Source organism: Dyadobacter diqingensis, from assembly GCF_024220585.1.
Taxonomy (GTDB): Bacteria; Bacteroidota; Bacteroidia; order Cytophagales; family Spirosomataceae; genus Dyadobacter; species Dyadobacter diqingensis.
In genome coordinates this window covers 115343-230685 of the sequence record NZ_JAMXKF010000010.1, presented here as the reverse complement: position 1 = coordinate 230685, position 115343 = coordinate 115343, and the positions used below count along the sequence as shown (strand labels likewise).

114 protein-coding genes and 1 tRNA gene (2 of these 115 running past the window's edge) are annotated in these 115343 nt (G+C 44.3%); 73 read left to right on the top strand and 42 right to left on the bottom strand.

Annotated features, from left to right (window positions below; translation table 11 throughout):
- Window positions 1–765: the 5' portion of a phosphocholine-specific phospholipase C gene (locus M1L62_RS24225; RefSeq protein ID WP_254562229.1), read on the bottom strand. Its footprint begins 1749 nt before the window's first position; only the first 765 of its 2514 coding nucleotides appear in the window; it begins with the start codon at window positions 763–765; its stop codon lies off the left edge, out of view.
- Between the two features lie 279 nt (window positions 766–1044).
- Complete coding sequence (locus M1L62_RS24220) at window positions 1045–2145, bottom strand: DNA alkylation repair protein (RefSeq protein ID WP_254562228.1); 1101 nt, start codon at window positions 2143–2145, stop codon at window positions 1045–1047.
- Window positions 2146–2363: 218 nt separating this feature from the next.
- Between M1L62_RS24220 and M1L62_RS24215 the strand changes: the two genes are divergently transcribed.
- From M1L62_RS24215 to M1L62_RS24170, 10 genes are all read left to right on the top strand, one after another.
- On the top strand, window positions 2364–3224 hold the full coding sequence (locus tag M1L62_RS24215) for an NAD(P)-dependent oxidoreductase (RefSeq protein ID WP_254562227.1): 861 nt from the start codon (window positions 2364–2366) through the stop codon (window positions 3222–3224).
- Window positions 3225–3435: 211 nt separating this feature from the next.
- The gene (locus M1L62_RS24210) at window positions 3436–3840 is read left to right on the top strand and encodes a DoxX family protein (protein WP_254562226.1); all 405 of its coding nucleotides are present in this window, start codon (window positions 3436–3438) and stop codon (window positions 3838–3840) included.
- Window positions 3841–4478: 638 nt separating this feature from the next.
- Complete coding sequence (locus M1L62_RS24205; RefSeq protein WP_254562225.1) at window positions 4479–5018, top strand: RNA polymerase sigma-70 factor; 540 nt, start codon at window positions 4479–4481, stop codon at window positions 5016–5018.
- A gap of 84 nt (window positions 5019–5102) precedes the next feature.
- Window positions 5103–5774, top strand: a complete 672-nt coding sequence (locus M1L62_RS24200; RefSeq protein WP_254562224.1) for a hypothetical protein — start codon at window positions 5103–5105, stop codon at window positions 5772–5774.
- 134 nt (window positions 5775–5908) lie between these two features.
- Window positions 5909–7000, top strand: a complete 1092-nt coding sequence (locus tag M1L62_RS24195; RefSeq protein ID WP_254562223.1) for a DUF4374 domain-containing protein — start codon at window positions 5909–5911, stop codon at window positions 6998–7000.
- Between the two features lie 285 nt (window positions 7001–7285).
- Window positions 7286–9658 (top strand): TonB-dependent receptor, encoded by a 2373-nt coding sequence (locus M1L62_RS24190; protein WP_254562222.1) that lies wholly within the window; start codon window positions 7286–7288, stop codon window positions 9656–9658.
- Window positions 9659–9715: 57 nt separating this feature from the next.
- Window positions 9716–10918, top strand: coding sequence for a DUF4374 domain-containing protein (locus M1L62_RS24185; protein ID WP_254562221.1), 1203 nt, complete (start codon window positions 9716–9718; stop codon window positions 10916–10918).
- A gap of 62 nt (window positions 10919–10980) precedes the next feature.
- The gene (locus M1L62_RS24180) at window positions 10981–12144 is read left to right on the top strand and encodes a PepSY-associated TM helix domain-containing protein (RefSeq protein WP_254562220.1); all 1164 of its coding nucleotides are present in this window, start codon (window positions 10981–10983) and stop codon (window positions 12142–12144) included.
- Window positions 12145–12286: 142 nt separating this feature from the next.
- Complete coding sequence (locus M1L62_RS24175; RefSeq protein WP_254562219.1) at window positions 12287–12568, top strand: transcriptional repressor; 282 nt, start codon at window positions 12287–12289, stop codon at window positions 12566–12568.
- Between the two features lie 20 nt (window positions 12569–12588).
- Window positions 12589–15054: a TonB-dependent receptor domain-containing protein gene (locus M1L62_RS24170; RefSeq protein WP_254562218.1), complete on the top strand. Its 2466-nt coding sequence runs from the start codon at window positions 12589–12591 to the stop codon at window positions 15052–15054.
- A gap of 246 nt (window positions 15055–15300) precedes the next feature.
- Here M1L62_RS24170 and M1L62_RS24165 read toward each other — a convergent pair whose 3' ends face one another.
- The 4 genes from M1L62_RS24165 to M1L62_RS24150 form a co-directional block, all read right to left on the bottom strand.
- The gene (locus tag M1L62_RS24165; RefSeq protein ID WP_254562217.1) at window positions 15301–16836 is read right to left on the bottom strand and encodes a sulfatase family protein; all 1536 of its coding nucleotides are present in this window, start codon (window positions 16834–16836) and stop codon (window positions 15301–15303) included.
- Between the two features lie 93 nt (window positions 16837–16929).
- Window positions 16930–18390 carry a RagB/SusD family nutrient uptake outer membrane protein gene (locus M1L62_RS24160; RefSeq protein WP_254562216.1) on the bottom strand — a complete coding sequence of 487 codons (1461 nt, stop codon included), beginning with the start codon at window positions 18388–18390 and terminating at the stop codon, window positions 16930–16932.
- Between the two features lie 37 nt (window positions 18391–18427).
- Window positions 18428–21505: a SusC/RagA family TonB-linked outer membrane protein gene (locus M1L62_RS24155; protein WP_254562215.1), complete on the bottom strand. Its 3078-nt coding sequence runs from the start codon at window positions 21503–21505 to the stop codon at window positions 18428–18430.
- Window positions 21506–21958: 453 nt separating this feature from the next.
- Entirely contained in the window at window positions 21959–24871 is a 2913-nt protein-coding gene (locus M1L62_RS24150) for a T9SS type A sorting domain-containing protein (protein ID WP_254562214.1), read from the bottom strand.
- A gap of 471 nt (window positions 24872–25342) precedes the next feature.
- On the opposite strand from M1L62_RS24150, the gene M1L62_RS24145 reads away from it, so the two are divergent.
- Window positions 25343–26047: a hypothetical protein gene (locus M1L62_RS24145; RefSeq protein WP_254562213.1), complete on the top strand. Its 705-nt coding sequence runs from the start codon at window positions 25343–25345 to the stop codon at window positions 26045–26047.
- Between the two features lie 169 nt (window positions 26048–26216).
- Window positions 26217–27356 (top strand): FG-GAP repeat domain-containing protein, encoded by a 1140-nt coding sequence (locus tag M1L62_RS24140; RefSeq protein ID WP_254562212.1) that lies wholly within the window; start codon window positions 26217–26219, stop codon window positions 27354–27356.
- A 42-nt stretch (window positions 27357–27398) separates the two neighbouring features.
- Here M1L62_RS24140 and M1L62_RS24135 read toward each other — a convergent pair whose 3' ends face one another.
- Window positions 27399–29903 carry a bifunctional glycoside hydrolase family 9 protein/polysaccharide deacetylase gene (locus M1L62_RS24135; RefSeq protein WP_254562211.1) on the bottom strand — a complete coding sequence of 835 codons (2505 nt, stop codon included), beginning with the start codon at window positions 29901–29903 and terminating at the stop codon, window positions 27399–27401.
- 215 nt (window positions 29904–30118) lie between these two features.
- On the opposite strand from M1L62_RS24135, the gene M1L62_RS24130 reads away from it, so the two are divergent.
- Window positions 30119–30916, top strand: a complete 798-nt coding sequence (locus M1L62_RS24130) for an SDR family NAD(P)-dependent oxidoreductase (RefSeq protein ID WP_254562210.1) — start codon at window positions 30119–30121, stop codon at window positions 30914–30916.
- Window positions 30917–30999: 83 nt separating this feature from the next.
- Here the strand turns inward: M1L62_RS24130 and M1L62_RS24125 are convergent, their stop codons facing one another.
- Window positions 31000–32040 carry an SDR family NAD(P)-dependent oxidoreductase gene (locus tag M1L62_RS24125; protein ID WP_254562209.1) on the bottom strand — a complete coding sequence of 347 codons (1041 nt, stop codon included), beginning with the start codon at window positions 32038–32040 and terminating at the stop codon, window positions 31000–31002.
- Between the two features lie 273 nt (window positions 32041–32313).
- Window positions 32314–33177 (bottom strand): helix-turn-helix domain-containing protein, encoded by an 864-nt coding sequence (locus M1L62_RS24120; RefSeq protein ID WP_254562208.1) that lies wholly within the window; start codon window positions 33175–33177, stop codon window positions 32314–32316.
- Window positions 33178–33261: 84 nt separating this feature from the next.
- Between M1L62_RS24120 and M1L62_RS24115 the strand changes: the two genes are divergently transcribed.
- Window positions 33262–34374, top strand: a complete 1113-nt coding sequence (locus M1L62_RS24115; protein ID WP_254562207.1) for an alkene reductase — start codon at window positions 33262–33264, stop codon at window positions 34372–34374.
- 88 nt (window positions 34375–34462) lie between these two features.
- Here the strand turns inward: M1L62_RS24115 and M1L62_RS24110 are convergent, their stop codons facing one another.
- Entirely contained in the window at window positions 34463–34858 is a 396-nt protein-coding gene (locus tag M1L62_RS24110; RefSeq protein ID WP_254562206.1) for a carboxypeptidase-like regulatory domain-containing protein, read from the bottom strand.
- 253 nt (window positions 34859–35111) lie between these two features.
- Between M1L62_RS24110 and M1L62_RS24105 the strand changes: the two genes are divergently transcribed.
- Window positions 35112–36368, top strand: a complete 1257-nt coding sequence (locus tag M1L62_RS24105; protein ID WP_254562205.1) for an MFS transporter — start codon at window positions 35112–35114, stop codon at window positions 36366–36368.
- A gap of 104 nt (window positions 36369–36472) precedes the next feature.
- Here the strand turns inward: M1L62_RS24105 and M1L62_RS24100 are convergent, their stop codons facing one another.
- The 3 genes from M1L62_RS24100 to M1L62_RS24090 form a co-directional block, all read right to left on the bottom strand.
- Window positions 36473–37306: an SMP-30/gluconolactonase/LRE family protein gene (locus M1L62_RS24100; protein WP_254562204.1), complete on the bottom strand. Its 834-nt coding sequence runs from the start codon at window positions 37304–37306 to the stop codon at window positions 36473–36475.
- A gap of 74 nt (window positions 37307–37380) precedes the next feature.
- Window positions 37381–38643, bottom strand: coding sequence for a DUF2264 domain-containing protein (locus M1L62_RS24095; protein WP_254562203.1), 1263 nt, complete (start codon window positions 38641–38643; stop codon window positions 37381–37383).
- 53 nt (window positions 38644–38696) lie between these two features.
- On the bottom strand, window positions 38697–39833 hold the full coding sequence (locus M1L62_RS24090; RefSeq protein WP_254562202.1) for a glycoside hydrolase family 88/105 protein: 1137 nt from the start codon (window positions 39831–39833) through the stop codon (window positions 38697–38699).
- Between the two features lie 462 nt (window positions 39834–40295).
- Here M1L62_RS24090 and M1L62_RS24085 point away from each other — a divergent pair, with 462 nt between their 5' ends.
- Both M1L62_RS24085 and M1L62_RS24080 read left to right on the top strand, forming a co-directional pair.
- Window positions 40296–41036, top strand: coding sequence for an SDR family oxidoreductase (locus M1L62_RS24085; RefSeq protein ID WP_254562201.1), 741 nt, complete (start codon window positions 40296–40298; stop codon window positions 41034–41036).
- Window positions 41037–41105: 69 nt separating this feature from the next.
- The gene (locus M1L62_RS24080; RefSeq protein WP_254562200.1) at window positions 41106–42020 is read left to right on the top strand and encodes a helix-turn-helix domain-containing protein; all 915 of its coding nucleotides are present in this window, start codon (window positions 41106–41108) and stop codon (window positions 42018–42020) included.
- An 88-nt stretch (window positions 42021–42108) separates the two neighbouring features.
- Here the strand turns inward: M1L62_RS24080 and fabV are convergent, their stop codons facing one another.
- Complete coding sequence (fabV, locus tag M1L62_RS24075; RefSeq protein WP_254562199.1) at window positions 42109–43299, bottom strand: enoyl-ACP reductase FabV; 1191 nt, start codon at window positions 43297–43299, stop codon at window positions 42109–42111.
- Between the two features lie 428 nt (window positions 43300–43727).
- Here fabV and M1L62_RS24070 point away from each other — a divergent pair, with 428 nt between their 5' ends.
- Window positions 43728–44198 carry a GNAT family N-acetyltransferase gene (locus M1L62_RS24070; RefSeq protein ID WP_254562198.1) on the top strand — a complete coding sequence of 157 codons (471 nt, stop codon included), beginning with the start codon at window positions 43728–43730 and terminating at the stop codon, window positions 44196–44198.
- Window positions 44199–44248: 50 nt separating this feature from the next.
- Here M1L62_RS24070 and M1L62_RS24065 read toward each other — a convergent pair whose 3' ends face one another.
- Window positions 44249–44839 carry a TetR/AcrR family transcriptional regulator gene (locus tag M1L62_RS24065; RefSeq protein WP_254562197.1) on the bottom strand — a complete coding sequence of 197 codons (591 nt, stop codon included), beginning with the start codon at window positions 44837–44839 and terminating at the stop codon, window positions 44249–44251.
- A gap of 436 nt (window positions 44840–45275) precedes the next feature.
- Between M1L62_RS24065 and M1L62_RS24060 the strand changes: the two genes are divergently transcribed.
- Together M1L62_RS24060 and M1L62_RS24055 are read left to right on the top strand one after the other, a co-directional pair.
- A complete protein-coding gene (locus M1L62_RS24060; protein ID WP_254562196.1) occupies window positions 45276–46289 on the top strand; it encodes a YncE family protein in 1014 nt (337 codons plus the stop codon).
- A gap of 344 nt (window positions 46290–46633) precedes the next feature.
- Window positions 46634–52066 carry a T9SS type A sorting domain-containing protein gene (locus tag M1L62_RS24055; RefSeq protein WP_254562195.1) on the top strand — a complete coding sequence of 1811 codons (5433 nt, stop codon included), beginning with the start codon at window positions 46634–46636 and terminating at the stop codon, window positions 52064–52066.
- Between the two features lie 328 nt (window positions 52067–52394).
- Here the strand turns inward: M1L62_RS24055 and M1L62_RS24050 are convergent, their stop codons facing one another.
- Together M1L62_RS24050 and M1L62_RS24045 are read right to left on the bottom strand one after the other, a co-directional pair.
- On the bottom strand, window positions 52395–54032 hold the full coding sequence (locus M1L62_RS24050; RefSeq protein ID WP_254562194.1) for an ABC-F family ATP-binding cassette domain-containing protein: 1638 nt from the start codon (window positions 54030–54032) through the stop codon (window positions 52395–52397).
- A 294-nt stretch (window positions 54033–54326) separates the two neighbouring features.
- Window positions 54327–55802, bottom strand: a complete 1476-nt coding sequence (locus M1L62_RS24045) for a choice-of-anchor I family protein (RefSeq protein WP_254562193.1) — start codon at window positions 55800–55802, stop codon at window positions 54327–54329.
- A 323-nt stretch (window positions 55803–56125) separates the two neighbouring features.
- Between M1L62_RS24045 and M1L62_RS24040 the strand changes: the two genes are divergently transcribed.
- On the top strand, window positions 56126–56380 hold the full coding sequence (locus tag M1L62_RS24040; protein ID WP_254562192.1) for a hypothetical protein: 255 nt from the start codon (window positions 56126–56128) through the stop codon (window positions 56378–56380).
- Between the two features lie 156 nt (window positions 56381–56536).
- On the opposite strand, the gene M1L62_RS24035 is transcribed toward M1L62_RS24040, so the two are convergent.
- The 12 genes from M1L62_RS24035 to M1L62_RS23980 form a co-directional block, all read right to left on the bottom strand.
- Complete coding sequence (locus M1L62_RS24035; protein ID WP_254562191.1) at window positions 56537–57439, bottom strand: metallophosphoesterase family protein; 903 nt, start codon at window positions 57437–57439, stop codon at window positions 56537–56539.
- A 58-nt stretch (window positions 57440–57497) separates the two neighbouring features.
- Window positions 57498–59258, bottom strand: coding sequence for a RagB/SusD family nutrient uptake outer membrane protein (locus M1L62_RS24030; RefSeq protein WP_254562190.1), 1761 nt, complete (start codon window positions 59256–59258; stop codon window positions 57498–57500).
- A gap of 12 nt (window positions 59259–59270) precedes the next feature.
- Window positions 59271–62810: a SusC/RagA family TonB-linked outer membrane protein gene (locus M1L62_RS24025; RefSeq protein WP_254562189.1), complete on the bottom strand. Its 3540-nt coding sequence runs from the start codon at window positions 62808–62810 to the stop codon at window positions 59271–59273.
- Between the two features lie 96 nt (window positions 62811–62906).
- Window positions 62907–63878, bottom strand: a complete 972-nt coding sequence (locus M1L62_RS24020) for a FecR family protein (RefSeq protein ID WP_254562188.1) — start codon at window positions 63876–63878, stop codon at window positions 62907–62909.
- A 74-nt stretch (window positions 63879–63952) separates the two neighbouring features.
- Complete coding sequence (locus M1L62_RS24015) at window positions 63953–64546, bottom strand: RNA polymerase sigma factor (protein WP_254562187.1); 594 nt, start codon at window positions 64544–64546, stop codon at window positions 63953–63955.
- A gap of 97 nt (window positions 64547–64643) precedes the next feature.
- Window positions 64644–65129, bottom strand: coding sequence for a hypothetical protein (locus M1L62_RS24010; protein WP_254562186.1), 486 nt, complete (start codon window positions 65127–65129; stop codon window positions 64644–64646).
- A 144-nt stretch (window positions 65130–65273) separates the two neighbouring features.
- Window positions 65274–65477 carry a helix-turn-helix transcriptional regulator gene (locus M1L62_RS24005; RefSeq protein ID WP_254562185.1) on the bottom strand — a complete coding sequence of 68 codons (204 nt, stop codon included), beginning with the start codon at window positions 65475–65477 and terminating at the stop codon, window positions 65274–65276.
- Complete coding sequence (locus tag M1L62_RS24000) at window positions 65474–65869, bottom strand: hypothetical protein (RefSeq protein ID WP_254562184.1); 396 nt, start codon at window positions 65867–65869, stop codon at window positions 65474–65476. The genes M1L62_RS24005 and M1L62_RS24000 overlap by 4 nt, the downstream gene beginning before the upstream one ends.
- Window positions 65870–66159: 290 nt before the next feature.
- Window positions 66160–68103: a KUP/HAK/KT family potassium transporter gene (locus M1L62_RS23995; protein ID WP_254562183.1), complete on the bottom strand. Its 1944-nt coding sequence runs from the start codon at window positions 68101–68103 to the stop codon at window positions 66160–66162.
- Window positions 68104–68838: 735 nt separating this feature from the next.
- Window positions 68839–69252 (bottom strand): helix-turn-helix domain-containing protein, encoded by a 414-nt coding sequence (locus M1L62_RS23990; RefSeq protein ID WP_254562182.1) that lies wholly within the window; start codon window positions 69250–69252, stop codon window positions 68839–68841.
- A 245-nt stretch (window positions 69253–69497) separates the two neighbouring features.
- Window positions 69498–70046, bottom strand: coding sequence for a hypothetical protein (locus M1L62_RS23985; protein WP_254562181.1), 549 nt, complete (start codon window positions 70044–70046; stop codon window positions 69498–69500).
- Between the two features lie 81 nt (window positions 70047–70127).
- Window positions 70128–70550 (bottom strand): hypothetical protein, encoded by a 423-nt coding sequence (locus tag M1L62_RS23980; protein WP_254562180.1) that lies wholly within the window; start codon window positions 70548–70550, stop codon window positions 70128–70130.
- A 148-nt stretch (window positions 70551–70698) separates the two neighbouring features.
- On the opposite strand from M1L62_RS23980, the gene M1L62_RS23975 reads away from it, so the two are divergent.
- The 3 genes from M1L62_RS23975 to M1L62_RS23965 are packed head-to-tail and all read left to right on the top strand — an operon-like array spanning window position 70699 to window position 71558.
- The gene (locus tag M1L62_RS23975; RefSeq protein ID WP_254562179.1) at window positions 70699–70944 is read left to right on the top strand and encodes a hypothetical protein; all 246 of its coding nucleotides are present in this window, start codon (window positions 70699–70701) and stop codon (window positions 70942–70944) included.
- Window positions 70941–71111, top strand: coding sequence for a hypothetical protein (locus M1L62_RS23970; RefSeq protein WP_254562178.1), 171 nt, complete (start codon window positions 70941–70943; stop codon window positions 71109–71111). Before M1L62_RS23975 ends, M1L62_RS23970 begins: the two co-directional genes overlap by 4 nt.
- 30 nt (window positions 71112–71141) lie before the next feature.
- Window positions 71142–71558, top strand: a complete 417-nt coding sequence (locus M1L62_RS23965) for a hypothetical protein (RefSeq protein ID WP_254562177.1) — start codon at window positions 71142–71144, stop codon at window positions 71556–71558.
- Window positions 71559–71565: 7 nt separating this feature from the next.
- Here the strand turns inward: M1L62_RS23965 and M1L62_RS23960 are convergent, their stop codons facing one another.
- The gene (locus M1L62_RS23960) at window positions 71566–71790 is read right to left on the bottom strand and encodes a hypothetical protein (RefSeq protein WP_254562176.1); all 225 of its coding nucleotides are present in this window, start codon (window positions 71788–71790) and stop codon (window positions 71566–71568) included.
- 75 nt (window positions 71791–71865) lie between these two features.
- Between M1L62_RS23960 and M1L62_RS23955 the strand changes: the two genes are divergently transcribed.
- The 11 genes from M1L62_RS23955 (at window position 71866) to M1L62_RS23905 (ending at window position 78333) form a co-directional block, all read left to right on the top strand.
- On the top strand, window positions 71866–72129 hold the full coding sequence (locus tag M1L62_RS23955; protein WP_254562175.1) for a hypothetical protein: 264 nt from the start codon (window positions 71866–71868) through the stop codon (window positions 72127–72129).
- A 70-nt stretch (window positions 72130–72199) separates the two neighbouring features.
- Entirely contained in the window at window positions 72200–72478 is a 279-nt protein-coding gene (locus M1L62_RS23950; RefSeq protein WP_254562174.1) for a hypothetical protein, read from the top strand.
- 8 nt (window positions 72479–72486) lie between these two features.
- Complete coding sequence (locus M1L62_RS23945) at window positions 72487–75561, top strand: hypothetical protein (protein WP_254562173.1); 3075 nt, start codon at window positions 72487–72489, stop codon at window positions 75559–75561.
- 36 nt (window positions 75562–75597) lie between these two features.
- On the top strand, window positions 75598–76032 hold the full coding sequence (locus tag M1L62_RS23940) for a hypothetical protein (RefSeq protein WP_254562172.1): 435 nt from the start codon (window positions 75598–75600) through the stop codon (window positions 76030–76032).
- Entirely contained in the window at window positions 76029–76241 is a 213-nt protein-coding gene (locus tag M1L62_RS23935; RefSeq protein WP_254562171.1) for a hypothetical protein, read from the top strand. Before M1L62_RS23940 ends, M1L62_RS23935 begins: the two co-directional genes overlap by 4 nt.
- On the top strand, window positions 76241–76483 hold the full coding sequence (locus M1L62_RS23930) for a hypothetical protein (RefSeq protein WP_254562170.1): 243 nt from the start codon (window positions 76241–76243) through the stop codon (window positions 76481–76483). Before M1L62_RS23935 ends, M1L62_RS23930 begins: the two co-directional genes overlap by 1 nt.
- 26 nt (window positions 76484–76509) lie before the next feature.
- Window positions 76510–76755, top strand: coding sequence for a hypothetical protein (locus M1L62_RS23925; RefSeq protein ID WP_254562169.1), 246 nt, complete (start codon window positions 76510–76512; stop codon window positions 76753–76755).
- A 307-nt stretch (window positions 76756–77062) separates the two neighbouring features.
- On the top strand, window positions 77063–77425 hold the full coding sequence (locus M1L62_RS23920) for a hypothetical protein (RefSeq protein WP_254562168.1): 363 nt from the start codon (window positions 77063–77065) through the stop codon (window positions 77423–77425).
- Window positions 77426–77427: 2 nt separating this feature from the next.
- Window positions 77428–77676 carry a hypothetical protein gene (locus M1L62_RS23915; RefSeq protein WP_254562167.1) on the top strand — a complete coding sequence of 83 codons (249 nt, stop codon included), beginning with the start codon at window positions 77428–77430 and terminating at the stop codon, window positions 77674–77676.
- An 88-nt stretch (window positions 77677–77764) separates the two neighbouring features.
- Complete coding sequence (locus M1L62_RS23910) at window positions 77765–78004, top strand: hypothetical protein (protein ID WP_254562166.1); 240 nt, start codon at window positions 77765–77767, stop codon at window positions 78002–78004.
- Window positions 78001–78333, top strand: a complete 333-nt coding sequence (locus tag M1L62_RS23905) for a hypothetical protein (RefSeq protein ID WP_254562165.1) — start codon at window positions 78001–78003, stop codon at window positions 78331–78333. Before M1L62_RS23910 ends, M1L62_RS23905 begins: the two co-directional genes overlap by 4 nt.
- Here M1L62_RS23905 and M1L62_RS23900 read toward each other — a convergent pair.
- A complete protein-coding gene (locus tag M1L62_RS23900; RefSeq protein WP_254562164.1) occupies window positions 78284–78691 on the bottom strand; it encodes a hypothetical protein in 408 nt (135 codons plus the stop codon). The genes M1L62_RS23905 and M1L62_RS23900 overlap by 50 nt on opposite strands.
- Before the next feature lie 57 nt (window positions 78692–78748).
- Between M1L62_RS23900 and M1L62_RS23895 the strand changes: the two genes are divergently transcribed.
- From M1L62_RS23895 to M1L62_RS23865, 7 genes are all read left to right on the top strand, one after another.
- Window positions 78749–79051 (top strand): hypothetical protein, encoded by a 303-nt coding sequence (locus M1L62_RS23895; protein WP_254562163.1) that lies wholly within the window; start codon window positions 78749–78751, stop codon window positions 79049–79051.
- A gap of 37 nt (window positions 79052–79088) precedes the next feature.
- Window positions 79089–79445: a hypothetical protein gene (locus tag M1L62_RS23890; RefSeq protein WP_254562162.1), complete on the top strand. Its 357-nt coding sequence runs from the start codon at window positions 79089–79091 to the stop codon at window positions 79443–79445.
- Window positions 79446–79447: 2 nt separating this feature from the next.
- A complete protein-coding gene (locus M1L62_RS23885; RefSeq protein ID WP_254562161.1) occupies window positions 79448–79693 on the top strand; it encodes a hypothetical protein in 246 nt (81 codons plus the stop codon).
- A gap of 1 nt (window position 79694) precedes the next feature.
- On the top strand, window positions 79695–80123 hold the full coding sequence (locus tag M1L62_RS23880; protein WP_254562160.1) for a hypothetical protein: 429 nt from the start codon (window positions 79695–79697) through the stop codon (window positions 80121–80123).
- Window positions 80124–80623: 500 nt separating this feature from the next.
- Window positions 80624–80896: a hypothetical protein gene (locus tag M1L62_RS23875; RefSeq protein ID WP_254562159.1), complete on the top strand. Its 273-nt coding sequence runs from the start codon at window positions 80624–80626 to the stop codon at window positions 80894–80896.
- Window positions 80897–80911: 15 nt separating this feature from the next.
- Window positions 80912–81097, top strand: coding sequence for a hypothetical protein (locus tag M1L62_RS23870; RefSeq protein ID WP_254562158.1), 186 nt, complete (start codon window positions 80912–80914; stop codon window positions 81095–81097).
- A gap of 1 nt (window position 81098) precedes the next feature.
- The gene (locus M1L62_RS23865) at window positions 81099–81305 is read left to right on the top strand and encodes a hypothetical protein (RefSeq protein WP_254562157.1); all 207 of its coding nucleotides are present in this window, start codon (window positions 81099–81101) and stop codon (window positions 81303–81305) included.
- 366 nt (window positions 81306–81671) lie between these two features.
- Here the strand turns inward: M1L62_RS23865 and M1L62_RS23860 are convergent, their stop codons facing one another.
- Window positions 81672–81968: a hypothetical protein gene (locus M1L62_RS23860; RefSeq protein ID WP_254562156.1), complete on the bottom strand. Its 297-nt coding sequence runs from the start codon at window positions 81966–81968 to the stop codon at window positions 81672–81674.
- Between the two features lie 352 nt (window positions 81969–82320).
- On the opposite strand from M1L62_RS23860, the gene M1L62_RS23855 reads away from it, so the two are divergent.
- From M1L62_RS23855 to M1L62_RS23815, 9 genes are all read left to right on the top strand, one after another.
- Entirely contained in the window at window positions 82321–82983 is a 663-nt protein-coding gene (locus tag M1L62_RS23855) for a hypothetical protein (protein WP_254562155.1), read from the top strand.
- A complete protein-coding gene (locus M1L62_RS23850) occupies window positions 82925–84454 on the top strand; it encodes a terminase large subunit domain-containing protein (protein ID WP_254562154.1) in 1530 nt (509 codons plus the stop codon). Before M1L62_RS23855 ends, M1L62_RS23850 begins: the two co-directional genes overlap by 59 nt.
- A gap of 241 nt (window positions 84455–84695) precedes the next feature.
- A complete protein-coding gene (locus M1L62_RS23845; protein WP_254562153.1) occupies window positions 84696–85001 on the top strand; it encodes a hypothetical protein in 306 nt (101 codons plus the stop codon).
- A 4-nt stretch (window positions 85002–85005) separates the two neighbouring features.
- Window positions 85006–86310, top strand: a complete 1305-nt coding sequence (locus tag M1L62_RS23840; RefSeq protein ID WP_254562152.1) for a hypothetical protein — start codon at window positions 85006–85008, stop codon at window positions 86308–86310.
- Between the two features lie 209 nt (window positions 86311–86519).
- Window positions 86520–86999, top strand: coding sequence for a hypothetical protein (locus tag M1L62_RS23835; protein WP_254562151.1), 480 nt, complete (start codon window positions 86520–86522; stop codon window positions 86997–86999).
- The gene (locus M1L62_RS23830) at window positions 86996–87583 is read left to right on the top strand and encodes a hypothetical protein (protein WP_254562150.1); all 588 of its coding nucleotides are present in this window, start codon (window positions 86996–86998) and stop codon (window positions 87581–87583) included. The genes M1L62_RS23835 and M1L62_RS23830 overlap by 4 nt, the downstream gene beginning before the upstream one ends.
- Window positions 87584–87635: 52 nt before the next feature.
- Window positions 87636–89666: a DUF5977 domain-containing protein gene (locus tag M1L62_RS23825; RefSeq protein WP_254562149.1), complete on the top strand. Its 2031-nt coding sequence runs from the start codon at window positions 87636–87638 to the stop codon at window positions 89664–89666.
- A 1-nt stretch (window position 89667) separates the two neighbouring features.
- Complete coding sequence (locus tag M1L62_RS23820) at window positions 89668–91095, top strand: hypothetical protein (RefSeq protein ID WP_254562148.1); 1428 nt, start codon at window positions 89668–89670, stop codon at window positions 91093–91095.
- A gap of 43 nt (window positions 91096–91138) precedes the next feature.
- Entirely contained in the window at window positions 91139–91948 is an 810-nt protein-coding gene (locus M1L62_RS23815) for a trypsin-like peptidase domain-containing protein (protein ID WP_254562147.1), read from the top strand.
- A gap of 95 nt (window positions 91949–92043) precedes the next feature.
- On the opposite strand, the gene M1L62_RS23810 is transcribed toward M1L62_RS23815, so the two are convergent.
- Together M1L62_RS23810 and M1L62_RS23805 are read right to left on the bottom strand one after the other, a co-directional pair.
- Window positions 92044–92319, bottom strand: coding sequence for a hypothetical protein (locus M1L62_RS23810; RefSeq protein ID WP_254562146.1), 276 nt, complete (start codon window positions 92317–92319; stop codon window positions 92044–92046).
- Window positions 92319–92630, bottom strand: a complete 312-nt coding sequence (locus M1L62_RS23805; protein WP_254562145.1) for a hypothetical protein — start codon at window positions 92628–92630, stop codon at window positions 92319–92321. Before M1L62_RS23805 ends, M1L62_RS23810 begins: the two co-directional genes overlap by 1 nt.
- Window positions 92631–92663: 33 nt before the next feature.
- On the opposite strand from M1L62_RS23805, the gene M1L62_RS23800 reads away from it, so the two are divergent.
- The gene (locus M1L62_RS23800) at window positions 92664–93455 is read left to right on the top strand and encodes a DNA adenine methylase (RefSeq protein ID WP_254562144.1); all 792 of its coding nucleotides are present in this window, start codon (window positions 92664–92666) and stop codon (window positions 93453–93455) included.
- Window positions 93456–93481: 26 nt separating this feature from the next.
- Here M1L62_RS23800 and M1L62_RS23795 read toward each other — a convergent pair whose 3' ends face one another.
- On the bottom strand, window positions 93482–93772 hold the full coding sequence (locus M1L62_RS23795) for a hypothetical protein (protein ID WP_254562143.1): 291 nt from the start codon (window positions 93770–93772) through the stop codon (window positions 93482–93484).
- Window positions 93773–93969: 197 nt separating this feature from the next.
- Here M1L62_RS23795 and M1L62_RS23790 point away from each other — a divergent pair, with 197 nt between their 5' ends.
- The 21 genes from M1L62_RS23790 (at window position 93970) to M1L62_RS23690 (ending at window position 110717) form a co-directional block, all read left to right on the top strand.
- Complete coding sequence (locus M1L62_RS23790; protein ID WP_254562142.1) at window positions 93970–97863, top strand: hypothetical protein; 3894 nt, start codon at window positions 93970–93972, stop codon at window positions 97861–97863.
- A gap of 35 nt (window positions 97864–97898) precedes the next feature.
- A complete protein-coding gene (locus M1L62_RS23785) occupies window positions 97899–98438 on the top strand; it encodes a hypothetical protein (RefSeq protein WP_254562141.1) in 540 nt (179 codons plus the stop codon).
- A gap of 136 nt (window positions 98439–98574) precedes the next feature.
- Window positions 98575–99135 carry a hypothetical protein gene (locus tag M1L62_RS23780; protein WP_254562140.1) on the top strand — a complete coding sequence of 187 codons (561 nt, stop codon included), beginning with the start codon at window positions 98575–98577 and terminating at the stop codon, window positions 99133–99135.
- Window positions 99136–99198: 63 nt separating this feature from the next.
- Window positions 99199–100152 (top strand): hypothetical protein, encoded by a 954-nt coding sequence (locus M1L62_RS23775; RefSeq protein WP_254562139.1) that lies wholly within the window; start codon window positions 99199–99201, stop codon window positions 100150–100152.
- 4 nt (window positions 100153–100156) lie between these two features.
- A complete protein-coding gene (locus tag M1L62_RS23770) occupies window positions 100157–100543 on the top strand; it encodes a hypothetical protein (protein ID WP_254562138.1) in 387 nt (128 codons plus the stop codon).
- 2 nt (window positions 100544–100545) lie between these two features.
- The gene (locus tag M1L62_RS23765; RefSeq protein WP_254562137.1) at window positions 100546–100935 is read left to right on the top strand and encodes a DUF1353 domain-containing protein; all 390 of its coding nucleotides are present in this window, start codon (window positions 100546–100548) and stop codon (window positions 100933–100935) included.
- Window positions 100936–101073: 138 nt separating this feature from the next.
- Entirely contained in the window at window positions 101074–101913 is an 840-nt protein-coding gene (locus tag M1L62_RS23760) for a S49 family peptidase (protein ID WP_254562136.1), read from the top strand.
- Window positions 101914–101939: 26 nt separating this feature from the next.
- Complete coding sequence (locus tag M1L62_RS23755; protein ID WP_254562135.1) at window positions 101940–102446, top strand: hypothetical protein; 507 nt, start codon at window positions 101940–101942, stop codon at window positions 102444–102446.
- A 117-nt stretch (window positions 102447–102563) separates the two neighbouring features.
- Window positions 102564–103550 carry a hypothetical protein gene (locus M1L62_RS23750; RefSeq protein WP_254562134.1) on the top strand — a complete coding sequence of 329 codons (987 nt, stop codon included), beginning with the start codon at window positions 102564–102566 and terminating at the stop codon, window positions 103548–103550.
- Between the two features lie 89 nt (window positions 103551–103639).
- Entirely contained in the window at window positions 103640–104323 is a 684-nt protein-coding gene (locus M1L62_RS23745) for a hypothetical protein (protein ID WP_254562133.1), read from the top strand.
- A 12-nt stretch (window positions 104324–104335) separates the two neighbouring features.
- The gene (locus tag M1L62_RS23740; RefSeq protein WP_254562132.1) at window positions 104336–104602 is read left to right on the top strand and encodes a hypothetical protein; all 267 of its coding nucleotides are present in this window, start codon (window positions 104336–104338) and stop codon (window positions 104600–104602) included.
- 78 nt (window positions 104603–104680) lie between these two features.
- A complete protein-coding gene (locus tag M1L62_RS23735; protein WP_254562131.1) occupies window positions 104681–105067 on the top strand; it encodes a hypothetical protein in 387 nt (128 codons plus the stop codon).
- A gap of 8 nt (window positions 105068–105075) precedes the next feature.
- Complete coding sequence (locus M1L62_RS23730; protein WP_254562130.1) at window positions 105076–105561, top strand: hypothetical protein; 486 nt, start codon at window positions 105076–105078, stop codon at window positions 105559–105561.
- On the top strand, window positions 105539–106522 hold the full coding sequence (locus tag M1L62_RS23725) for a DUF6712 family protein (protein WP_254562129.1): 984 nt from the start codon (window positions 105539–105541) through the stop codon (window positions 106520–106522). Before M1L62_RS23730 ends, M1L62_RS23725 begins: the two co-directional genes overlap by 23 nt.
- Entirely contained in the window at window positions 106519–107349 is an 831-nt protein-coding gene (locus M1L62_RS23720; protein ID WP_254562128.1) for a hypothetical protein, read from the top strand. The genes M1L62_RS23725 and M1L62_RS23720 overlap by 4 nt, the downstream gene beginning before the upstream one ends.
- Window positions 107350–107374: 25 nt before the next feature.
- A complete protein-coding gene (locus tag M1L62_RS23715) occupies window positions 107375–108124 on the top strand; it encodes a hypothetical protein (protein ID WP_254562127.1) in 750 nt (249 codons plus the stop codon).
- On the top strand, window positions 108040–108675 hold the full coding sequence (locus M1L62_RS23710) for a C40 family peptidase (RefSeq protein WP_254562126.1): 636 nt from the start codon (window positions 108040–108042) through the stop codon (window positions 108673–108675). The genes M1L62_RS23715 and M1L62_RS23710 overlap by 85 nt, the downstream gene beginning before the upstream one ends.
- The gene (locus tag M1L62_RS23705) at window positions 108672–109004 is read left to right on the top strand and encodes a hypothetical protein (protein WP_254562125.1); all 333 of its coding nucleotides are present in this window, start codon (window positions 108672–108674) and stop codon (window positions 109002–109004) included. The genes M1L62_RS23710 and M1L62_RS23705 overlap by 4 nt, the downstream gene beginning before the upstream one ends.
- Before the next feature lie 78 nt (window positions 109005–109082).
- Window positions 109083–109427 carry a hypothetical protein gene (locus M1L62_RS23700; RefSeq protein WP_254562124.1) on the top strand — a complete coding sequence of 115 codons (345 nt, stop codon included), beginning with the start codon at window positions 109083–109085 and terminating at the stop codon, window positions 109425–109427.
- Window positions 109339–109731: a hypothetical protein gene (locus M1L62_RS23695; RefSeq protein ID WP_254562123.1), complete on the top strand. Its 393-nt coding sequence runs from the start codon at window positions 109339–109341 to the stop codon at window positions 109729–109731. The genes M1L62_RS23700 and M1L62_RS23695 overlap by 89 nt, the downstream gene beginning before the upstream one ends.
- 20 nt (window positions 109732–109751) lie before the next feature.
- Entirely contained in the window at window positions 109752–110717 is a 966-nt protein-coding gene (locus M1L62_RS23690) for a glycosyltransferase (protein WP_254562122.1), read from the top strand.
- A gap of 40 nt (window positions 110718–110757) precedes the next feature.
- Here the strand turns inward: M1L62_RS23690 and M1L62_RS23685 are convergent, their stop codons facing one another.
- The 7 genes from M1L62_RS23685 to M1L62_RS23655 all read right to left on the bottom strand — a co-directional run.
- Complete coding sequence (locus M1L62_RS23685; RefSeq protein WP_254562121.1) at window positions 110758–111987, bottom strand: site-specific integrase; 1230 nt, start codon at window positions 111985–111987, stop codon at window positions 110758–110760.
- Between the two features lie 225 nt (window positions 111988–112212).
- A tRNA-Ala gene (locus M1L62_RS23680) sits at window positions 112213–112286 on the bottom strand.
- Window positions 112287–112455: 169 nt separating this feature from the next.
- Window positions 112456–112632, bottom strand: a complete 177-nt coding sequence (locus M1L62_RS23675; RefSeq protein WP_254562120.1) for a hypothetical protein — start codon at window positions 112630–112632, stop codon at window positions 112456–112458.
- Window positions 112633–112718: 86 nt separating this feature from the next.
- Window positions 112719–113234: a 3'-5' exonuclease gene (locus M1L62_RS23670; protein WP_254562119.1), complete on the bottom strand. Its 516-nt coding sequence runs from the start codon at window positions 113232–113234 to the stop codon at window positions 112719–112721.
- Window positions 113235–113404: 170 nt separating this feature from the next.
- On the bottom strand, window positions 113405–114433 hold the full coding sequence (locus M1L62_RS23665; protein ID WP_254562118.1) for an energy transducer TonB: 1029 nt from the start codon (window positions 114431–114433) through the stop codon (window positions 113405–113407).
- 59 nt (window positions 114434–114492) lie between these two features.
- Window positions 114493–114846, bottom strand: a complete 354-nt coding sequence (locus M1L62_RS23660; RefSeq protein ID WP_254562117.1) for a PadR family transcriptional regulator — start codon at window positions 114844–114846, stop codon at window positions 114493–114495.
- Window positions 114847–114939: 93 nt separating this feature from the next.
- Window positions 114940–115343 carry the 3' portion of an Lrp/AsnC ligand binding domain-containing protein gene (locus M1L62_RS23655; RefSeq protein WP_254562116.1) on the bottom strand. 67 nt of this gene lie beyond the right edge of the window, so 404 of the gene's 471 nt are visible here — the last part of the coding sequence; its start codon lies beyond the right edge, outside the window; its stop codon occupies window positions 114940–114942.

The following is a 115343-nucleotide window of genomic DNA, read 5'->3' as shown; positions in this document are numbered from 1 at the left end:
AAGCCATGCACTCTCCTCCCCTTTCAAACCATAACCCATGGTCAGCTCATTCTGGTAAACTTTCCACGAAACACCATTCTCCTGAAGACGTTCCGGATAGGTTTTCCAGCCAAGTTCAGGATATTCATAGTTGCTGTTGTTCCATAAATGCGCCACGGCATCCACCTCATTCCTTTCACGAACCGTGCCTGTCATCCAGTAATGACGGTTTGGGTGCGTACCCGTTATGCTCGAACAAAAATTGTGATCACAAACGGTAAACGCATCAGCCAGGGAATAATAGAACGGAAAATCCTTCCGGTCGCAGTAACCCATCGTCAAAGGAATTTTGGCATAATCCTTATTCCGGGCCTTTTTCACATCGAGCCACTTGTCATATTTTCCGCCGTTCATGGCATCCGTCTGGTCGGTCCAGCCATGAGGAATTGAACCCATCCAGGCCACTTTTGTATCTTTTACATTCAATTGGAACGGGCCGTATGTTTCGCCCTCCTTATTGGTTTGCAGCCATACTTTATTCTTATTCGGCAGAGTGATCGCCCGCGGATCATTGTAACCACGCACACCCTGCAAGGTACCCAGCTGGTGGTCAAACGACCGGTTTTCCTGCATTAAAAACACAATATGCTCAGCGTCGTAAAAGGTACTACCAAGCTCCGGATTTATCGCCAGGGCCTTTTCGATCACGGCAGGCAGCATATTCGCCATGGCGCCGGTACCCGACAGAAGCGCTGCTTTTTTTAAGAAATCTCTTCTTGAATTCATTTTAATTAAGATACTTTACAGAACAAGACCGATATAAAAGAAATACCGGGCCGGATTTAGCCTGAATTTTAAAACATATAATTCAGGTCAAATATATTACAGTAAACCGGCCACCATGTTAAGCATCAGTTAACAGATGATCACTTTTCTGTTATTAATTAAATAGTAAAAATTCACAAGAAGACTAACCTACTCATTATCATATCAAATAAACCGAAAAGACTGCTAACGATGTGAAATCGGCTACCTGCCATGCTTAACTTCCGGAATTTTCCCGTTTTAATCGACCAGGTCAAAAACACCGCTGACTTTTTCTTCACCATTAACAATGACGGATAATCGGTGCTGACCGGCATAGAATTTCCGTGTTGTAATAAGCTTAAAAGATTGTTTTCTTAGCATCACGATCTTTTCCAAAGGCTGAAAAATCCGCTCGCTGATCTTGAAAACCTTTTTGGAGAGTTGTCCGTTGGATTTAAAATAATACACCGCATATTCCAGCCGGACTGTCTGTTTTTCGCTGCTTTTATTGAATACGGAAAATGAAAACGAGACATTATCCCCTATTTTCACTTCCGGCGTTACAATTTCGAAATCCGTCACCTTTATGTTTTCACTTTCAAGGCCGTAATGTTTAAGAATTTCGGAATGACCCTGTTTCAGCAAAGTGCGGCTTCCATGTTTGATAATCCCGTCGGTTTCCCTGCTGAACCCTTTCCACCTCGCGGCAATAGCAAGCACAACCTGCGGATTATCCTTTGCGATATCATTCAGGCTATTCGCTACACTCCTTCTGACGGACTCCGAAGGATCATTTTTAAGATTTTCCAGAATTGGTAAAATCGCTTCCGGATTTTTTTTCAGATCAGGAAGTGCCATCGCCCAGGGTAGTCGCGGCCGGCTGCCTTCACTTGCCAGTCTTCTCACCTTCGGACTTTCGTGCAAAGACCACTCCACCATATGACTGATCATCAAACCGTTATATTTCAGAATAAAAGGCCGTACGGCAAATTCACAGCTGACAAACTGTGTAATAAACACGAACGCTTTCACAGCACTTTCCAGATCATCCAGACCATAGGTTTCTACATAATCCGCAAAAAATATGAATGCCAGACCGTCCTCACCGAAGTTTTCCTTCCTCAGTGTTGTAATGATTTTTTCAATGACCACAGCGGCTTTTGGAAATTCACCAGGCAAAAATTCGTGCAAAATCCGTGTCGTATGTTTCATTCGCTCCTTCCATTCCATGTTTTTGAAATTTTCATCAAAAATCATCTGCGTAAACCTATGCTTATCAAATGCGGGAATGACCTGCAAAAGCACTTCACTGAAACGGTCATAAAACGCAGGGGAATAGATATCTTTAATCAAACTCATGACTAAACAAGGGGTTTTGTGTTGAAATTGAGAAGTGTAGAAGTAATCCTTTTTCAGTCCGAAGTTTCGGTTACCAATCCACAGAAGCAAAAATAGCCAGTATATTTAGGCTGAACCATACCAAACGGCAACATTGTCGATTTTATCATTTGTTAGTCAATAAAAGAAGGCAGCTTGCCCGATTTAGATTGTCAATAAAAACTTCAAAACAAATCATAATGAGTTCAATAAAAATAGGCTGGATCGGACTTGGTAAAATGGGGAATCCTATGTCGCAGCACCTGATAAATGCTGGTTATCCGGTAGCCGTTTTTAACCGCAGCAAAGAAAAGGAAGACGCTTTAAAAGCAAAAGGAGCAGAGCGCGTATCATCTCCGTCGAACCTTATTCAGCAATCAGATGTCATCATCATCATGGTTTCCGACGACAAGGCCATTTATGATATTTTTTCCGGTGCGGAAGGTTTGTTGCGTGCGGGAGTGACTGGTAAGATTATCATCAATATGAGTACCGTTTCTTCGGCCATAAGCAAGGAAATGGCTTTGCTTTGCAACCAGCAAGGCAATCATTATCTGGACGCGCCGGTTTCGGGAAGTGTGAAACAGGCAGAGGGGGCACAGCTTGTGGTTATGGTTGGTGGCGAAAAGCCTGTTTATGAGCAGGTCAAAGAGGTATTGGATCATCTTGGCAAACTTACGTTGTACGTTGGAGAAACGGGTGCAGGCAACGCCACAAAACTGGCTGTGAATTCCCTCATCGGTTTTTACGCCCAGGGACTTTCGGAAGCAGTCATTTTCGCGAATCAGAATCAAATCAGGACGGAGGATCTGCTCACGGTGATCAACAACAGTGCGCTTGCCAATGTTTTTACAAAATTTAAGGGCGACGCCATCCTGAATGATAATTTCGAACCGGCATTTTACCTTAAACACATCGTAAAAGATCTTGGGCTGGCCCGTGACCAGGGCCTTACCACGCCACTGGCCGATACAGCCTATCACTCCTTCTTAGAAGCGGAAAAAACGATGGCGGAAGATGATATGATTTCCATTTTCCGGCACCTCAGCCAATCGAAATAAGGAAAAAATAAATACCGGCTTTAAACAGAAAAACTTCTCGCATCCACGAGAAGTTTTTCTGTTTAAAGCCGTTTAGAAAGATTGCCATAAAACAATGTCGCATTCACCCCCTCATGTAGCCGTATTCACACATCTTCCGTAGCAAATAATAGCCGTAGGTTTGTATCATACAAAGCAAAATATATCACATAAACCTTTAAATGAATTAATTATGGAAACTATTATCACAAACCAGGCTACAAGTACACCATCAAACAAGGTCGTTTTGACAGGAAGAATTATCAGCGCATTATGCGTTTTGTTTTTGTTGTTTGACGCGATTATGAAAATCATCAAAGAAATACATTCGATGCAGGGGTCTGTGGCACTGGGCTGGCCGGCCGAGCAGGTACAAAGCATAGGAGTCGTCCTGCTTGTTTGTACCGTTTTATATATCATTCCAAGAACGGCCGTACTCGGTGCCGTTTTATTAACGGGTTATCTGGGTGGCGCAATCGCAATTATGGTGCGCGCTGGCCAGCCACTCTACTTCGCACTTGTATTTGGAATTTTAGTGTGGTGTGGTTTATTATTGCGTGACGAAAAAGTGCGTGTTTTTATTCTTTCGGGGAAATAACCTTGTACAACAAATCAAAGCGGCAATCCAGGATTTATACATTAGAAAAGCTCCATCGGAGCTCCCTGTTTATAGAAAAAACGAAACACACACCGAATTTCCTGGCTCCGTAGGAGCCGCCCCGGAGTTATCAGGAGACGCCTACGGAGTCAGGAACATTAGCCATAAAACCATAGTGCTAGAAACAGGACGCCCGGAGCGGGCGTATCAACGCCAGAATTCCAAGTTTATGATTAGAAAAGCTCCATCGGAGCTCCCTGGTTATAGAAAAACGGGACACACACCGAATTCCCTGGCTCCGAAGGAGCCCCCCGGAGTTATCAGGAGACTCCTTCGGAGTCAGGAACATTAGCCATAAAACCATAAGTGCTAGAAACAGGGCGCCCGGATCGGGCGTATCAACGCTAGAATTCCAAGATTTATGATTAGAAAAGCTCCATCGGAGCTCCCTGTTTATAGAAATAACGGGACATACCTGAATTTCCTGGCTCCGTAGGAGCCGCCTGGGGGGGATAACACCAATCCGATTTTCAATAAAAATTTAATCTATTTCTAAATTATTAATCAATTATTTGGACTAGATATAAATAAGAATATATATTTGCATCCGGTTCGGCTTAGGCCAACTGCCATTGCATATGAATAACAATCAAACCGATAAAATCTCATTTAAAATTGACGAGGATTCCTTCAAGGAAATCTACAATTTGTATTGGGAAAAGGTTTTTTCTGTTTGTTATTCCAATCTCGGCGAGACAGAACCTGCCAAAGGGATGGTTCAGGAAATTTTCAAGTCACTTTGGGAAAGAAAAGATGAACTGGAAATTAACCAGTCTGTCGAGAGATATCTGGTCCGTTCTGCCAAATTTAAGGTTTTTGAATACATCAGAAACAAAAAAATAAGAGAACAGCATCTGGAAAACATTGTGTCGAGCCAGGTTACCTCGTTTAACTATACGGAAAACGACGTGATGCTGAGCACCCTTTCCGACAGAATATCATCTTTGATTGAAAAATTGCCCAATCAGTGCCGCAGAGTATTTAAAATGAGCCGCGAAGACGGGTTATCAAACAAGGAGATCGCCTCTGACCTGCTAATCTCCGAAAGAGCAGTGGAATATCACATTTCCAAGGCAGTATCTTCACTGAAATCAAACCTGACAGAATATTCATTCTGATTTTCTTTCTTACCAGCTTCGGAAAACGTTTAGATATGCTACTTTTACTAAAAAGAACTTCTGCATTCTAAAAAGAAAGCTTTCATGAGGGTTAGTAAAGAGCTTATCGAAAAATACCATAACGGGTTATGTACACCTGACGAGATGACGCTGGTGGAAAACTGGTTGCTGGACGATGAAGCTGATGATATTGCTCCTCTCCCGAAAACCCTGGACAAAGAAGTTGCAAAAGTGCAAATGTGGGAAGAGATTTCAGGCGTACTCCCCTCTTCTCAAAAAAGATTCAGCATCGGTGGCATTTATCTTTCAAAAGCGAAATGGACAACTTTCGCAGCGGCAGCCAGTGTCCTCGTCGTTTTAACCGCCTCACTGCTGGTTTTCAAACAGAATACACAGGAGGCAGTCATTACCTCGGTTAATTCTTCTCTTTCTGACAATAAGGAAATTCAGGCGAGGGATTATACAATTTCTCTGGGATCGGAAAGCAACGCTCGTATCGATGCCAATTCCGGCCTTATCGATTTTTGTGGAACAATCCTGATCAGCCCTAAAAAAGATATCTTCCTTTCTTTTAAAAATGTATGCACAAGTTCAGCCAGTAACACCGGTAAAATGACCTTTAAAAAAGGTGAAACCTACATTGCGCTGAATTATAGAAACAAGAAAAATAATGAGGTCATTGTCATGGAAGAAAAACTGCTGATGGGACTGCCGCCAGTTGTAAAAAGGCAGATAATGGATCAGTTTAATATTTGAAATATTCCCGAAAACCAATGCGTGTCCAAGGCAATCTGACAACGTTAAAAATCTTTACTTTTTTTATTCTGGTTTGCATATCCGCCTGTTCCGAAAAAACGGACGCTGAACGGAAGAAATACAGTATTTATACAATGGCAAAAGATACCAGGGAGTATATAACCCAGGTAAATGATCTCTCCGGAGGCGCCATCAATCCAATCCGGGAAGGAACTCAAACTTACCCTAAAAGAATATGGTTTGATCTGATCGTCAAAGACGGCTACTATTATCGTCACGAAAAGAAGAGCCATTATTTCTTAAAATACACCGTCGAAAACAATCGTTATGTACCGGTTGATTCGGTATCCTTGCCGGTATTTGCCTATCTGGATAATTATAAATGGATACATCCCGACACACTCCTGCTCATTTCCTATAACCAACAGTTGTCGAAAGTAAAGTATGCCCGGGTTGCTGTTAAAACCATGAAAGCAACCGTCGGCGACCTGTCGATCCCGTTACCCTTTGGCAGTTATAATGCGATGTCTGTTGGTTTTTCCGAATCAAAAGATAATCAACTACTCGTTGGTTACACGTATCACACCATTAACGCAGCGCAGGATTATTCTACAAGTGATACCGCCTACGTTGGTGTCCTTAGCTATCCCGGTCTCAAACCGGTAAAGACATTAAAAGACGCCCGATCTACGTATCCAGGCGGAGCCAATACGGCACAAGCTAATACATTCACAAACGCGATAGGAGATTTCTATTTCCTGGCCTGCCCCGGAATTGCGCTGGGGAATCACCCTGATAAACCCACGGCGGTTTACCGCATCAAAAAGGGTGAGAACATACTGGATAGCACTTATTTTTTTAACATTTCTGAATCGCCGATCGGGAATCATGGGTACGGATTATGGGATATTGGCAATAACCAGGCCATCATCAGGAGCGAGCGCAGAGAACTTTTTACGGGTGTCAACGATCATTACAAAATTCCGCATATTGAATTTTACGTACTGGATCTTGAAAAAAAGACGGTCAAAAAACTGGGACTTCCGCTTGATAAGGGCACGTCACGCACTTGTGTGCTTGTAGATAAAGGCCTTGTGTACATTTCGCTCAATTCTGATTCCGAAGGCAATTACATCTGGATCTACAATCCGAAAGACAGAAGTCTGAAAAAGGGATTAAAACTTGAAGGCGAAATCGATTATATCCTTCGTATTGAAAAATTGTAGCTACGAAATTGTCAAAGTGGTCTCAAAATTCTCCCTTTCCTTAATTTACTTCAATTAAAAAACAGGTTTCAAATCAGATCCAAAACGAATATAATTCTATGTAAATCAATCTGTTTGTATCGATTTACGTGTGATTATTTATCACCGAAACATTTCCCTTAAAATTATTTAGACTTTTTAAAAATCAGACCTTCGGGAAAAGCGGAGTAATGCTACTTGCTATTTGGAAAGGACCGGCAAAACCGTCGGCTTTATCATTATAACCAGTTTATTCTGCTAAACAAAATGCACCCAGGCAAGTTTTTATTCGCTACAATTCTCTTTATTTTATTTCAATTTAACTGTGACGTTCAGGCACAGAGCGCCGGAACTGTGTCAGGAACTGTCCAGGCCGAGGATGGTGCCAGGTTACCCGGAGTAAGCGTGATCCTGAAAGGCACTTCGACAGGTACCGTTACCGATGTTGACGGTTTTTTTAAACTTACTTTTAAGAAGTCCGGAAATCACACCCTTGTTATTTCTTCGGTGGGTTATCTAGGTCAGTCAAAAACAATAACGGCAAAAAATGGCCAGGAAGTTAAAGTCAGTTTTTCGCTGAAACCGGATTCAAAAAACATGGATGAACTTACGATCCATGGAAAAACCGAGACACAGGAAATCAAAGAACAGGCTTTCACAGTCAATGCCATTGAAACCAAAAGATTTGCGAACACCACAGCTGATCTTAACCAGGTACTGAATAAAACGGCCGGCGTTCGTGTGCGTGAAGAAGGCGGTGTCGGTTCAGATTTCAACTTTTCGATCAACGGACTTTCCGGCAAGGCCGTAAAATTCTTTCTGGATGGCGTACCCATGGAATTGATGGGAAGTGCCATGTCGCTGAACAACATTCCCGTAAACCTTGCTGAACGTATGGAGGTTTATAAGGGTGTAGTTCCGGTTAGTCTGGGTTCTGACGCGCTGGGTGGCGCTGTGAACATCATCACCAATCAGCATATCAATAATTACCTGGATGCAAGTTATAGTTACGGGTCGTTTAACACACACAGACTGGCGCTGACCGGCCAGTACAGCACGTCCAAAGGCATTATTATCAAAGCCAGCGCATTTGCGAATTATTCTGACAACAACTACCTGATGCGTGGTATGGAAATCTGGGATGAGGCGCAATACAAATATGTAAACAAGGATTTCAAGCGGTTTCATGACCAGTACAAATCGGCCATGGGACAACTTGAAGCAGGTATTATCAATAAAAAATGGGCCGATGTATTTTTTGTAGGGTTTTCCTACTCAGGCACCAAGCAGGATATCCAGACCGGAACAAGGCAGGACGTTGTGTACGGAGCAGTGGGCAAGGACGGACATGCCTACAATGCCTCGCTGCGTTATCGTAAAGACAATCTTTTTGTCAAAGGATTGAATGCCAATCTTTTTGCATCAAGATCGGTTGATAATTATGTAGTTACGGATACTTCAAGCTACAAATATTATTGGGACGGGTCAAGAGTTAAAACCAGTCTGGCGGAAATTAACGGGGCGAAATCAATAACAAACATCAACCGTCCAAGGACCTTTGCCCGCGCAAACCTGGGATATCAGCTGTCTGACGTACATTCATTCAATGTAAATTATACTTACGATCATCTTAAAAACGAAAACTATGATGAACTGATCACGGACCATGCAGAAATACCTGGTATTCTTTCAAAAAATATTATTGGTGCCGCCTATCAGCAGAATCTGTTAAATGACCGCCTCACCAACACACTTTTTGGCAAGTTCTATGGCATCAGCGTTCAGCAGTCCCGGTATGTTTCAACTTCCGGTGAGTACGCCCAAGCCAACGACTCGCATACGTATCAGGGTTATGGAATTGCCAGCCGGTATAAGGTTTTGGGCGATTTGGGTGTCAAAGCGTCTTACGAAAAGGCATATCGCTTGCAGGAAGTCGGCGAGATGTTTGGGAATGGCTACACGGTTATCGCCAACCTCGATCTGAAACCTGAATCAAGCCACAATGTAAACATCGGTGCCTATTATGGTTTTACAGTAAACAAGCATAAGTTATTCATCGAAGGATCTTGGTTTTACCGCAATGCCAACGACTTTATTTATTCCGTCGTTTACAAATCCAACTCCAGCGTAAGCCGCTACGAAAATACCTCAAAAGTAAAAGTGAACGGTCTGGAAGGGGACGTGAAATACAACTACGGAGATTTGCTCTACTTCAACGCCAACGTAAGTTATCAAAACGCAATCAACAACTCCAAATACTCGCCGGGATCTTCTGGCAGTACGATTGAAGCCACTTATTTAAATAAAATCCCAAACCAGCCATGGCTTTTCGGGAATGCCGACCTGAGCATTGGCAAAAATAATATTCTCGGGAAGGCATCCAGGATGCAGTTCAATTTGGGCACACAATACGTACACTGGTTCTACCTTACCTGGGAAGCTTTTGGAAGTAAGGCCAGCAAAAGTACAATTCCTGATCAGTACATCCACAACGCTTCCATCTCCAATTCGTGGGACAATGGCCGTTACAATCTTTCTCTGGAATGCCGGAATTTCACCAACAACCTTGCTTTTGACAACTTCCGGTTGCAGAAACCAGGCAGAGCATTCTCAGTCAAACTCAGATATTTCCTGAAATAACCACCTGAACATTATTAGTCTTATCCAATATCCGTTAACAATTATCACTCAAAAATCATGTTAAAAAATTTCAAACTTTATCCATTCCTGATCGCACTTGCAATCATTCCGTTGCTGTATGCCTGCAAAAGTGATGATGAAGCGACTCCCGAACCGACGGAAGAAACTCAGGAAAAATATGCGGTTTGGTTACAGATAGGAAGTTACCCAAACACCACCCAATACGTACTGGGTACAAATTCTCTGACCGAAGGCTCCATTAATCTTACCGGCCACGGTGCAGAAGTTACCGGAAAGTCTGATTACGGGATAATTACCAAAGGAGGTTTTTACTATTATTACAATACTACTTCCGGGCGTTTGTCGAAATTCAAATATGAAAAAGAGCGCTACAACACCGTGTTGGAAGTTCCGTTTACGCACTTGGCAGGTATCGACGGGTTTACGTGGATCGATGATAAAACGTTATTCCTGGTCGGAACAAATGGAGACCGCGATAAAATTCATTACTCGGTTGTCAACATCGAAACTTTAAAAACCACCAATGGCGTACTTGACGCACCGGCTGTGCCAGCAGGATTTAAAAATATAAGTCTTGGCAATATCGAGTACACAAATGGTAAGGTTTTTGTTCAATTTGGTTTTACTGGTGTAAACCCTGCACCCTGGCAGGTAAAAACCAACATCGGTGTAGTTGATTATGCTACGCTTAAATATGAAAAAACACTTGAAAACACGACATCTGCCGGCCCTGGTACAAACAAACTCTGGTTGTCTTCTTCTTTTGTGGATGACAGTGGCAATACCTACTTCGCGACCAATGTAGAATGGAGCAATATCCCTGCCAAAAAGACGGCAATCTACCGTATCAAAAAAGGTACAACCGTTTTGGACGAGAGTTATGTTGTTAATTCAACGACCCTTGGATATGACGGCGTTGGTTTGTGGTACATCGGCGGCACAAAGGCGATTATCAAATACATTGATACGGCAGTAACCGGTTCCACGCACATTTATGCCTTTGCTGTAATGGATCTTGAAACCGGAAAAATCACCAGAAAACTTTCAGAAATCCCTAACGACGCAGATGCGTATATCCAAAACATCATCGTTGAAGACGGTAAAGTGTTTATGGTGACAAACGCTGAAACCGGCAAGGATTATGTCTACATCTACGATATCGCTGCCCAAACAGTTAAAACGGGTATGGAAATGATCGGTGGATACGACTGGATCCTTCGTGTGGACAAAATGAGATAATACCAAATTAAATAATCAGGCTGTTCATGACATCGCGGACAGCCTGACAATTTCCTGCCCTGATGACAATATTAAAAAAAATAAACGCCTGGCTTCACCTCTGGCTTGGACTTGCTTCCGGAATCATCGTATTCATCGTTGCACTTACCGGCTGCATTCTGGTTTTTGAGCAGGAATTCAAATCGCTGACCCAACCCTGGCTACGTGCAGAACGGCCTGCCAATGCCGCCTATCTGCCACCGTCCGTTATTAAAGAAAAAGTTTCACCGTTATTTCCTGATAAGGAAATCAGTGGGATCTGGTATTACGGGCACGAAAAAACGGCCAAAGTGAGCATGAATTCGGACTCGTCAATTTTCGTAAACCCCTACAATGGTAAGGTGGTAGCGATTGTAAATGAGGAAGATTTTTTCCATTGGGTTCTTGAAGGTCATACGGAACTATGGATTGAAACGAAAATTGGCAAAACCATTGTCGGTCAGGCGATTGTATCTTACGCCACGCTTATATTTTTCATTCTGCTCATTACAGGTCTTATTCTATGGTGGCCAAAAAAATGGAATAAGTCCAACCGCGATAAAAGCTTCAAAATCAAATGGAACGGTAAGTTTAAGCGTGTCAATTACGACCTGCACAACGTACTCGGCTTTTACTCGCTTCTAGTGGCCTTGATTATCACGATCACCGGACTGAGCATGAGTTTTGCCTGGATGTCGAAAAGTGTTTACTGGATCAACTCCGCTGGTGGAACACCTCCCGATTATGTCAGGGCGCTTTCGGATACGACCAAAATTGTACCTAATTCGCTGATGAAAAATGTCGATCTCGCATTTTTGAAAGGCATCACAGAAATCGGTACTTACAATAAAGACGCGATTATCGTTTCTTTTCCTGACGAACCTTCGGAACCGATTGCGCTCTGTACCGATATGTACAACAGCTCCTGGCGTTACGTTTATCTGGACCAGCATACGTTGGCAGAACTCCCGTCAACCCAAGTGCACATCGATAATCTGAAATTTGCAGATTGGGTAAGACGTACCAACTATGCCCTGCACGTGGGTGGCGTCGGAAACATCCCGACCAAAATATTGTACTTTCTTGCCAGTCTTATTTGCGCAACTTTACCGATAACCGGCTTTTATATCTGGTGGGGACGCAGCAAATGGGGAAAGTCTAAAAAAGAAAAGAGGCCCAAAGCATCTTCGCTGCAATCACAAATCTGATTTCTACCTAAACAATTAAAATTCAACTTATTAAATCTGCTTTCAGTCAATCACATGGCTGAAACAGATCCGTTTTGCCTTTTCAATTTCAGCTAGCTTGCCAGTTCCGATATTCTTCATTAACAAAATAAGTTTATTCACGATGAGCATTGAAGACCAGATCAACCTGTATTTCCGGACCAACAAACTCCGCAAAGCGCATAAAAAATTACTTGTTGCACGCTACTTAACAACCTATGAGGAAGTGGTGACAGCGGAAACCTTATGGATTGGAATTAAAGAAAAGCAGCGAAACATCAGCATTGCTTCGGTTTACAATTCGCTCAACTGGATGGTCGAACTGGGATTTGCCCAAAGGATTTTACAAGGCCGGCAGTACTTATACCAAGTCCGTCAAAGCCCTGCCCTCCCCGACCCTCTCTAACAAAAACTCACGCTCAAAATATGAAAATCATCAACAAATTAGTCATCATCTGGCTTTTCGCCCTTTTTACTTTATCACCGTTCATGACATGTGCACAGCAAAGTCAGATAGGAAATATTAAGGGAAAACTTCTTGACCATAACCAGAAACCCATTGAATTTGCAACGATCGCCTTGCATAAGGCTGCCGATTCTACAATCGTGAAAGGCACCTTAAGTGATTCATCTGGTCGGTTTGTGTTTGAAAAAGTGATGGAAGGAACGTACTACGTGCATGCAAGTTTTTTAGGTTTCAAATCGTTTGTCAGTAAAATTTATACGGTTTCCAAGGGCAGATATGAAATTGTTTTAGAAAATTTCCTCCTCGTCCCTGACGATAAAATGCTGGATGCCGTTACCATCACGGCACAAAAACCACTGGTTGAACAGCACATCGACCGCACCGTTTTAAATATCGAAAACAGCATTCTGGCGGAAGGAAATACGGCCTTGGAGCTATTGGAAAAAGCACCCGGTATCAGTGTGGACGACGAAGGAAATATTTCCATGAAAGGAAAACCGGGCGTCAGTGTGATGTTAAACGGAAAACTTACGTATCTGTCGCAGCGTGAGTTGACAACCCTGCTCCGCGGCACGTCGTCGGGGTCTGTTTCCAAAATAGAGCTGATCGCTAATCCTTCTGCGAAATATGATGCGGCCGGAAATTCGGGAATTATCAATATCGTTTTGAAAAAAAATGAAAAGGTAGGTATCAACGGAAATGCCTACGTCAATGCTGCCAGAAGCCGTGCCAACCGTTACGGAGGCGGCCTTAACCTGAACTACCGCAGCGGAAAACTGAATGTCTTCGGGAGTTATGACCGCGCGTACCGCGGAGAAATCGAATATCTGAGTTTCACCCGGCGGTTTTACGAAGGTGAAGTAGCCGGAACGCCCGACCGGATTTCCTATCAGAATTCTGCGACCAACGAACCTCTGTACACCAACAATTATAAAATTGGCGCCGATTTTTTCCTGAATGAAAAAAATACACTGGGTTTGCTGGTGAATGGAAATTTTGGGAAATATATCAATGACAATAACACCACAAACCTGCTGGTGTCGTCAACAGGTGTTATTTTGAGCAATCCGCTGACGCATAACGATAACCTGGACCGCTGGAACAGCAATGCTTATAACCTCAATTACGCCCATCAGTTTGCGCAAAGCGGCCGGGAGCTGACCGTTGATCTGGATTACTCTAAAAATGATAACCGCTCCAATCAAAGTATGGACACAAAATACCTGCGTGCGGAAAATACGGAACTTGAAACCCGCTCGGTGCGTCGTGGATTTGTGCCATCGCTCACCAACGTATACGTCGGAAAACTTGACTACACACACCCTTTTGGTGAAAAAGCAAAGTTTGAAACCGGCTGGAAAAGCAGTTATGTTTCCGTTGACAACAACCTGAAATATGACACGTTGCGCAACGGCCTCTGGATTCCGGATCCTTCATGGAGCAATCATTTCACATACAAAGAGACGATTCATGCAGGTTATATCAATTTCAGCAAACAGTTTGGTTCGTTAAGCCTACAAGCAGGGTTACGTGGTGAAAACACGCAGACAACCGGACATCAGGTCACAACGGATTCGCTGGTTAAGCGGAATTATTTCCAGCTTTTCCCAAGTTTGTTCATCACCAAAACCTTTACGCCAAACCATACCGGGCAGGTTTCATACAGTCGCCGTGTCGAACGTCCGGATTATGATGATATGAACCCGTTCCGTTTTTTTCGTGATCCGTTTTTATACTACGAGGGCAACCCGTTTTTAAGACCGGAACTTACACATTCCGTTGAAGTGAGCCATACTTACAAGGGTAAATTCATCACCGCCATCAATTACAGCTACACCTCCGACGTGATGAACTGGATGATGGGTCAGGTCGATTCTTTGAATACGACGTATCAGAGTCCGCAAAACCTGAAAAGCATGATAAACTACGGCATTAGCTTAACAGCTTCCTTGCAGCCCACCAGCTGGTGGTCAAGCAACAGTTTCGGTAATTTTTTCAGAAATGAATACAAAGGCGACCAAAAGGGTGGAAACCTGAATAATGGGATATGGAGTTTTTCTTTCAACAGCCAGAATACCTTCCAATTGGGTAAGGGTTATTCAGCAGAACTCAGTGGCTTCTTTAACTCAAAATCAGTTTATGGCGTTTTCGTTTCCAAAAGTTACTACGTGATTTCAATAGGCGGCCAAAAACAGGTGCTTAATAAAAAAGGAACGATCAAGCTGATGGTCAACGATATCTTTCAGACCCGGCAACGCCGTAACACCGCCCGATACGAAAACCTGGACATGGACGGCCACATCCGTTTCGACAGCCGGATGGCCACAATCTCGTTCTCCTACCGATTCGGAAAAGACATTACCCCAACCCGCAAACGCAGCTCCGGAAGCGAAGATATCCAGAACCGGGTGAAGGGGGGCAGTTGATGGGTGTGAGATGACGGACGATTGACCATTGACAACGGACGATGGTCAATAGACAATGGTCAATCGTCGCCCCGTCAATAGTCGACTCGTCAATAGTCAATAGTCAATAGTCGAATCGTCAATGGTCAATGGTCAAACTACCAAAAAAGGATCCGGTCAACCAAGACCAGATCCTTTTTTGATGTAAAACTGTCAATAGAAAGCAGTAGACTTCGCCAGCCGAAAGCCGATTGCCGACAGCCGAAGTTATTTTCCGCTGTTAAACAACTTCAATGCTTCGTCGTCTTTGTATTGAACGATCAGTGTTTTCAGTTGCTCTTTCAGGCTTTTTATGATGGCCTCGTTTGCCTTTTCTCCGTAAACGTTTTTAACCTCGCGCGGGTCTTTTTCCAGGTCAAACAATTCCCATGTATCAATTCCACCATAAAATCTCACCAGCTTATAACGTTTTGTCCTTACCCCAAAATGCGGGTATACGTGGTGTGGTTCAGGAAACTCGTAGTAGTGATAATAAGCTGCATCGCGCCATGGTGTGTTTGCTTTTGCATTTTTATCAAGCAACGGTAAAAATGATTTACCCTGAATATCTGCCGGGATTTTTGCACCCGCCAGGTCCAACACCGTTGGTGCCCAGTCGATATTTGAAACCAATTTTTCCACCTTCGTTCCCGGCTTGATAACACCCGGATAACGGATCACAAACGGTGTTTTCAACGATTCTTCATAGATAAAACGTTTGTCAAACCATCCATGCTCACCCATGTAAAAACCCTGATCAGATGCGTAGATCACGACGGTGTTCTTAGACAAACCGGTTTTGTCAAGATAATCCAGAATCTTTCCGATGTTACGATCCAGACCGTTGGCAGTGGCCAGATAATCCTTGATATAACGCTGGTACTTCCATTCCGTCAGCGCTTTGCCGGACAGTTTTTTATCATCAAATTCCTTCGTGATCTTATCGTAGTAATCTTTGAAAATTTTCTTCTTTTCAGGAGAGAAAAACTTGTAACCTGGAACCCTGTCATAGTCCAGATGTACTTTCAAATCCTCCTTCAAACGCATCGTTTTTTCAATGCTCATATCCTGATCCTTCGCAGCCGCTCTGCCTGCATAATCATCGTAAAAGGTTTCAGGCAACGGGAAGTTGATATCATCATAAGCACCTAAATCCTGCAAGTCAGGATGCCACTCACGGTGCACCGATTTTTGACCCACAACCAGGAAAAATGGCTTTTTCTCATCACGCTTGTTGATCCAGTCCAGCGAACTTTCCGTAATGATATCGGCCACATAACCCTCTTTTCTGATCGTATCGTTTGGGGCGGTGATAAACTGCGGGTTGTAATAAATACCTTGTCCGGGCAGAATATTCCAGTAATCAAAACCGGTTGGGAGACTGTTCAAATGCAGCTTTCCAATCCAGGCCGTCTGATATCCGCCCTTTTGAAGCAAGTCCGGGAACAGCTGCTGTGTGATATCAAATTTTGTCCTGTCGTTATTTTTATACCCGTTGATATGGCTGTATTTTCCTGTCAGCAACGTAGCACGGCTCGGTCCGCAAATTGAGTTTGTCACCAGATTGTTGGTAAGCAAAGCACCTTCCCGGGCAATCCGGTCAATATTCGGTGTTTTGGCCAACTTATTTCCATAAGCCCCGATCGACTGATAAGCATGATCGTCGGAAAATATAAAGATAATGTTGGGACGCTCTTTCGTCTGGGCGAAAATGCCGGACGAAAAGCTGATTAAAGAAAGTAAAACTAAAACTGACTTTTTCATTCTTAGGAATTTAGAAAATGAATTTAGCAAAAATTAAAAAGGTTATTTTGGGAAAAAGACCCGGTGTTTGCCGATCTTTTTCCCAAAGATATTTTAATTGGTGTAACCTTTGTTCTGAGTCAGACTTTTATTCACATCCAGCTCCCGTTGCGGCAGTGGAAATAAAACGTGATAATCCTTGATGGCCGTGTTGCCCTTCGCCTGTAACGTACTCAGTAACTTTCCGGTACGCACCAGATCAAACCAGCGGTGATTTTCAAAACCAAACTCCCATCTGCGTTCATCCAGAATAGCATCCTGTAAAGCCGTTTTGCTCAATCCCTGCAAGTCAGTCGTTGCGTTGGCTGCTGCTACCGGCTTGCCATAAGCACGGCGGCGCACCTTGTTGATGGCTTCAAAAGCCTCGGCAGAAGGACCACCAATTTCATTCAGCGCTTCGGCATAAGTCAGCAAAAGATCGGAATAACGCAGGATCGGATAGTTCAAAGTCCCCTCACCCAGATTGGTTATCGTGGACGGATCGAAGAATTTATACCAATGCGGACGGAAAGTTGCTTTTCCGCCACCGGCATCGTATTCGGTGAAAAATGTACGGTCTTTGCGCAAATCTCCCACTTTGAAACTTTTGTAAAACTCCTCGGTCGGAACATCGGCACTGTTACCGGCCACAGTACCGCCGCCCGGAAGTGCTATGGTAGATCTTGGCAGGAAAAGCGCCATCGCAAAACCGTTGGCTGCGCCGGTGTTTCCCTTGTTCTGAATAGCAAAAACAATCTCTTTGTTAAATCTGTTTTGAGGAGTGAAAACGTCAAAATAGTTATCAACCAGACCAAATTGTGCATTATCTAAAACCGATTTTGCCTTATCTCTCGCCTTCGGATAATCTTTCAATGTCAGGTAAACCTTGGCAAGCAAGCCAGTCGCAGAAGCTTTTGTGGCTCTTCCCACATTCGCCGTAGAATTGGTCGCATCCAGATTTTGTTCTGCAAACTCAAGATCCGAAATAATTTGCTCATATACTTTCGCGGTTTCGGTTCTTGGCACATTTACATCGCCCAGAGAAGTAACCTGATTCAAAACCAACGGCACATCACCAAACAATCTGACCATATTGAAATACAACAGTGCTCTTACAAATTTGGCTTCGCCCAGCAACCGGTTTTTCTTGGCATCCGCAAACGGAATGGCCGGAATTTTATCGATGGCCACATTAGCATTGGCAATGGTTTTGTAAACGGAAGTATAAAGCAGATAAATCCGGTCGTTAACCGGGCCATAAGTGAAATTTTTCAGGGCGAAAATATTTGCATTCGCAACTCCCTGACCACATTCAGCATTGTCAGTCGTGAGTTCTGCCAGCAAATAAATGCCCCGGTAAAAGATATTGGACTGGTCGTTCAGACCGTCATAAACCGCAACAAGGGCCGCGTCGGCATCCGCTTCGGTTTTATAGAAATTGCTGTCGACCATCAGCGATGCGGGGTCTTCCTGCAAAAAGTCGTTGCACGAAGTAGCCGCCAGCAGGAAAATAAACAGATATATTAACTTTTTCATCGGATCGTTTTTGATTAAATAATGGATGCGCTAAGGCTTAAAAGCTAAGGTTTACACCAACCAGGAATGAGCGTGAGTTTGGATATGCATCCGAATCAATGCCACGCAGGATATTATTTTGTCCCGACTGGTTGGTTTCAGGATCAAAACCGGTGTATTTGGTGATCACAAACAGGTTCTGCCCGGACACATACACTTTGGCATTGTTGATACCTGATTTTCTCAGCCATGAGCCAGGCAGGTTGTAGCCCAGAGAAAGTGAGCCCAGGCGCAAAAATGAGCCGTCTTCGATCTGCGCGTCAGAAAACAGAAACGCGCGGTTCAGAGTAGCCCTTGGAATAGAATTGCTTGGATTTGTCGGTGTCCAGCGGTCTTTTACCCTGGCAGAACTGTTCTTTTGTCCCGTTGGCAGATCAAGGTCTGCGCGCGTGCTGTTCAGGATTTTGTTTCCATAAACATAGTTAAACGAAGCGCTCAGATCGAATCCTTTGTAGCTGAAATCGTTGGTAAAACCGCCGAAGAATTTAGGCTGTGCATTGCCGATAAACTGTCTGTCTTTTGCATCCAGCGTGCCATCTCCATTGATATCCTTGTATTTTCTGTCACCAGCCACTGCCGTTTTTTGCGCGCTGTTTGCAATGTTATCACCGGTCTGGAAAATCCCGTCACTGACGTAGCCGTAGAACGAGTTCAGCGGCTGGCCCGGCATAATCACCACCGGATCATTGATTTTCAGGTAACCGTTGATCTCACCCGTCAAGATCTGCGTCACCGGACCCAGATCCAGCACTTTATTTTTATTGGCTGCAATGTTGAAATTAATATTCCATTTCAGATCCTTATTCAATACCACAGCCTGCAAACCCAGTTCCAAACCTTTGTTTTCAATACTTCCGATATTTTGCAGAGCCGTTGAGAAACCTGTCGACCACGGCACGTTGATGTTCAGCAACATATCGGTCGTTTTCTTGTAATATGCATCCACAGTCAGATTCAAACGGTTGCGTAGTAAACCGATGTCCAGCCCCAAATCAGTCTGGGTCGTCGTTTCCCATTTCAGGTTCGGATTCGGGATATTACCCGGAGAAAAGCCTTTCACGACTTTGTCGCCAATGATGTAACTCGCTCCTGACAAACCAGCCAGTGACTGGTAACTGTTAATTTCCTGATTACCGATTTTACCATAACTCAAACGCAATTTCAACTCATCAATCGCGCTGATGTTTTTGATAAATTCTTCCTCAGACAATTTCCAGGCAACCGAACCGGACGGGAAAAATCCATACTTGTTGTTATTACCAAATTTCGAAGAACCGTCCGCACGGCCCGTTAATGTCAGCAAATACCGGTCATTGAAACTGTAATTGATCCGGCCAATGTAAGATAACAGACTCCAGTCCACCAGATTCGTCACCGGCGTGCTGATGATAGCGCCCGAACCAAGGTTATCCGCTCCCAGCAAATCGTTGACAAACCCGGATGCCGCCGATGTCAATAGATTCCTCGTATATTTTTGAGCAGAAAAACCGGCCAGTGCTGTGATGGCATGTTTGTCAAAAGCCTTTGAATAAGTCAGCGTGTTTTCATTCAGCCAGGAAGTTCCGTTGGCCGTTGATACGCGACCGACACCCTGCGCACTTGATCCCGCAAGAATTGTCCGCGGCGCATAATATTTTTCTCCGGTCGCGGTAATATCGGCACCAATACTTGTTCTGAATTCCAGCCCGTCGATGATTTTATAATTTGCAAAAACATTCCCCAAAAAACGCGTGGTTACCGACTTGTTGGTCAGTTCAAGCGCCGTTGCCACCGGGTTTCCAATCGGAATACCCCTGTCACTTTCCAGTACATAAGTGCCGTCTGCATTCCTGATTTTCAGGATCGGGTTAAAATCAAGGGCCGATACAATCACCCCCTGAGTACCTTCACCTCCGCCAGTGCTGCTCAACGCCTGGTTCGCATTGGTATTGGCCACGCTTAAGTTAGAACCAAAAGTCAGTTTGCTATTCGCCTGCTTTTCAAAATTGAAACGCGCCGAATACCGTTTGAAATTGGAATTGATAATTATCCCGTCCTGATCAAAGTAGTTGAGCGAAAGTGAATATTTTGTTTTGGCATCACCACCCGAGGCCGATACCTGATAATTCTGAACAGGCGCTGAACGGAAAATTTCGTCCTGCCAGTTCGTTCCCACGCCGAAAGAAGCAATTTGTTCTGGTGTGTAAATCACCTTTCCGTTCGCATCGTTTACCAGCTGGGCATATTCTGTTGCATTCAAAAGCGGAAGTGTTTTTGAAACTTTCTGCACACCATAATATGCGTTGAAGTCAATTTTCAGTCTTCCCTCCTGCCCTTTTTTGGTGGTTACCAACACCACACCATTTGCTCCCCGTGCACCATAGATCGCCGCGGCCGAAGCATCCTTTAAAACTTCGATCGACACAATATCATTGGGATTGATCAACGAAAGCGCATTGAGTTTCGGGCCCACGGTAGCCCCACCTGCCGTGGAGGCATTATCATTAAATATCGGGAAACCATCGATCACATACAGCGGCTCACTGCCCGTATTGACGGAATTGCTCCCGCGGATCCGGATACTGGTTGCCCCGCCGGGCTGGTTCGAAGTGCTGGTTACCTGCACACCGGCCGCTCTGCCACGCAGACCGTTATCCAGCGACACAACCGGCGTTTTCTTAAACTGCGCCTCTGAAATCGAAGAAACCGAACCTGTCAGATCACTCTTTTTCTGCGTGCCATAACCGATCACAACCAGCTCATTAAGCTGTTTGGTATCTTCCTGCAACGTCACGTTGATCACACTGCGGTTGTTGACGGAAACTTCCTGTGTAAGAAAACCAATTCCTGAAAAAACCAGAATTGCATCCGGTGCCGCACTAATCGTGTACTTGCCCTGTGCGTCGGTAGCCGTTCCTGTGAGTGAATTCTTCACCAGAATATTGATTCCGGGAATGGCCGACTGCTCTCCCTGCGATTTTACCAAACCGCTTAAAGTCACCGATTGGCCATAACCATGCAGGCTATGCAGTACCAATAAAAGGACAGGCAAATAAAAAGCCACTCCTCTGAGTCGTTGTAAAACTATTTTCGACATTAGTATATTGAAATTATAGATAATATAGATTAATTAAGCAAATAGAAATGACACACCTGTTGATGATGAAGCCGATCGCATGAAGTGAAGTGTTCTTGGTTGGTAATGATCGTCCTGGGTTAACAGCACGCCAAACACGGGATAGCAGAGCAGGAATCACCGAAAATATGACTTTTCGGAGTCCGATGTACAAATGAAGAAACTGATTTATTACTACTTAATAACATATCCGGGCTTAGTATAATCTTGTCAAATATTCTCAGGCATATGCAATAAAGCTACATAACCTATTAATTATATAGACAAAGTAAAGCTATTTAAACCTAACAATCCAAATTTGTATACAGATGTTTATTAAATTTCAGGAAAAGTTCATGGTTTTGTTGTAAAACAAACAAAAAAGCAGCTTTCCGTACACCGGAAAGCTGCCTGATAACTTATTGAAACTTTACTCTATTTAATCCTGATCACTTTGTGAACCGTTGTAGTCCCATCCTTTTGGGTGACACGTACCAGATACATGCCCGGTTGCAGATTTTTTACATCCACTACTTCTGATAGTTTTTCACCCGAACTGTAAACTGTTTTTCCGGCCGTATCAAAAATGCTTACCGTACGCACCAGGCTCCAATCGGCGGTTTTCAAATAAAGCTGCTCACTTACCGGATTTGGATAAATATAGGTTTCAAGACCTTGTCCCTGCTCAAAGGTAGCACTGCTGATCCGGCTGTAAGCGAAGGTACCATCGCGGTCTATCATTTTAAGACGGTAAAGATTTTCACCCGCTTTTGGCTCTTTATCCGTAAAGTCGTAGGTCTGCTTAACGGCGCTTTCACCTTTGGCATCTACATTTCCAATCGTTTCCCAATCCGTCGACTTGATGCGTCTCTGCACTTCGAAACGATCACTATTCGTTTCCGTGCTGGTTACCCAGTAAAGGTTCGCCGCTTTTTCTGCCGTTTTGACTTCAAATGAAATCAGGGTAACGGGTAGTGGCGCGTTGGTAGTGATCATGTAATTAACCGGCTGACTTTTTACTCCGGCAGCATCTGTTAAGGTATACGTAAAACCAAATGGATTCGCACTGTTTCCGGATCCGTTCTGGCCATATATAACCAGATTGTTTACATTGAAATTGTTGATCGGCGTGCCTGCCTTTACTTCTACCGGCCCCGAACCAAAGTTGTAATACAGTTTGGTATTGGCGTTGATTGTTTCAATCACGAACGACTTCGAGGCATTACAGCTTCCGGCTTTCGCACAATCCTCGGCATCGCTGCCTGAAAGTGAGCCTTTTGTTGGATATCCGCCATCCAGATAAGTACTCGAAGCAGGAACCGCCATATACCCCGACTCAGAAGGAAAACCTGCCGGATTTGCTGTGAAAGCCTGATTGGGCGCAAAATAAGTTTTCGTGTCAGCCACCGGTGGCTGTTCTATCCCAAAATTGATATTGGTAGTGTTTCCCGTTACAGTAACCGTAATTTTTCCATCGGTAACCGCGTCAACATCCGTACCCGCAACAACACCCGATTGCTCTCCCGTATTCATCCAACCTGACGGCAAAGACGGATTCGGTGCATTTTCGCCCGCAACACCGGCCGTTGTACTGATGATCACATCGAAGGTATAACCGATAATATTGTCGAATTGATAAAAACCGTCGGCCTTAACGGGTACCGAGGCCACTACTTTTCCATCTTTTCCAACCAACACGGCATGTAATGAACCTGAAATATTGGTACCTGAACCGGCTTCTGTCTGGTTAACCAGATTATCTTTCAAACCATTGGCATCATGAAAAACATTTCCGCTCAATGTAAAACAACCGAAAGTAAGCGTGGTAGCACTGGATTGTGACTGAAGTGCCCAGCCCCAGGAATTGATCACCCGCACATTACCAAAATCGTCGCACTGGAATTTACCGTTGTCATTGTTATTAACCGTTGGCGCCGGCAAGGTAAGATTCGGATTTCCGTTTCCGCTCCACGCATGGGTTGGTGAAACCGAGCCTAAAAGTGTTCTGTTAATTCCCGCTCCGGTGTAGTTGTTCTGAGCAGTATTGTCGCCGCATGATCCCGAACCTACATTCCGCAAAGCGCTGTCATCCCAGTAAAGTTTATTGTTTGGAAGACTGATTGGTGCTATCGTTTCAATGTTAAATCCGTTTGCATTGATTTCTGCATCATAAATTGGAATATTGAAACGTCCACGCTGATACACCGCACTGATCGACATCGCCGTACCTGACGGTACAATGTTTCCAAGCCCATCTTTACCGTCCCACGCAATGGTGTTATTTCCTGCTTTGGCATTGGGGACTTCGATAATCCTGTCCGTTGTGCCTTCATCAAAACCAGGCCGGCCGTTAACATCCAGCAACAAACGTGCATCACCCGCAGCCGGCATCACAAAATGTAAGGAATAACCTCCGCCACAGCCAGTCACGGGAACCGATGCAAATTGCGCCGCATCGGTAATGGGCGTCACCGGATAAAGCGCACGGTCAGGACTGTTCAAAAATAATTTATAACCACCAACAAGTGCAGGAGAATCTGCCGAGTTGATCGATTTACGATCCACGAGCCAGTTTCCACTATTGGCCGAACCATAATCATTTAAAGCGATATCGTAAGCAATCGGCTTAAAACCATCCTGAAAAGTAACTTTCAGAATCGTCTCGTCGGTCGAATAAGAGTAAATGGTTGGTGCTGCTGATGCCGTAGCATCCGGTTCTGAGTCGCGATTCACGGCCACAAAGCCCCATTTTTTACAAAAAATACGTCCGTCTTTTTTTGTTCCTGTGGCAGTTGAAACGGTCAAATCGAAAAACGGCGACTTGCTTCTTGACTTATTGTCGCCCGAGTCTTTTACCTGCGAAACGCCATTGTCACTGCTCCGGTAAATTTCGATAAAGTGCTCGCCGACGGAAGTGGGTGTAAATATTTTGGGCGAATAGCCGGTTGTTACGCCGCCAATATTCGGACCGTTTACAGCATTTGAATAATTGGAAATATACCCGTCCCCGCTATTGGAAAGTTTAACCGGACTCCCGGCCTGTGATCCATCCGGGTTATAAATGCGCATGTACATATTGGTTCCCACCGCCGTGGCCGAACCGTACTCTTCCCACTTAAATCCATAATATAGATTTTCATTAAGATTTGCGATATTGAAACGGATCCGGTTGTCATCCGCGGCACCTTTGTAAGAACCTGTAAGGCGGTCGGGCATTAGAACCAGTGCGGAAATTGTACCTGAATTGGGAGATACCTGTTTTGTACCTTCACCCAAAGTTTCAAATGCTGCACCTGAAAAAAGAAGAACTGAAAGAACGAAAATTAATGAAGTAGATAGTTTGTACATATTTGAATTTTTACATCTGAGATGGTGTATGACATCTCCTTTTTATACGATGCAAAAGTCTCTATTCAGTATGAGAAAACAGGTAGAAAAGAAATTTTATTGTCATAGAATAATTTAAAAATACAGCCTGCAATATTCGCATATAACCAATATTTAACTACTACAACATTTGTAGAAAAACACAACAAAAACTACCAAAATCGGACTAAAAGATTCAATAAATCTTATTTCCATGTCGTACGCAGTAATCGTCAGTAGAAAACACAAAAAACTTACATTATTGGAATATTTACAAAAAATACATTATCCCAATCACCACATTCATACCACGTTAAACTTTCAAATTCGATTTAAATCTAAGAAATCCGACAAAGTACCTGTTGTTGATTTCATAATATTTATTTTAACTTTTTGTTTAAAATATTGTATTTTTAGTCGCTGTGAAATAAAATAATTTCTCCTAACAAAATCATGAAAAACCTCTTCGTAATTTTTCTATTTTTTGTCGCGCCGCTTTACACGTCAGCGCAAATCAACAATCCTGTTTTCAGAGTAAAAAACGGCGGCGACATCAGAACCGTCATCACAGTCAGGGACCGGTATCTTTATGATGGCTTTCAGGATGGAAAAGTGTATTTCAGAAACGGGAAAGTTTCCGCGGCCAGAATGAATTACAGCTTTTTTCATAGTGAGATCCAGTTTATCAATCCCAACAACGATACGCTGCTGTTAAACGACAATGAATATATCAGTAAAATTGTCATCGATAAAGACGTTTTTTACTTTGAGAAAAAACAGGGGCATATCCAGAACATAGGAGAATATGGCAAAGTGATACTGGGACGTAAACAGAAACTGCTGTTTATGGGCAATGAAAAACATGCCGGTTATGACGAATACTCCTCCACTTCGGCGGTTTCCAGTTACACGCATTTCACAAACCGAAACGGAGAAATGCAGGCGCTCAAATCTGATGATAAACTGATACTCCGGAAAAAGTCGGATTACTTTTTAATTGACCAAAACCTGAGACCCAATTTTGCCAACCGGGTCAGTTTGCTAAAAATTTATCCCGATCATAAAAGAACGCTAAACAATTTCCTGAGGGAAAATCAGATTAACTTCCTTGTTGAAAAGGATCTGATTAAGGTTCTTGAATTTTGTCGGTCGCTTTAACACTGATCGCAATAGCTGCTGCTTATTCTTTTCCCCGGCGTTTTATTTACCCGTCGGGCGGCCGAAAAAGCCGTCCGACGGGCCTTAACGCACCAACATGAATTCTTCCAAGTATTTATGTAAAAAATCCGCTTTTACAGATAACATAAAAACGAATTGATTAAGTACGATGAAAAAATACGTTCTATTATTTTTCGGATTAGGTTTTACACAGGCAGTTTGCGCGCAGGCTTTAAAACAACTCACGTTCAGAAAACAAATGATCTCCTCGGAAAGCGCCGAATCTGTGGGGGTTTTTGACGTAAACGGCGACAGAGTTCCGGATATCGTATCCGGCAGCTACTGGTATGAAGGCCCTTTGTATCAAAAAAGACATTTAATCGGGCAGATAAAAAGAGTCAGTGAATATTTTGACGATTTCTCAACCGTTCCTTTTGACGTGAACGGAGACGGAAAAATGGATTACATTACCGGCGGCTGGTTTAACAAAAAACTACTTTGGCGCGAAAATCCAGGAACAAACGGCGAATGGACCGAACACGAAATATTCGAAACCGGAAATATAGAAACAACGCGTGCCTGGGATGTAGATGGAGACGGCATTGACGAAATTGTACCGAATACGCCCAAGCAGCCTTTAGTTTACTACACCCTGATACTCGATCAAAATAAAAAATCAACGGGAAAATTCGCACCCACAAAGGTGGCTGACACCCATGGTCATGGTCTGGGTTTCGGCGATATCAACGGAGACGGACGGGGTGATTTCATTGTGGCGGATGGCTGGCTTGAAGCTCCCGAGGATCGGAAAAACAAACCTTGGACACACCATGCCGCTTTCAAACTGGGCGATGCAGGTGTTCCCATCATTGTAACAGATGTGAACAAGGATGGGCTGAATGATATCATCGTCGGACAGGGCCATACCTACGGACTTGACTGGTACGAACAAAAACGGAATGGCAAAACGATCACCTTTGTGAAACATCCAATTGATCCTTTTCAGTCGCAGTACCACACAATGGCCTGGGTGGATATCGATAACGATGGTGAAAATGAACTCATTACCGGAAAGCGTTTTCGGGCGCATAACGGCAATGATCCGGGCGAATTTGATCCGGTAGGGCTGTATTATTTCAAATGGAATGGCGAATCGTTCACCAAAAACTTTATCAGTTACGGCCCTTATGGTGAGGGAAAAGGCGCAGGAATCTATTTTTCCGTGGCAGATTTACGAAATTCGGGGAAGAAAGATATCATCGTGGCCGGGAAAGACGGGCTGGCCATTTTCTTCAACGAAGGACATTGATAAAAACGGAGCTTCTTCCAGTAAGAAGCTCCGTCACCTTTTTCAAAATAACATATCATTGACCGTCACAAACTGATATCCCCTGCTTTTCATTTCGTTGATCAGCCGCGGAAGATATTTATAAAATTTATCCTTTCGCCTCGGGTCCGTCCCGAGATGCATCAAAAGAATAAAACCGTTCAAACCTTCATTAGTCTGTTTTTCCTTAGCTACGATCGACTGGTAAATGGTTTCACTGTCAACATATCTGTCACCCATTTCAGGAAAGGTATAATCGGCGTTGCTGCGCGTTCCGGGCGAATAATTGATCAGTTGCAACCCCATTTGTGCTGTCCAGTTTGCTATCGAGTCGTTATACCATTCGTAAGGAGGAAGAAAGAAACGCGCTTTTTCTTTCGTGATGTTGAAGTTTTTCAACGCTACGTAGGCACTGTTCATATCGGTTTCAAACTCCTGCCGGGTTATCAATAGACTGTCTCGGTTCTGCCAGTCGCAATACAGTAAATGTTTGTCCGAATGCGAACCAAGATAATTCCCCTGCTTCCGTAATGACTCGATCACCGGTTTAAAATCTTTGTTCCGGTAAAAATTACCGGTCAGAAAAAAGGACGCTTTTACATTTTTCGCCTTCAAAGTTTCGGCAATATACTTCCCGCCGTCCGCATATTCGTCTCCTGTAAAAACAAGGGCGATTTTCTTATTCGTCTGATCACCACGGATGATTGCGCCATGTGATCTCAGCGGTTGTTTTCCGGCCTTGCCCCCTCCTGACTCATGTTGCTTTGCCGCGAGCAGGTAAACCAGAGAAGCCGTGCCATCCATGGTCGGTTCGTTGGTACTGTAATCCCCAAAGTCGTCATGATAGACTACATAATCGGATTGAAATTCAGCATATTTATCCTCCTGCGATAAGGTCAGCCCTTTCAGATTTTTGAAAATACTGCCATAAACCGGCCCGTCGACCAATCCGCCATCCAACGGATATTTGTAAAGAAGAGTGAGCGAGGAATGTGGAAACCTGGGCGTATCGCCATCGGCAGGCAAGCCATAAACCATCGATTTCCCCCAGGGATTACAGCCAAAGAGCCAGTCAAAACCGGCCTGCTCCAATTCCGCAAACTGGTTATCGCCACTCAACGCACGATAAAGATAACATTGAATCACAAACGAGGTCGTCAGGTTATTGGAACACCAGATAAAAGGAACCCCGCGGAAGAACCCATTTTGGGATGCCTTTTTCCAAACGGCTTCAATACCCTGTTTATAATAACGGATCATCTCCGCTTTCGTTTTTGGATCAGCCTTTTTCGCCAGTTCATAATGCCCAAAGTTATGAAAGGGATACCACTGATAATGCCGGGCCGTGTCCGCACCCATCCAGGGCGTAACCTTTTCCATGGCACTGTAAATAACCGACTCTCCCAGATATTTCTTTTCTCCCGTTAACTGGTACAAAGCAGCGGAACCCAGTTCCATATCGTCGGTCCAGTTATCTTCCTCATAGAAATACGGGCTCCGGTTTGGCGCAGTTTGTGCAACGCCCGGTTTATCCAGTCCCAGCTGATAGGCCGACCGCGATTTTTCCGACAGCAAAACCGAAAAACCAGGTTCCGTTTTTTTGTATAGCGATGCCCCCAGCGCAAAGGCGCTTGCAAATTTCCCCGCAATGGATGCTACGCCGGTAGATTTGTTCTTGTATTTCCCCAAACCCTGCGGTGCTCCGGAAGCAAAATAAACGGGTCGTCCTTTTCCGGGTCCGACACCATAATCCGCCGAATCTTTTGTAGGCAGCCGGAAACCCACATGATCCCGGTCGTCCGCAAGCTGGTTGAAAAGCCAGTCCTTTCTCGGGTGCATTTTCAGCAGCCAGTTTATTCCCCAGCGTGCCTCATCCAGGACATCCGCCGAGCCATTGCTTCCGTTCAGACCGTTTGCCATATGCTTGTCAGCAAAAACCTCTGGAAAATCGCGATAAGCAGCCAGCAAATGATATGTTGCATTAGCCGACGTAGTGGCGTATTGCAGGTAATCCGTTGCATCATGCCACCCTCCCGACGCATCAATCCGGGTGCTATCGGGCATGGGACCATACATGGTATAACCATCGGTTGTATGACAGGAATCTTTCAAAAAGGGGTTGAAACCACTTCGCTGCTGGCGCATGTATCGAAGCCCGAAATCTGCTGCACCTGCATAAACGTCTTTACCGATACGAAATACAGGAGACGAAGCTTCTCCACATTTGATGTAATAACTCCCTTCGGTTGCCAAGGCAGTAAAATTAAGCCTCACTACCTGTTTGAACGGGCCGTAACTGCCATAGGTTTTACCGGTTTTGCCGGAGAAAACAATTTTAGAAGTTTTAGAATCAAATACCTGAAAAACAGCCGGTACATTCCCTGACTTGTTTCCCCAAACCGCCACCTTAACACCCGCAGGCAAATAACCCAGTTGATTAATACGGATCCATGAACTCTGTGGTTCTGCATACCCCAATGTACTGATGGCCAGAAACAAAAAACAGAATAAGTTTTGAAAACCGATCATCCTCTCTTGTTTTAAAAGGCGTCGCTCTGATCCATTAAATATTTTCAATGGCTGTTTAAAGGTGTTCACGATAAATTTCATATCAAGGCTCAGGAATTTTTGAAAAATTTTCAGCCCGAAGTTATCGATTTAAGGATCGGGCTGCAATATGGGGAGTCTCCTCAGGCATGTTATTTTAAGCTTAACCCGAACATCAGCAACGCAAATGAAAAACCATGGTAACATCACAAAAATATGCCCTGATCACCGGTGCAAGCAGCGGAATCGGGTTCGAACTGGCAAAATTATTTGCAAAAGACGAGTATAACTTAATCATCGTAGGCCGTGATGCGCAAACTTTGGCGCAAACAGCAGAAAAGCTCAAAACGGACACCATTGACGTCATCCCTATTGTCAGGGACCTTTTTAACCGCGATGAAGTTTTTTCACTTTACGAAGAAATTACATCCCGGAGCATGCAGGTTGACGTGCTGGTTAACAATGCCGGACAAGGTGTTTACGGCGAATTTATCGATACAGACATCAATCGGGAACTGAACATCATTGACCTCAACGTGTCCGCCCTCACGATTCTGACCAAATGTTTTTTGAAAGACATGACGCAACGGAATTCTGGCAAGATCCTGAACCTCGCTTCAATCGCAAGTAAGGTGCCCGGGCCGTGGCAGGCCGTATATCATGCCACCAAAGCCTATGTACTGTCGTTCACAGAAGCAGTCAGGGAGGAGGTCAGTGGATTTGAAATTACAGTTACGGCATTGATGCCGGGCGTTACGGATACTGATTTTTTCAACAAGGCGGATATGCTTGAAAGCAAGGCCGTACAAGACAAAAGCGCCATGGCAGATCCCGCCGATGTGGCTCTGGATGGTTATAATGCGCTGATGGCCGACAAGAATAAAGTAATTTCGGGATTCAAAAACAAGGTTCAGATGGCGATGTCGGCCGTACTTCCCGACAGCACGAACGCGCATCTGTTAAACGAACAGCAAAAACCTGTCGGAGAGGAATAAGATCCCGTTCACCTATGTTCGTTAAATCAAAAATCCCTGACCGATACATCTGTCAGGGATTTTTGATTCAGTAATCATTTGACTCAAACTTCGTTGAATTTATAAGCGGCCTCATTGGTAAGCGAAGCAAGCCAGCCGTTGGACAATTTTGTTTCGCTCTCCCAGCCCCGCCTGATCTGATGATCGTTTCCGCTTTTGGGAAGAAACCGGTTTACCAACTGTAAAACTGAGCTCATACTTCCCGGCATCAACCCCTTAAGTGCAACCATCACCTTCGCCGTTTGGGTAAGAATCACCTCATTGTTGCCATACTCCAGAGCCTGAATCACCGCTTTTGCAGCCTCGTCAGCATCCTGAGAAAGAAACGGAAGTGAATCGGCCAGCTTAAACCACTCATACTCTGCCTGGTGATCACCTTTGATCCAAACATTTCTGGGGCTCCCCGTCCGCATGAGGTTGGGAATAACAGTGGTTACCTGAATATTATCCTTTTTTAATTCCGCGCCCAACCCTTCTGAAAGTCCTACCATTGCAAATTTGCTTACGCTGTAAGGCAGCATATGCGGCACTGCAATTTTGCCTCCTATTGAACAAATATTGACAATGCGTCCGCCTTTCTGACTTAAAAACTGCGGAATGGCCGCTTTTATCGTATACAGTGCCGACCACAAATTCGTATCCATCACCTTTTTATATTCCTCCACATTCATCACATCCTCGGCACCAACCATCATAATGCCGGCATTGTTGATCAGCACGTCCAGCTGTCCGAAACGGTTGATCGCCCTTTGCACCATCCTGTTCACTTCGCCCTGATTGCTTACATCCGCCTCGATAGCTAAAACCTCTGCGCCCTGCTCCAAAAGTTCCATCCGGGCATTTTCAAGCTGTTCTGTATTTCTTGCACAGATCACCAGTTTAGCACCTTTTGCAGCCAACAATCTCGCCATTGCCAACCCCAGCCCACGTGAACCGCCGGTGATAAGCACAACTTTGCCTTTGAGATCATACCTGGTCATTTCGTCATAAATCGTTTTCCCCAAAGCAAATAATCCGACTCCCAAAGCCGCCGCAACGGCAGTTTTCCGGGAGATAAAAGGCACTGTAGGCGTTGAATCTTTCATGATCAGATGTTTTATGAAAATTTATTTATCATACTATTAAACAGCACTTTACTAAATTTTACTGGTATCACCCGGACTTATCTCACGCTGATCAGGCGGGCTAATCACATCGCACAACTGGCTTATAAAATGCTTATTTCTTAATCTTTTCATGTTGAGTAAAGTTTGTTTTCAGCGGAGCGTACAATAATTGTACCCGAACCCAAAAGGCAAGTTTCCCTGTAAGTACTTTCCGTAAAACTTCGCTGCAAACCAAAACTTTACCGTTGACAGTCAAACCGTTCTGATATTCTTCCTGTATTCAACCGGACTGACACCGCTGTGTTTCCGGAATTGTCTGCTCAAATGGCTTTCATCCGTAAAGCCAAGTTCCTCGGCAATCTGGCTTACGGTCAGCGAACTATGAGCCAGGCGTTGCTGCACCAGTTTTATTTTGTACTGCGTGATATATTGCTGAAGACTTTCTCCCGTGAATTTTCGAAAATACTCGCCCACATAATTGGCAGAAAGATTAAAGTGACCGGCCAGATAATCAATTCTTAACTTTTCAGACTCGTTGATATGCTGACGGACATGCAGCAAGAGTTTATTAATCAACGGCTCCGAATCCATTCCCGTCGCCGTGGTGCCGGCACTGTCAGACACGTTGCGCGCCAGTACATTCAGGATCAGCGTTACGAAATGCTGCAAATTCTCTTCGTGATACGATTGCTTTTGTTGGTATTCGCCGATCATACTGGCAATCAACGTGGAAATCATCTGACAATCACCCGGACTTTTGATCAGCAATTCCTGAAATCGGTTATGATGATAAAATATATGTTCAAGCTGTTTAAGCCGAAGCGTAATTCGCTCGCGGTCTTCAGTACTCCGGCATTGGCCGAGGAAAATTTCCGAAAACCGGATCGAACAAAAACGCGTAACATTGGTGATGTCAAAACCCCGGCAATCGAGCGGTGTAAACAAAAATATGCTGCCTTTTTTATACGGAAACCGGTTGCGATTCACAATTCTGGTGCCCTCTCCTTCCAAAACCTGCACGATTTCAAAAAAATGATAAACCAACGGCCGCTCACGCCAACAGGCCATGTCGGAGACATAGAGTTCAAAAGGTTGGTGTAATTGTTTGTGCTTCATAACCTGTAAAACTACAAAAGAAACCCGTCTTTATCACTGTTGCGCCACCGGTTAAGCCGGTAATTTTGAAGCAAAAAAACGATCATGAATTTGACTAAAAAACTGTTAACACCTTTAATATCAAAAGCAATCACTTTTCAAAACCGCGTGGTGATGGCTCCCATGAGCAGACGCAGGGCAATTGATGCGACACCCGGTGCTTCTGCCCCGATTTATTACGGGCAACGGGCCGGAGCCGGTTTGATCATCGCCGAAAACAGCGCTGTTGCACCCAATGGTATCGGATATCTCCACGCCCCCGGGATTTACAGCAACGAACAAAAAAATGCCTGGAAAAAAGTCGTCAACGAGGTTCATGAAAGAAAGGGAAAGATTTTTGTCCAGCTGGTCCATTCCGGTCGTATCGGGCATCCGTTGAATCAGGGCGGAACGGGTCTGGTAGCGCCTTCTGCTGTAAAAGCAGCCGGCACCGTTCGTACACCCGGAGACCTGCATTTGCCTATGCCCCAGCCAGAGGTACTTACAACGACTGGCGTTCAGGAACTTATCAATGCTCATATCAACGCTGCGATCAGTGCGGTAGAAATTGGCTTTGACGGAGTGGAAATACATGGTGCACATGGCTTTCTTCCCGAACAATTTCTCAATCCGTATACCAACCAGCGAACCGACGAGTATGGCGGAAATATGATAAATCGGAGCCGTTTTCTGCTTGAAATTATGAAAGGCGTCGCGGATGCCATTGGTAAAGACAGAACGGGAATTCGGCTTTCCCCTTTTGCAGGTCTGAATGACCTGCCATTATATGCCGAAGAAAAGTCCACGCACCAATACATTACCGATGCTATGGAACAACTCGGCATCCTGTACATCCATCTTTCGGATCAGTCAACCAATGGCTTCCCGCCGATTCCTGAGGAACATATTCGGGATGTCAGAAATCGTTTTTCGAATTTAGTAATCCTCTCCGGAGGTTATACGGCAGATTCAGGCGAGGCGATTTTACAGACCGGGCTAGCCGATATGATCGCATATGGTCGTCCATTTATAGCCAATCCTGATCTCGTCGAAAGATTTCGCCAAGGCGCACCGCTCGCCATTGGTGATAAAAACACATTTTATGAAGGAGGAGATAAAGGGTATATCGACTATCCCGCATTGTATGAGGCGCAGAATACTTCCTGTCTTACCGTGTGATGGAGCACTGAATCTTATTTTCTGACTACTCGCCCGGCTTTGTTGTTGTGAATACATTGCCGGTCGATTTTTCTTTTAACACGCTGGTTCACCGCTGCCTGTGCAGCTTATTTCCCGGGATGCCCAACCTGCGTTTGCCCAGTGCGATAAATTCATCAAGCTGATAGGAAATCGGAGAAAGTGTTATGTTGTAAAATTTCGAGGTCACCCGCCTCGTTGGTATCGTCACGGATTCATAACCCAGGTGGCTGATCACGATCGAATCGGTAAGACTGGCTCTGGATATGTTAACGGAAAAATTGCCATCCCGATCTGTAATACCACCAACGCTTTTCCCCCGCACGCTGATATTCGCGTTGGGCAGGCCGGCGGCTTTTTCGTAGTCGATTACTCTTCCCGTAAAAACCTGGCAAAATGAACTGTCTGCAAAACTACTTCCTAAAAGCAGCAACAGTCCCCGGATCATCCATACGCCTTTTATCATTCGACTTTTATGGTTTAAAGGCAAAAGACAACTAAGAAACGAAATTGAAAATATTATATTATTACTTAAATATGTATAAATTTATTGACTTTTAAAAATATACAGCACACTTTCTCAAATGCAGTTTACCTATGTACCGCTACAATACATCATTCATTCCAGTTTCGATATAAATTGATTTAGAAAACCCGTCTTGTTTCCCGACTGATTTTTCTGTTAACTTGCGGCGAAATTTCCCTCTCAGTCTTGTTTCATGAAAAAACGCTACCAGGTTCTCTTTGCCCTTTCGCTTTTATCCGTCATTACTTTTCTGGATCGTATTGCCATTAGCGTGGCCAGTCCACGGATTATGACCGACCTCGGACTTAGTAAAGAGCAGCTCGGATGGGTTCTGGGAATTTTCGCGTTGGCTTATGGCGGATTTGAAATCCCAACAGGTTTGATGGGAGACCGGCTGGGAGCAAAAAAAGTGTTGATACGGGTAGTGCTCTGGTGGTCGGTTTTCACGGTACTTACCGGCTTTGCAACAGGTTTTGGTATGCTGTTGATCACCCGTTTTCTTTTCGGGATCGGGGAAGCAGGCGCTTATCCCAACTCTTCCATTGTACTTTCAAAATGGTTTCCTTCTATTGAACGGGCACGCGGACAGGCCTGGATATGGTCAGCCAGCAGAGTTGGCGGTGCTTTAACTCCCTTTCTGGTCATACCGATCCAGAATCAATTTGGATGGCGGGCAAGCTTTTTCTTTCTGGGAATTCTGGGGATTGTCTGGGTGATTTTCTGGAAATTCTGGTTCAAGGAAGAGCCTTCACAGATGAAGGGAATCTCGGAAAAAGAACTTGATAACATTCTTAAAAACCGGAACCTGCCGGAAGGAAATCATAAATTCTCCTGGTCTATTTTCAAAAACCGCAATTTGCTGCTGCTCATGGGCATGTATTTTTGCTATGCCTCCGGAGCATTTTTCTTTCAGGGCTGGCTGCCCACTTATTTGCAAAAAGGACGCGGATTAAATGACGAAGACATGTCCTTCATCACTTCCTTTTCCTTTGTTCTGGGCGCTGTTGGCTGCCTTTCCGGCGGATTTGTGTGCGATTATCTTGTAAAACGCATCGGACCCAGGTGGGGCCGGGCCATCGTCGCACTTACCGGATTGGGACTTTCAGGAGTTTTCATGCTGATTTCAGTGTTTGTAAAGGATAACACAACCGCTACCGTTTTACTGTCAGCCGGCTTGGGGTTAATGGATTTTACAATTCCTGCTTCCTGGTCAACCGCCATGGACATCGGAGGAAAACACGCGGGCACCATCACCGGCGCTATGAACTCCGCAGGGCTGGTCGGCAGCACAGTTAATACCATCGGATTCGGGTATCTCGTAACTGCCTTTGGAAATAACTATCACGCACCGGTTATCCTTTTATCGATTCTTCTTGTTTTTGGGGCGCTATTATGGCTAAAAATCGATTCTACCAAAAGAATCACTTTTGAAACCGGCGAAGCGCATTGATATTCAGCATTTATATATTAAAAAAGTGGAAAAACGACAGCACCCAGCCCCCATTTTAAGCTATAACGCTGGAATGGCACATTCTCTTTGGGCTGGTTACAAAGCTAATCCCACTGATAAGACATCACAGTTTTATCCAGTGTCGGAATTATGAGTAGTTTTTTCCTGACAATATATGTGATATCAGCAGTTATTATTTTCTGCTTCTCCAAATCCAGCACCTGCTTTTTGGCTCCCTTTGAATCCAGATGGTAAATTGTTCCTTGCCACGCTCCTGAAACGAAATATCCATCTTTTCCATCGCTGACAATTCCGTCACAATCTTTTATCCCGGTACAAAATTCCGTTAATTTCCTCGTGCTTTTATCAGCCACGTACACGATACCATTTTTCATGTTGAGGATAAATACCTTATCATCGTGGCATAACAATCCATTCGGAATCAAAAGCAACGGATCTGTCAGCCAGGTTTCTATCTGATCATTAACGATCCTATGGATTTTGTTCGTCCGGCAGTCCGATATATACACATCTCCATTTTTGTCAATCGAAATATCATTCAGAAAAATCGCACCGTCAATCTTAAAGATCTTTTCGATTTTTGCTTTCCCTACATCAATTTTTACAACCCGATCAATATCCGCTACGTAAAGCTTTCCTTTATGTAAGCCCATTCCCTGAGGATTATCCAGCCCGGAAACCCATTTCAACACATCAATTTCACCATTGGGTTTTATTGTCGAAATAAATCCATTGCCATCCCGTGCCAGAAATTCGCCATGGACATTCGATATATAAATGATTTCCCTTTTCTCGTCATACACCGCTGATTCCGGTTTTAGAAATAATGTATCGGTAGTCCATTTGTGGACCAACGATTGGCAAAAAGTCCCAAAAGCATTTGTCATTAATAAAAGCGTGAGCAGGGTTGCTTTCATTTTATACCTTTTAAATGTTACTGTTAACTATTTGTATATAAACAATCATAAGGGCTAGTATTGCTAATACATACTCACCGCAAATCAACACCATGATCATTGGGAAAATCCTCTCCGCTCCATATTTTTTGCGCACTCCACTTCATGGCAGGCTCTGCCCAAAACGGATCTTCGTCGGGCAAGCCAAGCGGCAAAAAGATACTGGTACTAAGATACGGACTCCCCTGATTGTTATAAACATCAGCCAGATCGGGCTGTGAGCCGTATAAGCCCAAAGTAAGCCACCCTTTTTCATAGGTTGAAGGACTTTCCAATGTTTTTCGTATCACGGCCGTCAGCGCCGACCGGACCTGACCGGGTTTTAACTGATCCGGCAAAACTTTCCGCCAGGCCATATCTGCCAAATGGTGAAAGGCAGCCCCACGATAAATGATCGAACGACCCGTGGCAGGAAAAGTGCCATCCGCATTGATCAGGCGCTCCTGAATGACGGCGTACCGCTCATTTCTCTGTTTAATTTTTGCAATCATACCATTATAGGCGTTGGTCTTTTTACCAATCACCGTCACGATGGTGGCCAGGTACGGGTGAATAACGTAACTGTTGTAATAATCAAAAGCGTAAGTGGTTCCGTCTTTGTACATGCCGTCGCCGACGTACCATTGTTCGAGTTGTTGGAGCGCGTAATCAATCCGCATCGGGTCCCACTCGTAGCCGTATTTGCTAAAAAATGCTTCTGTCATAGCCGAAAAAAGCAGCCAGTTCGAAAATACAGGTTTGTAACGACGCGTGCTTTTCAGCGCGGCTACCATTCTCTCCTGGTCGGTCGGATTCATATGCTCCCAAAGCCACGGAGCTCTGATAAAGGCCGTTGCCAGAAACGACGCATCCACCAGCTGCTGTCCACCCAGATCAAAACGCATGTAATCTTTCTTCGTCGAATCCAGGGCATTAGAAAGTCCTTTAAGGACCCAAACCCGGTATTGATCGCGCAAAGCTACCTCCTCAGGTGTTCCACCCTCTCCTTGCAGCCAGGGTGCTATGCCACTTAAAACCCGCCCAAGCACTTCAAGATACTGCACCTGAATCCGCTGTTCCTTATTGTCGGCGCGTTTGGAAGTAACCCGCGGCATGACAATACGAAGGCTGTCCTGCGCCAGACTATAAATCACCGGTCTGGCCATTTTGTCCATTTCCATGAGCCAGAATTTCCGGTCGCTCACCGGCTCTGCTTTCCTGAATGCCGCTTTTTTCTGTGCGTAATGGGTGCCGGTTGTTACAAAAAAGAATGCACCAACTACTAAAATCCGTTTTAAGATCAACTTTTTATTCACCATTCGTATTGCTCAATCAGACAATGATATTCGTAAAATTATATAGACAAGAACCGTTATTTACGGTTTCCCTTTTTGTCCAGATAGCGGTACATCTCACAACCGGCCAGCAAAAACGCCCCAACACCAAAATTAGTGGTGGACTTCGCATTGACAACCTGTCCCGGAATTGCTTTTTCACCAATTGGCTGCACATATCCAACGGCTCCATCAGACTGTAACGCAACCGTGGAAAGATATGTCCAGGCTTCCTGGACTGCCGGGAGATATGTTTTTTCTTTCAAATATCCGTTGTTAATTCCCCATAACAACCCATAGGTAAAAAATGCGGTGCCACTCGTTTCAGGTCCCGGCGCGTGTTCAGCATCCAGCATACTCCGCGTCCAGTAACCTTCCTTTTGCTGGATTTTTATAATACTCTCAGCCATTTTCTTGTACTTGGATACATATTCCTCACGGTGCGGGTCATCAGTTGGTAGGTCTTTCAGCACTTTGGCCAAAGCAGCAAAAACCCAGCCGTCGCCCCTCGCCCAAAAATCTTTTTTCCCGTTGGTACTTTTATGTTTTGGATAAACATATTTGGCATCCCGGTAATAAAGCCCCTCTTCCACATCGTACATGATGCTGTTGGCGTAGGTGAAATATTCGTACAATTTTTCAAGATATTGTTTGTTTCCGGTTGCTCTATAAAGTTTTGTCATCACCGGCATTACCATGTACAATCCGTCCGACCACCACCAGTAATCTTTGTTTGGTGTACTCATTTCGTACTCCATCACTTCTATCGCCCTGGCTATTTTGCGGGATTCCGGTTTCAGATTATTCAGGTCGATGTAGGTTTGGAAGCAAATCTGCCAGTCACCAAAAAGCACATAGTCGTCCGACTCTCCATAGCTGTATTTCCAGTTCGTCTTGTTGTCTGATTTTGCACCCATCCACAGATTCTGTTCCGCCCACGCCTCCGAATACTGACGATACGATTCTTTTTTCGTCAAAAAATACGCTTCCATGTTGCCGGTATGGTAAGCTGCATTATCCCAAAATGCCCTTTCATGTTTTGGATGGGTTGCCTGCCAATGCTCATTCACTTTTTGAATGGTTTGCAAAACCTCGCTGGCAACAGGTCGTTTCTGGGCATGTACATGCGCACTGACCAGAAGAGTCAAAGCAAAAAAGTACTTGATTATCTTCATATCTTTTAGAAGCATTATAACTATTTTTTGAAACAGGTTATATTAAAACTGATTTTAGAACATACATCAGCGGGCAGTTTTTTTTCAAATTCTACCAGCAGCCAAATATAACGACTGTCTTCCAGGTCTTTCGGATTCCACTGATCAGCCATAAAAATAAAGGTCTTTTTTTCCATGTACAGGCTTTAATGTAAGTCGGCTGAAACGAAATACGGAAGATATTTTAGCTCTAATATAGAAATGTAACCATGTATAAAATTATACATCGCAAATTGCAACTAAGATAAAGCACTACAAACAAATTGATATCTGAGAAAATTAGCTCCCTTTAAATCAGATACCTCCATCTCTTAAATAATAACTCCTTAGCTCGCGATTCCGGCTACATCGTTTGTGATTTTGGCTACATTTTTATCTTCATTCAATCGGAATTTTGCCTCATAAAAATCATAAACAGATTGCATGAGAAGCGAAATTGAAGGAAAAGTAGTCGCCATTACCGGCGCAAGCAGTGGCATAGGCATGGCCACTGCACTTATGCTGGCAGAAAAAGGCGCAAAAGTAGTATTGGGTGCACGGCGAACGGATCGGCTTGAAGAACTAGCGGCACGGATTACTCAGCATGGAGGACAGGTAGTTTACACCGCCACCGACGTCACCCGTCGGGATGACCTGAATAACCTCGTAAAACTTGCCTGCGACCAGTTTGGCAGGCTTGATGTGATCGTCAATAACGCCGGAACGAGTCAGCTCTCCCTTATTGAGGATCTGGATATTGAAGGCTGGGAAGAGATGATTGACACCAATCTCAAAGGGACTTTGTATGGCATAGCCGCTGCTATACCTGTTTTCCGGCAACAAGGCTCTGGACATATCATCAACATTATTTCTACGTCCGGAATCAAGATCGTGCCCATGCAAGGCGTATATGCAGGCACAAAAAATGCCGTCAGGACGATCAGTGAAGCCTTGCGTCAGGAATCCAACGGCCAATGGCGTGTAACGGGCATATCGCCGGGTATTGTTCAAACGGAATTTGTAAATGGCCTGAAAAACGTCGGAATAAGAGATACCATTGTTAAAAAAATGGAGACCCTGGCTATTCAGCCCGAAGCCGTTGCGAGCGCCATTGCCTTTGCGATTGGACAGCCCGCGCATGTTGATATTGGCGACATCGTGATTCGGCCAACCGCTCAGGATTAGTTCGTAACTTTACACAGGCAGCCAGGGTCACCCCTGTATGTACTAAACATTCTTAAAAGGATTACCCGTATGAAAAAGGTAACTTCAGAGCTCCATACTTTCAACAGCATATCCGGATTGATGCGGCGCCTGGAACAACCAAAACCGCTTCATCCGCTTGTGGCACTGATACACTATAAGGATGTAAAAGTGCCGCTTACCGACGCAGGAAATAAATTTTCACTTGATTTTTACAAAATATCATTTAAAACAGCATTCACCGGTCAGGTAAAATATGGTCAGGGTTATTACGACTTTGAAGAAGGCGGAATGGCGTTTCTTGCACCGAATCAGATTGTAACGATGTCGGATAATCCGGATGGATATGAGGGATATTCCCTCTTTTTTCACCCTGATCTGATCAGAGGTTATCCTCTGGGTGCTATGATTCAAAAATATGGTTTCTTCTCTTATGCTGTTTCCGAAGCATTGTTCCTGTCAGAAAAAGAAAAAACCGTAATCGCTTCCCTGTTCGACTCCATCGCCAAAGAACTTGATAACAACATAGACCTGTTTAGTCAGGATGTTTTGATATCCCAGATTGAGCTGCTGCTCAATTATAGCAATCGTTACTACAACAGGCAGTTCATTACCCGAAAGTCTGTCCACAATGATATGATCGACAAAATGAATGCATACCTATCCGACAGGTTTACGGAAAAATCCCTGATAAACGGACTGCCATCGGTTCGGGAAGTTTCCGACCATCTTCATCTTTCGCCCCGATACTTAACCGATATGTTGAAATCACTCACCGGACAAAGTGCACAACAGCATATTCATAATCACCTGATCGACCGGGCTAAAAACATTTTAAGCAACAGCAACCGGACCATTGCTGAAATTGCTTACGACCTGGGATTTGAACATCCGCAGTCGTTTAATAAACTTTTCAGGCAAAAAACAGAAATGTCGCCGATCGAATTCAGGCAGTCTTTTAATTGACAAAATACATTTGTTTTTTATAACCGGGCAAACAAAAAGTCCCGGTGGGTTTAACGCCATCGGGACTTTTCAGTATTTCTAATTGATCTTATTGCAGACCTTCAATGGCTACAACCTCATTCACATCCGCCAGATAATCCACCCCTTCAAAACCAAACCCGAACAAATTCAGGAATTCCTGTTTGTATCCTTTTAAGTCTCCGATTTCCGGAAGTGTTTCTGTTGTTGCCTGTAACCACAATTTTGCCACAGTTTCCTGTACATCTTCGCGCATTTCCCAATCGTCAATTCTTACACGTCCCTCTTCGTCCGTCGGGATCGTTTCCTGTGCAAAAAGTCTGTCTTTAAACAAACGATAGATCTGCTCGATACAACCTTCATGAATTCCCTTTTCTTTCATTGTTTTGTACAGCAATGAAATGTAAAGCGGAATGACCGGAATAGCAGAACTTGCCTGCGTTACCAAAGCTTTATTTACCGAAACATAAGCCTCGCCGCCAATGCCTTTTAGCTTATCGGCAATTTTAAATGCCGTAGCTTCCAGGTCATTTTTTGCCTTGCCGATGGTTCCCTTGCGGTAAACAGCCTCGGTCAATGAAGGGCCGATATAAGAATAGGCAATCGTAGTAGCGTTTTCTGATAAAGCGTCTGCCGCGGCCAGTGCGTCAATCCACATTTCCCAGTCTTCGCCACCCATAACCGCCACAGTATTTTTGATATCTTCTTCGGTGCAGGGCTCAATGGTAATATTGGAAACCACACCTGAATGAAAATCGACCGTTTTGCTGGTAAAAGTATCTCCAATCGGCTTCAATACCGAGCGGTGCGTCACACCTGTAACAGGGTGCGTCCTTACCGGCGAGGCCAGACTGTAAATAACCAGATCCACCTTTCCCAGGTCAGATTTAATGAGATCAATCGTTTTTGTTTTAATCTCATTTGAAAAAGCATCACCGTTGATACTCTTTGCGTATAGCCCTGCTTTTTTTGCTTCCTGCTGGAAAGCGGCGCTGTTGTACCAGCCCGGAGAAGCTGTTTTTCCCTCCTGAGGCGCTTTTTCAAAAAAGACACCTATCGTAGAAGCATTCGAACCGAACGCGCTTGTTATTCTTGAAGCAAGACCGAAGCCCGTTGAAGCCCCGATAACCAGCACATTTTTAGGACCTTCGACGTGTCCGTTGGATTTAACAAAGTCAATTTGATTTAAAACGTTTTGTTCACAACCCTTTGGATGTGAAGTCAAACATATAAACCCTCTCATTCTCGGTTCTATTATCATATGATCTTTTTTGTCTGTTATAATTGCAGCGAAGCCGCAAATATACCCCATTACCTTTTTGAAACTTTCACATTTTGCAGAAAATCATTGGGGGTGGGGAAATTTGGTGTTTTTTTTATGGTTGTAATGAAGACAAATAATGCTGAAACAAAAACGTCTTAACAAAATCATTTATTTATCGAACTGTTTTTCAATAGTCGGGCGAGCGATCAAACCCCCGAAATTTGCTGCGCGTATCGCTAAGGTCAGAATTAAATCTTGAACCTTTCAATAAGTTATTTCTCTTGCCAATACAAGCCTGCCTATCTTAGTTCAAAATAAGAACTCTGTCTAATCATCGTCGGCAAACAAATACTTAGTACATAATACGGACGTCAGTTGTCTATGACAAGTTCATTAATATTGACATTTGGAAAAATTCAAAAAAAATGAAAATCAGGAAGTTTCAAATCTCTGACATCGAAGAAATTGTAACGTTATTTTATCAGACTGTTCATTCAGTCAATACAAAGGACTACACGCAACAGCAGGTGGATGCCTGGGCATCCGAGAACGACAGAACATCCAGGCTCAAATCATGGAAACAGTCTATGAACAGCAACGATTGTTATGTTGCCTGGATCGGTGATAAAGTCGTCGGATTTTCCGATGTAACACCCACAGGTTACCTAGACAGACTTTTTGTTCACAAAGATTTCCAGGGACAGGGTATCGCTTCGGCTTTACTAGACCACATCGAAAATGAAGCCCGAAAATCAGGACTTACCGAGATATACACGCATTCCAGCATAACGGCAAAGCCATTTTTTGAAAATCGGGGATATCAATTAATTCAAGCGCAAGAGGTAGCGCGAAATGACGTTGAACTGATCAATTTCAGGATGTTAAAAAGGTTATAACGAAGAATGCAGAAACCCTTTTAAGTGTTAAGCGATATGCAGATACAGAGTCAACTCAGCAACTTATCCAAAGACATCTTAATCACATTTTCAACACGTTCCCAATCCTCCTCACCCGACAGGTCCAGATCCAGGATGGTTCCAGGCGAGCCCTCTGTAAAGGCCAGGTAATAAATTCCGGAACAAAGCATTGCAACCAAAGCCCGGATATCTATATCGGCTGGTAAGTTTTCTGATTTTTTAATGATCTGTTCAAACTTTTGCGAGTAAGCGGTACGAAGTGCCGATTTACCATAAATAGCTTCCCATTTTATCAAAAGACATAAATGTCTGTCGGTTCGCAAATCGGCAAGCATTCGCAGCAAGCTGACCTTCAACGTTTCACGCAAATAATCGGGCTCCGATTCTGTCTCTTTAAAATAGCTTGCAGTTTCAATAAAAAACCGGATGTACTCTTCAACGAGGCCATTAATGTCTCCAAAATAACGATAGATTAATGCCTTATTAAAACCAGAAGTATCAGCCACCAGATTCACCCCCACTTTCTCTAAACCATGTTGTTCGATAACCTCTTTAACTGCTAACAATATTTTTGTCTCTGTACGTTTTCGGTCACGTTGTTTAAAGACCAATTCTCTCATTCTGATTATAAATTAGTGGTTTCTTTTACTTACGGAGAAAAGCGTGCCAATTGCTGCTTTCAATAAAAAAGTATTTTAAATATGTGCCAAACTACATTACCATTAAAAATGGGGTCCTTTAAAAGACGAGGTTTGGTGTGGGTCGCATATTAATTCAGCAGATACCGGTATGAACTGCCATCAAACAAAAACAGAGCAAAAACTGACGGCCGCCGGATCTTCAAAACTAAAAGATCCGGCGGCTCAGTACATTCCATCCTACTTTTACGCTGTACTGAAAATCGGTTCCGGATACAGAATTTCAGGTTCAACTGGCATTTTTGCAACTTTTAATTTACTTATAAAAAGTTATTACCGATAACGATCAGGAAAACATACCAATTTGAAACCATCAGGCGTTTTCGTAGCTATTTGCATGTAAATTTAGATGATCGAAATGAAGTATATTGTTCTTTTTGCCGGGCTTATTCTCTCGCATTTATCCCTTGGACAGACTTTCAGGTACGTTTTGGTATTATCCAAGGCTGAAAAAAAGCTGGTCGCGCTCGACTATAAGTCCCTTGACATCATCACAAAAGTTTCTGTTAGCGAGGATCCACATGAAATCGTGACAACACCCGACGGTTCGCTTGCCTACATCTCGCACCCGCTTATGAACGGCAATGGGCATGAGATCGATGTTGTTAACTTAAAAACAATGAAACCCCGGAATGTGATTGATACCAAACCTTTTTACATCCCCCACGGACTGGTTTATCTCAACGAGAAGCTCTGGTTCACCGCACAGGGCTCAAAAAGTGTGGCTGTGTTTGACACCCGGGAGAATAAAATTGCCCAGGTTTTCGGGACAGGACAGGACTTCACTCACCTGCTCCACGTCAATGCAGATGGCAACAGTTTTTATACCACCAATGTGGAATCCGGCACGGTAAGTATTTTCGAAAAGAAAAATTTACCTCCTTATATGCCGCCAACCGGCGTGCTGCCGGTCAATACCTCGCCACGGCTCGAATGGCGCCAAACCCTGGTCAATGTCGGCCCAGGCAGCGAAGGATTCGACGTATCCTCAGACAGGCAGGAACTTTGGACGGCAAGACCTGACGGAAAAATCGTCATTGTTGACCTTATCAAAAAAGAAGTAAAGGCAGAAATCAATACCCAAACCGAAGGGCTGCACCGCTTAAAGATAACACCCGATGGAAAGACGGTCTGTGTGGTCAGTGTGAAAACCGGGGACCTGTTATACTACAACAAGGTAACGCATATCCTCGAACAAAAGGACAAGATCGGACAGGGAGCCGGTATTTTTATGGATGGGGAAAGCAACCGGATGTTCATTTCATGTACTCCGAACAATAAGGTCGTCGTAATCGATTTGGTTACGCGAAAGGAAATCAAACGGATTGATATCGGCAGACCTGATGGCATCACAGCCGTTTTAGTGAAGTAACATTGATTTAATAGGGGTCAGGTTGTACACGTCCGCCAGCCCAAAACGGTGGTTAACACGACAGGTACATCCGGTCACCCGCTTTCCAGGCGGCCGCCTTTCTATGCATTTTTCCCAAAGTTTGCGTGGTTCATCCCTTTAGGGGCGTGTTCGTCCCTTTTTTTTGCATTTCCTGCAATTCTCATCCATTTTCGGCACCGTTATGAAGCTGACCGATCCTGATAAAATGATCTTAGAAGCCCTCCCGGGTATCCGTTGCACAACCGCTGCGGGAAATCTGGTTATTGTCCAACAAATCCAGTAGCAGCTAAACAACAAATTTGAATCCCTAATCTTTCAATTCCATGATTCGAAAACTACCACAAATTATTCAACGTTTGTTTGTCCTGTTGTCCCTTATATTTTGGGGAACCAACGGCAAACTGTATGCACAAACTACCTGGACCGGGACGGTCAATACAGTCTGGAGCAATGCTGCCAACTGGACAGCAGGCATACCTACTGCTTCTGTTGAAGCAATCATACCCAATGTTACCAATGACCCCGTAATCAGCGTAGCCGGCGCAATAGCCAAATCTGTAACGATACAGACTGGTGCATTGCTCACGATTAATACAGGTGCATCTTTGTCGATGAACGGATCCGCTGTGCAGGCCATGGCGAATGACGGTACCGTCCAGAATAACGGAACAATCACAATCGGGAATACCTCAACAGTGGGTACATATGGATTGGTAAATAACAGTATTTTCAATAATAATACGGGCTCTGTCCTGAATATAGACAGAGTGACCGGGGATGAGAGTTTTGCCATACTTAGTTCGGATGCAGGTGAGCTCCTGAATCAGGGAACTATCAACATTGGAAAAAATACAGGCGCTGGATCTGTCGGAATAGGCCCCCGTGGAAAAGTAACCAACTCCGCAACCGGCAAGATTTACATCGACCGTGTCAGTAATACTGCCATATCCATGATCAAATTAGACAACCTTGGAGAAATTACCATTGGCAGCATTGCCACAGGGAATACGATAAAAGAAGCTTTCGAAATATTATCTGAAATAACAAACCGAGCCGGTGCACGTATCAACATAGACCGCGTGAATACCGGTCTTTTGTTTAGTCAGGGGTACAATCTTATCAATTCAGGAACAATAACAATCGGCAAATTAACGGCTGTTGCTACTCCGTCCGCCATCATTAAGGGCACTGTTTCACCGGGGCGACTCGTAAATAATCCTGGTGGAATATTTGAAGCCTCAGGAAATATGCAGGGGCGTTACGAGGATTCTGGCGGAACTATCTCACCGGGCACAACCGCTGGAGCCGGCGGTCGCTTGAATTTTCCTTCATTCAATATATATTTCGGCATAGGGATATTAAGGATGGACGTCAACAGCACAGGAACCGCAGGTGTTGCTTATGACCAGATTATTGTCGAAAAAAATGCTTTCCTCGGAGGAACACTGGCCTTGTCCGTTACCCACACACCTACGCCTGGTGACCGTGTCATTCTCCTTACCGCTTCGGCTATCTCGGGAACTTTTGCAACAGTAACCGGTCTGCCCACCGGCTGGGACCTGACCTACACGGCCACCCAGGTGATACTTTCTTTCGGCCAGCTTGGACAAACAACTTGGACCGGGGCCGTTGATGCAGACTGGCATAAAGCGGGAAACTGGTCGAGCGGTATACCCGGCGACAGGTCAGAGGTGTTTGTGCCAAATGTTGCCCGAAGTCCTATTATTAGTGCAGGGAATGGGCTCGCACTGTCTTTAACCGTGCAAACCGGCGCCACGCTTACCATTAATGCGTCCCGTAAATTGACGATTGACAAATCCTTCGAGTATGGGCTGATCAATAAAGGAACCCTAAATAACAACGGAGATATTGTTGTAGGTTTGACCGGGGACATTAACCTGACTGCGGTCCGCAATGAAGGAACCTTTAACAACAATGCTGGTTCGGGACTACTTATCAATCGGGCTGCCGTGTTTGGTTCTGCTTTATTTAACTCAGGTACTTTTAATAACGGTGGACTTATTCGTATAGGTAACAGCTCAGGAACGCCGCTGTACGGTCTGGATAACGCAGGTACTTTCAAAAATCTGCCGACCGGTTCGGTCCTCATTGACCGCACAACGATCTCAGCCATCTACATTGGGATCGATACTGATTTGTATAATGAGGGGGAAATTGTGATCGGAGAAAATGCACCTGCGGGTATTGACGGTATTATCTGTTATGGTCGGTTCACGAGTGAAATAGGTAGTAAACTTCGTATTGATCGTGTGACAAATACAGCATTTAACCATCAGATAGGTACAATTCTCAACTATGGCGATATTATCATTGGTGCAGTATCTGGCGGAAACACTATGAATTACGGAGTCTACGGAAGCTCACAGATTGAGTTTGCCAAAGGAACGATCAACATTGACAGAGTAAATACGGCCATTTATTTGGCATCGGGGACGAGCAGAAGCTCAGCCAAGATTATTATTGGCAGCTCCACAAATGTGCCGGTGTTATTATCAGGCGGCTTAGGAAGTTTCACAAACTTGCCGGACGGTTTGTTGAAGGGAAGCGGATTGATAACCCTGAACCAGTTCCGTGCCAATGCGGGGGGCACGATTGAGCCAGGTGTACCGATTGGTAAAATAACGGTTGAGGGAAATCTGGCACTAAATTCCACCGCAGTAATACCAATGGATATCAATGGGGTTGTTGACCACGACCAAATAGAAGCCACAGCAACGGCGACACTCAACGGCCAGCTCAATCTAACGTTCAACTATTCACCCCAAACAGGTGACCGGATAACCATTGTGAAAGCAGGAACATTGGCTGGTTCATTCACTTCCATCAGCGCTCTTCCGGCCGGCTGGCAAATGCTGTATGAAAACAACGCAATGATTCTTCACTATTATGCAAGTGGGAAGACAACATGGACCGGAGCGGTGAATACGAATTGGAACACCCCTGGCAACTGGACAAATGGCCTTCCGACCGAGTCTGCTATTGCGATTATCCCGGACGTGAACAATGACCCGACGATCAGCACGAGCACAGCCATCGCGGGTTCGGTTATTGTCTCTGCAGGCGCTGTCCTAACCATAACCAGTACAGGGGTCCTGACACTTAACAAAGCTTATTCGCCCGGTATCCAAAATGATGGTCAGCTACAAAACAACGGAACCATCACAATAGGCGCTACATTGGCCTCTTACACCGGTATCAGCAATGCTGGTAAATTTTATAATAATACGGGTGCAAAAATCAACATTGACCATACAACCGTCCAGGGCATTCTTAATACAGCCGATAATTTTTACAATGCGGGTACCATCAATATCGGAGCTACCGCTTCTACGGGAGAATACGGAATTACCAATGAAGCTAACTTTGAAAATCTTGCGGGCAGCCGGATCAATATTGACCGGGTTGCAAACGCAGGGATATATGGAAAAAATTCCAGTTTTATAAATGACGCAGGCGTCATAAGCATTGGTGCTCAAAATGGCGGTAATACAATTACTCATGGCATGTACCTCGATCAAACCTCGCTGTCCAACAGGGGGGCAGGAACGATCAATATTGATCGGGTTCAAACAGGCTTTTACCTTTCGGTAAGTAGCCTTACAAACCGGGGTCTTACCGTGATGGGTGCTTCCGGCAATCTTGTGAATCTGATACAGGGAGGCACGTATAGCGGATTCTACAATTATTACGGCAGTGAATTCAGGGCTTCGGGTACTATTTCCTCCCAACTTTTCAAAAGTGACTTCGGCAAATTGTCCCCTGGTTTTCCGAACGGTAAGATGACTTTTACAGGCTCGCATGAGCTAAAAAACAGCACTGTTTCACTTGATGTGAATGGCGCGGGTACAGCCGGTGTCGACTACGACCAGATCGAATTTAAAGGCGTATTAACACTGAGTGGAACGCTGGCGCTAAACATTAATTACACTGGGCACGCTGGTGACCGAATCCCTGTTCTAACTTCCCAACTTATTATCGGCAACTTTGCCACGATCACAGGGCTACCCGAAAACTGGTCAGTCGAGTATTCCAGTACCACAGTATCGTTGGTTTACACGCATCAAACGGCCTGGACAGGTGCAATTAATACCGATTGGAACACAATAGGTAACTGGACAGCAGGCGTGCCCGCTACGGGTGTACATGCGCTTATTCCAAATGTAAGCAACAAGCCCGTGATTAATACACCGAATGCCGTAGCCAACAGCATCGCCGTCCAAACCGATGGCCAATTGACCATCAGCCCGACCGGTAGCTTGACACTAAACGGTTCCGTATCCCACGCTTTATTAAACAAGGGATCGCTGGACAATCATGGTACAATCAGTATCGGATCCGTTGCAGCAGTGGGTGGATTCGGTATCAGAAATGAAGCGACATTTAATAACCATACGGGTGGTAAAATTCAGATTGATCAAACTAAATCTACGGCTCTCTCCAATAATTCCGGTGTATTCTCCAATACCGGCGATATAAGAATAGGTGCGAACGCAGCCAGCGGTTCCTATGGTATTACCAATTACGGGACATTTACCAATACTTCAAATGGACGGCTGTTTATTGACCGCGTTACAATCCTTGCCATTAGCGAGAACGGAACCGCCTTTACCAACCAGGGGGCTATTACAATTGGGGCGTTGTCTCCGGGAAATACGATCTCCTTCGGTATCTACGCCCTCAGGGGTTTTAATAATGCAGGAGGGCAAATAAACATTGATCGGGTGACCAGCGCTATTGTGGCCGACAGTCGTACATTTACCAATACCGGTGTAATGAACATAGGCGCATCCACCACGGTGCCGTCCATACTATCTTCCGATGGGACCGGCACTCTTAGCAACGACACGGGTGGGCAAATCAAAGGAAAAAGTAATATTTCGGCGGCTCGTTTCGTAAGCAATGGCGGCAAGATCTCACCCGGCAATTCACCCGGCCAGATGACTTTCGACGATAGCGAAGATTTCAGCAAGGGTATCGTTGACATCGAAGTAAACGGAACTGGTACTCCAGGTGTCAACTTCGACCAGATTATTGTTAACGGAACCGCCACGCTGGGTGGTACACTAAACGTATCAGTGGGTTACAGCTGGACTCAGGGGGATAAAATCACGATCCTGAGTGCACAGGGAATATCAGGCACATTCAGCACAGTAACAGGCCTTCCATCCAGCTGGGAAGTGGGATACACTGCCAACGCTGTGACACTTACAGCCATCTCTCCCCTACCCGTTACCCTGGTCACATTTAATGTCAAAGCCCATGGTACGGCAGCCGAACTTCAATGGCGCACCACCTCAGAAACCAATAACAAAGGATTTTTCGTCCAGCGGAGCAATGATGCGATGCGTTGGTCAGATATCGGTTTTATCGATGGAAATGCCACGACCTCCCAAAACCACGACTATATTTTCCGCGACGAAACACCCGGAAACGGCATCAACTATTATCGTCTGCGGCAAATCGATTTTGATGGAAAAACCGAATATTCCCGCATTGTCGGTATCCGGTTTGACCTTCCGACCAACGAAGTAACCGTCTGGGTAGATGCAAACCGAAACATGCAGATTCAAACCGCAGACAACCTTGAACTCGCGACAATTTTCGATCTGTCGGGAAGAATCTTAATGTCATCCAGTAAATCCGGTTTAAACCTGTCAGGAATACCCGCTGGTATACTGCTGGTCCGTATCCGGACCGATCAGGGAACTGTGACAAAAAAGATTCTGCTGGATTAAATAACACAACTTCGATCGCCAACAGGTGCAGCTTTTTTCTCGGGAGGCTGCATCTGTTTTGTTTACACAGTCTTTCCGGAAGCTAATCTTTGCCTTGGATTCAGATTCAGAAAGCCCATTCTGTGATGAATTTTAGTTTGCGTTCCACGTATAAAAAATGCCACTCCTGATACAGAAGCGGCATTTTTATATCGATGAGATTCGAATCTCATCGAGAATCTGAAAGTGACTGTAAGGAATTGCCGGGCAATTTGCGTTTTATACGCTCAAAAGCGCACCCAAATCTCTATCCATCAACGAAATTTAAATAGCAGGCTCTCAGCCTTATCTACTTAGCAAGTTGAAGATCCGCTATACTTTTTATCCGATTGCGTTCCAGGAAAGCATCAATCGTTTCAAAATGCTCGATTACTCGTTTGTCTTTGAACTCAAATACTTTTTGAGATAACCCTTGTAGGAAATCACGATCGTGAGAGACTAACACCAATGTACCGTCAAAGTTTCTAAGTGCTTCTTTCAAAACATCCTTTGACTTTAAGTCCAGGTGGTTCGTAGGTTCATCGAGAATCAACAGGTTTACAGGTTCCAGGAGCAACTTCACCATGGCAAGCCGCGTTTTTTCTCCACCTGACAAAACACTTACTTTTTTGTCGATATCTTCACCCTGAAACATGAAGGCTCCTAAAATATTTTTGATCTGGGTTCTTACATCTCCTTCTGCAACCTCGTCCACTGTCTGAAAAATAGTCAGATTAGGATCTAGTAAGGATGCCTGATTCTGCGCAAAATACCCAACCTTCACATTATGCCCAAGCTGACAGGTTCCATCCACATCGATCTGGCCCATGATAGCCTTAATCATCGTCGATTTCCCTTCACCGTTCCGGCCCACAAATGACACCTTTTCCCCTCTTGAAATAGACATGCTGGCATTTTTAAACACAACCTGATCCCCGTAGGATTTTGACACATCTTTCACAGTAACCGGATAGTCACCTGAACGTGGAGAAGGGGGGAAACGAAGTTTTAATGCTGAATTATCAATTTCATCAATTTCAATAATTTCCAATTTCTCTAACATGCGTTCACGAGAGGAAACCTGATTGGTTTTGGAGTATGTCCCGCGAAAGCGTTCGATAAATTGCATATTATCAGCAATCATTCTCTGCTGTTCCTGATATGCCTTAACCTGATGTGATCTGCGCTCCTCCCGCAATACCAAATAATGTGAATAGTTGGCTTTATAATCAAAAATCCTCCCCATGGTTACTTCAACCGTACGGTTGGTAATGTTGTCGATGAAGGCACGGTCGTGAGAAATAACCATTACTGCATTTGCCTTGTTCACCAAAAAATCTTCCAGCCACATCACGGATTCAATATCAATGTGGTTTGTAGGCTCATCGAGTAGAATAAGGTCTGGCTTTTGCAATAATATTTTGGCAAGCTCAATACGCATGCGCCACCCACCACTGAATTCCTTGGTTTGTCTCTGAAAATCCTCCGGCCTGAATCCTAATCCTTTCAAAGCTTTCTCAACCTCCGCGTCATAATTAACCTCTTCCAGCTGATAATATTTTTCACCCAGTTCGGTAACCTGTTCGATGATTGCCATATATTCATCACTGTCGTAATCTGTGCGGGTTTCGAGTGCAAGATTCAGTTTTTCCATTTCGGCACGCATTTCAAAAACCTGTTTGAATGCTTTGGCCGCTTCTTCGAAAACGGTACAGTTATCTTCGGTAAGTAAATGTTGCGGCAAATAAGCGATAACAGCGTCCTTAGGTGCACGTACATGGCCACGATTGGCTTTTTGTTCACCAGCAATAATTTTCATCATTGTGGATTTACCCGCTCCATTTTTACCCATAAGGGCAATTTTATCGGTAGGATTAATAACGAAGGAAACTTCGCTAAAAAGGACAGAACCGCTAAATTCAACGGCCAAATTTTCAATTGTAATCATCTTCTCATTTTTTGAAGTCGCAAAGCTACGATTATACGATTAAAAGAAACGAAAAAAGTCAACTTTTGACCTTTTAAAGAAACTTACAGGACTTCGATAGCTTAACATGATTGATAGAACTGACCGCTCAGATAATTGTAAGACAAAAGCAGTGTTCCACAACAAACGCTAAAATATATTTTCGTTGAAAATTAAGAGTGTCAAAAATGAACGCACCACTCCAATATAAAAAATACCGGATCAAATCCCTTCTGGATCTGACCCGGTATTAAAATGTTTTAAACTTTATATTTTTTATTTTGTCTGGTAAAATTTGACGGTTCCGTCACCTTCGTTACTGGCAACCAGCAGTGCTTTACCGTTTGGACTTTTGTCAGCTGGCACAAACAGAATCCCCTCAGGCGCATCGCCGGTTTTTATCATCTGAAGGAATTTAGGACTTGAAGGACTGGTTAAGTCGTACACTGCAATCGCATCTACGCGTTCAAGTGCCAGAAATGCGGTTGGCTTGCCATTCAATAAACCGACCGTAACGCCTTCCGGCTCAACTCCTTTGTCATCAGAACGATCGTCATCATAAATATTGGCATCAATCGCCTGCTGTTCCAGTCCCTTGCCTGATTCATGAACAAGCTGACCATTACCGGCATTGTAGATACTGAAACCTCTGCCACCAAAACCGTACAAGACATCGTAATCTCCATCCTTATCAGTATCGCCCAGCGTACTCGTAACGCGAAGACGGCCAAGATTTTCAGGTAATTTAAGTGTAGCAGCCGTTGGAAAAGCGGTTGCATCAAGTTTTAAAGAGCTCACCCTTGCCTGTTCGTCAAATGAAGCATACTCTCTGGCATCACCTTCATTAGCAGTAATAAGATATCCCGCTCCGTTTACAGAAAAATACGAGATTGCATCAGGAAGGAAAAATGACTTAACCGGCCACTGAGCCAGTGCTATTTTGTTATCCTTATCACTGGCGTCAACCGCATTGGCAGCCAGACTAAAATCTTTGGTTCCCAGCGGGTTTATTTTCAGAATAACACCATTGACAAGATCGATTTCAGCAATTCCATTATTTTCCTGTAATGTCACAAATGCTTTTTTTGAATCGGCAGAAACCGCTACGTATTCAGGCTCAATATCTTGTGCAAAACTCGCATTGGGACCGTAAATACGAAAACCGTTTGCTGCAAGCTGCGCGTATGAACCTGCAAATCCGCCAAACGTAAGCGTTTTCACACTGTAGTTATCCTGAACATCAATAATCGAAACTGAGCCTTCAGGATCAACTGTGTAATCTGCGCTGGGTTCGCCTTCGTTTGCCGTAACAATATATCTGCCATCAGGGCTGAAAGTTACCATGTCCGGTAAAGCGCCAACCTGAATTTGTCTGATCTGCGCCAGTGACGACGTATTAACAACAATGACACTTCCATTGGCCTGTTTGTTGGTAGCTTCCAGGGCAATCGCGAGCTTTCCATCGGAAAGCGCTACGCTGTTGGCCACGCCGCCCAACGCTGATACATTGATGGGTTGCAGTTTTTTAACGGATGGAAATGCGGAAAGATCAAGAACATCAACAATGGCAGTCGCTTCATTGTTAACCGTAAAAAGCCGCTTTGTCGCAGGATCATAGGCCGAAATTTCTGAGGCTGCCAAACCACCAAGGTCGATAGCAGCAACTTCTTTAAATGCCACAGGATTTTCGGCGCCGGGTCCCTGAATATCGTGATCGGTACAGCTGAAAGCAAAAAGAGCCAGTAAGCTCATTGTGGGAACAGTAATTTTATGCAACATATGATTGTGAGTAGTTAAGCAATAAAATTACGTCCGGCCTTATTTTATTTACCTCATTTTTAAAATCTTAACAATCTCTTAACCTTGCCTTGACAGTTGTAAATTCAATAGTTCCAACAAGGCACTCGATTACAAAAAATAACTTCGTGCAAATTTCGGTTTATTCAGAAGATACATTCTTTAAATACCAAAACTTAATACAAGACACGTTTTTGAAAGCCAAAGTTTACATTGATTTCATCATCATTTGTGAATAATCCGGGAACTTGCGATGTCGAACGTTATTTATCCCGGTTATGAACTTAAAGAAAAAATCCCTAGAAACTGACATTATTAAAGCTGTCGAGTCGCAGATCAGCTCTTCCCACGCTCTTTCTGAAAAAGCAAAAGAGCGGATCAAAAAATCTGCAACAAAACTGGCTGAGAAACTTTCCGAGTTATTCGAAAAAGAAGAAAGGAAAGCCTCGGAAAAGGCGAGCGCTAACGAAGGTGCCGACAACGATTCTCCGAAGGAGAAAAAAACAAAAAAGAAGGGCGATTCAGGTAAGTAGGGAAATCTGCTTTGCATATTTCCCTACTTACCGCTGGCATCTTCATTTATCACGGACCTAATTTTGTCTTTGCATTCTGTTTATTTTAAAACAGGATGCAAAGACTTTGTTTGAAACACGAGTGTACCTCTAAGCTTGGGTGACAAATCAGCAATTTCAATAATTAACATATCTTTCCTGAAAACTGCCGTCGGCAAACAGATCAACAATTCCGTAACCGGGAGCAGTTTCTCTTCTGTTCCCTTTCCACCATGCCCCGCTTACGGCTCCGTTACAGATATAGGTCACGTTGTTATACTGAACCTTATCGCGTAAATGGATGTGTCCGCTCAAACATATTTTCACATTCGGGTGCTGGTAAAATAGCTTAATAATCTTTGAAGTGTCCGTATGCATATCGCCTCCCAGCATCTGCCATTTGTTGACAACATCGTCTTCAATCATCAGCGTGGCTGTAAGAATCGGAATATGCGACAAAACAAGCACCGGTGTATTGACATCGGTCGTTTTCAGTTCATTTTCAAGCCATGAAAACTGCTCCTGTCCGAGCTTGCCAATGTACCAGGTATCGTCAATATCCAGATGCACACTGTCGAGAATAATGAATTTCCAGCCACCTTTTTCAAAACTGTAATACGGTTTGGAGAGATGAAGCTGATCAAGGGAATACTGCTTTCCATAAACCGCCTGGCCTTTATTGTTTTCATTCCACCAGATATCATGATTTCCCAAACAATACCGGACAGGAATACTGTTTTCAGATTTCATGATGTTATTGAACAGCTTCCACTGATCGTCAATCGTACCGATATTCTCTTTGTTCATATCAAAAACAATATCACCACCATTCAGTATCATGTCAACCTTTGGAGTCTGGCGCTGAAGATGATGAAGACATTTGACAAATTTGTCCGGTGCCCCGAATTCATTTTTTAAATGCACATCCGTGATGTGCGCAATCCTGAGGGCGGGTTTGTTTTCATTTTCCCACCGGCTGTTTATTAAGGGCGGCGTTAATAGTAAACCACCCAGACTTTTAAGAACTGACCTTCTTTCCATTGTGTTTATTTTGATAATAAGGCAGCTGTGAAGAGATCCCCCACAGCTGCCGTTGGTTTTACCAGTTTGGATTTTGTTTAAGATTCTGATTTAAAAGCAAGTCTTGTGTTGGCAAAGGATAAAGATAATCCCTGTCCTCATTGAATTTTTTTGGCGTACCCGGATTGACCACAATATTGCCTCCTGCGGTTCCATTTTCCAATGAGACATCCGTTCCCAATTTCAGAAACTGTGCACCCGGTACGCTGGGCTGGCTCCCACTGTACAATACCAGGTCAGTTTTACCATCGCCATCCAAATCATAATTGCCAGCGCCGGGAAAGTAAGCGCCTTTGTATTGCTGGGCAAGTAAATGACCTTCCTTCCACCGCATCAGATCATTCCAGCGGAAACCTTCCATGACAAGCTCTATTCTGCGTTCACGTCGGATCTCCAAAATCACCCCCAGATTACTGCCCTTCACCTGCTTGTACTGGGCAGAAAGGTATGTGTCCGGATTTGTGTTGGCAGCTGTTAAGTTCAGTGGGGGCATCCCTACCCTATCCCTGAGTTTTTTTACAGACTTATCCAGGTCAGTCTGTGTCAGTGTGCCAAGCTCGGCCTTTGCTTCTGCAAAATTTAACAACACCTCTGCATACCTGAATATGGGCAGCGGGTTCGGAGATTTTCCATTGGCATCGTTGGGAGCAGCGGTTACAAACTTTGTAAGCTGATATCCCGTGACAGTGCCACTATACGAGGGAGCCAGCGCGGTAACACCATCTACCCTTTTATAACCCGCCGTACGAACCGTCTGCGAAAGGCGTGGATCGCGATCTTTTGTTTCATCAAAGAATTCCAGTTTTTCATAGCCGGTTCTGTCAGTAAAACGGGAACCGTCTCTCATCAGATAACTGTTAACAAGCTTTTTTTCCAGCCCCGGTTTGCCGAAAGATGGAGAAACGGTGTAATAATTTACATTGTGAAAAATCTGAAGACTCGCACTGTAAGGCCTTGCCAGAATAACTTCTGTGGCATTAACAGTCAATGCGTGAAACAGGTCTGTGTAAGCCTTGTCGGGGGAACTGCTGTAAATTCCGTAGGGTCCTTTATCAATCAGTTCCTCGGCTGCATCCGCAGCCTGCTTCAAAAAACGATCCGAATCCGACAATTTGAACTCGGTATGATATTTCCTGAACGTCCCTTCAAACAGGCACAATCTGGATTTCAAGGCTAGCGCTGTCCACCTATTAACCTCCGAAAAAGACTGGTTTGCCGGTAAATGTGCGATAGCAAAATCAATATCCAAAAGCACCGAATCCATTACAGCGGTACGTGGATCTCTGCCTTTTGTAAGCAACTGAGTATCGGTTGCTTCGATAGGTTTCGAGTACCAGGGCACATCACCATAACGTGCTACCATATTGGCATAAAAATAGGCCCTAAAAAATCTGGCTGTTGCCACATATTTATCCGTAATGCCCGGAGCGACACCTCCCCGCTGATAGTTCTGCAAGAAGTAATTGACATTGCGCAGCGTTTCCCAGCTCCATCCCCCGCCCGAAACCGGAACCGTCCTGTTTCCGGTGAGCTTTGGATCCAGGGAATTCAAAACAATATTGTCGCTGTTTTCAGTATACAAGCTTGTAAAAGCCTTTTCTTCCCCATCTGCATTGGGAAGCATGCTGTCATAAAATGACAACACAAACAGTCTTAATTCATTTTCGTTGGCAAAACTATTGTCGGGAGATATTTGTGAAAGTGGCTGCAAGTCCAGGGAATTGGTACATGCCGACAAAAAGGCCAGCCCGACGAGGGCAATATATATAATCTTTTTCATCTGAATGGTGATCTAAAATGTTATGTCAAGGCCAAGGGTATAGGTTTTCATAAACGGATATGCTCTTCCACCAACATCAGAACCGTCTGGTGTAATTTGTTCCGGATCGATATACCTGGATTTGAGTTTTGTTAAAGTGAGCAGGTTTTGCCCTGTGAAGAAAAACCGCATCCGCTCGATTTTCCACTTTTTGATGATAGCTGCTGGCAGATTATAACCAACGGTAGCATTTTTCAGCTTCACGTAAGCCAGGTTTTGCAAGTATTTATCATTGTTGTTATAAAGCTCTCCACCGGAATAGGCTGCGTATCCACGGTTAATCGGGAAGTAAGCATTTGGATTTTCAGGTGTCCACAACTTGCTTTCGAAATCCTTTGGGATAAATGAAGAATACGGCCTGCCAAATGTTCCCCAGAACATACCCGCTTCTGTATTCGGATACCAGTTTTGCTTTCCAATTCCCTGAAAGAAAACGGAAACATCGAAATTGCACCAGTTAAAACCCGCATTGACGCCAAAAGAATAACGCGGCAGCGAGTTACCAATTTTACGCAAATCACCGTGATCACCCAGCGTATTTTTCCCGTTGTTGATAACACCATCGCCGTTTGTATCTTTATATTTCAAATCACCCGCGTGAAGCTTGCTCCACTCACCTGGTGAGCCAGTGCGCTGATCGTCGACAAAATCCTGATTGATTTTCCAGCCCTGCGCTTCCTCATCTGATTTGAAAAAACCGTCCAGACTGTATCCCCAGATTTCTCCAAGCTGCTGGCCTTTATAAAAGTTATTGAGCAAATTGTTCGGGTTATCGAATTTGGTAATTTTTGCCTTGTAATCAGAAAGTACCAGCCCCAGGTTATAACCAAATGGCTTACCTGCCAGCGTAACGTTATCGCGCCAGTTAATCGAAAGATCCCATCCCTTGGTAACCATATCACCGGCATTTTGCTTAGGCGAGGCGGCTCCATAAACGGATGGAAGCGTTTTACCATTAATAAGCATATCCGTTGTTTTGCGGCTATACCAGTCGAAAGATGCCTGAAGACGGTTGCGAAGAAAAGCCATATCCGCACCAATGTTCAGCGATGTAGACTTCTCCCAGGTAAAATCCGGCACAACCGGAACAGGCGAGTTCAGTGTTTGGGTCTGCGTCCCGTCAACAATCCATTTGGACAAGGTTGAATTGATAACCGGTATGTACGGATAAAGGTTACTGCTTCCGGTACCCACATCCTGATTGCCCAATGTACCGTAGGAAGCTCTGAATTTAAATTCTGAAACTGCTGGTTTTAAAGCCTGGAAAAAACCCTCCTCACTAACTCTCCATCCGGCAGAAACCGAGGGGAAAAATCCGAAACGGCTGCTGCTCGGAAACCTGGAAGTACCATCGTATCGGCCATTAACTTCCAGGAGATATTTATCAGCATAGTCGTAATTGAATCTGCCAAAATAACCCATCAGGGCCCATTCGCTTGCATTTCCACCGGCCTGCTGCACGCCCGTACCCAGATCGATCTGGTTCAAATCCTCAGAAAGTAGATTTTGGCGCATGGTCGTATTGGTCTTATAGCGCTGCAACTCGTAGTTATAACCTCCCGTGAATTTGAAATTATGCGCCTTTACCTTTTTCTCATAGGAACCATAAAGGTTAACCGAGTGATGCTGGTCCAGTCTGGTGGTTTCATTCAGCTGGTCATAACCTTCATAGTTGATAATACCCGGATTAATTGACCACGGAATTCGGGTTTTTCTTTGAAAGTCGGAATAAGGACTTAATTGAAACGCATAGTTTCCATTGATAACGAGTCCGGTTGCCACATTGGCGCTGAAACCAATGGTGTTGGTCATGTCGTAGTTTTTTGTCCCGCCAAAACTTTTCCCGTTTTGAAGGTCAGCATATTCGTTCGCTCCGTAGTTGTTCAGGTTAGTCCTGTATGTGAAAGTACCGTCGGGATTTTGCGGCACATAAGCAGCCATGGCATGATTGTAGAGTCCCGGGTTATTGGAATTATATCCGTTTGCAGGCCACACATAGTTATTGGTGGCAAACTGGGTATTTGAAAATACGGTTAGCCACTTCGTAAGGTGCGCATTTATTTTCGCCCTGAAATTGTAGGCGTTGTATACATCCTCACGTAAACTCGACTGGTAAATTCCCTTTTGTTTGTAATACCTGCCTGAGATTAAGAAATCGATTTTATCATTGCCACCGGTGATATTGATATGATGCTCCATCGCAGGCGTATTCTTCTTGAATAGAAAATGCCACCAGTCGGTACTTCCGTAGTAAACATATTGATTCTGGCCATTTCGGTTCTGAATAACGACTTGTGGCAATGATTTGTCGGTTTGGCGCAACTTCAATTGAGCGTAATCGTCGGCAGTATAACCACTGTAACTGTTTCCAACGTTTCTTGAAAACGCTTCGTCCACCAATCTGAGATGGGTATAACCGTCTGTAATAAAATCGGTTTTGGTGGATACCTGCTGGGTACTGAAATTGCTGCCGTAACTAATCGAAACCTTTCCTTCCTTTGCTTTTTTTGTCGTCACCAGGATCACACCAAAAGCGGCCCTTGCGCCGTAAACAGCAGCAGAAGCAGCATCTTTCAATACAGAAACTGATTCTACGTCATGGGGATTCAGCATATTAATATCTCCCGGAACACCGTCAATAAGCACCAGCGGAGAGCCGCTCACATTGTTGACAGATGCATACCCGCGAACATTGTATTTACCCTTACTTCCCGGATGCCCGTCACCGAATGTGATGTTCAGGTTTGGCACCGTACCTTGTAAAGCCTGCGCAATACCAGCCACAGGTCTGTCCTCAAAAACTTTGGAATCAACCTGGCTGACCGCTCCGGTAAGGTTCACTTTTTTTTGTGTTCCATATCCAATCACAACCACCTCATTAAGTCCGTTCTGTCCTGGCAAAAGTTTTATATCCAGTCCCGCCGCCTGACCTTCTTTTACGGAAATCCCTGTCAGGTTCTGACTCAGGTACGATATGTAACTAACGCCAACGGTATAAGTTCCGGCAGGCATTTCCAGCTGATAGTTACCATTTTCGTCACTTTGCGTCCCGAGATTGAGCGCTGCAATTCTGATGGTGGCCCCGGGTAAAGGAAGTCCTTTTTCATCGACGACTTTCCCGGTCAGCTTTCCTGGCTGCTGTTTAACTTCCGTTTTTTCCAGCTGGTTGATCACGACAATGCCATTGATTTCCTGAAAACCAATTGGCAAAGACTCAAATAGTCTTTTCAATACGGCTTCAAGCGTCTCGTCCTGAGCGCTAAAACCCTGGATGTTATACTTACTTAGAAAAGTTTTATCATAAGCAAACCCGATTTTATTCTCTTCCTGAATTTTCAGAATCGCTCCCTCAATGGTTTTGTTTTTAATACTTAATGAGATGCGTTTTTCCAGCATTTTCCCATTGTCAGAAGCAAATCCCGCATTGACAAAGGCAAAGAGAATGACTGTCATCATGAAAACAAAAGTGAATCTCCCCGGTTTAATGATGTCCTTGTTAAAATTTAATTTCATACATTGTAAAGCTTTTGAATTTTGAAATGATTTGAAGCTTTGCCGTTACAGCGGCAATTTCGAGAGACGGTTGTTACAGCAACTGTCTCTTTTTTGTTAATAGATCTCTATGGTTTCCCTCCTTTCTTTAATTTTCAAATGATGAATTGCAGCAATAACCTCTAACGCCTTCAGGTAAGGCATAGCAGTATTGATGGTGACGGTAAAATGTTTGGATTTTATTGACTGCAAGGGTGTCACAAGATGCACCCCGTAATTTTTGTTCATGAGTATGGCCATATCCTCAAAGGAAACGTCATTTAACACAAGATTTCCCTGCTGCCATGAAAGCTCCTGCTCATTGAATGAGGACAGGCTGATTTTGCTCTTATGTTTTTCAAAGGATAGCTGTCTGCCTTTTAGAAGGAATTCAACGCGCTTGCCTGGCACGGTAACCCCTACTTTACCTCTGACCACACCGACTGATATTTTATTTAATCCCGTGTAAGCTTTGATATTAAATGTGGTCCCCAAAACCTGTGTTGTCAAAGGACCGCTTCTTACAATAAACGGACGGGCGGTGTCGTGTTTTACGTCAAAGAAAACTTCACCGTCAAGAATTTCGATGTTTCTTTTTTCAGAGAAATCATTTTGAAAACGTATGGATGAACCACTGTTTAGTGTCAGCAGGGATCCGTCAGAAAGTTTGAGTGATTTACGTTCTCCGATCTTTGTGCTAACCGTGGTATATTCAATAGCACTTTTCGTTGGGACACTAAAACCTACCCATGCAGTCTGGTCATTTTTTTGCCATACAAACAATCCAGCCGTTCCCAGGATCAGAACCGATGCCGCAACTTGCAGCCAGATCGAATTGAGCCTTCTCACCGGGGTTCTGTTGCTGGAAAGCTTCGGTGATATAGCCGACCATATTTCTTCTTTCACTTTTTGCGCCTTCACCTCATCCATGGGGACAGGAGCCTGGTCATCCAGATTTTGGTACCAGTTTTCAATGCGTTTATTTTCAGAAACTGAACTTTCTGAATTGAGGTAACGGGTTAAGAGATCTTTTAGCCTGGCGCTGTTCATGGATTATTGCTTTTGACCCTTTATCTGGTCAAACCGCTTTTGGTACCATGCCGCTATATTAACAAACTGTTAAGTTACAAAAAGATCAAAAACAGCGGTAGAAAGGGAAGCGTTTGTATGATCGCATGGCCAGGCAACAGGGCTCTCAGCCTTTTTAGGGCGTGTGTGATCTGGTTTTTTACGGTCTGCTCCGATAAGTTGAGCTTAAGAGAAATTTCGGGAATCGATTGATCTTCTTCCCGGCTCATCCTGAAAATAACCTTCATTCTTTCAGGCAATGTGTCGATGGCCGCGCTGATACCCTGCCTAAGCTCTTCGTTCTCCATCAGACTTTCGGGATTTTCGCTGTCCGGGGAATCGAGCAAATCTGCTCTTTTTATCGGCGAGGCGCTGTTGGAATAGAAACTGATGATCCGATATTTGATAGCCGTGAACAGGTACTTCCCGATATCATCCGGGCCTGTGATCTGCACTGAATTCCTCCTGTTCCAAAGTGATACCATCACTTCCTGAATCATATCTTTGGCTTCGTCTTCATCTACATCTTTACAAGCCCTGATGTAGAGCACTTTCCAGTAACGCTCATACAATATACGAAAAGCCTCCTTGTCGCCTGCACGTATTGCGTCAAACAAGTCAATATCATTTTCAATTATACGATCAGCCATGACGGCAAAATTAGATCGATAATTAGTGCTTTACGTGCACACCAATGTTATGAATTTATTAAACCGATTCGATTTAAATCAAACAAGAGTTACTTACTCATAGCGACACCACCAGAATCCTGGGATTTGGTTTACCATTCTGCTCCAAATAATCAAATGGCTGATTAACAATTTTTACATCATTTACCGGGTAGCTGAAAGGCCTGCACGGGTTATCCGTTTCTTTCCTGTCGATTTGATAGGAAAGGATTGCTGTACCAATATCACCCAGCTGCATATTGTACTGATAAACGCCTGCTGACTCACTGAATACAGGAATTGATATTGCTCCATTCAGCATGGATTCACTGGCACGATTGTAGACACTCCAACCTGCAATTAGATTTCCCGATCGCTTGTCGGTAATTTTAATCTTCGCAGCATCAACCAGCAGCGTTTCTTTGGTTTGCTTGTTTATGAATTTTACAATAATTTGTGTCGGTTGGGTTTCGTTGAGAAGCCCCTCACATGGGTTGGTTCCTGTTTTTTTACAGCTGATAAATGCCGTCAGTAAAGTCAAAAAAAAGAGTACAAATTGTTTCATGGCCATTTTATTGATTTGAGATGGGACTTCCCCATTTCAATGACACACGATTCACTGAAACCGTTGTAAAACATTACGGTATTTCGGAAGAAAATAAATCCCTAAAACCTGACTAAAAAAAATGCAACTGGGATAAGACAGATATCATGCCTCGGTGTCATCCAATTGAAATAGAATTTCGACAGTCGTATTGAAAACCTTAGCCATCCGTAAAGCAAGTACAGTGGATGGAACAAATTTTCCGGTTTCAATAGAATTTAAACCCTGCCGCGATATCCCAATGTGTTTTGCAAGGTCGGCCTGTGTCCAGTTTTTCTTAGCGCGTTCAACCTTTATGGTGTTTTTCATACTCCGTACTTTCTTTTCGAAACAAACCAGCCAATAAAATAAAAAGCCCAGCAATAACCTACCAAATGTCCATAACCAAACCAGGCCGGGTTCGAAATATCCGACAAGCTGAGCAAAAACAAAAGCATCATCAACATTGCCGTCAATGAAAAACCGATAACAACGGCTTCCAATTGCACGCGCTGCTTGACTTCGTCCATTGCCGAAAAGGCTTTGATTAATTTAAAAACAAAAATGGAGAATGTAATAATGGGCACTGTGGCAATAATTACCGAAAAAGTTTTGTCAAATACATCATGTTTTAAAAGCCATGTTGCCGGCAAATAGGTGACGCCGTGTATCAGCGCGAAGATAACCGAGTCACGGTTTGCGTTTTTTTTAGATTGTTCCATGATCTTTAACGATTTAATTCCTTATAAAGATATGTAAACATTTCTTTATGTCAAGTATTCATGACATAAAGTCTACAATAATAGCTATTCTAGTAGTGATAATTCTTCTTAATGCCGAACATTATTTTCAAGAGTCCTGATGAATTTAACTATCAGCCAACCGACGAAACTTACAATGCGGATGCATTCGTTGATTGGCTGACGCCGCAATAACAGCGACCTTTTCTTAGGTTTACAACTCTGGATACAGGCTGATAAGCATCCTGCCCTCTCATTACCCCTCAAACTTTTCAATTATCATAAACTCTGTGCATCCTGATATTTTTGCCGTGTCGAATGACCAAAGGCACTTTTTCAATTTTTACAGAGCTATTGTCCAGCCCAAACCATTTTGCTTCTGAATTGGTAACACTTTTGATACCGAAATAGAATTTCATTACAAATTCTTCAAACCATGGAAGATCATTTTCTACGGAAAGAAAACGTTCGAGTACAACAAACCGAAAATCCCCCATAATGCTTTGCCGGTTTAGCGATTCGTACCGACTTGTTACATCCACCTCATTATTTATCACCATGTCTTCAACAACCTTTCTTAAAAAAAGATTGATCCGCTGCTCGATCCTGAATCCCAAACGGAAAGTCACTTTTATTACGTCATCCGGAGCTAAAACATTTACATGATAGTCCATCGTGTAAGGTTCATTGGTGGTTTCAACGTGCACAAACCAAAAGATATCAGCACGCTTGGGCCGTTTCTGAAAGATGGAGTAAATAATTTTGCTTTCAATTTCATCTTCCTTCACCGCATTAGACATAAAGATCAGGTGCGTAGCATACTTGGGTATACTAATGTCATTGCTCAGCTCTTTCAAAGAGGAAATGTGCCTTTTCAGATCTACAAATTCGGTTAACCGAAGCTTGATCGAATTTGCTTTTAACCAAAGACCCATTACAGCAGCTATCGCCAAAGCAAGCAATAGCGTAACCCAGCCTCCATGTGAAAATTTCAAGAGGTTAGCGGCCAGAAAAGACATTTCAATGGCCAGGTAAACCAGAAAAAACAAGAATACCACAATCTTGTTTACTTTACTGACGAATAAATAATAGGAAAACAGAATCGTCGTCATGATCATGGTCAGCGTGATCGCAAGTCCATAAGCTGCCTCCATTCGCGTCGATTCCTGAAAATATAAAACAATACCAATACAGCCTGCCCAAAGCAGCCAGTTTAGGCTCGGTACATAAAGCTGCCCTTTTTGATTGCTAGGATAAATCAACCGGACCTTCGGCCAAAGGTTAAGTCTGATCGCTTCTGAAATCAGGGTGAAAGAGCCGCTGATTAATGCCTGACTGGCAATGACTGCGGCCATTGTGGCTATACTGATGCCTGCGAGCAGCCACCATCCGGGCATGATCTCATAAAATGGTTTACGGCCGTCAAGCAATTCCCCGGCATGTACGGCCAGCCAGGCTCCCTGGCCAAAATAGTTAATTACCAGGCACGACTTAACAAATATCCAGCTCGTCCTGATGTTTCCGATCCCGCAATGTCCCAAATCTGAGTATAGCGCCTCTGCTCCTGTTGTACAAAGGAAAACAGCACCCAAAAGCCAGAATCCTTGCGGCTGGGTAACCAGCAATTTAAAACCATAGTAAGGATTTAACGCTTTGAGAATTTCGGGATGATCAACAATCTGTGCAAGTCCAAGGACCAAAAGCATCAAAAACCAGACTGTCATTACCGGCCCAAATGCCCTGCCAACAAGCATGGTACCAAAAATCTGAATGATGAATAGCAGTGTGATAATACCGATGACAATCGGCATTGTATCAATTTCAGGATAAATAATCCTCAAACCTTCAATAGCGGACGATACCGACATCGGTGGCGTAATAATTCCGTCCGCAAGCAAAGTACTGGCCCCAATAATGGCTGGAACAATAAGCCATCTCGCGTTTTTTCTGATCAATGTATATAGCGCAAGAATTCCGCCTTCACCGTTATTGTCGGCCCTTAAAATCAATATTACATATTTTAAGCTGGTCTGAAGAGATAAAGTCCAGAAAATACAGGATACAGCCCCGTAAACCAGATCAGGTGTTATTCTTTCATTTCCAATGATTGCCTGCATCGTATACAATGGAGATGTACCAATATCGCCATAAATAATACCCAGTGCCACTAAAAGTCCAGCGGCCGATGCCTTCTTGCTGTGTTTGTCCATACTCATTTAAGTCTCTTGATTTATCCGTGTGTTTGCTGCAAAATTGTAACACTTCGGAGATTATAAGTACAAACTACGCGACTTTTATTTTAACCGGTTTCTCATTGAAGGAATATTGATCTACTTTTCAGCCATGAATCACAACAGAATTTACGCTTCCGTGTTGGTCTTGAAAAGCTCATTTCTGATGTTTTCTTTTATCAAGTAAATCAAAAGTGAAGCGGTAAAGAAAGAATCCATTGAGCGTTATGATGCCAAGGCCGGTAGGCCAAACATTGTATATTGATGATAAACTTACTGAAGTGGGGAAAATGATGTTTGAAACGGACAATCAATAAGTATTTTGTATACCGTCTCCGCGGGATGTTGGTAATTCCTCACAAAGTGGAGGCCTATAAAATGTTTTGGGAAGAAGTATCCATCTTCAAATGGCGCCAAATTTTTTTAAGACGGATTGCGTGGTTGTTTTTCGATATTCTCCAAAATATGAATTCTGTATTGCTAATCAACAACCATAGTTGAATAAAGGCTATTGAATCCAAAAAGAGTCCCGCCGGTTGTCCCGCAAAGCAAAAAAGTCGCTCCTGATAACAGGAACGACTTAATGTGGAGAATATGGGATTCAGGTTTTGATTTTCAACATCCCCCTGAATCTCCTCTAAACCACCGAGTTAATAAACTTGCCGGTTAGAAAAGTGCTTAACTTTCCGTCCCTGCCACCGAAAGTGATAGAGCTTAATTTCAGGCTACCCGAAATTTATACATTTCCATCACTTTGCCTTCATCGGTGCCAGGCTCAGACTTTCCCAAAAGAACGTCAACGGTCTTCTGTAAGCCTTCGATCTGCCGATCTTTAACGTCTATTTGATTTAGCAGACGTTTAAACTGCTCTTCTAGGTTAGTTAAATGCTCCTGGAGATAATTGGATTCATTACCTTCCACACTTTTATTTTCAAGAAGATCATACACTACTTGCTTTTCAATTTGCAATGCATTTGTATATTTCTCAATTTCATCGTCTTTCATCCCTACCCTGTTAAAGTCGTTGTAGACCTGTTGCCTAGACTTTCCAGTTAATTTGGCCATTTGCTCAGCTGATAAATTCTTCTCTGCAATCAATGACTTAATAATTAATCCGACTGGTTTTTTGCTCATAACTACAAAAGGTTAAATTATTAAAATATTATTCTTTACAAGTATAACGTAATCTCTTACTTTTCAAATGCAAATATTGACATTTGAAAGGTAAATGTCAATGCCGTTTACACGAAATGTAAACCACTTGGCATAAAAAAATCCCGCAAACACAATGGAGTGCGGGAAAATGTATGGTAAATTCGCTTTATGGAAATACTTTCAATAATAGAGCTTATCGATCTAATTCAAAGTTTAAACGTAATTTACTCCGAGAAAAATTTGTACCAAGCTAAAATCGCCCCAGCAATTCCGGCTATCCAAGCTAAATACTGAAAAACTGTTTTTATGTCAAATTTAGATTTCTGGATATTGTTCTCTGTAACTTTATCTGCTTTATGCTCTACTCTTGTTATTATTTTAGAGTCCCGAAAGCGTAAGTCTTGACCTTGTATTATACCAGAGTTATTGTTTCCTACTATTGCATTTGTGGCCTGTACAATGGGCCTTTTTTTCTTATCGTTCAATTGCTTGATGTACCCTATCGGATCTTCGCTTTTCAAAGCCATCATGGATTCTACACCTATTAATAAGTCGCTTTTGTCAGCATCTGCGAATTGGCCTAATCCATAATAGACAATCAAATCAGTAACAATTTGCCTTCTTTTCCAGTCGCACATAAAACTTTCTGCGAGGATTTGCTGAATACGGATTCGACCTGGATAATGCCATTCTAATCCTAATCGCATTGCTTTTACTGCAACTTCGTCATCTGACAATAAAGAATTTTCCGTTAAATCGCCTTCTTCTATCATATTTTTTTTAAAATCTGTATCCTACAATCCTGTACCAAACATTGCTTTTCAATGACTCTATTTGCTTGAAACTTCTCCTCTTTATTCACAATCGTAATTTTCGGTTACTACTCCGTTTTTCAGGAAATTGAAGCACTTGCTTTCTACAACATATCCTCCAAATGAGTTTTTTGCCCGATACTTTATTTTCGCCTGGTAATAGGCCAGAGGCGTTGGATTAGTCACCTTGTACTCCGCGTGTTCAATCTCCTCAAAACTATCCGGATCTTTCAGGTTATCCTTTACAGATTTTTTTGCTAAGTACCTGATGTTACTTAACATCGTTTTTGTTGAATCGGCCACCGCCTGGATGGAATCCAGGCGCGCTTTCTCTTTGATATCTTTCGGACTTTCCTGGCCATTGAAAATAGCTGACAAAATACCTGTCGCAATTGGTAAGGCTATTAAGCCAATTGTAACTTTTTTCCATAAAGCTGTTTTTGAGGGTGTTTTTTTCTCTACCACAGTGTGCTGATAATTAAATAGTTAAAAAATAATTGAAAATTATAAAACATATTATTTGACAAAATCCAATAATATATTTTACATTTGAAAAGTAATTAATGACTTATCAAAGGCAATATTAACAAATAACTGTCTATAACCCACTGAAATGAATATCGACAGCACCAAAGAAAGAAAGCCACTGGGCAAAGTATTGATCGCCCTGGAAGAATGGCAGCGGCTGCGGCTCAGGCTAAAATTGAGAGCGCTCGGAGTTTCGCAAGGCCAATGGAAAGGATTGCTTACATATGCGGAAGCTCACAAATTGCCAAAGTTTATACGTGATGCAATTGTTGAAGAATTACCAGACACAGCAGATTTATTTGAAAACCCCAAACTACAACCTGTCTCATGAAATTCCTTAAAGCCTTTATCTACGTGTTCTTAACCGTTTTGCTTGCCGAAGCCACCACTGATTATGTCTGGGAGCACAGATCATTTTTTGCGACAGCTCTTCTAATTGTCATCGCCGGCCTGGTCATCTTCAGTGTGGCCAAGTCCAACAGAAAAGCAAGACGATAACGGATACTGACCTTTTAATCAAGACTCCAAATGGAAAATAATGATAGCGATAGTCGTGTACCTGGTACTGGTCCTGTGCATGGCATGGTTGGGCCGGAATTTAACCCGACAATTGAAGAGCAAATCAGAGCAAGATTCGGATACATGAACACCGGATATCGGTGGTTGAAGGTTAATAATTATCTATATGTCTACACCGGTACAACACTTCAAGACAATTCCGGCAGCGGGCGCTTCTCCACGCCACATACCGAAGTTTTGGCTTACGTTCAACGGCAAGGAGAGGAAAATGATTTCAAGGCATTTACGCACATAAAGTTCGGCGGAGCAGTTGGAATGCAGATCCCACATGGCCCCTTAGTTGATATGATATTGAAGGTAGAAGCATACATCTTGGAAAGCAGGATGAATAAAGAAACTCCGGGAGTAACGCCCCAGGGTCAATGAGGAGGGTTTACAATAGTCCCCTGGCACAATGTACCAGGGATACTTTTAAAGCAAGAATGACATGAGCATGAAAAAGACATCCTTTACAACTCAAAAGCCTTTGCTTGAAACCTATGTTGTTCCGGATCCGGAGCAGCTTCCTTTTGACAACGATCAGATAAAGTGCCCGAAGTGCAAGAAGCTGCAAGAAGCCAAAATCCTGCATGGTAGGGCCGAATACTACAAAGTTCATCAATGTACTAACTGCGGGTACATAATCCGCGAAGGCGAATGGCGGTCCACCCGGTAACCTAAAACAACTCCTCAAATGAATGCAAATGACATTGTCAATGCCTGGAAAAGCGATCAGCTTCCCCGGGACATTGAGACTCTTATTGCCTGGAAAAAAATAATGGACCAGGCCGAACACAAGGCTTTTGAAGCCTGGCGAACATCAACCTGTAAAAGCGAGGGCGGTCAGCTGGTGAGTGATCATTTGATGTATCACGAGATTTCAATCGGCCTTCAGACAGCAACAAACCTGCAACAAGAAATATTATCGATCAAAGCGATTAAGGATTATAGACTCTGATAACATTATGCAAGACTCTCAAATAAAAACAGTTCAGCTGACGTACCCACAGCTAAATATGACTTACACTATGATACGAAGCGCCGAAATTCGTATGACACGGTCAAATAAAGTGCACGACGGCCTTTTTGCCAAAGTCAGGGCTATGAGGCGGTCCAGCTCTCCATGGAGCTATAATATTGTTGGCCTGACCCCTGAAGAATGTAAACTGATCCGGAAATACAATACGGACTATTGCGCGATCCTGGCTGAAAACGACGATGAAGGAGAGTTTCAAAGTGCAGAGATAAAGGAGATTTATCAAATGGCCACTAACATTCAAATGCTTTTTTCCCCACGTTATTATTAGAATCATTAATGGCCAGAATTGATTTAGATCGCTTATTTGCCATCGATGGCGGCGAAAGTTACATTATCAAATATTACCCTGACGCGCGTGAAAGTTTTACCCACCACCTCAGAAAATTTAAAACACGTACCGAAAACACTGCCAGCGCCAGTCTTAAGAAAATAAATGGCGAATGGGGCGTTACCGATTTCGGCAGCGAGCAAAAGTGGCGCAATGCGATTATGATAGCTATGCTCGAGGAAGGTTGGGACTATGGCCAGGCTCTCCGGGACGTTTGCGCTTTTTACGATTACCAGGATGGAGCTGTGAATTTTGCGGCAAAACCGAGATACGAAGAGCGGCCGGCGAAACCTGATGAGCAAGAAGGCGCTTCGACGGTAGTCCCGAAAGAATTGACGATCATTGAAATCCGGACGATCCTGACGGACAACGCCTGGTACAACCTGGGTAATACAGAAGAAAGTCGCAAGGAAAAAGCACTATCGTTGTTTTCGTTATATCATTTGAAAAGCCTGGAATACTATACCAACGTGTTCCAGGGAAAACACCTTACCACGTACAGCACGGATGAATATCCGATTTTCTATTTTGACGAAGGCGACTTTGGCAAAATCTACCGACCGAAGGCAGCTCACGACAAGCGCTTCCGATATGTAGGCAAAAAACCGGCTCATTTTGTGCATGGACTTGCGCAGCACCAGGCGTTTGTAAAAGAGCTGAAAAAGGATAGATACAATGCCGAAGCTGAGCCGGTTAACGAGGAGTTTCAACAGTCTCCGGAGGAAGTCGCCAAAGAGATCGACCGGATGAACGTAAAACTCCCGGAGATAATCGCATGCTCTGGCGGATCCGATGCCATTAACACAGCTGCGCTTGGTTACAGGGTGATCTGGATGAACAGCGAGTCTGAAAGTCTATCCGGAGAAGACATGTCGGCCATCCTTAAAATTGCCGAGAAAATTTACAACCTCCCGGATATCGACAAGACTGGTAAACAAACCGGTCATGCCTTGGCCAATAAGTATTTGAATTTGTTGACGATCTGGCTTCCGGAGAAAATCTTACGTGTTGATAAGGAAACCGGTAAAGCCACGGCAAAGGACATGCGTGATTACCTGAAGACGCATAATAAAAAGGATTTTGAACGTCTGATGGGTACTGCCCTTCCCTATCGCTTTTGGGATTCTGAGTATAGCTACGACGACAACGGTAAAATGAAGATGAAGTTTGGCCGACCGCTGATCCAGTACAAGTTTAACCACGTACAGGCCTATAACTTTTTATACATGTCAGGGTTTGCCCGCTTCAAATCGGAGCGTGATAAAGAGGGCTTTTTCTATGTAAGAGTAGAAGGCAATGTGGTCCGGAAGATCGATGCGCAGGAAATTAAAGGATACTTGCACAGCTTCTTGAAGGAGCGTTGGCAATACGATGACAACGTAACGCAGGATCTTTTAAACTCGATGTTTAGCACCAATCAACTGAGCATTTCCAACCTGGCCAACCTGCCGCTCCTTGACCTGGACTTTCAGTCGAGCGGCCCTGAGCACCAGTATTTGTTTTTTCCAAACTGCACCTGGAAGGTAACCAAAGATGGTATTGACGAATCGAAGGGGATCAACACAAATAAATATGTCTGGGAGGATAAAGTAATCACTTACCCGGTGAAGGATAGTAACCTGCCCAGGATTAAGAAGACCGACAGCATGTTTAAGATCAGCCGGGATCCGGAAGGAGCTTTGGATATTGAGATTACGAATAAGGATTGTATGTTCTTCCGCTTCCTGATCAACACGGCCAGGGTGCACTGGCGGAAAGAACTGGAAGACCGGCAGGCCCTGTGGATGACACACGACACGCCAAAAAAACGCGAAACCTATATAAAGGACTTTGCTCTTACAGAAGAAGAAACAACCAGGTTCTTTGCAACGCGGAGCATTGAGGAACAGGACAAATACAAGGAGGATCATAAATTCGACATTGCCGGCCCCCTATTGACTGAGCAGGAGAAAAAGGAACAAAAACAGCATTTACTAAACCGGATCTATACGATCGGGTATATGATGCACCGGTATAAGGATCCTTCGCGCGCCTGGTGCGTCTGGGCTATGGATAACAAGCTGTCTGAATCCCTGGGCGACGATGCGAAAAGTAACGGCGGATCTGGCAAATCTTTAACCGGTAAGGTGCTTAAATGGATATGGCGGTACAATGTGTCATTCTCCGGAAGAAATCCGCTGCTGACGAAAAACCCGCACATATATGACAAGGTAACCAGGCATACCGACATGATCATTGTGGATGACTGTTACGAGTTTCTGGATTTCGGCTTTTTCTACGGAGATATCACCGGTGATATGAACCCCAACCCGAAACAAACGCAGTCTTACTCCATCGCCTTCGACGAAAGTCCGAAGTTTTGGTTTGACAGCAATTTCGGGGACCGCGACTTTTCAGAATCGACCCAGCGTAGGAAACTGGTAACATCATTTTCGGATTACTATCATGAAAATAACGGGGCCTACCTGGAAACGAGGCAGCCTACGGATGACTTTGATGGGAAGCGCCTGTTTTATGATTTCGGTCCGCAGGACTGGAATAACCTGTACAATTTCCTGGCCTGGTGCCTTCACTTTTATTTATCGTGTCCGGAGAAGGTAAAACCGCCGATGAATAACATCCAGAAAAGGAACCTACTGTCATCGATGGGTAACAGATTCTTTGAGTGGGCGGAAGTATACTTTGGGGTGGAAAGCAAACGTCTGGATAAAATTATCAGTAAGCGGGTGGCAAAGGATGACTACACCAACTCGGAAAAGATCCGCGACCTGAGCACACAGAAGTTCACGGACTACTGCAAGAAATATGCTGCTTACCACGGCTACGAGTTTAACCCGGCTGAGTACCTGAATACTCAGGGCAGGATTCTAAGAGAAATTGACGGTGTGAGAGAAGAAGGGATCTTCTTCGGCACCAAGAAAATTGATCCGGAACCGGCCGCAGCACCCGGACCAGGAAAACCACCGGTGACCAATCCGACTTTGTTCCCCGGAACCCCTCAGGACGATGAAATGCCTTTTTAATTTTTATATCATTTGTACTTAAAATCCTCAAAAACAATGGAAAACAAAACAATTCCAAGCCCATACTTTCCGAAAACTCAAATTTTCGTTGGACCGCAAAGTTCAGGTAAAAAAGCGGCTGCACTGCTTATTGGTTCAGATAAAAAGGTGGTCAACATGCCCTGGTATAAAAAACTCGGAGAAGATCCTTACACGTTCCATAAAGTTGAAAAAGATACCGATTTGATAATTATTGAAAATGTGCCACTTAAAAAATTGGAAGAAACCCTCATGCATTTAATGAATACTGATATTCAAATTAATAGACAATCCCGGAATTCATTTGTAATGCGCCGTCCGCATACAATTCTTATATGCGATTCCGAGGGATATAGCTGGGACGACGGGAATCAGCGGTTCCGGGGATCGCTCATGAGACGATTCGAAATTGTACAGTTTCCACAGATAGATAAACAACTTTTAAATCAATGAAAAGAAATAAAGTTATTAAACGTAATAATCTCCCTACAAACCTTCCTTTTGGCGGATCTGCTCTCTGGTTTACCGTTTTGCACTATTGGAAAGCTCCGGAATGGTTATGGGGAGCATTCGGCCTAACCTTTCTGGTAATTTGGGGAACTGCAATTTGGGCTAGGTACAACGAGGAAAAAATTGATTTACTAAACAACGATTCAGAATAATGAAAATTCAGGAAGCACAAGTCAGAGAATGGTTAGATCAGGTTACGGCCGGCGAAATATCATTCAGCAGAATGGTGGAGTTGATTAACGAAGCCGGGAAGTTAATGGAAGACAAAGCGGCAAAGTGGGATGCCCTTGAAGAAAGGATTGGCAAGTTTTATGAAAGCGATGAAGACGACGAGCCAGAGGGGGATCTGTGCGATATCGGAGAAATAGCGGCTAGTGCATTTGGGTATTTATAGATATTCACCTTAACAGATTCGAACCTATGGAAAAGAATAATTTAACAGGTATATGCGGTAAATGCGGCAGTGATGACGAAGTGACGGAAGTTTTCATTGATGACGAAAGTCAAGGCGAGGCTTGTATTAAATGTTGTGAAGAAGAAGGCTATTGTTTTGGTTGCGGCCAGTATTCTGGTGGTTTTGATGAATACGAGTTTTCTGATATTGGACCTTATTGTGAGCAGTGCCAAGAGCAAATTAAAGACGCATTCGGCGACGAAGAAGACTAAAATATCACAACTCTTTAACAGATTTAAACCTATGGATTCTATTGAACACATGAAGGCTATGCCCCAAGAGATACGCAAACAATACATCCGATATGAGGGATGGAATCCATACTGTTTGATGTGCAATTATGGAGATAGGATGAAGCCTACCGTTTTCGGTTGGCAGTGTCCAAAATGTAAAAATATGATCGGTCACCATTTAGAAAGATTGATAGAATCTCCTTTAAATCAACCAGGTTATCACGTTACGGGAATGTATCCACTTTCACCACTTTAACAGATTCAAACCAATAATACAGTTAACATTATGCCCAAAGACAACTTAATTTACCTGAGCAGAATTTCAGCGTCTTATGCTGTAAAAAACAAATTCGAAATAGCGGTTCGAGATCTTGTTAAAAAGTATGACCGGCTACTGGTAGAAAGCCCAGACATCTTCGCATACGAACTAACGAGTGAAATTGAGGCACTGCACAAAAAACATCCAAGATGTTCAGCTCTGCCGGTGAAAACCGACAATCGGAGAAGAGATGGCCAGGATATCTTTATTCAAATTGGCGGGATCATACATTTCCATCTTCACGTAATCAATGGCCGTTTTGGAACTGCCGGCATTCAACCTTTTATCAGCTTTGAAAAAGGAGGAGCTGCGCAAAATCTTCATCTATAAAAATGAAAACAAAAGAAATGCCCGAAATTTCTCTACTGCGAGAAAAAAGCCTCTGGCTTGATGTGAAGGGCCGGCTGATCATGGTTTATCAGCGCCGGCACCAGGGCGGCGGAGCGGATTACCGGTGTGTAAATGTCGATATCCTTTTGCTGGGTAAACTGACAATTATGACCCGGCCCTATGACGAGCTCGTCGCGCTGATCAGAGCCGGCAAGATGAAATATAGCGGCGAATTGAAAGCAGAATCTTAACCAATACCAACTTAATTTTTCAACAACCATTATCCTGGCCACCAAGCCTGGGCAGGACTTCTTTTTAATTTTTAATCAAATAAGTTTTATGAAAACAATCAAAGTAACAGTAGAAATTGATCTGAGCGACGAGTCTGATACCATAAAAGTCAAGTCAAATTTACCCGGCGACGGAAATGCCGGCGTAATAGCTATTCAACTTAAAAACCTCTCCGATGGGCTACTTGATGCAATTCAGAAAAAAGTCGACAGAGCTTACCCGAGCAGTAGCAAGGAAGAAAAAATGGAAGTAATAAAAACGTTAACCATTAAAGACCTAGCCAAATGAATCAGTTTAATTTAGAAAATCAATACCAGTCATATCTTCAACGTGTAGGGCTTAGCGAACAGTCGATGGATGCTGTTCAACAAATTGAAACGAAACGGGCTTTCATGGGTACCTGTGGCCAGATACTGGTTCTTTTAAGTGAGGGAATGGATGGTGTTTCCGAAAATGCCGGTTTAATTCTCCTTGCTAGTTTGTTTGACCAGGTGGAAGCTTTCTGGAAAAAAGAAGATAGCAGATCATCGACGCAAGAAATTATTATCATCGATGATCAAGGCACTATCAATTGTGAGACCCTGTTTGAAAAAATAAAGGATCTTCCGAAAGGATAAAAAGGTCCAATTCAGTTTGAGGCTTCTGTTTGATTATTTCTTGAATTTTATGGAAGCCTCCTACTGTCTTCGGAGTAAGAAAATCAGCGAAATGATCAAAGTTTGACTGTAAATCAATCTGGTAATCGATAAACGCCATTCTTGCATTTTGCATCGATCTATCGGTTTGAAAAATGACGACATACCTACCAACGTGATATATCGCGGTAGGTAATAATACCCCAGCTGGAACCTGAGACAGAACCCCTTCAATTGTCTGCTTAACAACCGATAAGTTGTGTTTGATCCTGGTTAGGTTTGTGGTCCAGCCACCGATTTGATTTTCTTCAATTTTATCAACAAATAATCTTGCAGGCATAAATGAGCGAATTAAAATCTCTGAGTTCCATTAATTAAACATATCTGTAAACATAACATGACAAAAGCAATAATTGAAGTATCCGGAAACGTTGAGCTCTTCTTCGATGAAAATTCAAAGGAATTCCAGGAAGCCTTTGAATCCTACAAAGACTGCATCAATAATACTGCTACCGTGGATGATATGTTAAAGCATGTTGCTCACAATATAATCCGGTTCGGAGACGAACGGATGGTGGAAGGGGTCGGTTATATTGGCCTTGATGGAAGAAACCCCAACAAGCTCAATTACAGCGGCATAACCGTCGATTCTATGTATGACAATTTTGATCTGGACGTAATCGACAAGACGGAAGAATAATAGAAGGTTAAAAAATTCACTTTAAAGTAAAATCAATATGAAAATCGAAGAAGCATTTAAATTAAATCATATTGTCGTGGACGGTAAAGATCACCTTACTATTTCACCGGACAAACACTCAGAGGGCTATCACCCGACGACCATGGAGATATCTCCTGAACAATTTGACTTACTAAAACGGCAAATCAATTCCGGCGTTGCATTTAAAATAATGCAACAGGTGAATGAGGGAAAAATTGAACTAACATTTTCGGCAGATAAAATTGATATCAAGGTCGATTACAATTATCAGACAATAGAAATAAGCCAGGAGCAGTGGGATGAGCTTCGCTACACTTTCATGACCGGCATTAATGATGCCAAAGGGCTTACTAAACTTTGCTACTTGCAATAACTATGAAAACAACCGACCAAGAAATTGAAAACGCTCTATTGGGCGATGCAGAAATGCTCGACAAAGTGCCTGACATTATAGAGCCGTGGGATCCGGATGAAGACCGGAAAAACGATCCGGAGCACGAGTACATGCGTAGCCTGCTTTACGATGCCAGGCGCTGGAAAAAGTTCGGCCATCCCGAATTTGAGAAACGGGTGCTGATTGTACTAAAAGATTTTCTTCATGAACATATTCAAATGCTTTAAAATGGAAAAATTAACACAAGAAGATATCAGGAAGATCTCACTGTATATTCCGTTTAGGGTACGGTTCGGAGCTATGTTAAACCCTCAGGGAATGTGGGAGCGGTTCTACCCTGCTGGCCAGATTGGTTCGACTATTATCCAGTCTTACGATAAAAAATGGAATAGTGTAGAAAACTGTTCCGATATCAGCAACTCAAAAAATGACGACCGGCCAATCCTTTATAAGCTGGAAGACATGACTGATGATCAATTAAAAGAAATTGAAAAACGGTTCGACATTCAGTCCGGCTTTTTTAATAAAGATAGCATGGTCCAGCTTATGCAGAGAGTTGTGAGCCTTGACGTTTTCTTGTACGCATTATCAGAGCACTTGGATCTGTTTGGGCTGATCAGCGCAGGCAAAGCAATTGATGGCAACACTTTACGATAGTACTCTTAAAAAAACACAAAATTCCTTATCTCAGGGCAGCCGTTTTTGGCTGCCCTTTTTTCGTTCCAAAGGGGGCCGCCGAACCTTCCCCTTTCCCCCTTTACCAAAAGCCTCATAATTTTTGTAATTTCTTATCATTATTAGTTATTATATCTTAAAGTGTTGAAAATTAAAGATATAAAAGATAATAAGTTTCTTATCAAAGGGATAAGAAATTACAAAATGTAAAATGGGTTTGTATAGCTTTTGGTTTTCGGAAGCTACCAGTATAAAACTTTGTACTGAGCTGTACAAAATCAAAACATGGTTTTTACAGTGTAACCTTTTGAGTATCACCGCTCGGATAAGAAGATAAGAAATTACAAAAAAAATGTGGGGTCAGACTTGGTCAGCATTCGGGAAAGAGGAAAGTTACTGACTGAAAATGTAGGAAAGGAGGCGGAAAATTCGTAATTTACTTGTTAAAAAAGTGCAAATAAATTCTAACTGAGAGACTGTTTATGAGCAGAATTATTGAGGTCAAATTTACGGATAGAAGGGACAAAGTAGTCCATATTACAAATTTAAATTTCATTCCCTCATTTCAACGGGGCGATAAAGTGACATTGACTCATACGAACGCTTCTACTCCCGATGCACGACCGTTGGCAAAACTGACAGAGTATATTATTTTGAAGGTCCATCATAAACTTTTTAATTGGGTTGCTCCTCATGACGAAGGACTAGATTATTCTCTTGTAATTCAGGTGATGCCAGCCGATGAAAGAATTTAAAAGCCTTGCTTGCTGATGGGATCAATTATACAGAAACTTGCTGACGAGATTGAACTACATGGATCATATGAGAATTACTGCGCCTGGTGGGATAACCAGGAAAACTCAGTCATTATTCATGAAATTGAAACGGAGCCTGATTGGGAAATAGAAATCTCCAAAAAATCGGTTCTGATTGCAGACTTAGTTATAAAACCTTAAAATGAAGTACCTTAAAATAATACTGGCAGTGATATGGACCGTGTTTAACATATGGCTGTATTATTTGATGACACACCTGGAAATTATTCCGGACGAATTTAATGGCTTAAAAAATGCCTATTTTCATATAATCCGGATTTTATTAACCACAAGCGTAATCATGATGTTACTGGTTGCGATCGGCTTTGTTAAAATGGTCGACAAATAAAAAATTCAAAACTTTGCAATATATTGCCTGCTTAACTAACACATTATTTAAACATGGAAGAAAAAAATCCAATAGACAAGGCAATGGATGCAGTAGCAGATCCGGTAATTCAATTTGCACAACATTATATTCTCCCATTTGCGTTATTAATAGCCCTAGCCGTTATTTTACGATTCGTTTATAAACGATTTTTCTAAAAATATATACCCCGGCAGTTCTGGATTCTGGATCATAGATAATCTTGGGAATTGAAATTTGGTAACCAGTAGGCATCGAAAAGATAGCAACTCCCCAAGGTGGGGCTATCTAAACAAAAAACACCCTGCCAGCAAAACCGGCAGGGTGTTTAATTTTTCAAACAACATATTAAGCAGCTTTCGCAGACTTAACATGGTACGGTACTGCCTTGATCAGGCGTGTATTGTTGAATTCTTCAATGACTCGAACATTCTCGCTCGGAATTATACCCCGATTAATCCAGTTTGTTACGGTTTCAGTGTTCTTGATATCAAAACGTTTACAATACTCTTTAATCGTAAGCCATTCAGTCAGGTCAACTACTTCGCCCTGACTAACCAGGTAAGCCTGGGCATTTTTAATCATTTGGTCAGTGTCGGCCATAAGTGCTTTTAACCTGGCTTTAAATTCTTCTTTCGTTTCCATAAATTATAAAGTTTATGGAGGGCTTTCACCCTCCTTTGGTTAATTTTTATCTTTTTTTTCCAGGGCTTCGATGACTGTTGTCAGAAGGTTTATCTGATCTAAAAGCATGTCTATTTCTTCCTGGGACATCCATTCAGACCGGTCTCGCAATAGTTGCCTCAATGTTGCCCGGCGCATTCTTAAATTAAATAAATCCATGTATCATATGTTGTTTGAATAATCAAACTTACAAATCGTTTGGTTACAAAACAAACTAATTTAAGAGTATTTTGCTCCTATATAGGTGATATTTTCATGTCCTTCCATTCTCATTATATACTCCCGAAACTTGTAAAAAAAGTAATTCAGGAGTATGCAATTAATTATCAAAGAGGATAAACTTCAAAGGTATCGGGATCACGTCCAGGCCGGGACCAGTCTATCAGAAAAAGACAAAGAGCTTTTTGATCGGTATTTTTTCGCTTTTACAAATTTGCTGGACGGACTAAGCGAACGGAAGGCTGTTGAATTGCTTATGAACTGCCCGGCTCCGCTCGGCCAGCTCAGCCAGAGCCAAGCTTACAATGTCGTCAACGGTGCTCAGGAGATTTTCGGTGTACTGAATTTTTCCAGTTCAAAAAAAATGGCTCAGCGGTATATCTATGCTACCAGATTAGAAGAAATGGCCGGCAAGGTGGAAGAATTAGCCAGGACAATGGTGAACAATTCCACCAAATTATACTACGACGAAGATGGCAGGCCCGTCAGTGTTGCCGATCCGGCAGCCGAAAAGGAGGCGGCCGTAATGTTTGAAAAAGCATCTAACATCCTTATGAAGGCCGGTAAGATCAAGGGACTGACAGAAAAGGATAAGATTGAAAACCCCAACAAATTTAAAGTATCGCCAAACATTATTTTCACGGATGATTTGGATGCACTTGACCTTTTACGTGAAATAGAGGACGGAAGCTACGAGGATGTTACAGGAAACGGAAGAGAGACTGAGGAAGACCAGGCTGAGACAGCTGGCAAATAAAGCAAACATTGTTTTTACATCTACGAAACAGAAAATGTTCCTGAACAGCAGGGCCAAACGCAAAACGTTGTTGGCTGGCCGTGCATTTGGGAAAACCTACATTTTACTGGTTTGTATTGGGTACATCGCCAAGATGTTGCCCAGGGCGAAATTCTTTTTAGCCGGCCGGACCTTCAAGCAAATCCTTGATATCGTGCTGACCGATGCCTCGGATGCCTGGCACAATATGGGCTGGTTCGAGTACCATGAAAAGGTAAACCCTTTCGGTAACTACGTACTTTTCAAGGAACCGCCTCCTGACTGGCCACGAGCTTACAAGGCTCCGAAATCTTACGAGCGCTGTATCAGTTTTGATTCCGGATTTTGTCTTCAGCTACTGAGTTTCGAAAAGCCTGATTCTAACCGGGGGCACAATTTTGACGGGGGCTTCATTGATGAATCGGCTCTTTTCAAAACGGACTGGGTGCAAAAAATATTGATGGCTACTTTGTACCGGGCTAATTCCTGGCGCTTCAAAGATTCGTTTTTACATAACTCACTTTACGATTTCACCTCAAACCCCTGGACACAGGAGGGGCAATGGGTATACGGCACAGAGGAGCTGCAAAAGAAGGATCCGGATAAATATTTTTATTTAGAGGGGACCGCTTACGATAACCCAATCCTACATCCGCAGTTCGTTAAGAACCTGGAAGAAACTTTATCCCCCCTGGTTTTCAAGGTTGAAGTTTTAAACCAAAAGCTAGACAAATTACCGAACTGCTACTACCCTTCTTTTGAGGAGCAAAAACATTGCACCACGGACACCTTCCAGTACAATCAAAATGAGGATGGATATTGGCTGCCTACCTTCTCTGACTACGAGGTTAATAAGCCGCTGGAAATAAGCCTGGACTTTAATAATTACATCTGCTCGTCCATCATTTGTCAGGAAGGTGTAAAGACATTGAAGGTTATTAACAACATCTATGTCAAGCAAGCAAAGGATAAAAAGACCTTATCGCAGACATTAGCATTAGTCATACATGAACATTATGCTGATCATGTAAAGAAGGAGATCTTCATCTATGGTGATGCGTCCGGAGACAGTGACAGCGCCGGCTCTAATGATACGTTCTTTGTCCAGGTCGTTGATGAGTTGAAGGCAGCTGGCTGGAAGGTTAAACTACGTGTGTTAAAGTTCAACCCACAACATAAAGATCGATTCTCTTTGATTGATCGAATCCTATCTGAAAGTACAACCAACCTTCCTCGTATTCGAATCAATCAGAACACTTGTAAAGCATTGATCATCTCAATACAAAACTCTCCTATTCAATCAAACATGAAGAAGAACAAGTCAGCTGAAGGAACTTCGATGCAACAAGAATATGCAACGCACTTGTCTGATTGTTTCGATTACATCTTGTACTACAAGTACTCGAACGTCAAGCCAACCACCTCTTTGATCCGCGAGATCCGCTGGTTGTGAGGTGGACGTGGTGAGGTGGTCCAAAAAACCGACCGCCTTTCAGATATCCCGTTTTTTTTCATCCGGTAATTACCGAAAATGGAAAGGGTGCCGCAGTAGCAGGGGGAACATTGGAATATTAAAGCCTCCTGCTAACACTTTTCACTGACAACCTTCTCATTAACAGAAAGATGTTCAAAACAGAAATTGGAAGACTTTTTCTGTCCTTTTCACCCGAAAAACGGTGCATGATCTTTGATGCATGGAAACAATTTCGATAGACACATTCTGGCGGCTGCTTCATGATCCCGGTAACAGCGGATTTGCATTGAAGTACCGAAAGGTCGACGGGACCTTTGGCATCAAAAACAATTGCAGCAAATCCTCAAAGCGCTTCGAAGGAAAGAGCACGAAGGGAAAGCTACGCTACGATATCATTGAAAAAGGCTCTGTGCTTTTGGAAGACCGCGATGCCGATCACGCTTTCACATTGCGAAACCGGCTCATTATGTCCGTTAAACTGCCCAAATCAAGCGAGTGGCTGAGAATCATACACAAAAACTACTGAGGTAATGGTTAAGAGAATCGAGAATAATTTATACCACCTGTCTAAATCCAACAACATTGCGATCGTAACGCCCACGATCGATGTCATTACCAATCAGCCCACGCCCTATTCAAACTCTGGATCCTCGGATTTTGACTGGGTAAAATGGGGAGCCAACGACAACGAAGCGATGCAGCTGCTGCAACTCGTTTGGAATTCTCCTACAAAACCGCGTTTGATGGACCAGGCAAAGGAATTTATCCTGGGCGCTGACGTGAAGCTGATGTCTGTCGACATTAACGAGGAAGGCAAGGAAATCCGGAAACTTGTTAAAGACACTGTGCTTTCAAAGTGGTTCAGAAGAAAGCAGGTTTTCTCCAAATACTTGGAACTGGCAGCACTGAGCCTGGCCTTTGCCGAGATTGCCTTCGTCCGGTTTTCTATCCAGGATAACGGTGAAGTTTTACTGGAGACGATCCAGCCCAACAAGGTCCGTTTTCAAAAACCGGAAAAGGGAAAGCAGCTTGAACGTGTACTGATCAATCCCTACTTCGGCACAACCCGTGCAATCAGAAAAGCGGATACGGTTTCGGTCCCGATTTTCGACATCGAGAATCCAACGGCTTATCCGGAATCGGTGATGGTACTTAAAAAGTCCCAGATCGGATCCGACTTTTATACCCAAGGACTTTGGTGGGGAACCAAGACCTGGACAAAGGTTGACAACCTCACGCCTGAATACCACCTTTCTGGATTGATCAATGGCTACAACTTAAAACTGTTGATCGAGATCGATGAAAGCTACTTCCTAATGGAAGGTGAAGACCCTAACGACGAAGCCATCATGAAACTGGTGAATGATCGGAAAGATAAGTTCATGTCGAAAATGGACGACTATTTATCCGGAGTCAAAAACGCAGACAAAGCTCTGGTACTGATCGGGAACCTGATGGGCGATGCAGGCAAAGAACGCAAGCTGATCAAGGTCACGCCGATCGAAAACAAAATGACCGACGATGCCTACATGAACCTGATCAAACAAGCCGGCGTAAAACAGGCCCAGGGACACGGTATCCTCCCATCGCTTGCCGGTATAGCCGAAGGGGATAAACTTGGCGGCAGCGGCTCCGAATTAATGCACTCGGTGATGTTTCAGGTCCGCTACATGACACCGAGCTACCGCCGTCTTTTAAAACAAGGCCTGGACCAGGCGCTGGAAGCCATGGGTTATGACCTGGATGAAGTCTCTTTTCAATTTACAGATATCGAGATGACCACCCTGGACCAAAACCCAACCGGTAAACAGGCTGCAACATCTAACGCACAATAAATGAAATCACTGTTTTTATTTTTCATACAGCTGCTTCATTGGCTTGGCTATCAATCCGTCATCGTCGTGAAGTTTTCAGTTTTCTTTTTCATCTCCCCTATTACCGCCTACAGGTGTATCGGCCACGCCTGGAACCACAAATCGTTTCGGGCAGCCTGGTTTAAATTCACTTGGATCTGGGATGCGTACTGGGGTAAAATAAATTTATAATGACGCGACTCTCATCTGATATTGTCAGCCTGGAAGCCTATTTCGCCGACCTCGTTGAAAAGGATCCCGAAATCAACACGTATGTTTTGGAGATCGGTAATAATCCCTTCGAAATGGAGAGATTTGACGCAGAAGCTAAAACCGATGCATTTTCTTATCCGGCGATGGCGATGCTTATGCCCATGATCTCCGGAGACGATAACGGCATGCACGACTTTGAAGCCAGACAGGATCTGGCCTTTGCTTTCCTGTATACCACCGATGACACTGTCGCTTCAAAAATCGAGAAGTACAAACTTGCTCAGCTGGCCGCCTGGCGTTTTATTAAATACCTGCGCCGGGACAGCAAGGCCGGAATGTTCCGGATCGAAAAGCTCTCGTACAAAATCGCGCCCTTTGAATACGGTTCTGACAACTGCGTCGGTCAGTATGTGATCATCACCATCATTACAAACACTAACAGCCAGATCGGAGTATGAGCGAGCCGTTAAACTGGAATGATGATATCGACTATGACACGATCTGGTTTGTTGTCGGCCAGATTACAAACCAGATATCCGGACAAGGTCTGAAGGCGTTGCAGGAAAAACTGGAAGACGAAGGTTTGGAACTTACCGGGAAGCTAAAAAGCTCTCTTTTCCGTGAAGTGCGGCAAAACAACAATGCCTGGATGACCGAGGTGGCCATGCAGTTTGAAATGTACGGCCGTTTCAATGACCTGAAAACCATGACGTACACCAAACGCGCATCTGTCTGGGCTATGAAGGATTTTGCCGATAACATTTTGAACGGCACAGGAACAAACCGGGCCAAACATACACCCTTTACCGACCTTCAATTAAAAGGTCGACGCGGACCGGTGGAAAAAGAACAGGTCGCCTGGCGCATCGCCTGGGCTATTGCCAAGTCACGGATTAATCAGCCGATCGTCATGCGGAAGGGCAAAGGCTGGTATATCAAAAACTACATGCGCGAGTTTTACGGCGAAATTGAAATGAACATTCAGGCAGCCGCAGCAAAAGCCGTATTAAATACGGTCGCCAAAGCTTTAAAAGATCGATAATTTGGATCACCTGGTAGATATCAACTTCCGGAACAAAATTTTATACTGAATTATGATTGATTTTGAAAAAACAGGCCTTTCCTGGCTTGATGTCGATATGGTGCGTAATGAAGTGCAGCACATTGTACAGGCTGCGGATCCAGCTACTTATCCGGAACGTGCCGGCTTGCGCTATTATCTGGATGTTGAAGTTCCCGAATACCCACAGGCCTCCGAGTTTATTAAACTGATCCGCCTGGAAGGCCGCGAAAAACCCGCCAAAGTCAGCGATGGCGCTCAGATATTTGAAGGATGCACCTTCCGGATCGAATCAATGCTTTCCGGCAAAATGAACCTGGTCAAACCGGAAAAAAGTCAGGCGTACATGTCTGTCATCGCAAGCCTTACCACACCGTACCAGCTGCGTGAAATCATAGAGCCGGCTATCAAAAACCAGCTCCTTAACAGCCGCGTGGCCATGCGTGCCGGCCTGGCACTGCGTAATTTTGTTTCTTACGAGCATCGTTTCTTTTCCAGGTTCCAGCCTTCGGCCATGCAGTTTTTAACCTGGCAGCCCAAAGAAAAGCTGATCAGCCCGATTCAGGAGGAATATCTGTACTTCCTGATGAATATGTCGCCCTTGCCCGCTCAGATCAATCTGCGCGTACGTGTTACGTATTCTAACGGTGTGAGATCAGTATTTACCAAGAAATCCATCCAGGGTGTACTTTCCTTCCAGGTTGTTTGCTCACCGGTCGGACCGATTGCCCTGGGACTGACTGCTGCCGATATCGTAAAATACGAGGTATGGCTGTCAGACGAAAACCTTTTGCGCTTCACTCAGGTCCGGACATTTAATATTGACCGTAAAAAATACCCTTACCAGCGGTTTGTCCTGTTTTCTAACAGTTTCGGAGGTTTTGACACGCTCCGCTTGCTTGGAAAAAGCACGGAAGAAAGTGATGTAACAAAAAACACAGCGGTTAAAGAACGAGAGACCGGTAAAGGGCTTGACTACTCAGAGCTTGCCGTGATCTCCGTTCAGGAGAATTCGGGGGTTGAAGTATCTACGGGTTTCTTTGACAGAAATCAGGAAGTTTACCTGAATTACATGCGCGAGCTGATGCTTTCAGAATGCGTTTTGGAAGATACGCCCTGGGGATATGAAGCCTTAAACCTGATCAACGACAATATCAAATACCGCGACGATGATCCGGGGCTGATTGAACGATCTTTCCAGTTCAGAAGAACCTATTCGGATATTAATTTTAGCACGCTTGCCCCGGTTGCCGCCCTTCCCTCCCGCCCCACAGCCTGGCGCGGTGTTGGAAACGTTTATTTATTGGATGCTTACGGCAAGAGGACCGGACTGGTAAAACCGGCCGGCCTGCGCAAATACTTCACGGATAACGGATTCGACGTTGTACCGCTTACACAAAAACCCAACGTCGAAGGAGACAAAGATTACATTGCTCCGTCTCCGGATCCGGGCGTTATTAAAGGGTCTACCCCTTTTCCTAATGCTGCTATTACCAGGAAGGGAACATTTGTAAAAAGCAACTGTGCGGTCGGAGAAGACGGCATGGAGGCTGTGATCACAGTGCCAGCCGGGACTTTTGGCGGCGAAAAACTCGGATTAAGTGACGCACTCGCCGAAGCAGAATGGAAGCGGTTAAATACGCAGGACTACGCCAATACCTACGGCAGCTGTGCAGTAGCACAAAACTACGCCTGGAACGTGCCGGCCGGTAAATTTCATTATCGTTCCAATATGCCGGCAAAAATTGGCGTGTACCATCTTACTGAATCCGGAGCAGATAAAGGGAACATTCAGGCTCTTCAGGGACAAACAGCGCCCTACATTTTCCCGACCGGCAGCAACGATCTGGACTTTCCCGTTGAGAGCAACTGGTATTATTACATTTATGGCAACGCCGGCCAGACTATCAAAGTAGAAATCTATAAAAACGGTGTGCTGCACAAGAGCGAAACGATCGTATTTGCAAACACCGAAGCCGCCAACGCCTTTATGTTTGATGGCTCCCTGGGCATTTACACACCCGTTTCCACAGACCGCTTTTTAATCAAACTCACGATCTTATAATATGTTTACCGACGTTCGAATTGATGGAGAAAGCGTTGATCTGGCGGAAGATGTCAAAATATCTCTGAACCTGGTTAACCCGCATCTGAGCTACGACAGCATTCCTGACAGCCAGGCAACCATTCCCAATCTGCCATTTTCAGTCAACAACCAGCGGATCTTTGAGTATGCAGAAATCCCGCAGGCAGGAAATGATCTGCATGCGTATGACTGTGAACTTTTATATAACGGAGCACTTACCTACCAGGGCAAGGCCTATGTCAAATCAGCAAATCCATTATCCGGCTACCAGCTGGAAGTAGGCGATGATCTAAACCGGTTCTTCGGCCAGTATCAAAACACGCTGCTGACCGAGCTTGATCTGGGCACAATTCCACTTCCTGCCGTTTTGCCAGTGGTTATTAATGCGGCCGGCGCGCCGGCTGTATGCTTTCCGACTATTCTGAACGCCGACTATTATGGCACCAATGGCGCAGAAATCGCCTACGACGGCTTTGTAAACAAATATGTGAACGGAAGTGGTTACACGGCCGAAACGCCCCGTGTACCGCATCTTTTCATTAATTATCTATTAACCAGGATAGCAGCTGCTACCGGTGTGACGATCGGCGGAAACTACCTGAGCCATCCAACCTGGAACAAACTGATCCTTACCAATTGGCGAGCACTCGACGGCGAAAATACAGTGACCATAAACCGCCACGTCCCGGCTTGGACGGTCCCGATGTTTTTGATGGAGCTTCGAAAAATCCCTAACCTGGAACTCAGCTTTGATAGCGCCGAGAAATATCTGAATATTGATTTCTGGGAAGATAAGCTAAACATGCCGCCGGCAGTCGACTGGACTGACAAAGCCACGATCGGGGTTGATAAATATCCGGAATTTAACCGCCGTCTTCACCTGGCGACGGAACTTGACGGGGCAGACTCCCTGATGAAGGATAAACCTGATATCATGGGCGACTACATCACACCCAGCGAGGCGGTACTTGGAAACATAGCCATTGGCTTGGCGAAGGTGAGCATGAGGCTTTCGACATTTCTGACCGATTCTGTTAGCGGCCTTCCGATCGCAAAACAGACCGGTGTTACCAAGCAATTCAATCAGCTGAGCGTCACAACTGCGCCCCGGCTGCTTTTTTGGCATGGATTACAAGGAGGAATTCCCAAAGCACTGCCCGAATTGAATGGAATCAGCCTTTACATCAAAGGCGACAAAGGAATCGGAGAAACGAGCTGGAACCGGATTGAAGACATGCGGCTAGGGATGTTTTACCTCAAAAAATCCTTTGTACTGACTGAAACTGATCTGGCACTGCTGGATTTCTCCCGGATGATACATTACAAAGGTCTTAATTATCTGATCGCACATATCTCCGGAGAATTGCCCTTAAGCAAGGAATGTAGCTGCCTGCTTGTTAAGATTTAAGATAAATGCGAGATTTAGGCTTTATTTAATCAACCTTCCCTCAATGAAGTTTAAACTCGAATCGATTAAATCTTTATTTATTGAAATGAGATTTAACGACACTCTTTTGTCGTCTGCGACGGCGTTTATTGCCACTAACAAGGCTGGTGTCGCATTCCTAATTACAAACAGGCATAATGTAACTGGAAAAGACCAAGATACCGGTTTGCCTTTATCAAAACATTGTGGAATCCCAAATAAGATCGTTATTCATTATCATAGGTTAGATGAAAATAATCAAATTATCGAGTTAGTAGAAAAAGTTGAGATGCTTTATGACGACCACGAAATGGAGAATCCATTATGGTTCGAACACCCTATTTTGAAAGACAAAGCAGATTTTGTCGCTCTTAAATTAACAGAAACCGTAGGAGTAACCCTGTCAACGTACGACGTGACCAAGACTACCTCATATCCCCCCAACCCAAAGATAGATAAGTATTCACACGAAAATCTAAAAGTTGGTACAGCAGAAGTTATTAGTGTAATAGGATTTCCTTTTGGTATCCGATTAGAAAAAAATTTAGCAATTTGGGCCACAGGCTTTATTGCCTCTGAACCGGATTCAAATTTTGATGATCTCCCTATTTTTTTGATTGACTGCCGAACCAGGCAGGGACAATCAGGATCACCAGTTATCGCATATAGAACTGGTGGGATGAATACTCTTACGGACGACCAAGTAATAGTAATGAGTGATCCATTTTACAGGTTTATGGGCATATATAGTGGGCGAATAAATAAGGATTCGGACTTGGGGAGGGTCTGGAAAGCAACCGCAATTAAAGAGCTAATCGAATCAATTAACCCTTAATTAAGATTTACACCTATTGTGATCTGTCATTAAATCCACAAAATATAAAAGGTGCTTCAATAATCAAAGCCACTTTTTTGTTAAAGTACTGTTAGTTAAACTACTTTAATGTACGTGTAATAATACCATTCAGCCATTCGCTTTAAATTGATATCAATGAGGTTCTGATCTTGCGAGTCAACTTCCAGGACCTCCAAAACAATCGGCAATTGCCTCCTAACCTGTATAGTTAAGTTAGGGGTGCTGTATTTATCCATCTCCATATGCGTGCGAAAGGTTATAATCTTCGCTTTCATAAATGGATTGTATTCGCAAAAAATAAAGGCCGCCTCGTTATCCGAAGCGGCCTCAAACCTGTATTTTTTCTTCATTAAGAATATTCCTTAAAATGAACTTTCGGGTTTTGTGGATCCGGTGGTCGTATCACAAATAACCTTTTAACACCCGCTGTTTCAGTGGTGTAATAAGGAATCCATAGGTGCTCACGTAGGTACACAGGTACGTTACGCGCCTTCCATTTTTTACCTCGAGCGTCAAGAGCCTCGAAAAGCTCCCGCGCGAGGACGATACCGTCTTCGATTTTATTTTCCATCATGTGAATGCCGGTTGTTGAACCGGTGGCGCTTCCGGTGATAATTCGGGGGAAGGTACAAATTTTTGTCCTTTCACGGCTTGGAGCCATGTCTAATTTTTGTCCCCTACTCAAATATTAGCCATGAAAAGAGAAATGAAAACGCCGATCAGCTATTACGGCGGAAAACAAAATATGCTGTCTGCAATCCTTCCAAAAATCCCAGAACACACCACTTATGTAGAACCTTTCTTTGGCGACGGCGCTGTGTTTTGGGGTAAAAAACCTGCCCGTGTAGAGATTGTTAACGACATTAACAATCGGCTTATCACCTTTTACAAAGTTTTGAAGTACGATTTTGACGACCTGATCAGTAAAGCCGATGAAACATTTCATTCAAGAGATCAGTACAACCAATCCAGTTCTGTATACAAGTCTCAGGCCGATGAAATTACCGATCCGCTTGCATGCGCTTGGTCTGTATGGGTTCAAACCAATATGTCATTTGCAACAAAAATGGGAGGAACGTTTGGGTACGACCGATCAGGGAGCTGCGCTTCCAGTTTGTACAACAAGAAAAAGAATCTTACAGAGGCTTATCAAGAGCGGATGAAGCGCGTAACCATTGAAAGCTATGACGCGCTGAAGGTGATTAAAACTTACGATTCTCCGGAAACGTTTTTTTATCTGGATCCTCCCTACGTTTCGTCAGATCAGGGACATTATGCAGGCTACACCAAAGAAGACTTTCAGAGGCTTTTGGACGCATGCGTCAACATGAAAGGCAAGTTTCTGTTAAGCAGCTATCCGGAAGAATTGTTAAAAGAGTACAGGATCCTGCACCATTGGAAGAACGAAGACCACGAAAAAACCGTTGCTGTGAAGCAAAGGACCACACCAAAAAAGAAGGTTGAATGCTTGACCTGGAATTATTAAAAAAGCCCCTATTGGGGCTTTTTGCTTTACTTGATCTTATAGACAGTTCGATACTCCTCGCCAGATTCAGGGTAATGAGGTTGAAAAGAGAAATTACTATCATGTTTCCACTCTTTCTCACCCTTTTTACGGTATTGTTTAACTAAAAGCCATTCCTCATTATTAAAAATCTTGCCGTCCGATAAGTTTGGGTTCTCCAACTCAAAAACACCTTTGAACTTATTTTTTTCAAAATACTCGACAGCTTCGGTCGACAGATCATGCGGATATCCTTTACCGTCACGAACTTCAATAGCAAATTCAGGAAAATCACTCATACTGAAATAATTTAAATTATATATGACACTTTAAGCAAACAATTTTCTGCTTTCGATAGTGCCAATACAACAAGTTACATATTGTCTACGAGCTGAAAGCTCCATTTTCATGTCCTTTTGCTCCTAAAACCCTTCAATTTTCTTGCACCTGGTTAACTCCGGGAATGTCTCCGGACGTGTAGAAAGATTGAGGAGAAATGGCTTTACAGCAAAATGAAACCGTAAGTATCACCCTAAAAATTGACGGTGATAAAGCCCGGAATGAACTGGCAATACTTGAAAAGGAATCCAGAAATCTGGAAAGAGCAATCAAGGAAGTTCCCAAAGGCTCTGCTGAATGGGCAGAGCTTAACAAACAGATCCATAAAAACGCTGACGAGCAGGCAAGACTTCGAAGTGAAATAGGACTCACTGGCCTTAACTACAAACAACTAAAAACTGAGGTTTCGAACCTAACCAGGGAGATCAGTAAAATGACTCCCGGAACTGCCGATTTCATTGCCAAATCCAAACAACTCAAAGAAGTTGAAGATCGCATGGTGGCGGTTGGAAAGGGCATGAAGGATGTGTCCGGAGCGCTTGACGATCCCAACAAAAAAGGACTCTGGTCCAAAATGGTTACCGGTGTTAACACCGTTAAAGGAGCCTTCAATGCATTTTTAGCCTTGGCCGTGGTTCAGTTCATCTATGATCTGGGCATGAAAATCTTTGATACTACTTCCAAATTTGAGAAGTATGACAAAGTCTTAACCACTGCTCTGGGCAGCCAAAAGGAAGCTGCCGCTGCAATGGCAGCGATCCAGAAAATGGCCGCCAATACCACCTTCGGTGTCGACGAGCTGACCGAAGGCTACGTGAAATTTGTCAACCGGGGCCTCCGTCCCTCTCAAAAGGAAATGACCGCCCTGGCCGATTTGGCCGCTTCCCAGGGGAAATCATTTGACCAACTGACCGAGGCAGCGCTCGACGCGATATCCGGAGAAAATGAGCGCTTGAAAGAGTTCGGTATCAGCGCAAAAAAATCCGGGGATCAGACAACATTCTCTTTCAAGGGGATGCAAAAAACCGTTGCGAATACCCCCGAAGCCATTAATGCTGCCATTATCGCTTTCGGCGAGATGGAAGGCGTGGCCGGTCAAAATGCCACTATGATGGAGACTTTAGGCGGCAAGGCTTCGAACTTATCCGACAGCTTTGACATGCTGATGGTTGAAATCGGCACCTATCTGAGGCCTGTTTTCGTCGCTATCCTGGATTTGATTATTGCCTGTGTACCCGCTTTGAGTCTTTTTGGCAAAGCGTTCGGATCCGCAGCGCTCGTGATCAAAGGGGTCGTCGTCGGCATTGTTCAGACAGTCAATAATGCCGGTATGGTGATCTACAAGCTCGCGGAAGCCGCTTTCGAAGCCGCAAAGGGAAACCTTGCCGGTGCAAAACAAGCGATCACCGAAGCCGCTGACTATGGCAAAAAATCGCTCACCGCCCTGGGCGATGAAGGTATTAAGACCGGAAAAGAAATCGTCAAAATCTGGAAAAATCCGGAAGGGGAAACCCAGGCAGCTTTCGCTGGTAAAAAACAGGCTGAAGCGCATCAAAAAGAAATTACGGCGGCTCAGCAAAAAGAGGCTGCAAAACGGGAAAAATTAAAGGAAAAGGAGCTTGAAAGTTTCCGTACCGCCGAAGAAAAATACGACAAACAGGTTCAAGCGGACCGCGCCAAAGCACTTGAACTGATCGCTCAGCTCGAAAGTGAGAACAATGCCACGATCGCCAAAAACACGTTTGAATCCGAGGAAGCAAAGATCAACGAGGTCCGCCGTAAAAGGCTAAAACAGATCAATGATTCGCTGGCCGACGAAACCACCAAAGAGGCCGCGCGCGTAGCCATCAACCGGAATGCGGATGATGCGGTTGAGAAATCAAAGGAAGAATTTCGGGTTAAAACCCTTAAAGCCGACCAGGAGCTGGCCATCAAAAAGGCTGAAAACGCCAAGTTTATCAATGAGCAGCAGCGTGTGGCCGAGATGGAAATTCTCGATTTCAGACAGCTTGCCGCTAAAAACAATGCCAACGAACTTGCCAGAATAGCAAAGGAGCGCCTTGACAAGCAGCTCTCCTACCTAAAAGAAAACCTGGCTCAGGAGGAAGCCGCCGAAAAAGCCCGGATCATTGCTGACTATACTGACAAAGACCAGGCTGCAGCCGCGATCCTGGCTGTTGAACGGCGCTATCACCAGGAATCAATCACAGCTGATAAACAAGCTGCTGCCGATAAAAAGGCGATCGATGATGATCTGAGAGAAAAGAAACAGGCAAACATTAAGGCTTATTCAGATGCGTTCGCTTCTCTTTTAAAGGGTGACGTTTCCGGATTTTTGGAGGGTGCCGGCAAGATTGTATCCGGACATAAAGCAGCCTGGCAGGAGCGCCTGGCTGCTGATACCGCCAATTACGAAACCGGCGCTCAGGCAGCACAAGCAGCTGTTGGCTTTTTGAATGACCTGGCTCAGAAAAAAGCGCAGAAAGCCATTGACACAGCCAACCGGGAGCGCGATGAAAAGGTAGCTATTCTTAACCAGGAACTGGCGGTAACTGAGTCGATGATCACCAGTAGCTCAAACTACGTCACCGCCCTCAAAGATGCTGAAACCAACCGCCTGGCAGAACTCCAGCGTATACTTACCTCCGAAACCACAACGGAAGAACAGAAACGCGATGCGCTGAAAAAATACTATTCCGAGCAGTTGCAGCAAATGAAAGCTGCCGAAGAAGCCAAAATTCAGGATCTTCAACGTCTTGCCAACCTTGCCAAAACCGAAGACGAGAAACGCGCGATCGAGGCCAAAATTGACATGGCCAGAAAAGAAAGCGCTGAGAAGATTCGGCTGGCGGACGAAGAAGGGCAGACTAAAATGCAGATGCTGGATGAGCTGAAAGACTTCTCCATGGAAAGCTCGGCCACGCTGTTAACCGATGCTCAGAAAAGCAGCGAAAAGCAAATTACACTGGCTAGCGACGAAGCAGAGAAAAAGGCCGATTTCAAGGCAGACCTGGAAGAGACCATTGCGGCCGAGAACCGGAAAGCCAGGGCAACGGAAATGGCTGAAAAACAAAAGGCATTTCGCGCCCAGAAAAAGGCCGATATCGCCACCGCTTTGATCACCGGTGCCCTCGCTGTACTGAAAGCACTTGCCAACTTTTTCCCGCTCAACATCATTTTGGCGGCAACGGCAGCCGTGGTGACCGGTGTACAAATTGCCAAGATCAAAAACCAGCCAGAGCCCACTTTCGCTCAGGGCGGTATGCCAGGTGCAGTGATACAAGGTGGAAAGCACGGGGCAAGATATAGTGATGGAGGCATTGCGCTCATCGACCGCGCCAGTGGTCGTGAGGTGGGCGAAATGGAAGGTGGTGAAGCCATTATTAGTGCGGACCAGACCGAGGCAAATTTACCTTTGATCCATGAAATGTTCCGGAACGCCCGGAGTCCGGGCATGCGTAAAAAAGCCATAGCCTCTCAACCTGGATTACCCGCCTTCCGTGATGGCGGTATGTTTGAAAGTCCTTACTGGCAAAAAGACATGTACCTGTTTGGTAGCAAAAAGAAAAAAGCAGAAGCTGCTGCCAAAGCCGCCGAAGCCGAAGCAGCTGCCGCTCAGGCCGAAGCTGACGCGTACTCCGCCGATATGCCTTCGGCTGACACGGGTGCTTTTGGTGGTATCGATGGAAGTGAACCGAACCCAAGTACCGCCGAATCTCAGGCAGCTTTTCAGGCTTCTCAAAAACAGGCCGAAGCGCAACTGAAATTGTTGCAGGAAATTATTGATACGATCGCCGATGGTGACGAAAGCATTATCAAAGCGCTGGAATTGGTTATTAAATCCGTTATGGAGAGCGCTACCAGTACAGCGGATGCACTCGAAAAAATGGCAACGGAAGTAGCAGCTTTGAAAGGGAGCATCCTTGATGTGCGCGGTGCAGTACTGGAAAATGTTGGTGCTACCCGAGGCGTCGAAGGTGCTGTCCGTGAAAGCAATGCGAATGGTGTGCTATACGCCATTATGGGCCGAATTAGTGCGCTTGGTGCCTGAAAAATGATTATATTTGAACTTCAACATCCCTAAAAATGATTAAAACAATTTCGCTAATTGTGCCACGGCACGTCAAGAAGTTTATTCTATCAGAGGAAGGTTACAGAAAACAGGCAAACGCAATTTATGTTCCCAAACGATCAGAGCTCGGCGAGATGATCTTTGCCGTTTCCAACACAATCAGCTACACGCAGATCTTCGAGGAGCGGCAGCTGCCCAACGGCTCTGAATGGATCACCTTTGAGTACAACAGTAAAAAGAAATCCTTCGATGTACCGGTCGAAAAATACAAGGTGCTCGAATGCTTCCTGGTTGAACATTTCCGGGGTGCGCTCATCAAGGAAGTTGCAGCTATTCATTACGTTCATCCTAACGATGATTACTCCTGGATGGTCCGCTCTTTTCTCACGCGTAGGGGCATTGTCACCGACGATGCTGGCGACAAGGATATCGACTGGGAAACGGTTCGCAAGATCTATCGGGACTATTTGGACGTGATTCAGAAAAAAAACAGGGAAAACAGGCAACTTTCGCAGCCAGTTTTGTCCGGGCTGCAACCTTTTCGTCGGATTTAAGACAACTTTGTCCGGGCTACAACCTTTTTGTCGGGATACAAAACCGCCTGATTTCAACAATTAGGCGGTTTTTCTGTTTAAAAACCCCGGGTTTTCTGTCCTTTCAAAACGCGGCCGCTGATGGTAGTTTCGTAGCATGGCAACAACGCAAACTATCCGGCTATGGCAGCCGCAGCAGCTCAACAATTCAGGGATCCGCAGGTTAAAACTGATCGATGCTGATACCGTCAAATTACTACCGGTTGGCATCCAGACAAACCAGGTTTCACTCCTTCCCCAGGGTGATGTGGTACTTTATGAATTTATCTTCCCATCCGATCTATCCTGTGTGGCCAATACTGCTTTGCAAAAAACAAACACCGGCGATTATTACTGGGTGCAAAATCTGGGCTTTTCCCTACCCCATATCCAGGATGAAGTATTGCTGTGGATGCAGTCCAATGTCTTTAACAAATGGCTGGCCATCACCGAAGCCTACAACGGATCCATCCGGCTTTTTGGTGGCACCCCCTATGGCCTGGATTTAAGTATGCAGGCTACCACCGGGGCCACACCAAAAGACAGCAATCCGATGAGCTTTTCGCTTTCCGGAGAACAGCTTTATCCGTACCACCGGATCCCCGGATATGAGGATGAAAGCATTTTCCCAACCAATGCCGGTTTCACCCATGGGTTCTCATTAGCATTTGAATCCTGATGCTGTCCTTTGATGCAAAAGGATATCAGAACACCTTCGGTATTATTTTAAAAATTCATTTATATGGCTTTAAACTGGACAGTCGCGCAATTCAACGCCTTCATTGACTCGATTTTTCCGGATAATCAAAATCGGGAGATTTCGGAGGCAGACTTACGCGATGCCTTAAAAAACACGGTGCTCCGCTGCGATGAGAGAGCCGCAGCAGGTGAAGCACTCACTCAGGGACTTAATACAAATTTTGTAGCAAGGAGTTTGACTTTGAACGCTATTGTTTACATCAACGGTACAACTGGGAATGACGCGAACAATGGTTCGAGCTATGCTCTGGCAGTAAAAACCATGGCCAGGGCAATCCAGCTTTATTCAGACAAAGCAGTCAACCTGACAGTGTACATTATTGGAACTGTTGAAATTCCGGCAAACATGACTCTGAATGCGACTAATATCTGGTTCGCCTTTTATGGTGATGGTAAAATCTATATCCGGAAATTACCAGCGAACAATGGAAATTATTGCCTCATGTTAAGTGCTCTGAACGTTCAGTTTATGACCTTCGGCGGTGGATTGGGAGTTATAGAAACAGAAGGGCATGGAGGAAATGTTACATCGTTGCCCGTCTTCGACTACAACATGTTGCAAGGTGGTATCCGTCTGTTAAAAATGACCGGAAAAGAATATCGCACCAGCTTTAAGATCCAGATGATCGGGGTTAATGTGATGAAGCTAGTTGCAGGAACCAACACCGTCATTTTTGCTCCGTATGAAGAAGGTGTTAATCCGATCATTTATTCTCGTACGTCATACATCTATTACGATCAGATGTACTCCGACGCTCCCGCGGCCGGGGCGGCGTATGACATTGGTTTTAACGGGACTAAGCTCTACATCCGCAACTACACCCCAACAAGCTCCACGGATGCCAATGTTCTTGAGGGCGAAACAACGAGCGACAACAGCTGGCTGTTCCGGAAAAACGGCGGCGTGATCAAAAAAATAGCCTGGACTACTTTCTAAAACCATGGATCATATTCAACGTATTGAAATTTCACCTTCCCCGGGATATCCGGATGTGGTACGAAAAATTGCCGTGCTCGGTAAAAACGAAGATTACAAGTTTTGCTCCGTTACCCTGATCTGCCAGATTGAGCATTACGATCAGACCGGAAAACGCCTGAATGCATTCGCAGCTATTGAACGGGATCCTTTCCTTCTGATTGCAGATGATTCGAGCAGGGTTAATCCGGAAACGGGTGCTCTGGTTTTCAAAGATGCAAACGGCAACTACCCGGCCGGATCCATCGGCCAGTACACCTGGCTGAAAGCTGCTGTCGAAAACGGTGCCAATCCCTTTGCCATCACGACCGGCGCGGTTCTCGAAGCAGACGCACTTGGACGGTTCACCTGATCATGACAGTTTATCCCGATATCCGTTTGCGTAAATCATACGCAAAATCAAAAATCGACTGGTTTGAGCTGACTGAGGACTGTTCCTTTAAACTGGAATCCGGCAAGGAGCTGTTTGTAATGCCGGCGGGATATCCCACCGACTTTGCCAGCGTTCCCCGGATTGCCTGGAGTATTTTCCCGCCTCATGGTCTGATGGCCAATGCTTCGATCCTGCACGATTATATGTACGATAACCGTATCAATGAAGATAAGCTGGGCGCCGACCAGGCTCGGGCCTTTGCTGACAAATTATTTCTGACCCACTGTTTAAATGACGGTGTTCCGATGTGGCAAGCCGCCTTTGTCTACGGCATCATTCGGCTGTTTGGTAAAAGCTGGTGGACCAAATAAAGTTTAATTGTGGTGTTCTTTTGAAAGGTTGCAACATCCGCTCCGTTGGGGCGGATGTTCTTTTATGTCCTTTCCACCCTTGATCCTACCTGATATCCTTGTATCCACAATCAAATCGAACCGATTTAACCAGGTTACATGAATCCGCTTTTAACACAATACATATGGCAAATTTGCGAGGCCCATTTGCCTGAACTTCAATTCAAGCTCAGGAACAATACAAAAGGCCCGTTCACGCCTACCCTGCCAGCTTCATTTGAAAAGCGTATACTATCTTCCGGTTTAACAAAGGTCTGGAACGATTACCTGACAAGTGTAAACTCCCCAGATCAAAGTGTACTGGTTCTTCCCGTTCATGGAGAAATGAGCCGGTCAAGCTATTGGGGTTACGGAAATGAATTTTTTATTCGTCAATTAAATGCTGCTGCACAGGATAGTGATTACAAGGGTGCCGTTCTAAAATTTTATTCCCCTGGTGGAACAGCTGATAGCACACCGGCTTTTGCTGATGCGGTCGCCCAGTTCAAAAAGGCAAAACCGATCATCGCACAAACCTCCTACTGTGCAAGTGCAGCCTACTATGTAGCAAGTCAGTGTAATGAAATCTTTATAGAAGATCAGGCTGCCAGCTCCATTGGGTCTATCGGCACCTTGCTTATCCTGGAAAACTATGCTAAAAATCTGGAAATGGAGGGGATCGAAATGGAGATTATGCGTGCGACCGCCTCTGTGGACAAAGCACGTGTAAACTGGATCGAAGCAATTTCTGATGAAGCTCGTGCCGACCTACAATCCATGCTTGATGCTTGCCAGAAAGAATTCGCGGGTGCTGTGAAACGCGGCCGCTCCGGAAAAATCAATAATTCCGTACTAACCGGAAAAATGTATGGTGCCAACGACGCGCTCAAAGAAGGTCTTGCGGACCGCAAAGGCGATCTGACCAGTGCTGTTAAAAGGGTCATTGAGCTAGCAAAATAATGTATCAATTTTAAAATCTAACAATAATGAGTAAGCCGAAAAAGAGTGTTGTAACATGGCTGAGTGATGCTTTCGGCATTTCTCACAAAATTATTTCTGAAAGCTTAAGCGCTGAACAGTATGCTAAGTTTTTGGAGGAAGCCGGCGCGGTACAATCGTCTGTTGAATCTGACGAAACCGATGAAGATGATGAAGACGAAGACCTGGAAGATGAGAATGAAACTCCGGATCCCAAAAATGCTGACCCGAAAGGCTCAACCGTTGAAGCTCGTCTTTCTGCTTTGGAGAAGGGACTGGCAACGGCAAAAAATGCCCTAAAATCTGAGGCGAAAGCGCATAAAGCAACTACTGCAAAGCTGACTGAAACAGAGCAGAAATTGAAGCTGGCGGAAGATCAAAAAGGCAAATTGCGTCAGGCAGTTAACCCGCTAGCCGATGAAGATGCAACAACTTCGGCCAAGGATGGAGAATTTCTGACCCAAGCTGACATTGACGCCCGCGAAAGCTACAACAGACGCAAAGCCGAAGAATAAGAAACTGGGTTTGGAGTCCGAACGGACAGATCGGTAATGAGATAGAACGAGGGATATCAGCCGGGGTGACTCCACTCCTATTTATAGATTTTTTACAACAATAACGAAACGAGGAGAATGGCAAGTGTTGATTTAAGTGCTTTAGATGCTTCCTTGAAGCACAGAAAAAGCAAAGGAAACGGCCTGATGGTGAAAAAGCTCACCGATGGCTGGGGGAAGGTGAAAAACTTCCGAAAAATGAGGGTTCTGGATAAAGTGATCCTGGGATCGATCGTGGTGAAATCTGTCGCCCAGCCTGGTGCGAAGGGAGCGTTCAACCCGAAATCCAACATCATGAAAGTGCAAAACCGCGTTGGCCAGGTACGTCCTGCCAAAGTGGACCTTTTGATCACTGAAATAGAGCGTTTGGAGCTTGAAGCGAACTATTTTGCTGAAATTGAAGGCACAGACGGACGCGACCCGAACAAGTTCATGTTTGCGGATTACATCCATGAGTATGTAGTCGAGCAGGCCGGCGTTGACACGTTGAACGCTGTTTGGATGGGTGATCTTAACCCTGCCGGAACCAACCCTGAAGATATCTGCGATGGTATCTACACCTTGATCCAGGCCGATATCATTTCTGAGGAATTGCCGGAAGAATTGGTTTTGACGCACTCACAGGCAGGATTTCTACTTGATGAAAGCAACATCATTCCGGAGTTAAAAGGCCTGGTGATGAAGTATAAAACCAAGTTGCCTGCATACGGCTATTCACCTGCAACACTTTACTGTGCTCCGGAACGTATCGCCGAATACGAATTTGCGCTTGAAAAAGCCAACGGCCAGGTGAACACTTACAATTCCTTCAATCAGATGGTATTGTATTTTGCAAAAAACATTCGCCTGGAACCTGTACTGGCCCTCGCTGGAACCGACTTCATGATGATCACTCCGGATGACAACATTGTCTACCTGACTGACCGTAAACAGGATTCAACCGAGCTTGATTCTGATTACAACAAACGTGATCGTTCTGTGGCCCTTGTTGCCGACTATTGGTTTGCACCAAACTACGTGCGTGCGGACATTATGGTCGTAAACGATTTGGGTATTCGTCCGTAGCGTAGTATCCCATTTTGCTGACATCGGCACAATGCCCCTTTTCCATCCCGGAAAAGGGGTTTTCAAAACTCAAAAACGCCTTATTAATAATGAAAAAGCTATTTAATTTTTTACTTGTTGCCCTGGCTGCGGTTGTCGCGTATCATGTGGGTGACATTTTAGGTTTACACGCTGCTGCTGGTGGCGTACTGTTAGCCGCTGCTCCTGTTTTTGCTTCCTTTGCAAACCTTAAAAACATCGATGAGCAGCTGGCCAACCCGGCCGGGATCCGTCGAATCGGTGTGATCGCAACAAAGGATTTGCTCGATACAAAAATCGACTGGCCCTCTCCCCTGGGTGCTACCCCGGATGTGGATGTGGTGACCATGGAAGTTACCGTCGCCGTGCCCGTTGCCGTCGGTAAGACGATCGCAGTAATCACCCCTGCCGACAACTCCGCTTTCATGAGCTTTGAGAACCAGGGAGACCGCTTTTATCAATCCTACAAACACAGTATGGGCTTTGATATCGCCGGTCTTACTAAAACACAGGCAGCAGAGCTCCGCAAGTTCATCAACACCGGTGCTATTTTCTTTGTAGAAACCAATGATGGCGATATCCGTGTGATTGGTTCTAAGCTAAGCCCGATCGTTTTGAAAGCGAAAGGCGATACCGGTAAAAAAGGTGGTGACAAACGTGGCTACACGCTCACCGGCGACAATGACAACTTCACCATTGAACCGCCATTTTATAAATCAACGCTCGCTTTACCAGGCATGACTGCTGCGGTATAAACCTAATATTCAATGAAACTGAAATTATCATTTGAAACAGACAAATCTTTCAACTTCCAGTTTGGTGATGTGAACGTCAAGGTAGGACCGGAAGAAACCGAAGTTGGAGATGAGCACGGCAAGGCCCTGCTTGAACAGTTCCCGCATTGGTTTGAACAAGTCCCGGATCCACAGGAGAAGCAGGTCGACACTACGGAAGTTTTACCGGCACCGGTGGCTCCTAAGCCAGCATCCAGCAGGACTACAACGGCGGCCGCAAGTACGGAACCCTCCAAATAGAAGGAAAAGAGGCCGGAAGTAATATCCCGCCTCTTTTTTTATTCCATTCTCACTTTCAACTCCAAAAATTCAAATCAAATGTCGCTTAAAGAAAAAATTGCTCTGGCCGATCTTGTAAAAAAGGTACAGCGCGGTATCCTGACAGAAGAACAGGGGAAAGCCAGATTCAAAGAAATTACCGGCCGTGATCCGGATGAATCCATCGACGAGCAGCAAGATGCTGACCTGGTTAATCATCTTGACGCGCTGGCCAAGACAGTCCCGGCAAAGCCTGCGGCCAGCAAAAAGAAACCTGTCGAAAAAAAAGTAGTGACGGATCCACAAGCAGAGACGCAGGAGCCAAACAACCAGGACGACAGCCAGCAGCCGGAGAACGACCAGGACGAGAATCAGCTGACGGAAGTAACGCAGCACCCGGAGCGGATCGACACCCAGCGGACAATACAAGTCTCTCAGGAGGCATAAAGATCACCATGCCGGCCGGGGTGCCGCTGACACAAGCACAATACCAGACCGCATTCGCCCAGCTGTGTGAAAACATCGCCAACTACAACCGGCTTGCGGCCGATGCGGCAAACCGGTTGTGGGATTATCCGGAAAACATCGCTATCCCCGAACAGGTTAACCAGGTGCTGCACTACGATGACCTGTACCGAATGGAGCTGGCACGCAGGAAGTACTTGCAGGAAAACAGGATGCTGCCGGCCGATGAGCCACAAAGGGAATTCCGGAAACCGGATTACAAGGTGCCAACCTCCGGGCTTGAACTGGGTACGGCGCTCCGGAACCTTTCAAAAAATGTATCGATCTGGAAAAAAAGGCTGAACGATCAGCGGTATCCGGACGCAGATCAGAAACATGCCATGTATGTGGCGCTATATAATGAAGCAAAGTCTAACGCCGATGCCGAACGTGCAAGGCAACAATCGCTAGCTAATGAATCTCGTAACAACAATTGATCAGGTAAGGGAGGTTGTCGGCAATGCCATCCGGAAGGAAAACACCTTTGAGGTACTTAAACCCTTTTTAAACGGTGTGGAAGAAACCCTGATCCATGACCTGATCGGCCAGGATCAGCTCGACGAGCTTGCCAGCTCTCCCACCGGTATTACCGCCGAGCTGCTGAGCCTGGTAACCAAAGCGATTATCTGGAACGGATATCTTGATGCCTGGTACCACACCTTTTACCAGCTCGGTCAAACCGGTATCAGCCGCCAGCGGCCAAAAGACACTGAAGGGCTCTTCCGCTATCAGGAGGAAAATATCCAGAAAGACATTCTCCGGAAGGCCGATTTTGCTATCGAGCGCCTGATGGAATTTTTGGTGCAGCATGTTGACGAGTTCCCAAAATGGAAAGAGTCAGCAGAGCACCAGACCGGACATGTGTACATTATCGCCACGCCGGCAGCGCTTCAGGTATCGCTTCCGGAAGTGACAAAAAGTTACCGGATGTACCTGGTGCTGCGGGGGTACATGGCGCGCGTTGAGCGCTCGACCGCCAAGGTCACCATGGGCGCAGCGCTTTACTCAGCGCTAACCGGCAAGCTGAAACTCGGCACGCAACTGGATGCCAACTATCGCCGTTTGCAGGAGCTTTCGGCTGAATATGTCGCGCCGGCAACGCTGCTGGAAGCCATGCCTTTCATCCGGGTACAGTTCACGCCCAACGGTGTACGTGTCATGAATGTGATGAACAACCTGCAAGATGAAACAGCGATCGTCGACGAGCAGACCAAATGGCTGATGGACCTGCTCAGGGAGCGGTCCGAAAATGCCAGAGCCGAGCTTCGCCAGTTCTTAAATGACACGGCCAGCCCAGCTGTATTCCCTGAATATTTTAACTCTGGCCTTTATGTGGCTCCCGGCAGCCGAGAGTGGATGATGCCGGACAATTGCGGTAAAAAACATTTCAGAATGTGAAAAAGGTATTTATTCAGGAACTCGACGCGCATTGTCAGCTGGTGGACAGCTACACCGATTTGCGCAAACGTGGTGATGTGGTAGCGATTGTAAAAGCCGCTTACCTGAACCCGTTAAGTATACCCGTAAAACTGGAACTACTCCGGAAACTCTTCCAGGCCCCGCCAGAAGTTTGGTATCAGTTGGAACAACCCGAAAACCATGATGAGCTCTGGCGGCTGATGTCCCATCTTGAATGGGTATGGAAAGGCCCGGAGGTAAAGCCGCTTCATTTTATAAGGTTACGCGGCAAAACCTTTTTGCTACCGGATGAAGATCTCTTTTTTCTGAGCACTTCCGAATTCGTCGTTGCTACGGCTCATTTGATCGGTTTTTGGACTTCAAAAACCGATGCTCAGGGAGCGGAAAGCCTGGCTAGGTTCATGGCCACGATCACCCGGCCAAAAAAAGATGTCATGCAGCGTCTGAAAAGTAAAGATGATCCGGATCAGCGTGAAGTATTCAGCTCGGTAAGAACGGAGAGCCGCTGGAAAATCTTTGCCAAAACCGATATCGTAACACAGATCCTGGTGGCCCAGTGGTTCAACAATGCCGGCAACCGCTTGCTGAAACGGTACGGGATGACCGGCGGATCCGGTGACGATGCCATGATTAATCAGGGGGTGTTTGTCCAGGACTGGGAGCGGCAGATTGTGAAGGTGGCCGAGAGCCAGGTTTACGGAAATTATGACGCGGTCATGTCTCGATCCCTTCCGGAAGTACTCTCCTACATTGATTTGAAAAACGAGGAGATCCGGAGACAAAACCAGGCTAACCGAAGAAACTAAGATTTAAATTTTAATTACCATACCAATGAAAGATCCATTAACTCAGGAAAGCAATGTACCATTCCGGGGCTTGGTTTTGAACACCGAGACCCCGGAAGAAATCGAACAAAAGGCGGCAGAGCTACTGGCCAGCGCCGACAACATGCGCAAAAAGCAAAACGAAATTGCCCAGGCGAACAGGGAAAAAGAAAAGCAGACGGATATGAACCTGCTGGTAAAACACCGCGCGGACCTGAAAAGGACAGAGGATCTGTTAAAGCTCCCGGGTAAACTTGAACTGACCGACCTGAAAAAATTGCAGGACGATAAGGACGTTATCCTGGCTGATATCCTGGCCATAGAAACAAAGTACGGGATGGCTCAGGCGACGGCGGATCCGCAGCAATCTGATGAAAAACCAAAGAAAGAAGTAACCAAACTTCAAACCGTTTTACAGGTTTTTGGCCTGGTGGTTGCCTGCTGGGCGATTGTCTTCGGCAGCGGTGATCTGATCATGGAATACTACCCGAATGCAGCTGTATACAACGTGGTCAGCTTTCAAAAGGTGCTGTTTGCTTTCTCTGTATTTATGGGCGGGATAGCTTCGGTCATTGCAGCGCTGGCGATTTTCTTCCCTGGTCATGCCAAGTATTTCAATCCTTTCAACCGGGATCAATTAGATTTTTTCAATGACTTCAAAACACTTTCAGAATGGCATCGAGTACTTATTTCCGTAGTCTTATTTTCTGCTTTGTTCTTTGCTTTTGTCTTGACGGTTTCGGGCAAGCTCGATTAAACCCGGATCCACAAAAACCGGACAGCTCAAAGCATGCGGTCCGCGAGCTGATACTAACGATCGCTAAAAAGGAGATCGGGGTAACTGAGCGGACCGGCCGTAATGATCATCCCAGGATCGTGGTTTATCACCGGTCCGTATCTGAATGGCTGGCCAATTACAAACCGGCTCAACCTTATTGTGCCAGCTTTGTCAACTACGTTTTGAAAGCAGCCGGCGTAAAAGTGACGGGTGTGGCCAACCCGGCCAGAGCCAGGGATTGGTTTACGGTTAAAAAACGGATTGTACTCACTCAGCAGAATCTGCGGGGTAATCAGCGCATGATCAAACTTCCGGAGAAAGGCTGTCTGGTGGGCTATATCTTTTACGGAAACGCGATCAGCCATGTAGAAATACTCGACCGGATTGATCTGGATGAAGGCTATGTCTATTGTGTGGGTGCCAACACCAGTGCAAAAAACGCGGCTAATACCGTGGACCGTGAAGGGCAAGGCGTGTATTACGTCAAGCGGAAAATAAAGATGTTCTACGCAATCGCTGATGTGATATGAAAAAAAATTTAGCGATCGCAGCCGGGTTGATATTCTGCTTTGCCCTTTTATCCGCCTGTCATAGAAAAAACAGGCCGGATCCGCTCTCTGATGTTCCGGATCTTCCCTCGGATACGGTTTACGTAACCAGGTTGGTCGACAGGTGCAATTATCAGTATCTGTCGCTGGATCCAGCAAAATCCAGAAAACAAATTGCCGGTATGATTAAAGCGCTTGATAACCTTATCATTCATAATGACTCCATCATTCAAAACCGAATGTCTGTTATCCGGACACAGCAGGCAGTTATCAAAACTTTCCCTGGTAAAGACGGCCGCCAGGGCAGCTAAATACTGCTTGGTTGGTTTATTGTTTTCAGCTCCGATCTGGATCCCGGAGCTGATCATCTTTTTACTTCAAAAATCATTATGAGACTTCCAAAAAAAACCGACTACATGATTCTTGCTGGTGTAGTCGGGCTGTTTTTAATCCTGGGCCTGATCGCCGGCCTTCAAACCTGCCGACAGATCAAAGGCGCTGTCGAAAAAACAGTAAACAAATCGATTGACAACAAGCTCGAAAATCCATCCATTCCCGTATCAATAACCATCACCGCTCATGATATCGCCACAAAAAAAACCAGCGACTCATTGGAAAACGTTCGTATGCAGCTGCATATGCGTATTGACGCTGCTGGCCAGCCGGCATTGCAGCGCTGGCTCGACAGCCTTTACAACGATCCGGAAGGATACGCTGGTCCGCACCCAAATTGATACGATTCAAAAATTAAGGCCGGTTAGCTACTATCTGAACGAAGAAGGTGCAAGGCGTGCCGCAAGGGCCAAAATCGACGCTGATTATTATTTCGCCCAGTTGAAAAATACCCAGAAGTCGCTCGACAACAGAACCGGGGATCTTTTTAAAACAACGCTGGAACGGGATATTGCCCTGGATCAGATCAAATCTGAAGCGATTGTGATCAAGCGGCTAAAAAAGGAATTGTTCTGGGCAAATTTCTGGAAAACAACCTTCGCCACGGCCAGCGCAGCGCTAACCGCTAAACTTATCTTTTTTTAAACTTTAATAATTTACAGAGAATGAAATTGCAGGGCTTGACAGTGTGTGTGAATTATGCTGATTTCTTTGAGCAAACAGGTAGAGCCAACCTGGGCGTATTTGACAAGTTTGTTGTTGTGACAGATTTGGCCGATACGGAAGTCTCAGCATTGTGTGAGGAGTTTGGATACTTTCTGGTCAAAACGGACGTGTTTTATGAAAACGGCGCTTCCTTTAATAAGTATGCCGGCATAAACGAAGGTTTGAAGCATATTGATGATGATGCCTGGGTCTTATTTGTTGACAGCGATATCGTGTTGCAACCTGATACAAAAAGAGTTTTAACCGAACTCAACCTGGACGAATCGTTTCTTTACGGATTTGACCGGGTAAATTGTGTTGGTTTTGAAAACTGGACAAAATACAAAAACGGGCGCGGCGTATTGGAACATAACTGGATGTTAACATCGGCAGGATTGCCGCTTGGAGCCCGGTTGGTTCATTACTACGGCCATGAAGGCGAAAACGGAAAGTTTGAAGGTTGGCGCCCACTGGGCTTTGCTCAGCTATGCCACAGATCAGCCTTCAAACTGTACCCCCAGGAGTCGAACGGCGCCGATCATTGCGATCTTCTTTTTGCCAGGCTTTGGGATAGAAAACATCGGGCCCATATACCGGAGCTGTTAGGCGTTCACCTGGAATCCCATCAAGCTGATAACGGGGTGAACTGGTATGGAAGAAAATCGGATCCGTTTATTCCGGCAAGGCCGGCTCCACCTGCTGTGCCACCAGGTAGAACAATCAGGGAATGGGAAGTGCCAAGAACCGCATCCCAGGTAATAAACTACTGTGACAAAGAAAAGGACTGTGATCCCCCACGCCGGCCAGAACGACCAATATTTGATGCACCAAGAGATTTTGGTGGGATTGACAGGGATAAGATCATTGGGTTTATTCTCCTGGTTGGAATTGTTATCTATATTATATCGCGGTTCTTCCGGTGTTAAAAGTAAAATGAGCCGACATCGATGTCGGCTCATTTTACTTTTAACTAGCCATAGCTTTTATGTTATCAAAAGCCGTTACCACTCCCCTCTCGTCACCACGTACGTATCTTTCAAGCTCAGCAGCTGATATCCGTCCCATCATAGTTAGAAGTGCATCCCGGACAATACCCAATTCATTGAGGCAATAGTCACAAAACGACGATCGGCCGTGCTTTACGCTTAAGCGCGAATAAATGCGTTGCGCCGGCACAAGCGTTAAGTTGATTTCTGCTGCACAAAATTTCAGCCACAGGTTCATCGTACTGTTGTCGTAGGTTGGAAGTTTTTCCCATCCGCCGTACTTATCAACTATTTCCTTAATCTCTTTAAATTTTTCAATCGGAAGTTTGGCTTCTACACCGGTCTTTTGGCGCGGTTTGGTTATCCATTGCCGGCCATCGATACCGGTGATAATGTATGCATCCGGCTTTTTAAGTATCTGCATCAAATCCTTATAGTGAAAGCCAGTACGGGAATAAAGCACAAACAGATCGGCAACCTCCTGCGCTGTCGGATGGGAAAAAGTATGTTTTTTCCATAAGTTGAGCTGTACAGAATCAACATACTTAGGTTTGATCAGTTTCTCATGTGAAATTTTATAGTCAATCAGAGGGTCAACAAGAATCAGTTTTTTGCGCTTCGCAAAACTTGTTATCTGTTTAATCCCACGGGACGACCGGACGATATAACTCTCCGCGTAATCCTGGTTCTTTGCCCATGCCACGTAACCTTTCATAATATCTTCGTCAAAATCTTCAACCAGAATTTCCTGGATATTATTTTTGATCAGATATCGGAGAACCAGCTGGCGGATATTCTTTAACGTCTTCCTGGAAGACTCAGCAATTTTTGGATTAGCATCGTATTCCTTCTGAAACATTCCGAAAACTGCCATGTATGTGATGCTATCCGGCACCATAAACAACAGCTTTACCTTTTGCGCGGTAATCCCCTGCCCTTTCCGGAGAAGGTCATTGTAAATAGCCCAAGCTCTTGTTTCAATAAGTGCCAGCTGCTCATTCTTAAAATTCGCCAGGTGGTCAGGTCCGGTAACACGCTGCCGGACATTGCACCAATCGGCATTATTGATCTTAATGTTTGTCGATCCAAGCTCCTCCCGGCTTCCGTCGATCGTAATTCGAAAATAAATTGTACTAACATTTTTACTTTTTTGTGAGGGGGTACTGTGTTTCCAAAATAGGACTTCCATTCTGTTTACTTTTCTGCTCATCCGGCTCGTGTGTTAATGAGCGGACGAAATTATATATATGAAGTTTCCGAGAATTGATTGTGCGTACCATTACGTTCTTATACACGTAATTTTACGTAGTGCCACCTGGGCAAAAAAGGTGCCACCGAACGTGATTTTTTCAGATTGGAAATGTTGAGCGAGAAGGCCTTAAAACGAAGAAAGCTACCCTTTTGAGGTAGCTTTCGGTGACAGAAACATCATTTGTGGAGAATATGGGATTCGAACCCATGACCTCTTGCATGCCATGCAAGCACTCTAGCCAACTGAGCTAATCCCCCGGATTGGAGTGCAAAGATGTATGACAGAATCGGGATAACCAAAGAAATGAGAACATTTTAAGTCACTTTTCTGCATTAAAACGGCAAAATATTCATACACAAGACATTAAAAAAGGCGAAGGGGTCGGATTTCCATACTTCGCCTTATATTTATTTTAAAATTACCAGACTACCCCTTGTTTCCGCCGAGCATTTTGGTAAATAACCAGATAACTAATACGATCACAGCAATGACCAGGATGGCTCCCGTCCACATACCGCCTTTGAAAATGCCTCCGATAACTTCACAGCTTGTCAGGCCAACTAATAGAAAAAATACGGTGAGGATGTTGATGTAAGCTTTCATGCGTATAATAATTTAGGTTAATTTATACCTCTGTTATTATAAAAATCATTCCACATAAATCTGCCCGAAATCATCCACACATGCCCTCAATCCATGGGAATGAGGTTTTGCAGATCATTTTGTAAAAGCATTTCAAAAAGCCTCACTGTCGCTGCGGCATCACCTTCTGCGCGGTGACGATTTTCAATAGAAATTTTCAGACTATCGCACAAATTCCCCAGGCTGTACGACTTTAAACCCGGAAATATCTTCCGGCTTAACTGCACCGTGCATAGCAGTTCTCTCTGAAAATACTCATCCAATGCACCAAATTCCTTTTTCAGAAACCCATAATCAAATTTGGCATTGTGGGCTACAAACCAAGCATCAAGCGTCAGTTTCCTTACAGAATCCTGAATTTCAGCAAATGTCGGCGCATCCTGGACCATCAGGTTATCTATACCCGTTAGCCTGGTGATGAATGGCGGAATAAATATTTCAGGATTAATGAGTGAGTGAAAAAAGTCGACGACCTCCACTCCATTGTGGCGAAAAACAGCTATTTCAGTAATGCGGGAATTTCCTCCTCCTCCGGTTGTCTCAATATCAACGATGGCGTACATTACTTTTCAAACATCTGCATAGGTAAACAAATCATGTTATGTGAAGAAAATAAGACTGATCAATTTTAACATCTTCAATTAAAATACAAAAAAACGAAAAAATCCTCGTTTAAGGCGAGGATTTTTTCGAAATATTACGATTGTACTTTTAATATCTTCTATCCTGAAAATTATTCAAGCTGAAACACTACCGGCATATTAAAACGCACGCGAACTGCATTTCCGGATTGGCGCCCCGCTTTCCAGTTCGGCATCAGTTTGATCACACGCTCAGCTTCCTCATCACAGCCAAAACCAATTCCTTTCAAAGTTCTTACATCTTCAATTTTCCCGTCCGCCCCTACAATGAAAGAGATAAAAACTCTTCCCTGAATTCCTGCTTGTGCTGCCTGACGTGGGTATTTTAGATTCTTGCGTAAAAAATCCGCCATCGCTGCGTTGCCACCCATATAGGAGGGAGCTTGTTCAACTGCAACAAAAGTCTCTTCTTTTGGCGCTTCCGTTTCAACCAAATTACCTTTTCCGGCAGGTGCCTCAGGAGCCGGAGGTACAATGTCAGTAATATCGCCACTGCCTTCGATATCTGCCTGTCCCGGAACGGCGTCCTGCAAATCATCGACCGTCGGAGGTGTTATGTCTTCGGGCACCATGTTGTCGGGCAAAACGTCGTAACTCATAAAACGTTTCGTGTTCACTTGTGGCTCCGGTTTGGGCAATTCAACCGGAGGAGGCGGAGGTGTTGCTTCCGGTTTGATATCAACCGTTGATAGCGTCGCTTCAAAGCCAATATCTTCCTTTTTAGGATCCGGCGTCAAACGGGCATACAAATCAGGCAATAACATAACCAGCAAAAAGAAGGTAACGCCGAGCAGCACCGACCGCTGCATCGTACTGTTATAACCTTTTCGCAGCTGATAAGCCCCATAAGACTTATTCCGTCCTTCAAAAACGATGTCATTCAATGTTTTTTCCATGGCTAATAGATGATTATGTTCAACACTCAGTATTTGGAGCGTTTTCGCATCAGCCGTTTCAACAATTCCGTTGAAAGCACGCTCAAACGAATTCCCTTCCCAAAGCTTTTCTTCTGCTTCGCACGCCAGATGGTCGAGGATTTCCGGCAGCAATTCCGGGCTCAGACCACTATTTTTCAAATAATTGCTTAGCAATTCAATTCGGTTTTCTTGAAGGCGTTTCATCTGTAAGTTAGATTAGGGTATTACAGGACTTGAATAAAAACTATTAGCCAGTGGATTAATTATTCTGTCGCCAGACTTTTCGGCGCAAGCAACAACCTGATCGCATCTACAAAACGCTCAAGATCATCCGTTTTAGTACGTGCGGCCTCACTTCCCGGCGTAGTTAATGAATAATATTTTCGCAGACGCCCATCGACCTCCACAGATTCCGTCACAAGAAGCCCTTCCTGTTCCAATTTATGCAAAACCGGATATAAGGCACCAAAGGTAAGTGCAATCGCCCCACCCGTACGCTCCTTCACCTCTTGCGTAATTTCGTAACCGTACATACGCTTCTGTTCAGCGAGTAAATTAAGAACAATGGTTTTTAGCGTACCACGCACATATTCGTTACTTGTTGTGTTCGTATCCATAAGTCAGTTTTTACCTTACAAATATATATAAGTTTTTTATATATACAATAACTAAGATCAAATATTATTAAATCTGTAATATTTGTTTTAAAATTATTCGTCCGTCAGCGGAATAGAACGATTAATACGCTCTTCTAACGAAATAAACGTCTCAGTTCGCTGAATTCCGCTTACTTTTTGAATTTTGTCATGAAGGATTTCTCTCAGGTGGCCTGTATCGCGACAAACAATTTTAATAAAAATACTATAAATACCCGTAGTATAATGAATATTTACCACTTCCGGAATGCGCTCCAATTCCAGTGCTACCTGTTCATACAGAGAGCTCTTATCTAAATAAACTCCTAAAAATGCGCTGATATCCCACCCCAGTTTAGAAGGATCAATCAGTAACTGTGAACCTTTCACTATACCGAGCTGTTCCATCTTCTTCATTCGAACGTGTACGGTACCGCCCGACACAAATACCCGCTTTCCTATCTCTGTATAAGGTAGCG

Coding starts and splice junctions, on each gene's coding strand:
- M1L62_RS23860 (WP_254562156.1), bottom strand. CDS start 81,968: ATGGAAACGAAAGAAGAATTTAAAGCCAGGTTAAAAGCACTTATGGCC.
- M1L62_RS24085 (WP_254562201.1), top strand. CDS start 40,296: ATGAGAAGCGAAATTGAAGGAAAAGTAGTCGCCATTACCGGCGCAAGC.
- M1L62_RS24110 (WP_254562206.1), bottom strand. CDS start 34,858: ATGATAAAAGGCGTATGGATGATCCGGGGACTGTTGCTGCTTTTAGGA.
- M1L62_RS24060 (WP_254562196.1), top strand. CDS start 45,276: ATGAAGTATATTGTTCTTTTTGCCGGGCTTATTCTCTCGCATTTATCC.
- M1L62_RS23840 (WP_254562152.1), top strand. CDS start 85,006: ATGGTTAAGAGAATCGAGAATAATTTATACCACCTGTCTAAATCCAAC.
- M1L62_RS24140 (WP_254562212.1), top strand. CDS start 26,217: ATGAAAAAATACGTTCTATTATTTTTCGGATTAGGTTTTACACAGGCA.
- M1L62_RS23685 (WP_254562121.1), bottom strand. CDS start 111,987: ATGAGCAGAAAAGTAAACAGAATGGAAGTCCTATTTTGGAAACACAGT.
- M1L62_RS24200 (WP_254562224.1), top strand. CDS start 5,103: ATGAGGGTTAGTAAAGAGCTTATCGAAAAATACCATAACGGGTTATGT.
- M1L62_RS24150 (WP_254562214.1), bottom strand. CDS start 24,871: ATGTACAAACTATCTACTTCATTAATTTTCGTTCTTTCAGTTCTTCTT.
- M1L62_RS23835 (WP_254562151.1), top strand. CDS start 86,520: ATGACGCGACTCTCATCTGATATTGTCAGCCTGGAAGCCTATTTCGCC.
- M1L62_RS23800 (WP_254562144.1), top strand. CDS start 92,664: ATGAAAAGAGAAATGAAAACGCCGATCAGCTATTACGGCGGAAAACAA.
- M1L62_RS24120 (WP_254562208.1), bottom strand. CDS start 33,177: ATGAAGCACAAACAATTACACCAACCTTTTGAACTCTATGTCTCCGAC.
- M1L62_RS23905 (WP_254562165.1), top strand. CDS start 78,001: ATGAATCAGTTTAATTTAGAAAATCAATACCAGTCATATCTTCAACGT.
- M1L62_RS23975 (WP_254562179.1), top strand. CDS start 70,699: ATGAATATCGACAGCACCAAAGAAAGAAAGCCACTGGGCAAAGTATTG.
- M1L62_RS23775 (WP_254562139.1), top strand. CDS start 99,199: ATGGCTTTAAACTGGACAGTCGCGCAATTCAACGCCTTCATTGACTCG.
- M1L62_RS23935 (WP_254562171.1), top strand. CDS start 76,029: ATGAAAAGAAATAAAGTTATTAAACGTAATAATCTCCCTACAAACCTT.
- M1L62_RS23740 (WP_254562132.1), top strand. CDS start 104,336: ATGAAACTGAAATTATCATTTGAAACAGACAAATCTTTCAACTTCCAG.
- M1L62_RS23870 (WP_254562158.1), top strand. CDS start 80,912: ATGGGATCAATTATACAGAAACTTGCTGACGAGATTGAACTACATGGA.
- M1L62_RS23995 (WP_254562183.1), bottom strand. CDS start 68,103: ATGAGTATGGACAAACACAGCAAGAAGGCATCGGCCGCTGGACTTTTA.
- M1L62_RS23705 (WP_254562125.1), top strand. CDS start 108,672: ATGAAAAAAAATTTAGCGATCGCAGCCGGGTTGATATTCTGCTTTGCC.
- M1L62_RS23780 (WP_254562140.1), top strand. CDS start 98,575: ATGGCAACAACGCAAACTATCCGGCTATGGCAGCCGCAGCAGCTCAAC.
- M1L62_RS24135 (WP_254562211.1), bottom strand. CDS start 29,903: ATGATCGGTTTTCAAAACTTATTCTGTTTTTTGTTTCTGGCCATCAGT.
- M1L62_RS23915 (WP_254562167.1), top strand. CDS start 77,428: ATGAAAACAAAAGAAATGCCCGAAATTTCTCTACTGCGAGAAAAAAGC.
- M1L62_RS23815 (WP_254562147.1), top strand. CDS start 91,139: ATGAAGTTTAAACTCGAATCGATTAAATCTTTATTTATTGAAATGAGA.
- M1L62_RS24005 (WP_254562185.1), bottom strand. CDS start 65,477: ATGAAAAACACCATAAAGGTTGAACGCGCTAAGAAAAACTGGACACAG.
- M1L62_RS23710 (WP_254562126.1), top strand. CDS start 108,040: ATGGCATCGAGTACTTATTTCCGTAGTCTTATTTTCTGCTTTGTTCTT.
- M1L62_RS23820 (WP_254562148.1), top strand. CDS start 89,668: ATGTTTACCGACGTTCGAATTGATGGAGAAAGCGTTGATCTGGCGGAA.
- M1L62_RS24105 (WP_254562205.1), top strand. CDS start 35,112: ATGAAAAAACGCTACCAGGTTCTCTTTGCCCTTTCGCTTTTATCCGTC.
- M1L62_RS23895 (WP_254562163.1), top strand. CDS start 78,749: ATGACAAAAGCAATAATTGAAGTATCCGGAAACGTTGAGCTCTTCTTC.
- M1L62_RS23920 (WP_254562168.1), top strand. CDS start 77,063: ATGCCCAAAGACAACTTAATTTACCTGAGCAGAATTTCAGCGTCTTAT.
- M1L62_RS23925 (WP_254562169.1), top strand. CDS start 76,510: ATGGAAAAGAATAATTTAACAGGTATATGCGGTAAATGCGGCAGTGAT.
- M1L62_RS24065 (WP_254562197.1), bottom strand. CDS start 44,839: ATGAGAGAATTGGTCTTTAAACAACGTGACCGAAAACGTACAGAGACA.
- M1L62_RS23770 (WP_254562138.1), top strand. CDS start 100,157: ATGGATCATATTCAACGTATTGAAATTTCACCTTCCCCGGGATATCCG.
- M1L62_RS23665 (WP_254562118.1), bottom strand. CDS start 114,433: ATGAAACGCCTTCAAGAAAACCGAATTGAATTGCTAAGCAATTATTTG.
- M1L62_RS23950 (WP_254562174.1), top strand. CDS start 72,200: ATGATACGAAGCGCCGAAATTCGTATGACACGGTCAAATAAAGTGCAC.
- M1L62_RS24180 (WP_254562220.1), top strand. CDS start 10,981: ATGACAATATTAAAAAAAATAAACGCCTGGCTTCACCTCTGGCTTGGA.
- M1L62_RS23760 (WP_254562136.1), top strand. CDS start 101,074: ATGAATCCGCTTTTAACACAATACATATGGCAAATTTGCGAGGCCCAT.
- M1L62_RS23945 (WP_254562173.1), top strand. CDS start 72,487: ATGGCCAGAATTGATTTAGATCGCTTATTTGCCATCGATGGCGGCGAA.
- M1L62_RS24080 (WP_254562200.1), top strand. CDS start 41,106: ATGAAAAAGGTAACTTCAGAGCTCCATACTTTCAACAGCATATCCGGA.
- M1L62_RS24155 (WP_254562215.1), bottom strand. CDS start 21,505: ATGTCGAAAATAGTTTTACAACGACTCAGAGGAGTGGCTTTTTATTTG.
- M1L62_RS23670 (WP_254562119.1), bottom strand. CDS start 113,234: ATGTACGCCATCGTTGATATTGAGACAACCGGAGGAGGAGGAAATTCC.
- M1L62_RS24045 (WP_254562193.1), bottom strand. CDS start 55,802: ATGAGCTTACTGGCTCTTTTTGCTTTCAGCTGTACCGATCACGATATT.
- M1L62_RS24205 (WP_254562225.1), top strand. CDS start 4,479: ATGAATAACAATCAAACCGATAAAATCTCATTTAAAATTGACGAGGAT.
- M1L62_RS23965 (WP_254562177.1), top strand. CDS start 71,142: ATGGAAAATAATGATAGCGATAGTCGTGTACCTGGTACTGGTCCTGTG.
- M1L62_RS24130 (WP_254562210.1), top strand. CDS start 30,119: ATGGTAACATCACAAAAATATGCCCTGATCACCGGTGCAAGCAGCGGA.
- M1L62_RS24035 (WP_254562191.1), bottom strand. CDS start 57,439: ATGGAAAGAAGGTCAGTTCTTAAAAGTCTGGGTGGTTTACTATTAACG.
- M1L62_RS24220 (WP_254562228.1), bottom strand. CDS start 2,145: ATGAGTTTGATTAAAGATATCTATTCCCCTGCGTTTTATGACCGTTTC.
- M1L62_RS23830 (WP_254562150.1), top strand. CDS start 86,996: ATGAGCGAGCCGTTAAACTGGAATGATGATATCGACTATGACACGATC.
- M1L62_RS23985 (WP_254562181.1), bottom strand. CDS start 70,046: ATGATAGAAGAAGGCGATTTAACGGAAAATTCTTTATTGTCAGATGAC.
- M1L62_RS23715 (WP_254562127.1), top strand. CDS start 107,375: ATGAAAGATCCATTAACTCAGGAAAGCAATGTACCATTCCGGGGCTTG.
- M1L62_RS23875 (WP_254562159.1), top strand. CDS start 80,624: ATGAGCAGAATTATTGAGGTCAAATTTACGGATAGAAGGGACAAAGTA.
- M1L62_RS23805 (WP_254562145.1), bottom strand. CDS start 92,630: ATGGCTCCAAGCCGTGAAAGGACAAAAATTTGTACCTTCCCCCGAATT.
- M1L62_RS23885 (WP_254562161.1), top strand. CDS start 79,448: ATGAAAACAACCGACCAAGAAATTGAAAACGCTCTATTGGGCGATGCA.
- M1L62_RS23880 (WP_254562160.1), top strand. CDS start 79,695: ATGGAAAAATTAACACAAGAAGATATCAGGAAGATCTCACTGTATATT.
- M1L62_RS23735 (WP_254562131.1), top strand. CDS start 104,681: ATGTCGCTTAAAGAAAAAATTGCTCTGGCCGATCTTGTAAAAAAGGTA.
- M1L62_RS23910 (WP_254562166.1), top strand. CDS start 77,765: ATGAAAACAATCAAAGTAACAGTAGAAATTGATCTGAGCGACGAGTCT.
- M1L62_RS23930 (WP_254562170.1), top strand. CDS start 76,241: ATGAAAATTCAGGAAGCACAAGTCAGAGAATGGTTAGATCAGGTTACG.
- M1L62_RS23855 (WP_254562155.1), top strand. CDS start 82,321: ATGCAATTAATTATCAAAGAGGATAAACTTCAAAGGTATCGGGATCAC.
- M1L62_RS24020 (WP_254562188.1), bottom strand. CDS start 63,878: ATGAACAGCGCCAGGCTAAAAGATCTCTTAACCCGTTACCTCAATTCA.
- M1L62_RS24055 (WP_254562195.1), top strand. CDS start 46,634: ATGATTCGAAAACTACCACAAATTATTCAACGTTTGTTTGTCCTGTTG.
- M1L62_RS23725 (WP_254562129.1), top strand. CDS start 105,539: ATGAATCTCGTAACAACAATTGATCAGGTAAGGGAGGTTGTCGGCAAT.
- M1L62_RS24000 (WP_254562184.1), bottom strand. CDS start 65,869: ATGGAACAATCTAAAAAAAACGCAAACCGTGACTCGGTTATCTTCGCG.
- M1L62_RS23785 (WP_254562141.1), top strand. CDS start 97,899: ATGATTAAAACAATTTCGCTAATTGTGCCACGGCACGTCAAGAAGTTT.
- M1L62_RS23675 (WP_254562120.1), bottom strand. CDS start 112,632: ATGAAAGCTTACATCAACATCCTCACCGTATTTTTTCTATTAGTTGGC.
- M1L62_RS23845 (WP_254562153.1), top strand. CDS start 84,696: ATGGAAACAATTTCGATAGACACATTCTGGCGGCTGCTTCATGATCCC.
- M1L62_RS24090 (WP_254562202.1), bottom strand. CDS start 39,833: ATGAAGATAATCAAGTACTTTTTTGCTTTGACTCTTCTGGTCAGTGCG.
- M1L62_RS23825 (WP_254562149.1), top strand. CDS start 87,636: ATGATTGATTTTGAAAAAACAGGCCTTTCCTGGCTTGATGTCGATATG.
- M1L62_RS23660 (WP_254562117.1), bottom strand. CDS start 114,846: ATGGATACGAACACAACAAGTAACGAATATGTGCGTGGTACGCTAAAA.
- M1L62_RS23900 (WP_254562164.1), bottom strand. CDS start 78,691: ATGCCTGCAAGATTATTTGTTGATAAAATTGAAGAAAATCAAATCGGT.
- M1L62_RS24145 (WP_254562213.1), top strand. CDS start 25,343: ATGAAAAACCTCTTCGTAATTTTTCTATTTTTTGTCGCGCCGCTTTAC.
- M1L62_RS24115 (WP_254562207.1), top strand. CDS start 33,262: ATGAATTTGACTAAAAAACTGTTAACACCTTTAATATCAAAAGCAATC.
- M1L62_RS24040 (WP_254562192.1), top strand. CDS start 56,126: ATGAACTTAAAGAAAAAATCCCTAGAAACTGACATTATTAAAGCTGTC.
- M1L62_RS24015 (WP_254562187.1), bottom strand. CDS start 64,546: ATGGCTGATCGTATAATTGAAAATGATATTGACTTGTTTGACGCAATA.
- fabV (WP_254562199.1), bottom strand. CDS start 43,299: ATGATAATAGAACCGAGAATGAGAGGGTTTATATGTTTGACTTCACAT.
- M1L62_RS24185 (WP_254562221.1), top strand. CDS start 9,716: ATGTTAAAAAATTTCAAACTTTATCCATTCCTGATCGCACTTGCAATC.
- M1L62_RS24215 (WP_254562227.1), top strand. CDS start 2,364: ATGAGTTCAATAAAAATAGGCTGGATCGGACTTGGTAAAATGGGGAAT.
- M1L62_RS23955 (WP_254562175.1), top strand. CDS start 71,866: ATGAATGCAAATGACATTGTCAATGCCTGGAAAAGCGATCAGCTTCCC.
- M1L62_RS23700 (WP_254562124.1), top strand. CDS start 109,083: ATGAGACTTCCAAAAAAAACCGACTACATGATTCTTGCTGGTGTAGTC.
- M1L62_RS23750 (WP_254562134.1), top strand. CDS start 102,564: ATGGCAAGTGTTGATTTAAGTGCTTTAGATGCTTCCTTGAAGCACAGA.
- M1L62_RS24210 (WP_254562226.1), top strand. CDS start 3,436: ATGGAAACTATTATCACAAACCAGGCTACAAGTACACCATCAAACAAG.
- M1L62_RS23865 (WP_254562157.1), top strand. CDS start 81,099: ATGAAGTACCTTAAAATAATACTGGCAGTGATATGGACCGTGTTTAAC.
- M1L62_RS23810 (WP_254562146.1), bottom strand. CDS start 92,319: ATGAAGAAAAAATACAGGTTTGAGGCCGCTTCGGATAACGAGGCGGCC.
- M1L62_RS24165 (WP_254562217.1), bottom strand. CDS start 16,836: ATGAAAAAGTCAGTTTTAGTTTTACTTTCTTTAATCAGCTTTTCGTCC.
- M1L62_RS23940 (WP_254562172.1), top strand. CDS start 75,598: ATGGAAAACAAAACAATTCCAAGCCCATACTTTCCGAAAACTCAAATT.
- M1L62_RS23990 (WP_254562182.1), bottom strand. CDS start 69,252: ATGAGCAAAAAACCAGTCGGATTAATTATTAAGTCATTGATTGCAGAG.
- M1L62_RS24170 (WP_254562218.1), top strand. CDS start 12,589: ATGAAAATCATCAACAAATTAGTCATCATCTGGCTTTTCGCCCTTTTT.
- M1L62_RS24095 (WP_254562203.1), bottom strand. CDS start 38,643: ATGGTGAATAAAAAGTTGATCTTAAAACGGATTTTAGTAGTTGGTGCA.
- M1L62_RS23790 (WP_254562142.1), top strand. CDS start 93,970: ATGGCTTTACAGCAAAATGAAACCGTAAGTATCACCCTAAAAATTGAC.
- M1L62_RS24195 (WP_254562223.1), top strand. CDS start 5,909: ATGGCAAAAGATACCAGGGAGTATATAACCCAGGTAAATGATCTCTCC.
- M1L62_RS24030 (WP_254562190.1), bottom strand. CDS start 59,258: ATGAAAAAGATTATATATATTGCCCTCGTCGGGCTGGCCTTTTTGTCG.
- M1L62_RS23960 (WP_254562176.1), bottom strand. CDS start 71,790: ATGAACTTTGTAGTATTCGGCCCTACCATGCAGGATTTTGGCTTCTTG.
- M1L62_RS23795 (WP_254562143.1), bottom strand. CDS start 93,772: ATGAGTGATTTTCCTGAATTTGCTATTGAAGTTCGTGACGGTAAAGGA.
- M1L62_RS24160 (WP_254562216.1), bottom strand. CDS start 18,390: ATGAAAAAGTTAATATATCTGTTTATTTTCCTGCTGGCGGCTACTTCG.
- M1L62_RS23745 (WP_254562133.1), top strand. CDS start 103,640: ATGAAAAAGCTATTTAATTTTTTACTTGTTGCCCTGGCTGCGGTTGTC.
- M1L62_RS24050 (WP_254562194.1), bottom strand. CDS start 54,032: ATGATTACAATTGAAAATTTGGCCGTTGAATTTAGCGGTTCTGTCCTT.
- M1L62_RS23765 (WP_254562137.1), top strand. CDS start 100,546: ATGACAGTTTATCCCGATATCCGTTTGCGTAAATCATACGCAAAATCA.
- M1L62_RS23890 (WP_254562162.1), top strand. CDS start 79,089: ATGAAAATCGAAGAAGCATTTAAATTAAATCATATTGTCGTGGACGGT.
- M1L62_RS23970 (WP_254562178.1), top strand. CDS start 70,941: ATGAAATTCCTTAAAGCCTTTATCTACGTGTTCTTAACCGTTTTGCTT.
- M1L62_RS24070 (WP_254562198.1), top strand. CDS start 43,728: ATGAAAATCAGGAAGTTTCAAATCTCTGACATCGAAGAAATTGTAACG.
- M1L62_RS23850 (WP_254562154.1), top strand. CDS start 82,925: ATGTTACAGGAAACGGAAGAGAGACTGAGGAAGACCAGGCTGAGACAG.
- M1L62_RS23730 (WP_254562130.1), top strand. CDS start 105,076: ATGCCGGCCGGGGTGCCGCTGACACAAGCACAATACCAGACCGCATTC.
- M1L62_RS23690 (WP_254562122.1), top strand. CDS start 109,752: ATGAAATTGCAGGGCTTGACAGTGTGTGTGAATTATGCTGATTTCTTT.
- M1L62_RS24190 (WP_254562222.1), top strand. CDS start 7,286: ATGCACCCAGGCAAGTTTTTATTCGCTACAATTCTCTTTATTTTATTT.
- M1L62_RS24025 (WP_254562189.1), bottom strand. CDS start 62,810: ATGAAATTAAATTTTAACAAGGACATCATTAAACCGGGGAGATTCACT.
- M1L62_RS24100 (WP_254562204.1), bottom strand. CDS start 37,306: ATGAAAGCAACCCTGCTCACGCTTTTATTAATGACAAATGCTTTTGGG.
- M1L62_RS23755 (WP_254562135.1), top strand. CDS start 101,940: ATGAGTAAGCCGAAAAAGAGTGTTGTAACATGGCTGAGTGATGCTTTC.
- M1L62_RS24125 (WP_254562209.1), bottom strand. CDS start 32,040: ATGAAAGATTCAACGCCTACAGTGCCTTTTATCTCCCGGAAAACTGCC.
- M1L62_RS24175 (WP_254562219.1), top strand. CDS start 12,287: ATGAGCATTGAAGACCAGATCAACCTGTATTTCCGGACCAACAAACTC.
- M1L62_RS24010 (WP_254562186.1), bottom strand. CDS start 65,129: ATGAAACAATTTGTACTCTTTTTTTTGACTTTACTGACGGCATTTATC.